Source organism: Lysobacter spongiicola DSM 21749, assembly GCF_900167055.1.
Taxonomy (GTDB): domain Bacteria; phylum Pseudomonadota; class Gammaproteobacteria; order Xanthomonadales; family Xanthomonadaceae; genus Novilysobacter; species Novilysobacter spongiicola.
The window spans coordinates 454,659-569,622 of the sequence record NZ_FUXP01000001.1 but is presented as its reverse complement, the minus strand read 5'-3'; the positions used below and the strand labels follow the sequence as shown (position 1 = coordinate 569,622).

The window sequence follows — 114,964 nt, the reverse complement described above, 5'->3', positions numbered from 1 at the left end:
CGAACGATTTGCGGATCGCGGCCGAAGTCGCTCCTACAACTGGGGGGAGTCCAAGGCGGTGGGAGTCCGCGGGTCAGTCGGACGCGTACTCCACGTCAACGATGACGAACTCCTGCGGTCCGCCCGGCAACTGCGCCTGGAACTCGTCATCGACCCGCTTCTTCAACATCGCCCGCGCCAGCGGCGAGTCGATGCTGATCCAGCCAGCCCGGGCGTCGGTCTCGTCAGGCCCGACGATCCGGTAGCGCGAGACCTCGCCGCTGTCGAGGTTCTCCACCTCCACCGTGGCGCCGAAGAACACCGCCGCCGGATCCGCGGGTGCTTCCTCGACCACGCGCAGGGCGGGCACCCGCTTACTCAGGTATCGCACCCGCCGGTCGATCTCGCCCAACTGCTTCTTGCGGTAGGTGTACTCGGCGTTTTCCGAGCGGTCACCCTCCGCCGCTGCCGCGGCAAGCGCCTTCACCACTTCCGGCCGACGGACCCGCCACAGATCATCCAGCTCCGCCTTGAGGCGGTCATGCCCGGCACGCGTGATCAGCGCCGTACTCTTTTCGGCGGGTGGTCGCCAACGACTCATCGATGCTCCATGGGGCAGGGCAGCCGGCCAATGCCGGGCCGGCTGCCTGCAATCCAGTCAGTCCTGTTGCCGGGACAGGGTGCGGCCGTCCGAAGCCGGCTGTCCTTCCGCATCGAGCGTCTGCAGCTCGTCATCGGAAGAGATGGCGAACAGACGGTCCTCTTCCGCCTTGGTGTTCGGGTCGAGCCGGATATGGCGGTCATCGGCTTCCACGGTCCAGGTGCCGTCCATGACTGCCTCGCCGCCGCCGGCTGCATCGCGATCGACGATTTCATAGGTGCCGTCGGGCCTGAGCTCCACCGTGGTGGTTTCGTCGCCAAAGGTGCCGGCGAAAGCGCGCATGTCGAAGCCGGCGCCGTCGGTGGAGGGGTTTGCGGCCGGCACGATATCGGGGGTCGGCTGGGCCTCTTCGACAACGGGCTCGACCGGAGCGGCGGCGGGGGCGGCAGTCTCCTGCTGGCAGCCCACGGCGAGTGCGGCGAAGCAGGCCAGGGTGGCGAGGCGGAACGACTTCTGGTTCATGCGGGGACTCCTTTCGTCCTGGGGGATTCAATGCTTGGAGGTTGTACGAGGAACTAGCGGCGGCCACCGAAGATGCCGCCGAGCACGCCGCGCAGGATCTGGCGACCGATCTGGCTGCCGATGGTACGGGCGGTCTGCTTGGCCATCGTCTCCACCATGCCCTGTCGCCGTTTGGTGCCGAACACGGCATCGCGCACCGACTGGCCGAGGCTGCCACGCTCTTCCTCGGCGGCGGTCCTGGCGGGTGGCGCACCAGCCTGCACTGCAACGGCTTCGGTCTTGCGCGCGAGCATCTCTTCGGCCGACTCGCGATCCAGTGCGATGTCGTACTTGGCACCCAACGGGCTGCCGGCCCGGATCGCTGCCCGCTCCGCACCGGTGATGGAGCCCATCCTGCAGCGCGGGGGCGCGACCAGGGTCCGCTCGACGGGCATCGGGATACCCTTGTCCTGCAGGGTCGAAACCAGCGCTTCACCGGTACCCAGTTGTCCGATGGCGTCCGCCACGTCTAGTTCGGGGTTGGCGACGAAAGTTTCGGCAGCGGTGCGCACGGCCTTCTGGTCGCGTGGGGTGAATGCCCGCAGTGCATGCTGCACGCGGTTGCCGAGCTGGCCGAGGATGTCGTCCGGGACATCGTTCGGGAACTGCGAGCAGAAGTACACGCCCACGCCCTTGGAACGGATGATCCGCACCACCTGCTCGACCCGCTGTCGCAGCGCCGCGGGTGCATCGTCGAACAGCAGGTGCGCCTCGTCGAAGACGAACACCAGCCTGGGCCTGTCGAGGTCCCCGACCTCCGGCAACTGCTCGAACAGTTCGGACAACATCCACAGCAGGAAGGTGGAATACAGCCGCGGCTTCAGCACCAGGCTGTCGGCGGCGAGGATATTGACCACCCCGTGCCCCTCGGCGGTCGTCCGCATCAGATCGGCCAATTCGAGCGCAGGCTCGCCGAAGAACGCGTCGCCTCCGTCCGACTCGAGTCGCAGCAGCGCCCGCTGGATGGCGCCGATCGACGGAGCGCTGACGAGCCCGTATTCGGTCGACACGGCCTTGCGCTGTTCGGCGACGAGGTTGAGCAGGGCCCGCAGGTCGCCGAGGTCGAGCAGCAGCAGGCCCCGGTCGTCTGCGAGCCTGAAAACGATGTCGAGCACCCCGGACTGGGTGTCGTTGAGCTCGAGCATGCGCGACAGCAGGGTCGGCCCGATCTCGCTCACCGTCGCCCGCACCGGGTGCCCCAGCTTGCCGTAGAGGTCCCAGAACACGACCGGGTTGCCCTCGCTGGCGTAGTCATCGATCCCGATCTCGTCGATCCGCGCCTGCAGTTTCCCGTTGAGCTCCCCCGGCATCGCCAGGCCGGCCACGTCGCCCTTCACGTCCGCGAGGAACACTGGCACGCCGATGCGCGAAAACTCCTCGGCAAGGGTCATCAGGGTGACGGTCTTGCCGGTACCAGTGGCACCGGCAACGAGTCCGTGGCGGTTGCCGAAGCGGGGCAGCAGGCACACGCGGCCGCCGGTGTCGGGGAGGGCATTGGCGGTGGTGACGGCCTTGCCGATGAGCAGGGGCCGGGCTGCCTGGGGCATGTCCACTTCCTTGGTTGGAGTCGGCCGATTCTATGTCGTAACCTGCACGACCCGCGCAACGCAGCTTCCCATGCCTTTTTTCTCGTCCCCGCTCTCCAGGAACTTTCCCGGGCGGTCGTCCGTCCGATTCGCCCGGACCCTTGCGTCGCTCGCACTCGTCTCGATCGCCTGCACCGCCTTCGACGCCGAGGCGATATCGCGCCGTGACCAGGCTGCGGTCGACGCGCTCGTGGAGCGCATGACGGCGGCGGAAGAGAAGTACCTGGACGCCATTGTGAAGCTCGGCAACGCAGACCCTGCCGGTACGGAACAGGCGAACGAGGCGCTGGAGGACATGGAGGACGTGGTCCAGGCCTGCTCCGAGCAGCGTGGCTGTTCGATGCCCTCGATGATGGTCACCTTCAAGCGCCTGCTGAAGCAGAGCGCCGACGCCGAGGCCGGCGACCTGGTCGTGGTCGAGGCCTACGAGCCGGGCCACGGCAACCTGCTCCACGACGTGCCGGAAGCCGCGCGCGCGGCGGCATTGCTGGCTTCGGATGATCGCCACCAGTTCGACCGCATGGTCCGGTACAACCCGGCCGTGCAGGAAGGCATCCGGCGCTGGTTGACCGACATGCGCGACGATCTGATGACCAGCCACGAGAACTACCAGTACATGCGGCACCTGATGTGGCCGCACTACGAGCGCGCCGGGCTGCCCGAGGCGCTGCTGTTCGGCATCATGGCGAAGGAATCCAACGGCCGTGTGCACTCCACCTCGCGCGCGGGCGCCGCCGGGCCGATGCAGTTCATGTACGCCACGGGCAAGCGGTTCGGCCTGGGCGAGGACAGCACCGGCTTCGACACCCGCTACGACCCCTACGCCGCGTCCGGGGCAAGCGTCGCCTATCTCAACGAGCGGTTGCGCGAGCTCAACAATGACATCGAGATGGCCCTGGCGGCCTACAACGGGGGCGAGGGGCGCGCGCGCCGCATCCACCGCGAGAACCCTGGCCAGAGCTTCTGGAACGAAGGGTTGTACCACCAGTTCCCCCCCGAAACGCGCGACTACGTGCCCATGGTGATCGCAGCCGCGTGGCTGTTCCTGCACCCGGACGAATACGGACTGAGCCTGCCACGCGTCGACGTGAAGCCCACGGCGCTGCGCCTTGAGCAGCCGGCCTCGATCTACCAGCTGACGATCTGTCTGGGCAACCGCGGGGTGCGCGATGGATACATGCGGGCGCTGCGCAACCTCAACCCCCGTTACCAGGCGGATGACGTGATCCCCGCAGGGACGATCCTGTCGGCCACCACCCGCATTGCCGGGCTCTACAGGCGGCACTGCCTGGATGGTCGGCGGGCCGAGTTGGCGAGGACGCTGGTGGCGAGCGATCCGACCGCGGCGATCGTGCGTGCAGGGGCGGCATCGCCTGCAGGGTCTGCCGCAGGGACCGCTGCTGCCGTGGCACCACCGCGCCAGACCGGGAGCTACAAGGTGCAGCGCGGCGAGACGATCACCTCGATTGCCCGCAAGTTCGGCTGCAATGCGCGCGAACTCGCGGCGGCCAATGGTATCCGGGCGCCACGCTTCACCATTCGGCCGGGGCAGACGATCGAGCTGTCCGGTTGCCGCCTGTAGCTGCGAGCAGCGCGGCGGCGAAGGGCGCGGTCAGGCGCTACAGCAGGGTGGCGAGCCGCTCACCAAGCTTGACCGGGCTTTCCGCTCCGAGCCCGCCCGCCAGCTCCGCCACGCCGGGGGGGAGCAGCACGATCACGGTCGAGCCGTAGTTGAAGCGCGCCATCTCCTCGAACCGTTCCAGGGTGATGTCCTCGCCGCGGTATTCCTTTGGCGTGATCGTGTTGCCGTAGGCAGGGATCTCCTCGCCGCTCCAGACGGTCTCGACCCCCGAGACCAGCAACGCCCCCACCATCACCACCGCCATCGGACCGAAGCTGGTGTCGAAATGGCAGACCAGCCGCTCGTTGCGCGCGAACAGCCGCGGCACGTGCTGCACGGCGGCGGGGCCAACGCTGAACAGTCGGCCCGGCACGTGCACGGTGCGCAACAGCGTCCCCGTCCACGGCATGTGCACCCGGTGGTAGTCCTTCGGCGAGAGGTACACGGTGGCGAACAGCCCCTCGGTGTATGGCGTGGCCGCTTCGGCTTCGCCCAACAGCTCCGCCGCGGTGAAGGATTGCCCCTTGGCCTGGAAGATCCGCCCGCCCTCGATCGGACCGCACTGGCTGACCCGGCCGTCCGCCGGCATCAGCAATGCGCGCGGGTCGGGATCCGGTGTGCGCACGCCCGGCTTCAGCGCGCGGGTGAAGAAGGCATTGAAGGTGGGATAGGCGGCCGGATCGGACTGCAGCGCCTCCCCGAGGTCGACGCCGAACTTTCGCGTGACCGTATCGATCAGCCAGCGACGGGTCGCGGGATGGTCGGAGTACGCGAGTCGCCGTGCCACCGAGGACAGCAGCCGGTGGGGCAGTACGTACGTCAGCTTGGTGGTCAGGCTCATGCCGGGGCTCCGTCGATCAAGGTGATGCCGCGGCGGTGAGGGCGGCCAGGTCGGCTGCGACCACGTCCGGATCGAACGGTTGCTGCAGTACGCCGGCCATGCGGCCCTGCGGGTCGAGCACGGCCATCGAGGCACTATGGTCGATGGTGTATTCGCCGGCGGGGGCGTCGTCCCCCAGTGGCACCTTCGCGAACACCATGCTCAGCGAGCGCACGAAGTTCTCTAGCGCTGGCAGGTCGGCAGTGGCGGCGAGCGTGTCCGGGTGGAAGGCGTGCGCGTACTCGCCGATGCGGTCGGGGGTGTCGCGCTCCGGGTCGACCGAAATGAACAGCACCCGCGGCCGCCGTGCTTCGGGCAACGACGCCCATTGCTTCTGCGCGCCCGCCAGCCTCGCCAGGGTGGTCGGGCAGACATCGGGGCAATGGGTGAAACCCAGGAACACCAGGGTCCAGTGGCCGTTGAGCTCGCCCGGGACCAGCGGCGTGCCGTCGGACTGGCGCAGGTTGAACTCAGGCAGCTCGCGCGGGGGGTCGAACAGGCGTACCTGCCGGGTCTCCGGCCACGGCGTCGGGGCCGGTTCGCCGAAGTGGCGCTGCGAGAGCCAAAGCCCAAGGCCGGCGGCGACCGCGGCGACGAGCACGATAACGGTGGTGCGGTTGAACATGCGGGTTCCGCCATGACGACAGGAGCGTGCCGCAATGATAACGGGCGGTGACGGCTATAATCGGCGGCCTTTCGCTGGAATCCCGCCATGACCGCCGAACAACCTTCCACCGGCCAGGCCGAGCACCGGTTCGATCCGGGGCAGGTCGTGTTCGAGCAGGCTTCCATCATCGACCTGATCCGCTTCGGCGGCAGCCGTTTCGCTGAGGCTGGCCTGGCATTCGGCCACAGCTACGACAACGCGATCGACGAGGCGACCCAACTGGTGTTGCATGCGTTGCACATGCCGCATGACCTGGGACCGGCCTACGGCGCCGCGCGCGTCACCGCGGCGGAGAAGGCACGGGTGCTGGAGCTGTTTGCCAGGCGCGTCAACGAGCGCATCCCGGCAGCCTATCTGTGTGGCGAGGCCTGGTTTGCCGGCCTGAGCTTCAAGTCGGACCCGCGCGCGCTGGTGCCGCGGTCCCCGATCGCCGAGTTGATCGAGGCCGGTTTCGAACCGTGGCTGGGCGGGCGCGAGGTGCGCCGCGCGCTGGACCTGTGCACCGGCTCGGGCTGCATCGCAATTGCGATGGGTCACTACCAGCCGGACTGGGAAGTGGTGGGCGCCGATATCAACGACGAGGCCCTGGCCCTGGCGGCGGAAAACCGCGAGCGCCTGCACGCCTCCAACGTGGAGCTGCGCCAGTCGGACCTGTTCAACGGGCTGTCCGGCGAGGTGTTCGACCTCATCGTTACCAACCCGCCCTATGTGACGCATGCGGAAACCGATGCGTTGCCGCCCGAATACGCGCACGAGCCGGAGCTGGGCCTGCGCGCCGGCGATGACGGGCTCGACCTCGCCCTGAAGATCCTGCGCGACGCGCCCGACCACCTGTCCGAGGACGGCTTGCTGGTCTGCGAAGTAGGCGAAGCCGAGCGTGCGCTGGTGGAGCTGTTGCCGGAGCTGCCGCTGGCGTGGGTGGAATTCCGCGTCGGCCAGATGGGCATCTTCGTGGTGGAGCGCGCCGACCTGGTCGAGCACCACGACCGGATCCAGGCACTCGCCGACGCACGCGGCTGAGCCCGCGACCCACTCCGCGACGGCAGGTATCCATGGCCAGCAACACCTTCGGAAAACTCTTCACGGTGACCACCTTCGGCGAGAGCCACGGCCCTGCCATCGGTTGTGTCGTCGACGGCTGCCCGCCGGGGCTGCCGCTGGAGGCAGGCGATTTTTCCGCCGACCTGGCTCGGCGTGCGACCGGCAAGAGCCGCCATACCTCGGCACGGCACGAGGCGGATGAGGTCGAGATCCTGTCGGGCGTTTACGAGGGCGTGACCACCGGCACGCCGATCGCGCTGCTGGTGCGCAACACCGACGCCCGCAGCAAGGACTACGCCCGCATCACCGCGCAGTTCCGCCCAGGCCATGCCGACTACACCTATTGGCACAAGTACGGCATCCGCGATCCCCGCGGCGGCGGGCGGTCGTCGGCCCGCGAAACCACGATGCGGGTGGCTGCCGGCTGCATCGCCCGCAAATGGCTGGAAGTCCGGCATGGGGTGCGCGTGCGCGGGCATCTCTCGCAGCTCGGGCCGATCACGCCTGCCGGGTTCGATCCGTCGGTGGTCGAGGAGAATCCGTTCTTCTGGCCGCATGCCGCCCAGGTGCCGGAGCTGGAATCCTTCATGGACTCGTTGCGGAAATCCGGTGATTCGGTGGGAGCACGGGTGGACGTGGTGGCTGAAGGCCTTCCTCCTGGCTGGGGCGAGCCGGTGTACGGCAAACTCGATGGGGAGCTCGCGGCCGCGCTGATGAGCATCAACGCGGTCAAGGGCGTGGAGATCGGCGACGGTTTCGCCAGCGTCGCCCAGAAGGGCAGCGAACACCGCGACGACATGTCCGCCGAAGGCTTCGCATCCAACCACGCCGGCGGCGTGCTTGGCGGCATCAGTACCGGCCAGGCACTGCGTTGCTCGGTCGCGTTCAAACCCACCTCCAGCCTCCGGTTGCCGGTCGAGAGCCTCGACGTGCATGGGGCGCCGGTTGAGGTGGTGACCACCGGTCGCCACGATCCGTGCGTGGGTATCCGTGCCACCCCGATATGCGAGGCCATGGTGGCGCTGGTATTGATGGACCAGGCGCTGCGCCATCGCGCCCAGTGCGGGGACGTCGCGCCGGCCACGCCCCGGATCCCAGCGCAACGTCCCTGACCCGACCTCGGCCCCGAACCTCTTCCAGACTGCGGCCAATGCCGCTTCGCCCCACGAGAACCGCCCATGAGCAAGACCGTCAACGTAGCCGTCGTAGGTGCCACCGGTGCCGTCGGTGAAACCATGCTGAAGATCCTGGCCGAACGCAGCTTTCCCCTCGGCCGCCTGCATGTGCTGGCCAGTGAGCGGTCGGCCGGTGACAAGCTCGATTTCGGCGGCAGGAAACTGGTGGTGGAGTCACTCGAGGGTTTCGATCCCGCCGGCATTGACATCGCGCTGTTCTCCGCAGGCGGCGACGTGTCGCGCGAGCATGCGCCGCGTTTCGCGGCCGCCGGCGCAGTCGTGATCGACAACTCCTCGGCGTTCCGCCAGGACGACGACGTGCCGCTGGTGGTGGCCGAAGTCAACCCGGAAGCGGTACGCCACCGGCCCCGCGGCATCATCGCCAATCCCAACTGCTCCACCATGCAGATGCTGGTGGCGCTGGCACCGATCCACCGCGCGGTGGGGATCGAACGGATCAACGTGGCGACCTACCAGTCGGTCTCCGGCACCGGGCGGCGCGCGCTGGAGGAGCTGGGGCGGCAGACCGCCGGCATGCTGAACTTCCAGGAGGCCAGGCCCGAGGTCTACCCGGTGCAGATCGCATTCAATGTCATTCCCCACGGCGGCGACTTCACCGACAACGGCTACACCACCGAAGAGATGAAGCTGGTCTGGGAGACCCGGAAGATCCTGGGCGACGAAACCATCGGCATCAACGCGACGGTGGTACGGGTGCCCGTGTTCTATGGCCACTCCGAGGCGGTGCACATCGAGACGCGCGGGAAGATCTCGGCGGCCGACGCACGGGCGTTGCTGGAGCAGGCGGCGGGCGTCGAGGTGGTCGATGATCGCGAGGCGGGCGGATACCCGACCCCGGTGACTCACGCCTCCGGCAACGACCCGGTGTACGTGGGCCGCATCCGGGATGACATCTCCCACCCGCGCGGACTCTCGCTCTGGGTGGTGTCGGACAACATCCGCAAGGGCGCGGCCCTCAATGCCGTGCAACTGGCCGAGCTGGTGGCAGCGGAATGAGCGGGCCAGGCGCGCCCCCGGCGGCCGCGAGGCGCCCGTCTTCCGGCTGCGGGCGCATTGCCGTGGCCTGCGGCGCTCGCTAGAGTCGCCGCCAGGGGAAGCTTCAGGAGCAACGGTGAAACACTACATGCGTACGGCACTCGCGGCGGCACTGGCCTTGGCCAGTGGGTCGGCGGCTGCGCTGGGGCTGGGGCAGATCGAGTTGAAGTCACGCCTCGGGCAACCGCTCGTGGCGGAGATCCCGATCGTCTCCGAAGATCCGTCCGAGCTGGAGCAGCTGCGCGCCGGGCTGGCATCGCCGGCCACGTTTGCCCGCATCGGCCTGCAGCCGCCGGAAGGGGTGGTGGCGAACCTGTCTTTCACCCAGGCACTCGACAACCGGGGCAATCCGGTCATCCGCGTCACCAGCAGCGAGCCGATCCAGCAGCCCCTGCTCACCTTCCTGATCGAGGTGGACTGGGGGCAGGGCCGGCTGGTGAGGGAGTATTCGGCGCTCCTCGATACGCCCACCACGGTCTCGGCGCCGGCGCAGCCGCCGGTAGAGGCCCCGGTGGTCTCGGCGCCGAACACCATCGTTCGCGATCCGCAGCCGGAGCCGGAGCCATTGGCGGAGGAGGGGGCTGGGGCGGATGCCGCGGCACCGGATGGCGATTCGGCGATTGCGCCGGAACCGCCGCCGCCCGCCGCTGCACCCGTACCGGCACCGGCACCGGCAGGTCGTCCCGACCGCTATGGCGCCGTCCAGGCGGGGGAAACCCTGTCGGTAATCGCGGCCACCCTGGATTTCGATGCCAACCTCGACCAGGCCATGATCGCGCTGCTCAACGCGAATCCCGACGCCTTCATCGATGGCAACGTCAACCTGCTCAAGCAAGGCGTCGTCCTGCGCATTCCGGAGCAGGCCGAGGTCCAGGCAATCGAAGCCGCCCGCGCAATGGCGCAGGTGCGCGAACAGACCCGCACGTGGCGCGAGGCGCGTCAGCCGGTGCCGCAGCCGGCACTTCCCGACGCGCCGGCCCCCGACGCCGTGGCAGGCGAAACATCCGCGTCCCCGGCCGGAGCCGGGGCATCCGCCGCCGAAGGCCGGCTTGAAATCGTTCCCCCCGGTGCCAGCCAGGCCACCGAGGCGGGGGCACAGTCCGGCATCGATGCCGGAGGCGAGGGAGACATGGTGCGACAGGAGCTGCAGCAGACGCGCGAGACACTGGCCGCGCGCGACGCCGAACTGGAAGAGATGAAGAGCCGCGTGGCCGAGCTGGAAGCCCTGCAGGCCGACCAGCAGAAGCTGCTGGAGATGCGCGACAACGAACTTGCCGCCGTACAGCAGAACCTGTCCACGGATCCGGCAGTGAATGATGCGGCGCGTGCTGCAGGCGGGCCATGGCTGGTCGGCGGGATCCTGCTGGTGGTGCTTGCGCTGCTGGGTGGCTGGTTCCTGCGTCGTCGCTCGGCCGCACGCGCGCCGGTTTTCCGCGCTCCGGATCCGGCGCGTCGGGAATCCCCGCTGGCTGCAGCGTTTCCGGACCATGGGGCCAAGGCACCGGCACCGGTGAACGAGCAAGCCGCGGCGGGGCAACCGGCGCAGCCGGTCCAGCAAGCGCATGTTGTCCATGACCGGCCGGGTGTCGGCCGCGGCGACACGCCGCAGGCCGCAGCAGCGGCTCAGTCGGCTCGGGATGAAACGCACGACGCCCACGCCGGGGAAAGTCGGCAGCCGGCGGCTCCTGCAGCGCCAGCCTGGCATGCCGGTGCCGGTGCCGGTGCCGGCGTCGCGGGCACCGCCATGGACGACGACGCGGGTGGCAAGGCTCGTCCGGAACCGGCCGCAGCCGCGGAGATGCCGGCTGATCAGGAGGCGCCAGGCTCGGAACGCCTGGAGCTTGCCCGTGCCTACCTGGACCTGGGCGACCACGAAAGCGCACGGCAGTTGCTCGGCGAGGTGGTCGTGCACGGTGCCCCGGCGGACCGCCAGCAGGCGGAGCGGATGCTGCGGGATATCGGATAAGCCCATGGATCCCGCTTCAACCACCCCCGGCCGCTTTGCGCTGGGGGTTGAATACGATGGCGGTGGGTTTTCGGGCTGGCAGCGGCTGAACAGGGCAGGAGAGCCGGAACGGCGAGGGGAGCCGACTGTGCAGGCGGCCCTCGAGCAAGCGCTGTCGTTCGTGGCCGGTGCCGCGGTTGAGGTGGTCTGCGCCGGGCGCACCGACGCCGGTGTCCATGCCTCGTGTCAGGTCGTTCATTTCGACGGCCCCCGTCAACGCGACCCCAGGGGCTGGGTGTTGGGTACCACCAGCCGCTTGCCCCCTGCGGTGTGCGTGCGCTGGTGCGTTCCGGTTGGCGCTGATTTCCACGCCCGTTTCTCGGCACGGGCGCGACGCTACCGGTACTCGATCCTCAATCGCCCGGTGCGGCCGGCGCTGCAGCGGCAGTACCTGAGCTGGGAGCGGCGCCCCCTGGATGCCACGGCGATGCACCAGGCCGCGCAGGCACTGGTGGGCGAGCACGACTTCTCGGCCTTCCGCACCGTGCACTGCCAGGCGCCACATCCGCGCCGGGATCTCCAGTCGATTTCGGTCCAGCGCAACGGCGACGTGGTACAGGTGGAGGTCCAGGCCAACGCCTTCCTGCACCACATGGTCCGCAACATCGTCGGCAGCCTGCTGATGGTGGGGCGAGGCGAGAAGCCGCCGGAGTGGGTGGGCCAGGTGCTGGCCGGCAGGGACCGCACCCTGGCGGGTCCGACCGCGCCGTCGGCGGGTCTGGTATTCCTTGGGCCGCGCTACCCTGCACAATGGGGACTCCCCCAAGAGGTCACGCTGTGAGCCGCACCCTTTTCCGCACCCGCATCAAGTTCTGTGGCTTCACGCGTCCCGGCGACGTACGCCTGGCGTGTGAGCTGGGGGCGGACGCGATCGGCTTCGTCTTCGCAGGCGACAGCCCCCGCCGCATCCAACCAGAAGAAGCACGGGCGATGAGGCATGCGCTGGCACCGCTGGTCGATGCCGTCGCGCTGTTCATGGACAACCGCGCCGACACCGTAAAGGAGGTCGTGCGCTACGTCCGGCCCAGCCTGCTGCAGTTCCACGGCAGCGAGGATGACGCTTTCTGCCGTGGCTTCGGCGTGCCGTACATCAAGGCCATTCCGATGGGCAGCGAGATCACCCGCCAGCACCCTGCCGCGCTCCAGACGCTGTACCCCGGCGCGGCCGGTTTCCTCTTCGACAGCCACTCCTCCGGGGGCCCCGGTGGAAGCGGGCGTACCTTCGACTGGCGAAAGATTCCCAGCGGCGTGCAGAAGCCCTTCATGCTGGCCGGCGGTCTTTCCAGTGCCAATGTCTTCGACGCTATCATCGGCACGCTGCCCTGGGCCGTCGACGTCTCCAGTGGCATCGAGAGCGAGCCGGGCATCAAGGATGGCGACAAGATGCGCGCCTTCGTCGAAGAAGTCCGTCGCGCCGATTGCCACGTGCTCGATTGAGCACTCCCGCCCCATACATCCTCCGCAGCCGGCTGTCCGGGTGCGTCTCCGCGGATCTTCCGACATGCCTCCAGCCCCGACCATCGACTACCACTCGCTTCCGGACGCGTCCGGGCACTTTGGCCGCTTCGGAGGCCGCTTCGTCGCCGAAACCCTGATCGGCCCCCTGCAGGAACTCGCAGCGGCCTACGACGAGGCGCGGGTGGATCCAGGATTCATCAGGGCCTACGAACGCGACCTCGCGCATTACGTGGGCCGTCCGAGCCCGATCTACCACGCAGAGCGGCTGAGCGAGGAGGTGGGCGGCGCGCGCATCCTGCTCAAGCGCGAAGACCTGAACCACACCGGCGCGCACAAGATCAACAACACCATCGGCCAGGCCCTGCTGGCCAGTCGGATGGGCAAGACCCGGATCATCGCCGAGACCGGCGCCGGCCAGCATGGCGTGGCTTCGGCGACGGTCGCGGCGAGGCTGGGGCTGGAGTGCGTGGTCTACATGGGCGCGACCGACATCGAGCGCCAGAAGATCAACGTCTACCGCATGCAGTTGCTGGGCGCGAAGGTGGTGCCGGTCACCAGCGGTTCGGCGACGCTGAAGGATGCGCTCAACGAAGCGATGCGGGACTGGGTGACCAACGTCGACGACACCTTCTACATCATCGGCACGGTGGCGGGGCCCGACCCGTACCCCCGCATGGTGCGCGACTTCAATGCCGTGGTCGGCCGGGAGGCGCGCGAGCAGATGCTGGCCGAGTACGGCTGCCTGCCGGACGTGGTGACCGCCTGCGTCGGCGGCGGAAGCAATGCGATCGGCATCTTCCACGCCTTCCTCAACGACGCCGGCGTACGCATCGTCGGCGCCGAGGCGGCGGGCGAGGGGGTCGGCACCGGGCGCCATGCCGCGTCGCTTGCGGCCGGGCGCCCCGGGGTCCTGCATGGCAACCGCACCTACGTGTTGTGCGACGACGACGGCCAGATCATCGAGACCCACTCGGTCTCCGCCGGCCTGGACTACCCTGGGGTCGGGCCCGAACACGCCTATCTGAAGGACACCGGCCGCGCCGAGTACGTCGGGGTTACCGATGACGAAGCGCTGACTGCTTTCCATCAGTTGGCGCGGACCGAGGGCATCCTTGCCGCGCTCGAATCCAGCCACGCGCTGGCGCAGGCCACAAAGCTGGCGGCGGGGATGCCGCGCGACGCCATCGTGCTGTGCAACCTGTCCGGGCGCGGCGACAAGGATGTGCACACGATCGCCGCCCGCGAGGGCATCGACTTCGAAGGGGCGCCATGAACCGCATCGACGCGCGTTTCGCCGAACTCTCCGCCCGCGGCCGCAAGGCGCTGGTGCCGTTCATCACGGCTGGCGACCCCTCGCTGGATGCGACCGTGCCGGTGATGCATGCGTTGGCGGCGGCGGGCGCCGACGTGATCGAGCTCGGGGTCCCATTCTCCGATCCGATGGCCGACGGCCCCACCATCCAGCGCAGCTCCGAACGCGCCCTGGCTGCGGGTGCAAGCCTGGACTGGGTGTTCGAGACGGTCAGGCGCTTCCGTGAGACCGACCAGGCCACGCCGGTCGTCCTGATGGGATATCTCAACCCGGTCGAGATTCGCGGCGCGGACCGCTACGCACGGCAAGCAGTGGCGGCCGGCATCGACGGGACCCTCCTGGTCGATCTGCCGCCGGAAGAGGCGCAGGAGTTCCGGGATGGATTCTCTCCCCATGGACTCGCGCTGGTGCTGCTGGCGGCACCCACGACATCACCCGATCGCATCGCCAGCCTTTGCGCGCAGGCGTCCGGCTACCTCTACTACGTCAGCTATTCGGGCGTGACCGGGGCGGATCACCTGGACACCGGTAGCGCCAATGACCGGTTGAAGCTGGTCCGCGAGCACAGCCGGGTGCCGGTGGTGGCGGGATTCGGGATCAAGGACGCCGCCAGCGCCGTGGCCATGGCACGCGGGGCCGATGGCGTCGTGGTGGGCAGCGCGCTGGTGTCGGCAATCGCCGGCAGCGCGGATCCCGACCAGGCCGCCAGCCGCGCCCGCGCCTTTCTGGAACCCTTGCGCAGCGGACTCGATGGCCTCCCCGCGGCCTGAGCAAGGCGCTGCGTTAAACTGTCCGGCAGCCGGAGCCGCCCCGCACAGGGCGGCTCCGTACCCTTCCGCACCACGGGAACCCGCATCGCATGTCCTGGCTCAAGAAACTCATGCCGTCCGGCATCCGCACCGACAACGCGAGCGCCAAGCGGCGCAGCGTGCCCGAGGGGCTCTGGGAGAAGTGCGACCGGTGCGGGGCAGTGCTGTACCGGCCCGAGCTCGAAGAGAACCTCGAGGTATGCCCCAAGTGCGGGCATCACCGCGCGATCCGCGCCCGCGTCCGTCTGATGGCCCTGCTGGACGAAGGCAGCACCAGCGAAATCGGTGCGACCCTCGGCCCGACCGACGTCCTCAAGTTCCGCGACCAGAAGAAGTACTCCGACCGCATCCGGGCCGCACAGAAGTCCACCGGCGAGCGCGACGCGCTGATCGCCCTGAAGGGCACGCTGAAGCAGCATCCGCTGGTGGCATGCGCATTCGACTTCGCCTACATGGGCGGCTCGATGGGCTCGGTGGTGGGCGAGCGTTTCGCATTGGCCGCCGAAGCCGCCCTGGAGGCGCGTTGTCCGATGGTCTGCTTCACCGCCACCGGCGGTGCGCGCATGCAGGAGAGCCTGTTCTCGTTGATGCAGATGGCCAAGACCTCCGCCGCCCTGGGTCGCCTGCGCGCGGCGGGGCTGCCTTACATCGCGGTGATGACCCATCCGACCACGGGTGGCGTGTCGGCCTCGCTGGCGATGCTGGGCGACATCAACATTGCCGAGCCGGAGGCGCTGATCGGTTTCGCCGGCCCCAGGGTGATCGAGCAGACCGTGCGCGAAACGTTGCCCGAAGGCTTCCAGCGCAGCGAGTTCCTGCTTGAACATGGCGCCATCGACCAGATCTGCGACCGGCGCGAGATGCGCGACCGCCTCGCCGCCCTGCTGGCGTTGCTCATGAAGCAGCCACGCCCCGAAGACGACGCCGACGCCGCTGCCTGAGGCGCGCCGTCCCATGCACAGAGAGCTTCAATGACACGCAAGTATTTCGGTACCGACGGCATCCGTGGCCAGGTCGGGCAGGGGCCCATTTCAGCCGACTTCGTCCTGCGCCTCGGCAACGCGTACGGGCACTCGCTCCCCCATCGCGGCTGGCGCAAGCCGGTGGTGATCATCGGCAAGGACACCCGGATCTCCAACTACATGTTCGAAGCCGCCCTGGAGGCGGGCCTGGTCGCCGCGGGCGTCGACGTGCAGCTGATGGGCCCGATGCCAACGCCGGCGGTGGCCCACCTCACACGTTCGATGCGTGCCGACGGTGGCATCGTGATCTCCGCATCGCACAACCCGCACTTCGACAACGGCATCAAGTTCTTTTCGGCGATGGGCGAGAAGCTCGACGACGCCACCGAGCTGGCGATCGAAGCGGCGCTGGAGCAACCCTTCCGCACCGTGCCCTCCGAGCAGCTGGGCAAGGCGGTGCGCGCGCGTGACGCCGTGGGACGCTACGTGGAGGCGTGCAAGAACTCGGTGCCGCGCGGCTTCGACCTGGGCGGCATGCGGATCGCCATGGACTGCGCCAACGGCGCGACCTACCAGCTCGGCCCGATGGTGCTGCGCGAGCTGGGGGCCCAGGTCGACGCCATCGGTGTCGAGCCCAACGGCCTCAATATCAACGACGGGGTGGGCTCGACCCATCCGGAAGCACTGGCACGGCGGCTTCGCGACACCGGCGCCGACCTCGGCATCGCCTTTGATGGCGACGGCGACCGGGTCATGTTCATCGATGACCAGGGTGAGGTGCGCGACGGCGATGACCTGCTGTACATGCTTGCCTGCGACTGGCACCGCAGTGGCCGGCTGCAAGGGCCGGTGGTCGGTACGGTGATGACCAACTTCGGCCTCGAGCAGGCTTTCGGCGATCGCGGCATCGGCTTCATCCGGGCGAAGGTCGGGGACCGGCACGTCCACCAGCAGCTCCACAAGCATGGCGGTGTGCTGGGCGGCGAGGCGTCCGGCCACCTCCTGTGCCTGGACCGCAGTGGCACCGGTGATGGCATCGTCAGTGCCCTGCAGGTGCTGGAAGTCCTGCATCGCAGCGGCACCAGCCTGCGCGAAGCCCTGAAGGGTCTGCATCGCGTGCCCCAGCGCACGGTCAATGTCCGATTCCCCAGCGGGGCACGTCCGGCGGAAGCCGATTCGGTGAAGGCCGCGCTGGCGGAGGCCGAGGCGGCCGTGGCGGGGCGGGGCAGGGCATTCCTGCGGCCGTCCGGCACCGAGCCGGTGATCCGGGTGACGGTCGAGGCGGACGATGCCGCGCTCGTCCAGTCCACCCTCGAACGTCTTTCCGCCGCGGTCGAATCCGCCGCACGCTGAGCAACCCCGGAACCTGCAGACATGACTTCCCCCTCCATCCCCACGCTGGACATCCGCCGCTTCGACGATGTCGGCACCCGACCGGATTTCGTCGACGAACTTGGCGCCGCCTATCGCGAGTGGGGCTTCGCCGGCATCCGTGGCCATGGCATACCGAAGGCTCGGATCGACGAAGCGTATGACGTCTTCCGCCGCTTCTTTGCGCTTCCGGAGGAAGTGAAGCGCAAGTACCACGTCGCCGGTGGCGGCGGTGCCCGCGGCTACACGCCTTTCGGCGTGGAAACCGCGAAGGGCGCCACGCACTACGACCTCAAGGAGTTCTGGCACGTTGGCCGCGAAATCCCGCGGGACTCCGCCAATGCTGCGGTCATGCCGCCGAACCTGTGGCCGTCGGAGATCCCCGAGTTCCGCGACGTCGCCTACGGGCTGTACCAGTCGCTCGACGAGCTCGGCTCCCGGGTGCTGTCGGCCCTGGCGCTGCACATCGGACTTCCGGCGGACTGGTTCATCGACAAGACCGATTGCGGCAACTCGATCCTGCGCCCGATCCACTACCCGCCGATCACCGCGCCCGAGGTGCCCAACGAGCGGGCGGGTGCGCACGAGGACATCAACCTCATCACCTTGTTGGTGGGTGCGAGCGCGGCCGGCCTGGAAGTGCTTTCACGCAAGGGCGAGTGGGTGCCGTTCACCGCCGACGAGGACACCATCGTCGTCAACATCGGCGACATGCTCCAGCGCCTGACGAACCACGTGTACCCCTCGACGACCCACCGCGTGGTCAATCCGAAGGGGGAGGGCGCGCGGCAGCCCCGGTACTCCACGCCGTTCTTCCTCCATCCCAATCCGGACTTCGTGATCGACGTGTTGCCGTCGACGGTGACGCCCGACAACCCCAGCCGCTATCCGGAGCCGATCACCGCGCAGGGCTACCTGGACGAGCGGCTGAGGGAGATCAAGCTGAAATAGGCGGTCGGGCTGCAGTTCAGTCCGATACGTCGATCCCAGCCCGGAGCAGCGCGGTCCGCCACGCCGAGAGCTTGGTCGCGAGCGCCACCGAAGCATTGGCGGGGCTGGTGGATGGCAACCGCTGCAGCTCGAGTCGATGCCCGGGCAGCACGGGGGCGACGAACCGCCGGAAGGTGGCTTCCGCCTTCGCTCCGTTCAACAGGACGTGGCCGATGCCCGGATGCGACCGCAGGAAGGCGCCGAAGTCGTTCGTGAGCGCGGTGGAGTCGATGATCGCGCTGTCCAGGCTGCCTTCGCGCTCGCAGCTCGCCAGTACGTCCCATAGTGCGATACCTGCCTCGCAAAGGCGGCCGCACCGGTCCTGATACGCCAGCGCCGGGCTGGCGCCCAGCAGCGTGCCCATGATCGGCCAGAACAGGTTGCGCGGGTGGGCGTAGTACTGGCCGGCCTGGAGCGAGCGCATGCCGGGCATGCTGCCCAGCACGAGCACCCGGGCATCAGGGCGGGCGATGGGCGGGAAACTCTGGATCATGTCGGTGGAAAACGGGCGATTGAAGGGGAAGGTCCGTGGCGGCCCTGGTCGCCCGCTGCGGTAGAATCCGCGGTTTCCAATACGGGGCAAAGGCCATGGGGCGTCGCAGGATCGTAGCCGGGAACTGGAAGCTGCACGGTGATCGCGGATTCGCCAACCAGTTGCTCGATGCCGTTGTCGCGGCCCCGGCACCGGACGGGGTGGAGCGCATCATCCTGCCGCCGCTGCCTTATCTGGGGGAGCTGGTAGCCCGCTACGGAACCCGGGGCCTCGAGTTCGGCTCCCAGGACGTGAGTGCCCGCGAGAAAGGCGCCTATACCGGCGAGGTCTCGGCGGCGATGCTGGTCGATGTGGGGGCCCGCTACGGCCTGGTGGGCCATTCCGAGCGACGGCAGCACCATGGAGAGAGCAGCGATGTCGTGGCTGCGAAGTACCTTGCGGCCAAGGCGGCCGGACTGGTGCCTATCCTCTGCGTCGGCGAGAGCCTGCGCGAGCGACAGGACGGCCAGACCGAGTGGCGTCTGGAAGAGCAGTTGGGCCCGCTGCTAAGGGCCGGCGTGGAAGTCTTCGACGGCGCGATCATCGCCTACGAGCCGGTCTGGGCCATTGGGACCGGAAAGACCGCCAGCCCGGAGGTCGCCCAGGAAGTACATGCGTTCATCCGTAGCGAAATCGCCGCGCACGATGCTAGAATCGCTGGCTCGCTGCCGATCCTTTATGGCGGTAGCGTGAAGGCCGACAACGCTTCGACGCTGTTTTCGCAGCCCGACGTGGATGGCGGCCTGATCGGAGGGGCCTCGCTGGTGGCCGCCGATTTCAACGCCATCGCAGCCGCGGCGGCGTCCTGAGCGGTTCCGGGCACAGTTCCAGGCCGTACCACTAACGGGTTTCTATCGATGCTGTTGTTCCTCAACGTCATCTATGTGCTGGTCGCCATCGCGATGGTCGCGCTGATCCTCATGCAGCGCGGCGCCGGTGCGCAGGCCGGCTCCGGTTTCGGCGGCGGCGCCTCCGCGACCGTCTTCGGCTCCCGTGGTGCGTCCAGCTTCCTGAGCAATGCCACCAAGTGGCTTGCCATCCTGTTCTTCGCCATCAGCCTGTTCATGGCATGGCAGGCCACCCGCGCCGTTGCCGCTCCGGAAGCGGCGCAGGACCTTGGCGTCATGTCGCAGGTGCCGGTGGCCCCGGCAGCGCCGGAAGGCTCCTCCGCGGTGCCGGTCGCGCCCGAAGTGACGCAGCCCGCTGCTGTCGACAGCACCGTGCCATCGGCTCCCGTGGAGGAACCGACACAATCGGCACCGACAGACCCTGCTAACCAGTAGGTCAACGCGATACAATTAGCGTCAAACGCCCTGCATGGATGCAGGGTGTTCGGTCAGGACGACCGGAAACAGGCAACATCGCTGGATCATGTGCCCAGGTGGCGGAATTGGTAGACGCACTACCTTGAGGTGGTAGCGGCTTAGGTCGTGGGGGTTCGAGTCCCCCCTTGGGCACCACTCCAGCAACGCAACAACACGACGGCCCCCTGTGCCGAAGCACGGCACCGGTGGTGCCCCGAGCCAAGGCCGCGTCCGCGCGGCATAGCCGAGAGAACACGCGTGCTGGCCGAATACCTGCCGACCCTGATGTTCCTGATCGTCGCCAGCGTCATTGGCGTCGCCCTGCTGGTGGTGGGTAATGCGCTCGGTCCGCGCCGGCCGAGCGCGGAAAAGCTCTCGCCGTACGAATGCGGGTTCACCCCTTTCGAAGACGCACGCATGCAGTTCGACGTGCGCTACTACCTCATTGCCATCCAGTTCATCATCTTCGACCTGGAAATCATCTTCATCGTGCCCTGGGCAACGGTCTTCCGTGACCTCGGCGTGGTCGGCCTGATCGAGATGGGCATCTTCGCGAGCATGCTGCTGCTCGGCTTCATCTACGTATGGAAGAAGGGAGCACTCGAATGGGAGTGAACCAGACCCCGACGCTGGGCGACCGCGTCTCCGGGCTCATGCACAACCCGCTTCCGGAAGGTCGCCTCGACGACATCCTGTTGCCGGAGGGCGAGAACCCGCTGCTGAAGCAGGGTTTCGTCACCACCAACCTCGACACCCTGTGGAACTGGGCGCGCACCGGCTCGATGTGGCCGATGACGTTCGGCCTGGCCTGCTGCGCCGTCGAGATGATGCACGCGGGCGCCTCGCGCCTCGATCTCGACCGCTACGGCGTCGTGTTCCGTCCGTCGCCGCGCCAGTCCGACGTGATGATCGTCGCCGGAACCCTCGTCAACAAGATGGCCCCGGCGCTGCGCAAGGTCTACGACCAGATGCCCGACCCGAAGTGGGTGATCTCCATGGGCAGCTGCGCCAATGGCGGCGGTTACTACCACTACTCGTACTCCGTCGTGCGCGGCTGTGATCGCATCGTGCCGGTCGATATCTACGTGCCTGGCTGTCCGCCGACCGCCGAGGCGCTGGTGTACGGCATCCTCCAGTTGCAGAAGAAGATCCGTCGCGGCACCAACTTCGGCGAAAACCGGCAGGGCGTGCGGTGATGAGCGAGAACACCGTTCAGGACGGCGGGGTCCAGTTCCCGGACCAGCTGCGCGCCCGCTTCCCCGATGCCCTCGTCAGCGTGGCCGAACCGCGTGGCGAGGTGACCATTGATGTCGACCCGGCCGACTGGCTCCCGGCAGCCCAGTCGCTGCGCGACGAACTGGGGTTCGACCAGCTGATGGACATCAGTGGTGTCGACTACCTCAGCTACGGCGCGGACGAGTGGGATACCGCCGTGTCCTCCGAAGGTTACTCGCGTGGGGTCGAGGGCAAGGGTGCCGGCCGCTTCCTCTGGGGCGAGGCGCCCAATGGCGCGGCCGATCCGCCGCAGCGCCGCTTCGCCGCCGTGGCGCACCTGCTGTCCGTCCAGTACAACCGTCGTGTGCGGCTGCGCGTGTTCGCGCCCGACGACGATCTTCCCGTCGTCTCGTCCCTGACTTCGGTCTGGCCGGTGGCCAACTGGTTCGAGCGCGAAGCCTTCGACCTGTTCGGCATCATCTTCGAGGGTCACCCGGACCTGCGTCGCATCCTCACGGACTACGGTTTCGTCGGCCATCCTTTCCGCAAGGACTTCCCGCTCATCGGCAACGTCGAGGTGCGGTACGACGCGGAGCGCGAGCGCGTGGTCTACGAGCCGGTGTCGATCGATCCCCGCGTGCTTGTGCCGCGCGTGATCCGTGACGACGCGCGCTACGAAACCTCCGCGGGCGAGAGCGCCGGCAGGAGGGAGGCCAAGCCATGAATACGTCTGTCGAGAATCCCTTCGGCGGCCCGGTGGTGGACGGATCCAGTGCCGGCCATGCCGAGATCCGCAACTACACGATGAACTTCGGCCCCCAGCATCCGGCGGCGCACGGCGTGCTGCGCCTGATCCTGGAGATGGACGGCGAGGTGGTACAGCGCGCCGACCCGCATATCGGGCTGTTGCATCGCGGCACCGAGAAGCTCGCGGAGTCCAAGCCGTTCAACCAGTCGGTTCCGTACATGGACCGGCTGGATTACGTGTCGATGATGTGCAACGAGCACGCCTACGTGCGTGCCATCGAGACGCTCGTCGGTGTCGACGCGCCGGATCGCGCGCAATACATCCGCACGATGTTCGACGAGGTCACGCGCCTGCTCAACCACTTGATGTGGTTGGGTTCGAACGCCCTCGACCTCGGTGCGATGGCGGTGTTCCTGTACGCGTTCCGCGAGCGCGAAGAACTGATGGACTGCTACGAAGCAGTCTCCGGTGCGCGCATGCACGCCGCCTACTATCGTCCGGGCGGCGTCTATCGCGACCTGCCGGACCACATGTTGAAGTACAAGGAGTCCCCCTGGCGCAAGGGCAAGGACCTCAAGCGCTTCAACGAGTGGCGCGAGGGCTCGCTGCTCGATTACCTGGACGCTTTCGCGGATGACTTCCCGCGCCGCGTCGACGAGTACGAGACCCTGCTGACCGACAACCGCATCTGGAAGCAACGCACGGTCGGCGTGGGCGTGATCAGTCCGGAGAAGGCGCTGGCCTGGGGCATGACCGGCCCGATGCTGCGCGGCTCCGGCGTCGAGTGGGACCTGCGCAAAAAGCAGCCCTACGCCAAGTATGCGGAAGTCGATTTCGACATCCCGGTTGGCGTGAACGGTGACTGCTACGACCGCTATTTGGTTCGCGTCGCCGAGATGCGCGAGTCCACCCGCATCATCAAGCAGTGCGTGAAGTGGCTGAAGGCGAATCCCGGGCCGGTAATGACCGACAGCTTCAAGCTTCGCCAGCCGTCGCGCGAGGAGATGAAGGAGTCGATGGAAGCCATGATCCATCACTTCAAGTTCTTCACCGAGGGCTACTGCGTTCCGGCGGGCGAGACCTACTGTGCGATCGAGGCGCCCAAGGGCGAGTTCGGCTGCTACCTGGTGTCCGACGGCGCCAACAAGCCGTTCCGCTGCAAGTTGCGCGCACCGGGCTTCGCCCACCTCTCGTCGATGGACGAGATCGTGAAGGGCCACATGCTGGCGGACGTGGTGGCCATGATCGGCACCTACGACGTCGTGTTCGGCGAGATCGACCGCTAGCGCGGCGATCGCTGAGGATCTACCCAAGAATGAAAGCGACCGGAAATTTCGAGGCCTGCCGACACGTCGACCCGCTGGTGGCGTTGTCCGACAAGACGCGTGCCCACATCGACCACTGGGTGGCCAAGTTCCCGCCGGACCGCAAGCGTTCGGCGGTGCTGCAGGGCCTGCATGCGGCACAGGAGCAGAACGGTGGATGGCTGAGCGACGAGATCATCGCCGCCGTCGCCAAGTACCTGTCGCTCCCGCCGGTCTGGGCGTACGAGGTCGCCACCTTCTATTCGATGTTCGAGCTTGAGCCGGTCGGCCGGCACAACGTCGCCTTCTGCACCAACATCAGTTGCTGGCTCAACGGCGGCGAAGAGATGGTGGCCCACGCGGAGAAGAAGCTGGGCTGCAAGGTCGGAGAATCCAGCGCCGACGGCCGGGTATTCCTCAAGCGCGAGGAAGAGTGCCTCGCGGCTTGCTGTGGTGCGCCGGTGGTGGTGATCAACGGCCACTACCACGAGAACCTCGACAAGGCGAAGGTCGACGAACTGCTGGACGGGTTGGAGTAGGGCATGGCGCACGACGATTCGCACCACGACTACAGCAAGGGCTACGGCCCGGTGGGGCCTGCACCGCAGGAGCACAACGTCGTCTACACGACGCTGCACTTCGACACGCCGTGGTCGTACGACAACTACCTCAAGACCGGCGGCTACAGTGCCTGGCGCAGGATCCTCGAAGAGAAGATCGCGCCGGCCGACGTCGTGGAGATGGTCAAGCAGTCCGGCCTGCGTGGCCGTGGTGGCGCAGGTTTTCCGACCGGCCTGAAGTGGAGCTTCATGCCCAAGGGCAGCGGCACCCAGCAGTACATCCTGTGCAACTCCGACGAGTCCGAGCCGGGCACGGCCAAGGACCGCGACATCCTGCGCTTCAATCCGCACGCCGTCGTGGAGGGCATGGCGATCGCCTGCTACGCGACCGGCTCCACGGTGGCCTACAACTACCTGCGCGGTGAGTTCCATCACGAGCCTTTCGAGCATTTCGAGCAGGCGCTGAAGGAGGCGTACGACAACGGCTGGCTCGGCAAGAACGTGCTTGGCAGCGGCGTCGACGTCGACATCCACGGCGTCCTCGGCGCCGGTGCCTACATCTGTGGCGAGGAAACCGCGCTGATGGAGTCGCTGGAAGGCAAGAAGGGCCAGCCGCGCTTCAAGCCACCGTTCCCGGCCAACTTCGGCCTGTACGGCAAGCCGACCACCATCAACAACACCGAGACCTATGCCTCGGTGCCGGCGATCGTACGCAACGGCGCCGAATGGTTCCTCAACCTGGGCAAGCCCAACAACGGCGGCGCCAAGGTGTTCTCGGTCTCCGGCCACGTGGCGCGCCCGGGCAACTACGAGATCCGTCTGGGCACCCCGTTCTCCGAGTTGCTGGAGATGGCCGGCGGCATGCGCCCCGGGCGCACGATCAAGGCAGTGATCCCGGGTGGATCGTCCATGCCGGTGCTGCCGGGCGAGACCATGATGGGCCTGACGATGGACTACGACGCGTTGCAGAAGGCCGGCTCCGGCCTCGGCTCCGGCGCGGTCATCGTGATGGATGACACCGCCTGCATGGTGCGCGCCTGCCAGCGCATCGCACGGTTCTACTTCAAGGAAAGCTGCGGCCAGTGCACGCCGTGCCGCGAGGGCACCGGCTGGATGTATCGCATGGTCAGCCGCATCGCCGAGATGAAGGCGAGCCTCGCCGACCTCGAGATGCTGCGGACCGCAGCCGGCCAGATCGAAGGCCACACCATCTGTGCGTTCGGAGAGGCCGCGGCCTGGCCGATGCAGGGCTTCATCCGCCATTTCCGGCACGAATTCGAATACGCGATCACGAACAAGCGCTTCCTCGTCGATGACCAGGCGGCGGGCAAGGTGGAGAAGGCCGCATGAGTGCGCAGCCGAGCAACCCGAACGTGCCGCCGGACCACGTCACCATCGAGATCGATGGCGTCGAGATGTACGCGCCGAAGGGTTCGATGATCATCCAGTCGGCCGACAAGGCCGGGATCCCGGTGCCGCGTTTCTGTTACCACGACAAGCTGAGCATCGCGGCGAACTGCCGCATGTGCCTGGTCGACGTGGAGAAGATGGGCAAGCCGGCACCGGCCTGCGCGACGCCGGTGATGGACGGCATGAAGGTGTCGACCCGCTCCGAGAAGACGCTGGGCGCCCAGCGCAACGTGATGGAGTTCCTGCTCATCAACCATCCGCTCGACTGCCCGGTGTGCGACCAGGGCGGCGAGTGCGAGCTGCAGGACCTGTCGATGGGCTATGGCCGGTCGGTCAGCCGTTTCGCCGAACGCAAGCGCGTGGTGCCCGACGAGGACATCGGTCCGCTGGTGGCGACCGAGATGACGCGTTGTATCCACTGCACGCGTTGCGTCCGGTTCACCGCCGAGATCGCGGGTACCTACGAGCTGGGTGGCATGTCGCGCGGCGAAAACCTGCAGATCGGCACCTATGACGGCAAGCCATTGACGACGGAGCTTTCCGGCAACGTCATCGACGTCTGTCCGGTGGGTGCGCTGACCAACAAGCCGTTCCAGTTCCGTGCGCGGGCTTGGGAGATGCTGGCGCGGGAGTCGCTGGGCTACCACGACGCCCTCGGTAGCAACCTCTTCCTGCACGTCCGCCGGGGCGAGGTGATGCGTGCTGTCCCGCGCGACAACGACGCCGTCAACGAGTGCTGGCTGTCCGATCGCGACCGCTACTCGCATCTGGGCATGTATGCCGCCGACCGCGCGTCGGTCCCGATGGTGAAGGACGGCGGTGAATGGCGTGAAACGACCTGGGAGGAGGCGCTGGCCAAGGCTATCGCGATCCTGCGCGACAACGGCGCCGACCAGTTGGGCATGCTGGTGCACCCGGCCACCTCCAACGAAGAAGGCACGCTGCTGGCACGTCTCGCCGACGCGCTCGGTACCGGCAACCTGGATCACCGCATCGGGCAGCGCGACCTTTCCGATGGCGCCGTGGCCGAAACCTTCGGGATGCCGGTGGCCGACATCGAGTTGGCCGACCTGGTGGTGATTGTCGGCTGCAACCTGCGCCACGAGCTGCCGCTGGTGAACGCGCGCGTGCGCAAGGCGTGGCGGAACGGTGCGAAGGTGCACGTGGTCAATCCGGTCGACTTCGACCAGACATTCGACGTCGACGGCAAGCACATCGTCGCGCCCTCGAAGATCGCGGCGACGCTGGATGACGCAGCGTTGCGTGAAGCGGTCGGAGCCGCGTCCCGTGCCGTGGTGATCGTGGGCGGGTTGGCCGAGAACGGCAGCCATGCCGCCGCGATACGCACGGCCGTGCGTAGTTTCGCCTCGGCGACCGGGGCAGCCCTGTGTCGCATCCCGCTAGGCGCCAACGCCGTCGGCCTGTCCGACCATGGCGTGCTTCCGCGTACGCGGGATGCCAACGGCATGCTGGCCGATCCGCGCTCCGCCTACGTCATCTACGGGATCGAGCCGGGCCTGGACTTCGCCGATACCGCCGCCGCGATGCAGGCACTGGGTCGGGCGCAGGTGGTGGCCTTCAGCCACTTCGCGTGTGAATCCACGCGCGCGGTCGCCGACGTCATCCTGCCGATCGGGCTGCTGCCTGAGATCGATGCGACGCTGACCAACCTGGACGGCCGCGAGCAGGCTGCGATCGCCGGCGGGAAGTTGCCTGGCCTGGCGCGGCCGGGTTGGCGCGTGCTGCGCGCGCTCGGCGGCGAACTGGGAGCGGAAGGCTTTGGTTTCACCGACCTTGCCGGGCTTCGGGATGGCATGTCCAAGCGTGAAGTGACTCCCGTGGCGGGCAAGGCTGCCGATATTGCCGGCGACGGGCTCGAAGTCGCGGCCACCACGGCGATCTATCGCGGCGACGCGGTGGTCCGTCGATCCGGGCCGCTGCAGTCGCATCCGCTGAACGTGTCGCCCCGCGCCTCGCTGCATCCGGAGGACGCTCGCGCCATCGGGCTCGAGCAGGGCGCCACCGGCAAGTTCGATACCGCGGCGGGCGTGGCCACGCTGCCGGTCGATATCAATCCGAACGTCGCGCGCGGGACCCTCTGGGTCGAGGTCGGGCACGGTGCCACCGCACCGCTGCGCAGCGGCCGCGTCACGGCGAGGGGGGCTTGAGCATGTGGTTCGACCCGTTCCGTGACTGGTTGTTGTCGTTCGGGGCTGCCGGCGCCGCCCTTTGGATCGTGCTCAAGATCCTCGCCATCGCGATGCCGGTGATCATCGCCGTCGCGTTCTACGTGTTGTGGGAGCGCAAGCTCATCGGCTGGATGCACGCCCGCCGTGGACCGATGTACGTCGGCATGGGCATCCTCCAGACGTTCGCCGACGTCTTCAAGCTGCTCTTCAAGGAGGTCGTGCAGCCGACCGCGGCCTCGCCGTTCCTGTATCGCCTCGCCCCGCTGATCGTGCTGGTACCTTCCTTCGCAGCTTGGGCGGTGGTGCCGTTCGATGCGCAGGTGGTGCTGTCCAACGCGAACGCCGGCCTGCTCTACCTCCTGGCCATGACCTCGCTCGGTGTGTACGGGATCATCCTCGCCGGCTGGGCTTCCAACTCGAAGTACGCCTTCATCGGTGCGATGCGCGCGGCCTCGCAGATGGTGTCCTACGAGATCGCCATGGGCTTTGCGCTGGTCGGCGTCATGGTGGCCTCGGGCAGCCTGAACCTGTCGATGATCGTGATGGCGCAGGCCGGCAACGCGGGCCTGTTCGAGTGGTTCTGGCTGCCGTTGCTGCCGCTGTTCATCATCTTCTTCGTATCCGGCGTCGCCGAGACCAACCGTGCGCCGTTCGACGTGGTGGAGGGCGAGTCGGAGATCGTGGCCGGCCACATGGTCGAATACTCGGGTGCGTCCTTCGCGCTGTTCTTCCTCGCCGAATACGCGAACATGATCCTGGTCAGCTTCCTGGTCTCGATCTTCTTCGTCGGTGGCTGGCTGAGCCCCTTCCAGGGCCTCGGCATCCCGCTGCTGTCGGTCGATGGCTGGTGGTGGCTGCTGGCCAAGGTCTTCTTCTTCGCCAGCGCCTACATCTGGTTCCGTGCGACGTTCCCGCGCTACCGGTACGACCAGATCATGCGCCTGGGCTGGAAGGTCTTCATCCCGCTCTCGATCGCATGGATCGTGGTGGTGTCGCTGATGGCGTACCACGACGTCTTCCTGCCGGGGCAGTGAGAAAGCTATGAATCGCATCACCTCCTATTTCAGAAGCCTGCTGCTGATCGAGCTGGCCCAGGGCATGGCGCTCACGCTCAAGTACCTGTTCCGGCCCAAGTACACGCTGATGTACCCGATGGAGAAGACGCCGCAGTCGCCGCGCTTCCGCGGCATGCACGCCTTGCGCCGGTACGCAAACGGGGAGGAGCGCTGCATCGCCTGCAAGCTGTGCGAGGCGGTGTGCCCCGCGCTGGCCATCACCATCGATTCGGAGCGCCGGGAGGACGGCAGCCGCCGCACCACGCGTTACGACATCGACCTGTTCAAGTGCATCTACTGTGGGTTCTGCGAGGAGTCCTGCCCGGTGGACTCGATCGTCCAGACCCACATCCACGAGTACCACTTCGACCAGCGTGGCCAGAACATTGCCACCAAGCCGCAGCTGCTGGCGATCGGTGACCGGCTGGAAGCCGAGATCGCCGAGCGCCGCGCCGCCGACGCCCCCTACCGCTGAGCCCGCCATGGATCTCGCCTTCATCGCCTTCATCGTCTTCGCGCTCACCGCCGTGGCGTCCGCCATCGGCGTGATCAGCGTCCGCAACCCGGTCCACGCCGCGTTGTCGCTGGTGCTGACGTTCTTCTCGGTGGCCTGCGTGTGGATCATCGCCGGTGCCGAGTTCCTCGGCGTGGCGCTGATCCTGGTCTACGTCGGGGCGGTGATGGTGTTGTTCCTGTTCGTGGTCATGATGCTGGACATCAACGTCGGACCGATGCGAACGGGCTTTGTGCGCTACCTGCCGTTCGGCCTGCTGGTGGCGGTGGTCATGCTGGTGGAGATCCTGGTGCTGATCGGCATCAAGGCGCAGATGTCGGTCCCGCTGTCGGCGGATCCGTCGGCGGGGATATCGAATGTCGAGTGGCTCGCGACCTCGCTGTTCACCACCTACCTGCTGCCGTTCGAGACCGCCGCGGTGATCCTGACCATCGCGGTGATCGCAGCGGTCATGCTGACCCTGCGCCAGCGCGGCGGAACCAAGCGCCAGAACCCGGGCGACCAGTCCCGTGTCAAGTCGACCGACCGCGTGCGCATGGTCAAGATGGCGCCGTCGCAGTCGGCACCGGCGCCCGAGCCGGGCTCGCTGTACGACTCGCCGGCCGATACCGAGGTGAAGCCATGAACCTGCTCGCGTCCGGCCTGACGCCGGGACACTTCCTCGCACTCGGTGCCGCGCTGTTCTGCATCAGCGTCGCCGGCATCTTCCTCAACCGCAGGAACGTGATCGTGCTGCTGATGTGCCTGGAGCTGATGCTGCTGGCGGTCAACATCAACTTCGTCGCGTTCTCGCGCCAGCACGGAGATCCATACGGCCAGGTGTTCGTGTTCTTCATCCTGACGGTGGCGGCCGCCGAGGCCGCGATTGGCCTGGCGATCCTCGTCACGCTGTTCCGCAACCGGCGCACGGTCAACGTCGCCGAACTCGATACGATGAAGGGCTGATCCGATGCCGGGTGCTGAAATCTACGGTGGCCACATGATCTCCAGGTCGCTGCTGGTCGCGATCGTGCTGGCGCCGCTGCTGGGCGCGATTATTGCCGGCCTGTTCGGGCGTCGTGTCGGGCGGGCCGGTGCCCACACCGTCACCATCCTTGGCGTCGGCGCGAGCTGCGTGATGTCGGCCTGGGTGCTCTGGCAGCTGGTCGGGCAGGGCGCCGCGCCGTTCAACGAGAACATCTACACCTGGTTCCAGGTGGGCGGGCTGGAGGCGAACGTCGGCTTCATGGTCGACAAGCTCACCGCGATGATGATGGTCGTGGTGACGTTCGTGTCGCTGCTGGTGCACATCTACACCATCGGCTACATGCACGAGGATCCCGGCTACCAGCGCTTCTTCAGCTACATCTCGCTGTTCACCTTCTCGATGCTCATGCTGGTGATGAGCAACAACTTCCTCCAGTTGTTCTTCGGCTGGGAGGCGGTGGGCCTGGTGTCGTACCTGTTGATCGGGTTCTGGTTCAAGAAGCCGACGGCGGTGTTCGCCAACCTCAAGGCGTTCCTGGTCAACCGCGTGGGCGACTTCGGCTTCCTGCTCGGCATCGCCGGCGTGGTGCTGATGTTCGGGTCGCTGGACTACGGCGTGGTCTTCGCCAATGCCCCGACGATCGCGAACATGAACATGTCGATCATCGACGGCTACGAATGGTCGGTGCCGACGGTGATCTGCATCCTGTTGTTCATCGGTGCGATGGGCAAGTCGGCGCAGGTGCCCCTGCACGTCTGGCTGCCGGACTCGATGGAAGGCCCGACCCCGATCTCGGCCCTGATCCATGCCGCGACCATGGTGACGGCGGGCATCTTCATGGTGGCCCGGATGTCGCCGCTGTTCGAGCTCAGCCAGACGGCCCTGAACTTCGTGCTGTTCATCGGCGCCACCACGGCCTTCTGGACCGGCCTGATCGGCATCGTGCAGAACGACATCAAGCGCGTCGTGGCGTATTCGACGTTGTCGCAGCTGGGTTACATGACGGTGGCTCTGGGTGTCTCGGCCTACAGCGCGGCGGTGTACCACCTGATGACGCACGCCTTCTTCAAGGCGCTGCTGTTCCTGGGCGCCGGCTCGGTGATCATCGCGATGCACCACGAGCAGGACATGCGCAAGATGGGCGGCCTGAAGAAGTACATGCCGATCACCTACTGGACCATGTTGCTGGGCACGCTCGCGCTGGTTGCCACGCCATTCTTCAGCGGCTTCTACTCCAAGGACACCATCATCGAGGCGGCGCACCTGGCGAGCGAGCGCGCCGGCTGGATCGGGACCTACGGTTACTGGGCCGTGCTGCTGGGCGCCTTCGTCACCTCGTTCTACAGCTTCCGCCTGCTGTACCTGACCTTCCACGGCAAGGAGCGCTTCCGCCAGACGGCCGATTCCCACGCGCGCGATGCGCATGGTCCGCATGGACAGGAGACGCACCACGAACCGCTGGACGACGACGGACACGGCCATCATGGCCATGCGCACCAGCATGAGCCCCATGAGTCCCCGTGGGTGGTCACGGTGCCGCTCATCCTGCTCGCCATTCCCTCGGTGCTGATCGGCTACTTCACCGCAGGCCCGATGCTGTTCGGTACCGACTGGACCGGCCACCACGAGCAACTCCCGTTCTTCCTGGGCGCCATCGACCTCGCGGCAGCCAACGACGTCATGGCTACCCTGAAGGCCGAGGTCTGGCACGGTCCCGCACAGTTCGCGCTGCACGGCCTGCAGTCGCCGGCGTTCTGGCTCGCGTTCGGTGGGTTCGTTCTCGCGACGGTGATGTACTGGTGGAAACCGGCGCTGGCTGCCCGGGCGCGCCACATGTTCGCCTGGCCGGTGCGTGTACTCGAGAACAAGTACGGCTTCGACACCCTCTGGATCACCGGGTTCGCCGGCGGCAGCGTGCAGATGGGCAAGGTCTCGCGGGCCATCGATACCCACGTGATCGACGGCGCCGCAGTCAATGGCAGCGCGTCGCTGGTCGGGCTGGTCGCGCGCCTGGCGCGCCGGCTGCAGTCGGGCTTCCTCTACCACTACGCGTTCGCGATGATCCTCGGCCTGATTGTGTTGCTGGCCCTGCTCATCCGGACCTTGAACTGACCAGGACCGCGACGTGACCCAAGAGCCTCTCCAAAGCGCGCTGCCCTTGCTGAGCCTGCTTGTCTGGCTGCCGATCATCGGCGGCTTCATCACCCTTGCGCTCGGCGAAGGGCGGGCCAACGCTGCGCGCTGGTTCGCCACCGGAATTGCCGCGGTGACGCTGTTGTTGTGCGTGCCGATGCTGACCGGCTTCGACATGGCGACGCCGGCGATGCAGCTGGTCGAGGACCACGCGTGGATCCCCGCGTTCGACATCCGCTACCACCTCGGGGTGGACGGCATCTCCGCCGCCCTGATCGCACTGACCGCGTTCACTTCGGTGCTGGTACTCATCGGCGCGTGGGGCGTGGACAAGCGGGTGAGCCAGTACTACGCGTGCTTCCTCATCCTCGAGGGCTTGATGGTCGGTGTGTTCGCGGCACTGGACGCGATGCTGTTCTACGTGTTCTTCGAGGCGATGCTGATCCCGATGTTCATCATCATCGGCGTCTGGGGCGGTCCGCGCCGCGTGTTCGCCTCGGTGAAGTTCTTCCTCTACACCTTCCTCGGCTCGCTCTTCATGCTGGTGGCGCTGATCTACCTGTACATGAAGGGTGGCAGCTGGCAGCTGGCGGACCTCTACCAGCTCCAGCTGACCGCGTCGGAGCAGATGTGGATCTTCTTCGCCTTCCTGGTGGCATTCGCGGTCAAGGTACCGATGTTCCCGGTGCATACGTGGCTGCCGGATGCGCACGTGGAGGCGCCGACCGCGGGTTCGGTCATCCTGGCCGCGATCATGCTGAAGATCGGTGGCTACGGCTTCCTGCGCTTCGTGCTGCCGATCGTGCCCGATGCCGGCGCCGAGTGGGCGTGGCTGGTGATCGCCCTCAGCCTGGTGGCCATCATCTATGTCGGCCTGGTCGCACTGGCCCAGGACGACATGAAGAAGCTGGTGGCGTATTCCTCGATCTCGCACATGGGCTTCGTGACCCTGGGTACCTTCATCGCCTTCGGGCTGGTGCGTGACTACGGCAACCTCGACGGCGCGCGGCTGGGCCTGCAGGGCGCAATGGTGCAGATGGTCAGCCATGGCTTTATCTCGGCCGCGATGTTCACCTGCATCGGGGTGCTGTACGACCGCATGCATACCCGGCGCATCAAGGACTACGGCGGCGTCGCCAACGTGATGCCTTGGTTCGCGGTGTTCTACGTGCTGTTCGCGATGGCCAACGCCGGTTTGCCCGGCACCTCGGGTTTCGTCGGCGAGTTCATGGTCATCATCGCCAGCTTCCAGAAGCACCCGATGATCGCTTTCGCCGCGGCAACCACGCTCGTCCTCGGTGCCGGCTACACCCTGTGGCTGGTCAAGCGCGTGCTGTGGGGCGACGTGGCCAATGAGAACGTGGCGAAGCTGCGGGACATCAATCCGCGGGAAGTGTTCGTGCTCGGTGCGTTCGCGGCAGGCACGCTCCTGATCGGCATCTGGCCCAAGCCGCTGACTGACCTGATGGAACCTTCGATCGCCAACCTCGCCATGCAGATCGCCGCTTCCAAGCTTTAACCGACAAGCCGCGCCACTCGCGCGACCACCAGAGAAATGCCAATGGTTCCCGTACGTTCCGCTGCCGAACTGATGCCGATGCTGCCCGAGCTGGTCCTGGTCGGCGGCGCCTTCGCGCTGCTGATGCTGGATCTGTTCCTGTCGGAGCGGCAGCGGATCATCACCCATGCCTGCTCGATCGGACTGCTCGTCGCGGTGACGGCGATGCTGGCGTTTGGCGTGGGCGGGCAGGGCGAAGTGCTCAGTGGCATGTTCGTCCGTGATGGCGTGGCCGACGTGCTCAAGATCACGATCGCGGCTGTCGCCGCGCTGTCGATGGTCTACCTGTGGCCGTTCCTGCGGGCGCGCGGCCTGTACAAGGGCGAGATCCCGGTGCTCATGCTGTTCGCGACGCTGGGCATGATGCTGCTGGTGTCTGCCGGATCGATGGTCATGATCTACGTCGGGCTGGAAATGCTCGCGCTGTGCCAGTACGCGCTGGTGGCACTTGATCGTGACAACCCGACTGCGTCGGAGGCCGGCATCAAGTACTTCGTGCTCGGCGCCCTGGCCTCTGGCCTGTTGCTGTACGGCATGTCGCTGGTCTACGGCGCGACCGGGACGCTGCAATTGCAGGCCATCGCCGACTCCATCGCCGGTTCCCCGGCGCCGACCATGCTGGTGACCGGCGTGGTCTTCATGGTGGTTGCGATCGGCTTCAAGTTCGGTGCCGCCCCGTTCCACATGTGGTTGCCGGACGTCTACCACGGTGCGCCGACGCCGATCACGCTGTTCATCGGTTCTGCGCCGAAGCTCGCCACCTTCGGCATGGCCTATCGGCTGCTCGAGGTGGCCGCCGGACCGCTGGAGGATCATTGGCGCCTGATGCTGGCGGGCCTGGCGGTGCTGTCGCTGGTGATCGGCAACCTCGGCGCGATGGTGCAGACCAACCTCAAGCGCATGCTGGCGTACTCGACCATCTCCCACGTCGGCTTCCTGTTCATGGGCTTTGCCGGGGGCGGTGACCAGGGCTTCGCCGCCGCGTTGTTCTATTCGATCAGCTATGCCTTGATGGCGACCGCGGCATTCGGCGCGATCGTCGTGCTCGCCAGCCGCGGCTTCGAGGCCGATGCGATTTCGGACTACAGGGGGCTCAACGCGCGCGATCCTTGGATGGCGGGCATGGTCCTGTGCATCATGGTGTCCCTCGCCGGCGTGCCGCCGTTCCTCGGCTTCTGGGCCAAGCTCGCGGTGCTGCAGGCGGCCCTGCAGGGCGACATGCTGTGGCTCGCCATCATCGGCATCGTGTTCGCCGTGGTGGGTGCCTTCTACTACCTCGGCGTGGTCAAGGCGATGTACTTCGATGAACCCGAAGGCGAGATGCCGGTCTCCAGCAGCGGGCGTCCGACACGGCTGGTGTTCGGGATCAATGCGCTGTCGCTGCTCGCGCTGGGTTTTGCCTGGAGCCCGATCATGGCCTGGTGCCAGCGGGCCTTCGGGATCTGAAAGAAAAAGCCTGTTCAGGCTTGCGTAGTTCGAAGACCGTCGCTATCATGGACGGCCTGATGCGGGGTGGAGCAGTCTGGCAGCTCGTCGGGCTCATAACCCGAAGGTCGCAGGTTCAAATCCTGCCCCCGCTACCAGCTTCGGCTGATCAAGGAAGCCTCGTTCGAGGCTTTCTTTTTTAGCCAAAGGCTCGGGCTTGGTGACGCGCACTGCTCTCGCGTCACGCCGACATCCAGCGGTACGGACAAGGGGCCCTTCGGGCCCTTTTTGTTTACGCCGGTTCCGGGATTGCCCGCAGCCCAACTCGCCAGTCGCAACCGCAGGAGCTTCAGCGCGTGACGGACAAAGCGGCCGAAATTTCAAACCTGCTCGCCCCGACGGTGGAGTCGCTGGGCGTCGAGCTGCTGGGCATCGAGTACCTGCCCGGATCCGGTGGCGCAACGCTGCGCCTGTACATCGACGTGCCCGCGGGCGAGGCCGACCAGCAGGGTGAGCCGCGCCTGGTGAGCATCGAGGATTGCGAAGCGGTCAGCCGCGAAGTCTCGGCCCAGCTCGACGTGGAAGATCCGATCAGTGGCAACTACACCCTCGAGGTGTCGTCGCCGGGGATCGACCGCCCACTGTTCAACCTGGAGCATTTCAAGCGCTTCCAGGGCGAGACCGCGAAGGTCACGCTCAAGCTCCCCCAGGAAGGCCGCAGGCGCCTGACCGGCCGCATCGAGCGGATCGAGGGAAGCACCATCGTATTCGTCGTCGATGGCGCGGAAATCCAGGCGGACATCGAGAACATCGACAAGGCGCGGCTGGTCCCGGACTGGGCTGCGCTGGGCCTGGAGCCTGTCAAGCCGGGCAAGCCCGGTGCCGGCAAGGCCAGGGCGAACAAGAACCAACCCGAAAATCCCACCAACAAGCCGGCGTCGGACGATCCGACCCCGGTGGAGTAACGAGATGAGCAAGGAACTGTTGCTGGTCGTTGATGCCGTCGCCAACGAAAAGGGCGTACCGGAATCGGTGATCTTCGAGGCGATCGAAGCCGCACTGGCATCGGCGGCGAAGAAGCGCTACCAGGACGAGGACGTCCTGGTGCGGGTCAAGATCGATCCGAAGGATGGCAGCTACGAGACCTTCCGCCGGATGGAAGTGGTGGCCGACGACGTCGTCATGGAGTCGCCCGACCGCCAGATCCGCCTGATGGACGCCGTCGATGAGGTCGAAGGCGTCGAGGTCGGCGACTACATCGAAGAGCAGATCGAGAACCCGGGCTTCGGCCGGATCGCGGCGCAGGCGGCCAAACAGGTCATCGTGCAGCGCGTGCGGGAAGCCGAGCGCGCCCAGGTCGTCGACCAGTGGAAGGACCGCGTCGGCGAGCTGGTGACCGGCATCGTCAAGCGCGTGGAGCGCGGCAACATCTACGTCGACCTGGGCGGAAACGCCGAGGCGATCATCCCCAAGGACAAGGGCATCCCGCGCGACGTGCTGCGCGCCGGCGATCGCGTGCGCGGCTACCTGTTCGACGTGCGTTCCGAGCCGCGCGGCCCGCAGTTGTTCATCAGCCGCGCCGCGCCCGAGTTCATGATGGAGCTGTTCAAGCTGGAAGTGCCGGAAGTCGGCCAGGGCCTCGTGTCGATCATGGGTTGCGCCCGTGATCCCGGCGACCGCGCCAAGATCGCGGTGCTTGCGCATGACAACCGCACCGATCCGATCGGCGCGTGCATCGGCATGCGCGGTTCGCGCGTGCAGGCGGTGACCAACGAACTCAACGGCGAGCGGGTGGACATCGTGCTGTGGTCGGACAACCCGGCGCAGTTCGTGATCAACGCGATGGCGCCGGCCGAGGTGCAGTCGATCATCGTCGATGAAGAGAAGCACTCGATGGATCTCGCGGTTGCCGAAGACCGGCTGGCCCAGGCGATCGGCAAGGGCGGCCAGAACGTGCGCCTCGCCAGCCGCCTCTCGGGCTGGCAGCTGAACGTGATGACGCAGGACCAGGTGACGGAGAAGTCCGAGGCCGAGCAGGCCGCCGCGCGCCAGGTCTTCCAGGACAAGCTCGAGGTCGACGAGGAGATCGCGAACATCCTGGTCACGGAAGGCTTCAGCACCGTCGAGGAGATCGCCTACGTGCCGGTCGGCGAGCTGCTGGCGGTCGAAGGTTTCGACGAGGACATCGTCGAGGAGCTGCGGGCCCGCGCCCGCGATGCCCTGCTCAACGAGGCGCTGGCGGCGGAGGTGGAGCTCGACGAGCACCAGCCGGCCGAGGACCTGCTCTCGTTGGAAGGCATGGATGAAGAACTCGCCTACGCCCTTGCGGCTCGAGGGGTGGTCACCCGGGACGACCTGGCCGACCTCGCCACCGACGAGCTGACCGACCTGGAGAACGTCGACGAGGACCGTGCCGCCGCGCTGATCATGGAAGCGCGCAAGCACTGGTTCGAGTGATGCCTCCGCCCAGGGCTGCGGCGCTCGCGCCGCAGGGCTAGAATTGATTGATCACGCGCGGGGCGGTGCCCCAGCGCCACAGGACACGGAAACCGAATGTCGCAGCAAACCACGATCCGCAAGCTGGCCGCACTGGTGAACACACCGGTCGAGAAGTTGCTGGAGCAGCTGGCCGAGGCCGGCATGCCCTTCAGCGACCCCGACCAGGTCGTCTCCAGTACCGAGAAGGTCAAGCTGCTCGGCTTCCTGCGCCGTACCCACGGCAAGGTCGACAAACCGGCCGCCGAGGGTGATGCGCCCAAGAAGATCACCCTCAGCCGCAGCCGCAAGCAGGAACTCACCGTCGGGGGCGGCAAGACGCGCTCCACGGTGGATGTGGTGGTGCGCAAGAAGGTGACCGTGGTGCGCCCGGAGGCCGGGCAGGAGCAATCGCCGGGGGACGAGCGCGCGGAGATCCTGCGCAAGCTCGAGGAGTCCAAGCAGCGCAACCTGGCAGAGCAGAAGGCCCTGGCCGAAGCTGATCGCCTGCGTGCCGAGGAAGCCGAACGCGTCAAGCGCGAGGCCGAGGAGGCCGAGCAGCGCCGCATTGCCGAGGCCGCAGCGGCACAGGCGGCCGCCGAGGCCGGCACGGTGCCCGCGGACGACGACTCGCGCAAGGTTCCGCCGGCGCACGGCCACGGCCATCCCAAGGCGCCGGCACGTACCGACGATCGCGCCGCGCCGCGCCACAAGACCCGCGGCTCCCATGTGATGGCAACCGGGGTCGAGGACGACGACCGGACCAAGCGCTTCGCTGGGCAGATGCACCTCAGCGCCGCCGAGCGTGCACGCCGCACCAACAGCACGCGTGGCCGTGCGAAGCCGCGCCGCCATCCCGATCAGAGCCGTACCGGTACCGGTTTCACCAAGCCGACCGCCCCGATCGTGCGTGACGTTGCCATCGGCGAGACGATCACCGTGGCCGACCTCGCGCAGAAGATGGCGATGAAGGGTGGTGAAGTGGTGAAGGCGCTGTTCAAGATGGGCGTGATGGCGACCATCAACCAGAGCATCGACCACGACACCGCCGCCCTCGTCACCGAGGAGCTCGGGCACAACGTGGTCCGTGCCGATGCGTCCGACGTCGAGAACGAGCTGCTGGCACACGTGGAGAGCGTCGAAGGCGATGCCGTCGCGCGTCCGCCGGTCGTCACCATCATGGGCCACGTCGACCACGGCAAGACTTCGCTGCTGGACTACATCCGGCGGACCAAGGTCGCGACCGGCGAGGCGGGTGGCATCACCCAGCACATCGGTGCCTACCACGTCGAAACCGACAAGGGCGTCATCAGCTTCCTGGATACCCCGGGCCATGCGGCGTTCTCGTCGATGCGCGCCCGTGGTGCCAAGCTCACCGACATCGTGGTGCTGGTGGTCGCCGCCGACGACGGCGTCAAGCCGCAGACGATCGAGGCGATCCAGCATGCGAAGGCGGCCAGTGTTCCGCTGATCATCGCGGTCAACAAGATCGACAAGTCCGGCGCGGATCCGCTGCGGGTCAAGAACGAGCTGCTCGAGCAGGAAGTCGTGGCCGAGGAATTCGGTGGTGACGTGCAGTTCGTCGAGCTCTCGGCCAAGACCGGCCAGAACGTCGACTCGCTGCTCGATGCGATTTCGCTGCAGGCCGAGTTCCTGGAGCTGAAGGCGGTGGCCGAGGGCCGCGCCAACGGCGTGGTGATCGAGTCCTCGCTGGACAAGGGCCGCGGCCCGGTGGCGACGGTACTGGTCCAGCAGGGCGAACTGAAGAAGGGCGACTACCTGGTCTGCGGCGTGCAGTATGGCCGCGTCCGTGCGTTGTTCGACGAGACCGGCTCGCAGGTCGAGGGCGCCGGTCCTTCAATCCCGGTACAGGTGCTTGGCCTGTCGGGCGTACCCGACGCCGGCGACGATTTCGTCGTCGTCGAGGACGAGCGCTTGGCCAAGGACGTCGCCGAGCAGCGCGATGCCAAGCGCCGCGAGTCGCGTCTGGCACAGGGCGGCAACCGCATGGAAGACATCATGGCGCAGCTCGGCCAGGGTGAAGGCCAGCTCAGCCTGCCGCTGATCATCAAGGCCGACGTGCAGGGCTCCGTGCAGGCGTTGCGCGAGGCGCTGACGGCGCTGTCGACGGACGCGATCCGGATCAACGTCATCGGCTCCGGCGTGGGTGGCATCACCGAGTCCGACGCCCAGCTGGCATCGACCTCGAAGGCCACCATCATCGGCTTCAACGTGCGTGCCGACGCCACCGCCCGCAAGGTCATCGAGACCAACGGCGTGGACCTGCGCTACTTCTCGATCATCTATGACGTGATCGACCAGGTGAAGCAGGTGGCCTCCGGCATCCTGGGCGTGGAGATCCGCGAGGAGATCATCGGTACCGCCGAGGTCCGCGACGTCTTCCGCAGCTCCAAGTTCGGCGCCGTCGCCGGCTGCATGGTGGTCGAGGGCGTGGTCAAGCGCACCAAGCCGATCCGCGTACTGCGCGACAACACCGTCATCTTCGAGGGCGAGCTGGAATCGCTGCGCCGTTTCAAGGAGAACGTCGACGAGGTGCGCGAGAACACCGAGTGCGGCATCGGCGTGAAGCAGTACAACGACGTCAAGCCGGGCGATCAGATCGAGTGCTTCGAGCGCATCGAAGTGCAGCGCACGCTGTAACCGGCCATGGCGCAGAAATCGTTCTATCGCAGCGACCGTGTCTCCGCCCAGCTCCGTCGCGAGCTGGGCACGCTGGTCCACGCAGCCGTGCGGGAGCACGGCCTGCCGTCGGTCAGCGTGTCCGACGTCGAAGTCACCCGCGACCTGGCCCATGCCAAGGTGTTCGTCACCGCCCTGCAGCCGGAACGTGCGGCCGAGGCGATGAAGGGCCTCAAGGAACTGGTGAAGCCCATTCGCTATGAGCTGGGCAAGGCGATGAAGCTGCGCCACGTGCCGGAGCTGCACTTCCACTACGACGAATCCGTCGACCGTGGCGAGCGCATCGAGACACTGTTGCGCGAGAATCCCCCGACACCTGCCGAAGAAGAGGGCGGGGCGGGCCAGTAGCGCCCGTCGCCCGCTTCGCTCTTTGTAGGAGCGGCTTCAGCCGCGATCGCAGACCGGTATGTACAACCGACCATCCGATCGCGGCTGAAGCCGCTCCTGCGGGACATCAACAACCGGGAGCCGCCTGACCGCGATGACCCAGCGCCCCCGAACGAAATTCCGATCCCTCGATGGTCTGCTGCTGCTGGACAAGCCGGCGGGCCTGAGTTCCAACCAGGCCTTGCAGCGGGTACGCCACCTGTTCCGCGCCGAAAAGGGCGGCCACACCGGCAGCCTGGATCCTCTGGCCACCGGCCTGCTGCCGATCTGTTTCGGCGAAGCGACCAAGATCGCCGGACTGCTCCTGGGCGCTTCCAAGGCCTATGAGACCGTCGCGGTGCTGGGTCTCACCACCGATACCGACGATGCCGACGGCCAGGTGCTGCGCGAGCGCGAAATACCGCAGCTCGACGCCGCCGCCATCGAGGCCGCATTGGTGCCGCTGCGTGGCGCAATTCGCCAGCGTGCCCCCATCTACTCGGCCCTCAAGCAGGGCGGTGAACCCCTGTATGCGAAGGCGCGCCGCGGCGAGTCGATAGAAGCACCGGAGCGCGAGGTCCAGGTGCATTCGATCGAACTCCTGGAACGCGACGGCCCGCGGCTTCGGCTCCATGTCGAGTGCGGCTCGGGCACCTACATCCGCAGCCTCGTGCGCGATCTGGGCGAGGCGCTCGGCTGCGGCGCCCATGTGGAGTGCCTGCGCAGGCTATGGGTGGATCCGTTCCGGGGCCAGCCGATGTTCACCATCGAGGCGCTGCAGGCCTTGTCTGAACAGGGGGGGGAAGCGCTGGAAGGCTGCCTGCTGCCCATATCCGCGGGGCTGTCAGACTTCCCGGCGGTCACGCTGGACGGCCAGCAGGCGACGCGGCTGTCGCATGGACAGAGCCTGCAGATGCCGGCGCCGGCTGAACCGTGCGAACCGGTGGCGATCTACGGGCCGGCCGGGCAGGTTCTCGGGCTCGGAAGCATGGACGGGGGCGGGTTGCTGCGGCCCCGCAGGCTGTTCAGCTGGGCATCGGCCAGCCCCACCTGACGGGCGGCGGGCCGGCTGCTTGTGGCCCTCCGGTACGGGGGCTACAATTCGCGGGCTTTTCAAGCATCAATCGCAACATCCCCTAGGCAAGCGGCGGACCAGGCGGTGCGTCGGCGTTGGCATTTCCAGCGCCGGGCGCGTTCTGCGGGTCGCGCATCAAACAGAGAAACAACATGCCCATCGACACCAGCAAGGTCATCGAAGAAAACAAGCGCGGCGATAACGACACCGGTTCGCCGGAAGTCCAGGTCGCCCTGCTCACGGCCCGGATCGAACAGCTCCAGGGCCACTTCAAGGCGCACAAGCAGGACCACCACAGCCGTCGTGGCCTGTTGATGATGGTCAACCGTCGTCGCAGCCTGCTCGACTACCTGAAGCGCAAGGACAACCAGCGCTACAAGGCCCTGATCGAGAAGCTGGGCCTGCGTCGCTGATCCAGTTCCACCACCGCGGCGCATCATGCGCCGCGGTTCGTTTACGGGATCGGAAGATCCCTCAGGTCGCGAGCCGGCGACCGACCGGGCAGGGCAAGGGCCATGTCCGGATCGCACCGAACCGATAGGAACCCAACGTGGCAAAAACAACCAAGACCTTCCAGTACGGCAAACACCAGGTCACCCTGGAAACCGGCGAGATCGCCCGCCAGGCCGGCGGCGCCGTCATCGTCCGGATCGAGGACACCGTGCTGCTGGTCAGCGCCGTCGCCAACCGGACCGCGCGCGAGGGGCAGGACTTCTTCCCCCTGACCGTCGACTACCAGGAGAAGTTCTACGCCGGCGGCCGCATCCCGGGTGGCTTCTTCAAGCGTGAAGGCCGCCAGACCGAGAAGGAAACGCTGATCTCGCGCCTGATCGATCGCCCGATCCGTCCGCTGTTCCCGGAGGGCTTCCGCAACGAAGTCCAGATCATCGCCACGGTGATGTCCATGAACCCGGAGATCGACGGCGACATCCCGGCCCTGCTGGGCGCGTCGGCCGCGCTTGCATTGTCCGGCGCTCCGTTCGACGGCCCGATCGGCGCCGCGAAGGTGGGCTACAAGGACGGCGAATACCTGCTGAACCCGACCAAGACCGAGCTGGAAGACTCCAAGTTGGAGCTGGTCGTCGCCGGTACCAAGGCCGCCGTGCTCATGGTGGAATCCGAAGCCGACGTGCTGTCGGAAGACGTGATGCTGGGCGCGGTGATGTTCGGCCACCAGCAGATGCAGGTCGCCATCGACGCGATCAACGAGCTCGTCGCCGAAGCCGGCAAGCCGAAGTGGGACTGGGCGGCTCCGGCGCGCAACGACGCGATCGTTTCCGCGCTCAAGAATGCGATCGGCAACCGCCTCTCCGACGCCTTCCAGATCCGCAACAAGGCTGAGCGCCGCGATGCGATCTCGGCGCTGAAGAAGGAAGTGCTGGCTTCGCTGGCCCCGCAGTGCGAAGCCAACGAGTGGAGCAACGCCGAGCTCTCCAAGGAGTTCTCCGAGCTCGAGTACGAGACCATGCGTGGCGCGGTGCTCAGCACCAAGGTCCGTATCGATGGTCGTGCACTGGACACCGTGCGTCCGATCGATTCGAAGGTCGGCATCCTGCCGCGGACCCATGGCTCGTCGCTGTTCACCCGCGGCGAGACCCAGGCGATCGTGGTCGCGACCCTCGGTACCGCACGCGACGGCCAGATCATCGATGCCGTTTCGGGCGAGTACAAGGAGCACTTCCTGTTCCACTACAACTTCCCCCCGTACTCGGTGGGTGAAGCGGGCCGCATGATGGGTCCGAAGCGTCGCGAGATCGGCCACGGCCGCCTCGCCAAGCGTGGCGTGCTGGCGGTGATGCCGTCGATGGAAGAGTTCCCGTACACCATCCGCATCGTCTCGGAGATCACCGAGTCGAACGGCTCGTCCTCGATGGCTTCGGTCTGCGGCAGCTCGCTGGCGCTGATGGATGCCGGCGTGCCGATCAAGGCACCGGTGGCGGGCATCGCGATGGGCCTGGTGAAGGAAGGCAATGACTTCGTCGTGCTGTCGGACATCCTCGGCGACGAGGACCACCTCGGCGACATGGACTTCAAGGTGGCCGGTACCAGCGAGGGCATCTCCGCCCTGCAGATGGACATCAAGATCCAGGGCATCACCGAAGAGATCATGAAGGTCGCGCTGGCCCAGGCCAAGCAGGGCCGCCTGCACATCCTCGGCGAGATGGCCAATGCCCTGACCGCGCCGCGTGGCGAGCTCAGCGAGTTCGCGCCGCGACTGCTGACCATGAAGATCCACCCGGACAAGATCCGCGAAGTGATCGGCAAGGGTGGTTCCACCATCCAGGCCATCACCAAGGAGACCGGCACCCAGATCGACATCCAGGATGACGGCACCATCGTCATCGCATCGGTCAACGCCGCCGCCGCCAACGCCGCCAAGGACCGCATCGAGCAGATCACGTCCGATGTCGAGCCGGGCCGGATCTACGAGGGCAAGGTCGCCAAGATCATGGACTTCGGTGCGTTCGTCACCATCCTGCCGGGCAAGGACGGCCTCGTGCACGTCTCGCAGATCTCCAACGAGCGCGTCGAGAAGGTATCCGACAAGCTGAAGGAAGGCGACCTGGTCAAGGTCAAGGTGCTGGAAGTCGACAAGCAGGGCCGCATCCGCCTGTCGATGAAGGCCGTGGAAGAAGGCGAGGGCGAGTCGGCCGAATAAGCCGCCACGTCATCGTGTGATACGAAAAAGCGGGCTTCGGCCCGCTTTTTCTTTTTGCCGGATCAGAGCAGCCGCCGCAATATCTCTGCTTTCGCCCGGGTATAGGGCGGATACACCACGCGCAACGTGTCCAGCCACGTGCCCTTCGAGAACACCGGGCGTAGCTGGCTGAAAGTCTCGAACGACTGCTTGCCGTGGTAGGCGCCCATGCCGCTGGGACCGAGCCCGCCGAAGGGCAGGCCGGGGACGGCGAGGTGGGCGGCACAGACATTGATGCCAATGGCACCGGCGCGCACGCCGCTTTCGACGGACCTGTGTACATCCGGCCGCTCGGTGAAGACGTAGGCGGCCAACGGGGCGGGACCTGCACGCACGCGCTGTACGGCGGCGTCGACGCCCGCGACCGGGATCACGGGCAGGATCGGGCCGAAGATCTCCTCGTCCATCAGCTCTGAGCCCTCCGCGGGCTCGACGATCACGGTCGGCTCGATGAACAGCTGCCCCGCATCGCTGCGGCCGCCGACGTGCACTCGTCCATGGCCGAGCAGGCCGACCAGCCGCTCGAAGTGCTTCCGGTTGATGATGCGTCCGAAGTCGGGGCTGGCGATGGGATCCGTCCCGAAGAACTCGAGCAGGACCTCGCGCAGGTGGCGCAGCAGCTCATCCGCCCGCGACGATTCGACCAGCACGTAGTCGGGCGCGACGCAGGTCTGGCCTGCGTTGATGAACTTCGCATAGGCGATCCGGCGTGCGGCGGCGCGCAGGTCGCCATCGCTGACGATGGCCGGGCACTTGCCGCCCAGCTCCAGGGTCACCGGCGTCAGGTGCCGGGCGGCAGCGGCCATGACGATCTTCGCCACGCGGGTGCCACCGGTGAAGAAGATATGGTCGAACCGCTGTTCCAGGAGCGCGGTCGTAGTATCGGCGTCCCCCTCCAAGACGGCCACCGCATCGGGATCGAGGTATTCGGGCAGCAACCGCGCAAGGATGTTCGAGGTGGCCGGCGCCAGTTCGCTGGGCTTGAGCAGCGCGCAGTTGCCTGCCGCCAGTGCGCCGCACAGGGGCGCCAGCAGCAACTGGACCGGATAGTTCCAGGGCGAGATCACCAGCACGACACCGAGCGGTTGCGGCTCCACCCGTGCACGCGCGGGTTGCAGCGCCATCGGTACCCGGACCCGGGTCGGGCGCATCCACCTGGACAGGTGCGAGAGCACATGGTCGATCTCGCTGCGGGTAAAGCCCAACTCCGTCACGAAGCTCTCGACCGCCGGCTTGCCCAGGTCCTGGTGCAGGGCCTGCGCCAGTTCCGGCTCGCGTTCCACCAGCAGGCGGCGCAGGCCCTGCAGCTGGCGGCGGCGCCACGCCAGGGGGCGGGTGCGGCCACTGTCGAAGGTACGCCGCAGGTGGGCCACTTGTGCTGCTTCCCCGGAAAGGTCGATCTTGCTCATCGTGGCGCGCGTCCGGTGAATGCGTCCATCGAGGAGTAGACCTTGAACACGCGCCCGGCCAGCCAGTCCCAGGCTGGCTGCGGCAGCAGCCCGCGCAGGGCGCCGCTCAATGCCACCGGCCACGGCATCATGATCCGGGCGCGGCCACGCTTCATGGCGTCCCAGGCCCTGTCCACCACCCGTGCGGGGTCGAGGATCGGCGTCAGCAGGGGGGCGCGTGCGCCGGCGAACATGCCGGTGCCGATGTAACTGGGGATCAACGTGGTGACCTTCACGTGCGAGTGCCCGGCCCTTTCCAGCTCGAGGCGGACGGAATCGCTCCAGCCGATCACCGCCCACTTCGACGAGGTGTAGACGCTCATCATCGGCACCGACAGCATGCCGGAGGCGGACGCGACATTGAGCAGGCGGGCGGGCCTGCCGTTGGCGATCATATCCGGCAGGAACTCGCGGGCGATGTGCATCAGGGCGAGCGTGTTGATGTTCATCACGAAGGCGATGTCCCGCACGTGATCGTGCTCCCAGAAGTACTTGCTGCGCACCACCCCCGCGTTGTTGATGACGATGTCGGGATGGCCGACCTCGGCCCGGACCCGGGTCGCGGCGGTGGTGATGTCGGCCAGCGAGGCCACGTCGACCACGTAGGCATGCACGTTGGCCGCGGTGCCGCCCAGCTCCGCCTGCGTCTCAGCCAGCTGCCTGCCGTCGATATCCCACAGCACCACTGCCGAGGCGCGCTCGGCGATGGCACGTTCGGCGTACAGCCGTCCCATGCCCATGGCTGCGCCGGTGACCAGCACGATCCTGCCTTCGACTGTCTGCATGTGGTTCTCCCCCGTGTCGTCCCGATTATGCATGGCGGCTGGATTTCCCCTTGCCGGCTTTTGTCCCCAAGGGGACTTCCGTTGGGGCGTAGGAGCGGCTTCAGCCGCGATCGTGGAGTCGTACGCGCGAAAGAGATGCCGGTCGCGGCTGAAGCCGCTCCTACAAGGGCGGAGGGTTCTGCGGAAAGATCAGTGGAAGTCGCGGGAGCGGGCGTCGAGCTCGCCGAGCAACGGGGTCAGGTTCTCCAGCCGCCGGGCGACCAGGTGCTGCACGCCATCGCGACTCTCCAGCCGGCCTTCGACCGCGAGCAGGCGCGATTCCAGCAGTTCGCGCCGCTGGCGGTCGGCGAGGTGGCGCCAGACCACCACGTTGGTCATGCCGTCTTCGTCCTCCAGCGTCATGAAGATCACGCCGCTGGCGGTCTGTGGGCGTTGGCGCAGCGTCACCAGCCCGGCCACGCGCACGTTGCGGCCGTGGGGCATCCGGGCCACCTCGCCTGAGCGTCGGCAGCGGTGTGCCGACAGCGCCTTGCGGATCATCGACAGCGGGTGCCGGCCCAGGGTGGTGCCGGTCATGGCGTAGTCGGCACGCATGTCCTCATCGGCACTGGGCAACGGCAGCATGATCGGGTCGGTCTCGGCTGCGGCGGGTGCTTCCGCGAACAGCGGCAACTGCGGTTCGACCCCGGTGATCGCCCAGCGGGCACGGTGGCGGTGACCGGCCAGCCCGCGCAGGGCACCGGCATCGGCGAGCAGCGATTGCTGGCGACGGTCCAGTCGGGCGCGGGCGCACAGGTCCGCGACATCGGAGAATGATTGCAGCGCCCGAGCGGTCTCGACCCGTCTCGCCGCCTCCTCCGGGAATCCACGAATCATCCGCAGGCCCATGCGAATGGCCGGTTGCCGCGCGGTATTCCGGGGGGAGGCTTCGACTTCACCTTGCTGCGAATTCGACTGTAGGAGCGGCTTCAGCCGCGATCGGGTGCCGGCGCGTGCGGTCGACCAGCCGGTCGCGGCTGAAGCCGCTCCTACACCCAGACGGGACTCCCTTCGGGGGACAGAGTGCGGGGGAGCGTCGTCTTCGAGGCTGCAGTCCCAGTCGCTGTACCGCACGTCCACCGGAAGCGTGCGAAGGCCGTGCCGGCGGGCGTCCTGCAGGATCTGGTCGGGTGAGTAGAACCCCATCGGCCAGGAGTTGATCAGCGCGCAGGCGAATGCGGCCGGTTCATGGCACTTGAGCCAGCTGCTGACGTAGGCGATCAGGGCGAAGCTGGCGGCGTGGGACTCGGGAAAGCCGTAGCTGCCGAATCCCTTGATCTGGTCGAACAGCCTGTCGGCGTATTCCTGCGTATAGCCGTTATCCAACATGCCCGCCAGCAACCGCTCGCGATGCGGTTCCAGTCCGCCATGGCGCTTCCATGCCGCCATCGAGCGGCGCAGCTGGTCGGCCTCGCCGGGCTCGAAGCCGGCGGCGGTGATCGCGATCTGCATCACCTGCTCCTGGAACAGCGGCACCCCCAGCGTGCGGCCAAGCACTTCCCTGAGCTTGTCGGACGGGTAGTCGATGGGCTCTTCGCCGTTGCGGCGCTTGAGGTAGGGATTGACCATCTCACCCTGGATCGGGCCGGGCCGCACGATCGCTACCTGGATCACCAGGTCGTAGAACTCGCGCGGTTTCAGGCGCGGCAGCATCGCCATCTGCGCGCGCGACTCGATCTGGAACACGCCGATGGTGTCGGCGCGGCTGATCATCTCGAAGGTCGGCCCGTCCTTGGCGGGGATGTCGGCCATGGCCATGTCGCGGCGCCCGCTGTCGCGCAACAGGTCCAGGGTCTTGCGCACCGCGGTCAGCATACCCAGCGCGAGGCAGTCGACCTTGAGCAGCCCGAGCAGGTCGAGATCGTCCTTGTCCCACTGGATGACGGTGCGGTCGGCCATCGCCGCGTTCTCCACCGGCACCAGGGTGTGCAGCGGATGCTCGGAGATGACGAAGCCACCCGGATGCTGGGACAGGTGGCGCGGGAAGCCGATCAATTCCGTGGTCAGGGCGATCACCTGGCGCAGTACCGGCGAGTCCGGGTCGAAACCCCGCTCGCGCAGGTGTTCGGCGATCGGCGCCTCGCTGCTCCACTGGTCCAGGGTCGAGGCCAGCTCGCCGACCAGGTCCGCCGGCAGGCCCAGGGCCCGACCGACGTCGCGCACCGCGCCGCGGCCGCGGTACTGGGTGGCGATGGCGGTCAGGGCGGCGCGTTCGCGGCCGTAGCGTTCGAACACGTACTGGATGACTTCTTCGCGGCGCTCGTGCTCGAAGTCCACGTCGATGTCGGGCGGCTCCTTGCGCTCGCGCGAGAGGAACCGTTCGAACAGCATGTTCATCCGTGCCGGGTCGATCTCGGTCACGCCCAGTGCATAGCAGACCGCCGAGTTCGCGGCCGAGCCACGGCCCTGGCAGAGGATCCCGCGCGAGCGCGCGAAGCGCACGATGTCGTGCACGGTCAGGAAGAAGGATTCGTATTCCAGCTCGGCGATCAGCGCCAGCTCGTGTTCGATCAGTCCACGTGCCTTTTCGCCGATGCCCCCGGGCCAGCGGCTGCGCGCGCCTTCCTCGGTGAGATGGCGCAACCAGCTGGTGGCGGTGTGGCCGGCCGGCACCAGTTCATGCGGGTATTCGTAACGCAGCTGCCTGAGGTTGAAGGTGCAGCGGTCGGCGATGCGGACCGTCTCGGCCAGCAGGTCGGGTGGATGGATGGCGGCCAGGGCGCGGCGGCTGCGCAAGTGGCGTTCGCCATTGGGGAACAGCCGGTGGCCGGCCTCGGCGACGGTGACGTGGTGGCGGATGGCGGTCATGGTGTCCTGCAGGGCGCGGCGGCCGCGCACGTGCATGTGGACATCGCCGGCGGCCACCAGCGGCAAGCCGAAGCGGGCGCCGGCGCGGCGCAGTTGTTCGATGCGGGCCTCGTCGTCGGGGCCGCGATGCAGCTCGACGGCCAACCAGGTGCGGCCGGGGAACATGCCGCCGACCCAGCGGGCGTGGGCGTCATCGGGAATCCCGCCCGGAACCCACAACGCCAGCAGGCCGGCGGTGTCGGTGAAGTCCTCGCGCAGCAACCGGTATCCGCCCTTGGGAGCGCGCCGGCGGGCGTGGGTCAACAACTGGCACAGGGCGGTGTAGCCGCGCTGGTCCTCGACCAGCAGCACGAGCTTGGGACCATCCTCGACCTGCACCTCGCTGCCGACGATCAGCTTCACGCCGAACCGCTCCGAGGCCTCGAGCGCACGCACGATGCCGGCCAGTGAACCCTCATCGGTGATCGCCAGCGCGGCGTAGCCCAACTGTTTTGCCCGCTCGAACAGCTCCGGCGCGATCGAGGCCCCGCGCTGGAAGCTGAAGGCGGACAGGCAGTGCAGTTCGGCGTAGCCGGGCAGGGCGCTCATCCGAACCACCCGTGGAGCATGAAGCCTTCGCCGCGCCCGCCGACCGGCGCATCGCCGGCGGGACGGAAGGCCCAGGCACGCTGGCCAAAAGAGGTCTGGACAAGGTAGTAGTCGCGGCGCACGTCGCTTTCCCACCAGCCGGTCTCGATGCGTTCGGGGCCGGCCAGCACCTGGACCTGATGGTCGCGCAGGGGGGCGGGTTGCGGCAGCAGCCAACCGGGACGGGGAGAGGAAGGCGGGGTAGTGCCGCGCGACGGTTCGGCCTGCCACGCGCGTTCGGGGCGATGGTCGGCCCGTACCGCCAGCCCGTGCACGGCGTCGTCGCCCAGGCGCGCGCGCAGGCGTTCGCGCAGTTGCTCCCACGGCACGGCCTGCTGGGGCCGCGCATCGAACAGGTCGCGGCCGGCGGGCACGAAGGGGGGCAGTTCGTTGGCGACCAGTTGGACGCCACGCACCGGTGCCGGCACCCGGGCCTGTTCAAGCCGCCCGCGGGCGAGTTCGAACAGCATCGCCGGGCTGCGCTCGGGGGCGAGCAGGCCGATGGTGATGGTCGAATCGGCACATCGCTCGTGTTCCAGCACGATGTCGAAACGTTGGACGCCACCATCGCGGCCGGCGAGGTAGGCGGCCAGGTCCGCCGTCAGCCGGCGCAACGGGAACAGCAGCGCCTGGCTGGATTCGACGTCGTAGTTCAGTTCGATCCGGGCCGTGAACGAATCCGGCGGCTGGTAGTACGGCAGGGGGGCGGGCAACGCGCCCGTCAGCCGGTCCAAATGCGCAAGGGCCTCGCGGCCGACGCGCTTGCCCAGCGCGGCGCGTGGCAGGGCGAAGACCTGCCGCAGTTTGCGCAGGCCCATCCGGCGCAGGCTGGTGGCGACATCCGGGGCCAGTCCGCTGCGTTCAACGGGGAGCTGGCCCAGTGCGTTGTGCAGGGGGGCGTCATGGGTGATGGCCAAGCCGTCATGCACGCTGGCCAGGGCGCGGGCGGCATGGGGGTTGGGGGCGAGGGTGATGCGGTGGCGGAAGCCGAGTTCTTCGAGGTCGGCACGCAGCTGTGCCTCGAAGCGGGGCCAGGGGCCGAACAGCTTGAAGCTGGCTTCGACTTCCAGCAGCAGGGTGGAGGGCATGCTGCGGTTGACCAGCGAGCTGTAGCGATAAGCCCAGGCCGCGAGGAAGTCATGCCAGCGTTCGACTTCGGCGGGATCGTGGTCGATGGCGGCGAAGCGGCTGCACAGGGCCTGGGCGGCGCCGAGCGATTGCCCTGCGCGCAGGCCGGCGGCCCTGGCGGCGCCGTTGACCGCACGCAGCACCCGTCGCTGCGCCGGGCCTTCTACCAGCGCCAGTGGGGCGTCGGGGTCGGGGTGGCGGCGCAGGACGCCATCGAGCGCCAGTTGCGGCAGGAGGATGCAGGCCCAGAGCATCGGTCTTTCTCACTGGGCCTGTTCTGGCTGGCGGCGGGGTACGTGCGAGGTCTCGACGCGCAGAGGGTGGACGGTGGGCATAGTGCTCCGGCCCTTCATCAGGACTTCCTGTCCTGAGGCGGGCCGCCGGCCATCCATGGCCGGCTTCTCCGCACTATGCCCACCGTCCACCCTCTGTCCGATTGTTGATGGCGACCGGTCAGAAGAAACCGCAGTCGCGGATGGTTGGCCGATAGCGGATGGAAACGGAATCGGCCGGGGGGGCGGATTGCCACCGCGGCACTTGAGCACGCGCAGTTGCGCGGGCTGGGCGTCGATGGCGATGCGCAACGCGACCGGTGACGGATTGATGGCCGCCTTCATCGGGCGCATGGCGAAGCCGAGGCACTGGCCGGTCTCGGCGGCGACCTGCAGGCGGCGCATGGCCTTGTCGTCAGCGCCCTGGGGCCAGCACAGCACGGCCGAGCAGGCGGCCGAGCGCAGGCACTGTTCGGTGGCCCACAGTGCGTTGCGCGAATCGGTGCGGATCACCTGCAGGCGGTTGAGCTGGATGCCGGCATTTGCCCATGCCTGCGCGAACGGCAGGTAGGGCGGGGCGACCAGCGCGATCATGCCGTCGGCCTCCGACAGCCGGGCGAGGGTGGGCCACAGCAGGCGCAGTTCGCCGATGCCGTCGGCCGGCAACAGCAGTTCACTCAGCGCGTGTTCGGGCCAGCCACCGTCGGGCAGGGCTTCATCGAGCAGCGCATGGCCGGTCGGTTGCCGCGAAGGCGGCCGGGGGGCGGGTTGGCCACGCCAGATGCGGCGTGATTCCAGCAGGGACTCCAGGGCGACGACGGCACCCATCAGGAAGGCCTCACCAGGCCGGCGAACAGGCCTTCGATGGCGAAGTCGGTGATGCGTGCATCGATCTCGATCGGGGCGTGCTCGGGGTTGCGCGGCAGCAGGTGCAAGTGGTTCGGGCCGCTGTCGAGCCGCTTGACGGTCAGTTCGCCCTCGATGCGGGCGACCACGGTCTGGCCATTGCGGGCCTGCGGCGTACGGTGCACGCCGATCAGGTCGCCCGGGAGGATGCCATCGAGCAGCATCGATTCGCCCTCGACCTCCAGCAGGTAATCGGGGCGCAGCCGGAACAGCGATGGATCGAGCCCGACTTCGCGGCGGACTTCCGGATCCGAGCCGATCGGCGTGCCCGCCGCGACCCGGCCGAGCAGGGGGACCTGCAACAGGCCGGTCCTTGAACTTGAAGACCGAGCCGCCGCACCGGGCGAAGCCAGTCGGATGCCGCGGGCGCGCCCGCTCGACAGTTCGATCAGCCCCGCCTGCGCCAGGGCCTCGAGGTGGTAGCGCGCCGAGCGGTTCTGGCTGAAGCCGAAGGCCTTGGCGATCTCCATCTGCGACGGCGGATAGCCATGCACGTCGATGTGCTGGCGGAGGAACTCGAGCAGGCGGCGCTGGGTATCGGTCAGGTGCATGGTACTAATTCTAGTAACAAATGGGCGGGCAAAATGTGAGCCCCGGGAAGTCAGTGGGTTACGAGGGGAAGTTGAAGTGGAACCGATGCACGTCCAGCATCCGCGGCTCCCGTCTCACTGGTTCGGACGCCTGCCGGATGGCGAAGGTCTCCCCGGGCTTCCGCTTTTTTTTGTAGGAGCGGCTTCAGCCGCGATCTGGGAATCGGCAACCGCGCATGGGTATCCGATCGCGGCTGAAGCCGCTCCTACAAAAACGGGAGGGCTCGTGTAGGAGCGACGTGAGTCGCGACCTGTACATCGCACCGGACGTTCGGCGGGTCGCGACTCACGTCGCTCCTACTCGGCATGGCTGCGAAGCGGATAGGGCCACGGGCGCGAATCCTTCACCGCGACTGTCGCAGCATCGGACTCCCCGCATCCCTGTCGAGCCGATGCCCCGGACCACGGACACCGCTGCATTGCCGCTGGCCAAGCCGGTCGACGAGATCCCGGCTGGCAACCTGCGCACCCTCACCCGCAAGGCACGGGGTTGCCAGGCCTGTCCGTTGTGGAAGCCGGCCACCCAGACCGTCTTCGGGCAGGGGCCGGAGGATGCGCTGGCGATGCTGGTGGGCGAGCAGCCTGGCAACCAGGAGGACATCACCGGCGCGCCCTTCGTGGGGCCGGCGGGGCAACTGCTGGACCGAGCACTGGAAGAAGTCGGGCTTGATCGGGACACGCTGTACCTGACCAACACCGTCAAACATTTCAAATTCGAGATGCGCGGCAAGGCACGCCTGCACAAACGCGCCAACGCCGCCGAGCAGGAGGCTTGCCGGATGTGGCTGGCGGCCGAGTTGCTGCAGGTGCAGCCCAAGATCGTCGTCGCGCTCGGCGCGATGGCTGCCCATACCCTTTTCGGCAACCAGTTCCGGGTGACCCGCGAGCGCGGCCAGTGGCGCACCCTTCCCGGTGGCACGCGTGCGTTGGCGAGCTGGCATCCCTCGGCCGTACTGCGCGCACCCTCGTCGCGGCGGGAGCAGCTCCGCGGCGAGCTGGTGGCGGATCTGCGGCTGCTGGCGCAGGCCCTGGAGGACGATTCTGCAAAGGCATGACGCCATCATCCGGTGCCGGGCGCGCGTAACGGAGCAGCCCCGGGACGAATGGGAGATCGACAGCGCGATCTCAACCCGTGGGGCCGAGCCACCTCGCCGCCGGCTGCGGACGGCCAAACAGGTAGCCTTGGGCGTAGCTGCACCCCATCGCCGTCAACGCTTCGTACTGGGCTTCCGTCTCCACCCCCTCGGCCACCACCTCCAGCCCCAGCGAACGGGCCAGTGCAAGGATCGCGCTGATGATCGCCGAACTGCGCTGACTGCCTTCGCGACTTTCCTGACGGCCGAGCGGATCGACGAAGGAGCGGTCGATCTTGATCATCTTCAGTGGGAACTGGTGCACGTGGCCAAGCGATGAGTAGCCGGTGCCGAAATCGTCCAGCGCCGCTTCGACGCAAGCAGCGCGCAGCCGTTCCAGGACCTGGATAACCGCCTCCGGATCGCCAAGCAGGGTGCCTTCGGTGACCTCGATCCGCAGTTGTGCCGGATTGAAGCCGGTGTCGGCGGCCAGCTGCAGCAGTTGGGTGTCGAAGTCGCCGTTCTGGAAATGCCGCGGCGAGATGTTGAGGGTCAGGAAGCCGCCGTGCTCGACCAGCGGCCCGCCCTGCTCGCAGGCCATCCGGTACATCTGCCAGTCGACCGCTTCCATCAGGCCGCTGTCCTCGGCCACCTGCAGGAACTCGCCGGGCAACAGGAGCCCGCGCTGCGGGTGGTGCCAGCGGACCAGCGCCTCGTAGCCGACCACGTGCCGGTCCGCCAGCCGCACCAGTGGCTGGAAGTAGGGTTGCAGCTGGTTGCCTGCCAATGCCGTGCGCAGGCCCTGCTCGATTTCCAGCACATCCATGGCCGCCTGCTGCAAGGTGTCATCGAACAGCACGAAGCGCTGACGGCCCGCGCTCTTGGCGCGGTACAGCGCGACATCGGCGTCATGGAAGAGCTCGTCAGTACTGTCGTAACGCTCGTCGCCGACAGCGATGCCGATGCTGGCGGAAGTCTGCAGCTCGCGGCCGGCAATCTGCATCGGCTTCTGCAAGGCTTCCTGGATCCGGCGCGCGACCTTACAGGCGACCTGCGGCACCGGCACCTCCTCCAGCAGGATCGCGAATTCGTCGCCGGAGAGGCGCGCGGCGACGTCGGGCTCGCGGATGCAATCGCCGAGCCGGCGCGCGACTTCGCGCAGCACCTCGTCCCCTGCCAGGTGCCCAAGGCTGTCGTTGAACAGCTTGAAACGGTCGACATCCAGATACAGCAGCGCGAACCTGCGTTCCGGGTTGCGCCGCAGCCCGGCCAATGCGCGTTCGATCCGGTCGCGCATGTACAGCCGGTTCGGCAGTCCGGTCAGCGGGTCGTGCATCACCTGGTGCTTGAGCCTGGCCTCGACCTGCTCGCGCACGACGATCTGCTCGCGCAGCTCGCGGGTCCGCTCGTCGACCCGGTGTTCGAGCTCGGCGTTGAGCTGCAGCAATGCCTGCGCGCTGCGCCGGCGCTGCAGGCTGCTGGCGATCTGGTAGGACACGAAGGTCAGCAGCTCGGCGTCGCCGGCGTCATACTCCAGGTCGGGACGGTAGCTCTGCACCGCGACCACGCCGATCACCCGGTCCTGGTCCAGCAATGGCACGCCCAGCCAGCACAGCGCCGGCGCGGTCTTGCCCGGCACGATCTCGCCGCTTTCCGTCAGTTGCCGCTCCAGTGCACGGTCGGCCAGGACGGACTTGCCGCTGCGGATGACATATTCGCTGAGGCCGCGGCCCAGCGGGCGCGGGGGGCGCTGCTGGTCCTTGGCATCCACCGAGTAGGGAAACTCCAGCATCGTTCCGTCCATCGAGAGCAGGGCGATGTAGAAGTTCTCGGCATTGATCAGTTCGCCGACCGCCTGGTGGATCTGCCGGTAGAAGCGTTCGCTGTCGTCATCGATGTTGGCCAGCGCCGCAATCCGGTACAGGGTCGCCTGCAGGTGCTCGCCACGCAGGCGTTCGCGCACCTGCTGGTGCAGATCCTCGTTGGCGGTGGCCAGCTGGCGGGTGCGCTCGGCCACGCGCTGCTCCAGCTCGGCTTGCGCCTGCTTGCGCTCCAGCGCGGTCAGCACGTGTTCGGCAACGAATGAAAGCAGAGCCTGGTCCGACTCGGTATATCGGGGCACGTCGTCGCGATAGCTCTGCACCACCAGGGCGCCGTGGATCTGGTCGTCGCGCAGCATCGGCACGCCCAGCCAGTCGGTGGCGTCGGCGCCGCGCGCCAGCAACGGCCCGGACACCTGGTGGCGGATACTGTCGAGCGAGCCCATCAGCGGCTTGCAGTCGCGGATGACGTACCACGTCAGCCCGCCTTCGAGCCGGGCCAGCGGGATTTCTTCTTCGCTCGAATAATCCTCGGCGTTGAAGACGTCGGCAAAGTAGATAAACCGGAGCGTCTGCCGCTCGCGGGCATACAGCGCGATGTAGAAGTTGTCGGCGTACATCAGCCCGCCGATGATGCCGTGCAGGCCCTGGAGCAAGCTGGGCATGTCGCGGCCGGAGCCGGCCATGTCGGCGATCGCGAACAGGGCGTGTTGCAACCGCTCGGCCCGGCCCAGCCGCTCCAGTGATTCGCGCAGGCGATGCGCGCCGAGTAGTTCGCGCAGGCGGCGGGCAGCGGCGTCCAGCAGGGGCGGCGGCACCGAATCGAGCCACTCCGGTGGTCCCTCCAGCATCGCCACTGCGCCCTCGCCGTCATCGCACAGGGTGTGCCTGACGCTGCCTTCTTCCGTGGCGCCGGCAGGCCAGGAACGGAGATGGCGTGGCCACTCCGCCGACCAGGTCATGCGCGCGCGTCCGCATGCGGGCAATGCGCCGAGCAGCGCGCTGGCGACTCCTTCGATGCTGTCCGCCTGCAGCAGGTCCAGCAACTTGGCTGGGGTCGCAGGGGTGGAGGGGTTCCCGGCGGTTTCAGTCGACTGCGGCAGAACATCTCTCCAGGTTGTGTGGTTCATTCGAACCCCCTTGGGCTCCGATGGTATCGCTGGTATCGAGAGTGCCCGATGTGCCTGTTATCGGCCGTCATGAGCAGATCCTTTGCCGCGAAGTGCCTGAAGCTTCTCGCAGATCCACTTTCGCCAATGGCCAGAGCCCGAACGGGCTCATGCACGCTCGAACAGGTCGGACTGTGCCTGCAGGTCGTGCTGGTCAATGAAACCGGACAGGCCGACACCGACGAGGCGATAGCGGGTGCTGGCCGGCATCTCCACCCGTTCGCGCAGTTTGCAGGCGATCTCGCACAGCACCTCGAGGCTGCCCGGATGCGTCGCCGGGGTCAGGCTGCGGGTGAGGTTGCGGAAGTCGCTGGTCTTGAGCTTGAGCACCACGGTGCGGGCGACGCGGTCCTTTTCGCGCTGGTAGCCCGCCCAGGTCTTTTCGGCCAGGCGCCGGATGTGGGGCTCCAGCTCCTCCAGCGGCAGGTCGTGCTCGAAGGTGTCTTCCGAGGAGATCTGCACCGTGGGCCGCTCGGGGCGCACCGGGTTGTCATCGATGCCCAGCGACAGCTCATGCAGGCGCCGGCCCCAACGGCCAAACCGCTGCTCCAGGCCTTGCGGCGGGATGCCCCGCAGGTCGCCGACGGTGGCGATGCCCAGTTCGGCCAGCTTGCTTTCCATCACCTTGCCCACGCCGGGCAGCCGGCCGACCGGCAGTGGCGTCAAGAAGGCTTCGACCTGGTGCGGGCGCACCACGCAGATGCCGTCGGGCTTGTTCCAGTCCGACGCGATCTTGGCCAGGAACTTGTTGGGCGCGACACCGGCCGAGGCTGTCAGGGAGGTCTCTTCCCGGATCGCGCTGCGGATCGCTTCCGCCGTGGCGGTGGCCGAGGGCAGCCCGGACAGGTTGGCGGTGACGTCGAGGTAGGCCTCGTCGAGCGACAGCGGCTCTACCAGGTCGGTATGGCGGGCGAAGATGTCGCGCACCTGCCGCGAGACCGCCTTGTAGCGCACGAAGTCAGGAGGCACGAAGACCGCCTGCGGGCACAGCCGCTCCGCACGCACCGCCGGCATCGCCGAGCGCACGCCGAACACCCGCGCCTCGTAGCTGGCGGCGCAGACCACCGAACGCGCGCCCCGCCAGGCCACGACCACCGGCTTGCCGCGCAGGCCCGGATCGTCGCGCTGCTCGACCGACGCATAGAACGCGTCCATGTCGATGTGCAGGATCTTGCGGGTCGCGGCCATCGCGACATTGTCGCGCCTCCGGTCCAAATATGCGTTGTAGGAGCGGCTTCAGCCGCGATCGGACAACCACGCGTCAACGCCGGTTCCATGATCGCGGCTGAAGCCGCTCCTACAGCGATACAACCGGTGCGCGAAAACGGTGCTTTAGCTTTCACCCGGTATTTGGCAGTCTGGCGGCCACACCTACCGGGAGCGCCGCATGCAGCGTCGCCATTTCTCAATGCTCCGCGAGTTCCACCTCGCCGACTGGTTCACGCTCGGCAATGCCTTCTGCGGCACCGGGGCGATCTTCGCGGCGATGCGCTTCCTGCAGGAGGGCGGGGTCCGTGACCTCATGATCGGCATGGCGCTGATCCCGCTGGCGTTCGTGCTCGACGCCCTCGACGGGCGGGTAGCGCGCTGGCGCAAGTCGGCCTCCACCCTGGGCCGGGAGCTGGACTCGCTGTCGGACGTGATCTCCTTCGGCGTGGCGCCGGCCGCGCTGGCGTATGCCTGCGGGCTCCAGGGCGGTTGGGACTGGGTGGTGCTGAGCTACTTCGTCGGCTGCGGCGTGAGCCGGTTGGCGCGTTACAACGTCACCGCCGAACAGCTGGCAGGCGACGAGGGCAAGGTGAAGTTCTTCGAGGGCACGCCCATCCCCACCAGCCTGGCGCTGGTGGTGGTGCTTTGGATTGCCGCGGGCCAGGGCGCGATCGGCCCGGACATCTGGCTGGGCATGGTCAAGATCGGGCCATGGCAACTGCACCCGCTGGTGTTGATGTTCGCCCTCTCCGGCACCCTGATGGTGAGCAAGACCCTGCGCATCCCCAAGCCCTGAGACCTGCCTGCCACACCTGCGTTGCTATGATCCGCGCAACATCTGGAGGGTGCGATGGCCAATCACGGATCGGGTTCCGGTAGCGACGACTTCGAAGCACTGGCGCGGCAGTACTGGAGCCGCTGGGGCGAGATGCTGCGCGCAGGTGGCGCGCCTTCGGCCGGCTTCCCCGGCATGGGCGGGCAGGGCGGAGGCAACTTCGTCCCAGGCTTCAATGGCCAGGGTTTCAACAACTTCGGGTTCCCCGGCGCCCCGGGCCAGGCGGCAGGCGCGGGTGGCATGCCCGGCTGGGACGAGGCGATGGGCTGGTGGTCGCAACTCGCCCGCGGCGGCGCACCGGTCAACGACGTGGTCGACCGCTTCAACACGCAGGCCCGCGGCTGGTACGGCCAGATGCAGCAACTGGCAGCCCGGTTTGCCGGTGAGCAGGCCAGCGCGGCCGATATCGCCGATGCCTGGAAGCAGTCGCTGTCCGGCGCGGGTGGCAATCCGTTCGCCGAGGTGCTGCGCGGCATGCAGGGGCCGGGGCAGCAGGGGTTCGAGCGCTGGATGGAAGAGGTGTCTCCCTTCCTCGAACAGCTCACCGGCGACGCCCGGGCATGGATGGGCATGCCGGCATTCGGCTTCACCCGCGAGCACCAGGAACGCTGGCAGCAGCTTGCGCGGGCCCAGCAGGATTACCAGCAACAGTCGCAGGCCTACCAGGCACTGATGTCCGAGGCGGTGCAGGACGCCTTCAAGCGCTTCGAACGCAAACTGGAAGAGCGCAGCGAACCGGGACGGCAGCTCGAGTCGGCGCGGGCACTGTTCGACCTGTGGATCGACGCCGCGGAGGAGGCCTACGCCGACATCGCACTTTCGCCGCGCTTCAGTGACGTCTACGGCGCGATGGTGAATTCGCAGATGCGCTTGCGCGCGGCAGTGCAGCGCGAAGTGGAGCAGGCGGGTGAGGCGATGGGCGTGCCCACGCGGACCGAGGTCGACGCCGCACATCGCAAGATCACCCTGCTCGAGCGCGAGGTCAGGCGCCTGCGGGACCTGCTGGAAAAGGGGGGCGACTCAGCGAACACACCCGCAGCGGAAAAGGCCCCCAGCGCGAAGCGCACCGGCAATGCGGCCAGCAGCAAGAGCGCCAGCAAGAAGACCACCAGGAAGGCCGCCAGCAAGAGCACCGCCAAGAAGCCCGCCGCGAAGGCGGACAAACCGGCGGCCAAGAAGACAGCCAAGAAGACATCGAGGCGCTGACCATGGACAGTTCCAAGGCCTTCGGCAACGGCCCATTGAACATCACCCCCGACGCGCTGGCCCACGAGGCGATGCAGGTGCAGTCGCGCCTGCGCGCCGGGCTGGACACCCTGCGACAGGTCGAGGACACCGACTACGGCGTGACCGACAAGGAAGAGGTCTGGCGCGACGGCAAGGTTGTGCTGTACCGGTACCGGGGCGATCGCCCTCCCACCTCGAAGGTGCCCCTGCTGATCGCCTACGCGCTGGTGAACCGGCCGTACATGGTGGACCTGCAGGCCGACAAGTCGATCGTGCGCGGGCTGCTGGAAAAAGGGGAGGACGTGTACATCCTGGACTGGGGCTATCCGGACCGGTCCGACCGCTACCTCGAGCTCGACGACTACATCCAGCGCTACCTTGGCGGTGCGGTCGACCACGTGCGCCGGGCCCATCGGCTCGAAGCGATCAACCTGCTGGGCATCTGCCAGGGTGGCGCGTTCTCGCTGTGCTACACCGCGCTGAACCCGCGGAAGGTGCGCAACCTGGTCACCATGGTCACGCCGGTGGACTTCCATACGCCGGACAACATGCTGTCGAACTGGGTGCGCAACCTGGACGTGGATGTCTTCGTCGACACCCTCGGCAACGTCCCGGCGGACATGATGAACTTCACCTACCTGACGCTGAAGCCGTGGCGGCTGTTCGTACAGAAGTATGTCGGGCTGGTCGACATCCTCGACGACAAGCGCGCGCTGGAAGATTTCCTGCGCATGGAGAAATGGATCTTCGATTCCCCCGCGCAGGCCGGGGAGGCCTTCCGCCAGTTCACCAAGCAGTTCTATCAGGCCAACGGCTTCGTCAACGGTGGCATCGAGATCGGTGGCCGGCCGGTGGACCTGGAACAGATCAAGGTGCCGGTGCTCAACGTGTTCGCCGAGCAGGACCACCTGGTGCCACCGGATTCATCGCGTGCACTGGGCGGGCTGGTGGGCAGCGATGACTACAGTGAGCTGTCCTTCCGCGGGGGGCACATCGGCATCTATGTCTCCGGCCGGGCCCAGCGCGAAGTGCCGCCCGCCATCCACCAGTGGTTGGCCGAACGCTCCGGCTGAGCTCCGACGCAGCCGTCACGCCGGCCCGATAGACTCGTTCCAACCCCCCATACAGCTTCCGACGATGGCCTCTTCCTCACGCCCTTTTGTCCGCTCCCGCCATGACCGCATGCTTGCCGGGGTCATGGGCGGCATCGCCCGGCGATTCGGCTGGAGCTCCACGTTGCTGCGGGTGATCTTCGTGATCGTCTCGATCGCCTCCGCCGCTTTCCCGGGCATCCTGGTGTACCTGATCCTCTGGCTGCTGATGCCCGACGAAGCCGACGCGGCCTGACCCATCCGGCAGCGGGATGAGCCTGCGCCTGTTCACCGACGACGTGCTGTTCCTGCAACGCCTGCTCAAGGCGCAGGGTCTCTACGGCGCCGCACTGGACGGCATATGGGGACCCGTCACCGAGGCGGGCGCCACCCGGTTCCAGGCCTTGAGTCTCCAGATCCGCGAGCGACACAGGACGTTCGACCTGCGCAGCGAAGCCCAGATCTCGACCCTGCTGCTGACGGCGCAGGCGAAGGCGCGCGGTTTCCTTGCCCGGGTCCTCGATGCCGGCATCATCGCCCGCATCATTTCCGGGGCCCGCAGTTATGAAGAACAGAACCGTCTGTTCCGCCGGGGTCGGTACGGGAATGCCGGGCCCGTCGTGACCAACGCACGGGGCGGGCAGAGCCTGCACAACTTCGGCCTCGCCTGGGATATCGGGGTGTTCGGGCCGGATGGCAGCTACCTGACGGTGCCGGAGCCGTACGAGCGTGCGGCGGAGGCCGGTCTGGTCGAGGGGCTGGAGTGGGGCGGCCACAATCCGCGATTCGTCGACCGGCCGCACTTCCACCTGGAGACCGGACTCGGGGTGGCGGAGCTGCGTGCCCGCTTCGAAGCCGGCGTCGCCTATGCACCGGCAGTGGAGGCGGTCGATGCACCCTGAACGTGGTTCATGGGGCCTGCAGCTGCTGCGCTGGCTGGGCGTCTGCTGGACGCTGCCCAACAGCGCCATCGGCCTGGTGGGCGGACTGGCGGGCATGCCTTTCGGCGCTCGGCCGGAGTGGCGCGGGCGCGATCTGGCCATTGCATTCGAGCACTGGCCGTGGGGCCCCGGCGGTGCGATCACCTTCGGTAACGTGATCCTGCATACCGGTGCCAGCCTGGATTGCGAATGCCACACCTATGCCCACCGCGCCGGCCGCTGCATCGAATCGCCCGTACTGCTGGCCGACCACGAACGTGCCCACGTCTACCAGTACATGGTGCTCGGGCCGCTGTTCCTGCCGGTCTATCTGGTATGCGGTGGCATCGGCGTGCGCAACCGCTTCGAGCGGGCAGCCGACCGCTATGCGCTCACGGGGCGCGGCTGGTGGCCGTGGCCGACGCCGTTGTTGCCGGGCCGGTAAGCCACTCCAGCCATTCGTCGCTCTCCCCGAGCGGCATGCCGTCGGGTCCGAAGCGCCGCTCGACGAAGCGCATACCGGTTTCTTCCACCAGCACGACGGTGCTGCAGCGCGTTCCGTATCGGGGGTCGCGGACGAATGGCGGCGAAAGCCGGCGCTCCAGCTCAAGTCCGATACCGGTGTCCGGGAGCGCCGCGTCCGGTGCAGGCTCGTCATCGGCCAGTGCGTCCAGCAGGGGCGCGACGTCTGCGGCCGCTGCATCTCCACCGGCGGCCTGCAGCCAGGCCGACAACGCCTGCGTTGCACGGTTGCTCTTCGGCCACGGCGCATCGAGCGCTCCGTTCGACATGGCATGGATGCCGCGCCTCAACATCTGCGTGCGGTAATCCGGGTGGTTGCTGGCGAACGTCAACGAGTCGCCGTCCCATCCGAGCAGGTTGAACGGCGCGTACTGTCCCGACTCCCTGCGGAGCGGATCCAGCGTCGCCGGCGCCGGGCCAGATGCACCCGCGAACCCGCGGACCAGGTCACCACGCGACTTCGGACGCGGCGCGCCCGCCAAGCCTACGCGCACGTTGGTCACCGCCGCCAGCCGGCCGCGGCGGGATGCCATCAGCCAGCTGCCGCCCATCTGCAGGTCGCGGCCGCCATAGAGCTCAGGCTGTTGCGGGTCCGGTCCGGCAGCTGCCGCCGGACGCGCGTGCAGCTCGTCGCGGTTGGCAATCAACGCCAGCCGGTAGCGGGGGTGGTGTTCCCAGGCGACCGCAATGAGGCACATGGAGCCATCCTAGCCGAGCGGATGTTCGCTATACTGCGCCCCCGCGCCGAAGTGGCGGAATCGGTAGACGCAGCGGACTCAAAATCCGCCGCCCTTAAAAGCGTGTGGGTTCGAGTCCCACCTTCGGCACCAGGTATCCGTACGCGGGAACCCGCAGTGCGTATCAAATCCCCGCCACGGCGGGGTTTTTTGTTGCGGCTTCTCCGTTCTCGTGCGGCCTCTCCGCCGAAGGCCGGTACAAGATCGAGTCTGACCTCCTCACCCTGTTCCGCGCGAAAGTCTCGCCTGCTGCCAATGTCGCGTTCCTGCCCCTGCAATCCCTCCGCCACGTACGCCAGTTGTTGCAAGCCGTTGCACGACGACTGTGCAGTGGCTTCCAGCGCCGAAGCGCTGATGCGTTCGCGGTACAGCGCCTACGTACTCGGGCTGGGCGACTACCTGCTGGCCACTTGGCATCCCGATACCCGCCCGGACGCGCTGGCGCTGGATGACACCCCCGGCCTGCGCTGGCTCGGGCTGGACGTGAAGCGCCATACCGACGCTGGTGACGGCACTGCAGTGGTGGAATTCGTCGCCCGCTACAAAGTCGGCGGCGCGTCGGCGGAACGGCTGCACGAGCTGAGTCGGTTCGAGCGCGTCGACGGACGCTGGTTCTATCTCGCGGGAGACTTCCCAGGTTGATGCTGAAGGGCGGTGGCCGCCGGTCGGGGCTGCGCGCCTGCCAGCGGCACCTTGCCAGCGGGCTTTCGGTTTCAGGCCGCCAGCGCGCCGGGGCGGGCCCACTCGCGCGGCATCGGCCATTCCGCGACCGATGACCCTTCCAGTACCCGGCGGATGTCGCGGGTATCGAGCTGGGGGGCCAGCAGGCGGATCAGGTCGAGGGTGTAGTCCCGCGCGACCCGACCGGACGGGAGCAGGGCCCAAGAGATACAGGCGGGCAGGGCAGGGTCGGCGGGCAGTACGCAGAAGTCGTCGTGGTCCTTGGCTTCTATCGCCAGTTCCGCCACCAGCCCGACACCGAGTCCGGCACGCACGTAGACCTTGATCAGGTCCGCGTCCTGCGCGGAACAGGCGAATCGCGGCTCCATGCCGACCTGGCCCATCGCCAGGCGCAGCGTGGATTCGGGGCGGCGCGAGGCGTCGTAGGTCACCAGCGGGTATCGGCCCAGTTCGGCCAGAGTGGGGGCACGTCCAAGACTGGCCAGCGGGTGGGAGCGTTCCACCAGCACCACCCGCCGCCAGGTGAACAGCGGGATCGCGATGCCCTCGGGCATGCGATCGCCGGCGGTGCTGACCAGGGCGATGTCGACGTCGTTGTGGGACAGGCGCTCGAACACCTCGCCTTCGCCCAGGCCCTGGATCTGCACGTCCAGGTTCGGGTAGTGGTCCACCAGGATGGAAAGCAGGGGCGGCAGTACGTGCCGGGCGTAAGTGCGAGCGGTGGCAAGGGCCAACTCGCCGGACGTGTCTCCCCGCTGGTTGGCCGCATAGGTACGCAGGCTTGCGGCATCGGCGACGATGCGCCGTGCGATCTCGATGACTTCCCGGCCTGCCGGCGTGATCTCGGCCAGGCTGCGCCCGTGACGGGTGAAGACCTGGAAGCCCAGTTCGTCTTCCAGTTGCTTCAAGCTGCGCGAAAGACTGGGTTGGGTGCCGTGGACGCGTTGCGCAGCCGCGCTGATGTTGAGGTCGGCGTCGACGATGGCGAGGAGATAGCGGAGTTCAGTCAGTGTCATGGGGCGCTTCCTTGCACGTCAGTGCGGGCCAGCGGTCGCGTCGCGACGGGAGCATCCCGCCCGGTGCCGCCCCCAAACGGCACTTTGACGCATTAGCGGCCAGTTATAGCAGGATTCCGTGATGAACTGGTGTTGAACGGAAGTCGATAACGTCATCCGGTTTAAGCATTGGACAGGGTTGTGTGCGGCCCGTATCACTTCGGGGGCCGGGTTCCCCCGTTCCACCCGCCCGGCCTACCTGCCACGGGTTGCCTTCAACCCACTTCCCAACCAAGGGGATACGACCTTGAACTTCAAGACATCCATTCTCGCCGCGAGCATCGGCGCGGTGGTGACGCTCGGCACTGTTGCCGGCTCAGCCTCCGCCGCCGAACTGCGGTTCGTAAAGAAGCCCATCGAGGGCCAATACATCGTCGTGCTCAAGGACGAGGTTGCCAGCCTCGCCAGCGAGCAGTCGGCGCAGCCGCGGGTGGCCGACGTCGCCCGGGCGGTCAGCCAGTCCCACCGCGCCCAGCTGGTCACGACCTTCCAGCACGCACTGCGCGGATTCGTGGTCCGCGCCGACGACCGGGCGCTGGCCAAGCTGCTTGCCGACGACCGCATCGCCTACGTCGAGGAAGACGGCGTGGTGAGCATCTCGGCCACCCAGACCAACCCGACCTGGGGCCTGGACCGCAGCGACCAGCGCAATCGCCCGCTCGACAACCGCTACAACTACGACACCACCGCATCCTCGGTGCATGCGTACATCATCGACACCGGCATTCTCGCCGGGCACAACGACTTCGGCGGCCGCGTCGGCAACGGCTACACCGCGATCAACGACGGCCGTGGCACCGAAGACTGCAACGGCCACGGCACGCACGTTGCCGGTACGGTTGCCGGCAGCACCTACGGCATCGCCAAGGCCGCTCGCCTGCACGCCATCCGCGTGCTGGATTGCGCCGGCTCCGGCAGCAATTCCGGCGTGATCGCCGGTGTGGACTGGGTCACCTCCAACCACGTGAAGCCGGCCGTCGCCAACATGAGCCTGGGTGGCGGCGCTTCCAGTGCGCTGGATTCGGCGGTAAGTGCGTCGATCAATGCCGGCGTCACCTACGCGGTGGCCGCGGGCAACAGCAACGACAACGCCTGCAACTACTCCCCCGCACGGGTAGGTGCCGCGTTGACCGTCGGCTCCACCACCTCGACCGACGCACGCTCGTCGTTCTCCAGCTACGGCTCGTGCCTGGACATCTTTGCCCCGGGCTCGTCGATCACCTCGGCGTGGAATACCAGCAACAGCGCAACCAACACCATCAGCGGCACCTCGATGGCTTCCCCGCACGTCGCCGGCGCGGCTGCGCTCTACCTGGCCGCCAACCCCAGCGCCAGCCCGAGCCAGGTGAACAGCGCAGTCGTCTCCAACGCCACGTCCGGCGTCGTGGGCGGACCGGGCAGCGGCTCGCCGAACCGCCTGCTGTATACGATCTTCGACGGCGGTGGCGGTGATCCCGATCCGGATCCGGATCCGGATCCCGATCAGCTGCAGGATGGCGTGCCGGTGCCGAACCTCTCCGGTGCCAGCGGCTCCGAGCGGCGCTTCACCATGACGGTGCCGGCCGGCCAGAGCAGCCTGGTGTTCAACACCTCCGGCGGCAGCGGCGATGCGGACCTCTACGTGCGCTTCGGTGCCGCCCCGACCACCAGCACCTACGATTGCCGGCCGTACCAGAACGGCAACTCCGAGTCCTGCAGCTTCAACAGTCCGCAGGCCGGCACCTGGCACGTGATGCTGCGCGGCTACTCGACGTATTCCGGCGTCAGCCTCGTCGGTGACTACAGCGGCGGCGGTGGTGGCGGTGGCGGTGGCGGCGATGCGCCGTGCACGGACTGCACCGCGTACGAAGGCACCCTGTCGGGCAACGGAGATGCCGACATCCAGCCGGAAGGCAACTACTACCAGTCCGGTGCGGGCGCACAGCAGGGCTGGCTGCAGGGGCCGTCGGGTACCGACTTCGACCTCGAGCTGTATCGCTGGAGCGGTTCCAGCTGGTCGCGGGTCGCGCAGTCGGCCGGTTCCAGCAGCGAGGAGCAGATCTCGTACAACGGCAGCGCCGGCTATTACTACTGGCGCGTGGTGTCCTATACCGGCAGCGGCAACTACGACCTCTGGTTGAAGACGCCGTAACCGGACAGGAGTGATCCGACAGCAGCAGAGGCCCCGGCAAACGCCGGGGCCTTTTTTTTGTCCGACGGAGTCTCCCGTCAGGCGGCGGTGGCGTCGGTTTCCAGCGCTTTCGCGGCCCGGGTGAACCACTCGCCGTCACTGGGCACGAACATCGAGCATTCCTGCATCTGCGCCTTGTAGATGTGCACCGAGACGGCGACCTCTTCGCTGCTGGTATTGCGGATGGCGTGGTACTCGTGCGGCGGGATCAGGCTGCCGGCGCTGCCGGGGCCGGCGACCATGCCGCCGGCGGCGCGGAAGCGTACCCGGTCCCCGTCGCGCTCCAGCAGTTCGTACTGGGTGATCTCCAGCTCTCCGTCCCACACGCCTTCAACGCACCACAGGCCGCAGTGGTCGTGGACCGGCGTGCCCTGGCCTGGCCCCCAGGTCATCGCCACGACGCTGTAGCCATGCTCGGCGCTGCGGTAGATTTCCCGGCGCGCGTAGTGGTCCTGGATGGGCTCGTACACGCAACGCGGCAGGTGGACGTCGCGGTCGCGGATCATCCGGCACAGGGTGGTCCGCAGGGCGGCGGTGATCGCATGGTCGTCGCCGGCCATGACGGCCGCATCGACGGCCTGGACGAGCTTGTCGTGGCCGGGAAAAGGGACGTCCGGCAGGGCATTGGCATTCATGGCCCGATTCTACCCGGGACGGAGCGGGGCTTCAGGGCGGCGCAGGCGTTCTGCGCGGCAGTGGGGGCTGCGTCGCCCCGGGCGGCTGCGGTCGGGGCTGAAGCCCCTCCTACAGGGTGGACAGGAAATCGGCGACGGCGGGGCCGAAACGCTCGAAGTCGACCAGGAAGGCGTCGTGGCCCTGCGGGGACGGCATCGGGACGAAGATGGCTTCGGCGCCACCTGCACGCAGCCCTTCGGCGATCTCCCTCTGTTGCTGCAACGGGAACAGGATGTCGGTCTCGGCCCCCAGCACCAGGGCCTTTTCGACCTTGATCGATGCCAGCCCTGCACGGGTGTCGGCCTCCCGGTCGATGCCATGTTCCAGGCAGTAGTCGCCCAGGTCGAACCAGTCCATGGAGCGGCTGAGGTAGAGGTAGCAGTTGGGGTCGAAGCGGCGCACGAAGCGGCGTGCGTGGGCCTCCAGGTAGCTTTCCACTTCGAACTCGAGCCCGAAGGGCTCCTCGTCGGCACGGTCGGAGTCCAGGCGTACCCGGCCGAAACGGCCATCCCACTCGAGGGCGGAGCGGTAGGTGATGACGCCCAGTTTGCGGGCCATGCGCATCCCCGACTCGGGATAGCTGTCTTCCTCGTATCGACCCTCGTTCCAGTTCGGATCCAGCCGGATGGCCTCGCGCTGCAGCGAACGGATCGCGATCGAGAACGGCAGCGCCTTGGCCGCCCCGGAGATATTGACGTGGGTCCGCGCGATGCCGGGGTGGCGCACCAGCATCGCCAATGCCGTCATGCCGCCCATCGAGTTGCCGACCAGGCAGGCCAACTGATCCACGCCCAGTGCACGCACCACATGGACAGCCGCCTCGGCGCCGTCCTCGATCGACAACTGCGGGAAGTCGAGGCGGTAGGGCTCATGGGTCCCGGGCTTGATGGAAGCGGGACCGGTGGAACCTTTGCAACTGCCCAGGGAGTTCACGCAGATCACGTACCAGCGCCGGGTGTCGATCGGTTTGCCCGGGCCCACCATCGGCTCCCACCAGCCCGGGGCGGGATTTCCTTCGTTCGCTGCGGCATGCGCGTCCGGCGACAGGCCGGTGACGATCAGCAGCGCATTGTCCCTGGAGGGAGAGAGGGTGCCCCACGTCTCGTACGCCATGCGCGCACCGCGCAGCTCGCCACCGCGCCGCATCGGGAACGGCGAGGGCAGGTCGATGTAGCGGGTGCCGGGTGGAACGAACTCGGTCATGCGGTGGCCTCCAGTCCTTGCGCTGCGCCGGTCATTGCACCACGCGGTCGACCATCAGTGCGGCGGCGGCATCGGGCGAGACGTGGACCAGCACCGGCTCGGATTCGAAATCGCCAGGCTTGGCGGTGGCATCGCCGCTGGCGGAGATGCGCGCGCTGAGTCGTACCTGCTCGAGGTCTGACAGCTTCTGGGTCGGCATCAGGCTGTCGGCATCGCTCAGTGTCACCCTGAGCGGGAACGAGGCGGCGGGCAACTTCTTCGCCGCTACCGGCACCGGTGAACCGTCGGGCTGGCGCGCAATCACGAAGATGCTGGCATTGTCCGGAAATTGCATCGCCAGTGCCGGATCAAGAGAGATGCTGACCGTGATGGAGACGGGCGGTCCGGCGGCATCGGCAGTCTCCGCCAACGGCTCCAGCCCCGCGTCCGCGCGGGCCAGGTTGATCTGCTCGCGCAGGCTGGGCGCGGTGGCCGGATCCACCCGGGCCAGCAGTGGCTCCCAAGTGTTGGCCGCCGCTGCCGCGTCGCCGCGCTGTCGCTGGGCGATGCCGAGGAACCAGCGCGCACGCTGGTGTGCCGGCTCCACCGCCAGCGCATGGTCCAGCATCCCGATTGCGGCGGCGTCGAAGCGGCGGTCCTCGTTGGCCATCGCACGGGCTTCCGCGGCTTCCACCAGCAGCGTGGGTTCGTCCGGCGCCAGCTTCACTGCCCGCGCCAGGGCGTCACGTGCATCTGCCGGGCGCTGCTCGGCCAGGTAGGCGCGTCCCAGCAGGCGCCATCCTTCGACCTGGTTGGGATCCCGCTCCAGCTCGGCTTCGAGCTGTACGACGGCGTCGGACAGCGTTTCCGGGGCTGCCCGACGTGCCGGATCCAGGGCGCCCGGCGTACCGACCAGCATGTACATCAGCCCGGTCCCGATTGCGACTGCAAGCACCACCGCGCCACCGACGATCGGCCGCGCCTGCCACAGCGGACGCAGGACATAGGAAGCGACGAGCAGCACCAGCAGTACGCTGGCGATCACGAATACGGTCATTACCATTCCTGGTCGGTGTCTTCGGGAGCGGGTCCCGCGGCGGGGCGGGCGGCGCCGCGCCGGGCCACAATGCGGGCGACGACGAACCCGCCCGCCAGCAACAACAGTGCGGGACCGAACCAGAGCAGCCAGGTCGCAGGTGATACCTGCGGCCGGTACAGCACGAACTCACCGTAGCGGGCGACCAGGTACTGCTTGACCTCGTCGTCGCTCTTGCCTTGCCGGATCAGCACCAGGACTTCGTTGCGCAGGTCGCGGGCGATCCGCGCATCGGAGTCGGCCAGTGACTGGTTCTGGCATTTCACGCAGCGCAGCTCGGCGGTCAGTGCCTGGAACCGGGTCCGTTCGGCGGCGTCCCTGAACTCCAGTGGTGTCGCCGGCGCCGCGGCCTGCGCCCACACCGCGCTAGGCAATGCCAGCATGAGGGAAGCCAACAGCGCGAACAGCCGCAAACGGCCCATCATCCTCCGGCCTCCAGTTGCTCGACCCGTGGCATGAGCTCCTGCTCGATGGTGGCTTCGTCCATCGGCCCGACGTGCTTCCAGCGCACGATGCCCGCCGCGTCGACCAGGAATGTTTCGGGCGCGCCGTAGATGCCCCAGTCGATCGCGGCCTGGCCGGTGTAATCGGTCAGCACCAGCCAGTACGGGTTGCCGAACTGCTCCAGCCAGCGCAACGCGTCGGCGTGTTCGTCGGTGAGGTTGTAGCCGATCACGCGGATCCGCTTGGTTTCGGCAAAGCGCGTGAGTACCGGGTGCTCGGTACGGCACTCCGGACACCAACTGCCCCAGACGTTGAGCAGGTAGGGCTCGCCGCGCAGCTCTTGGGATGACACCAGCCGGCCCGCCTCGTGCAGTACCGGGAGTTCGAATTCGGGTGCAGGCTTCCCGATCAGCGGCGAAGGCAGGGCCTCGCGGTCCGGATTGCGGCTGAGCATTACGCCCGCCGCCAGCAGTGCGGCAAGCAATGCGAAGGCCACCAGGGGCAGCCAGCGTGATGCGGAGGTCCTGTCGCTCATGGTCCCATCTCCCTGCCCGGTGTCTCGTGCCGACGGAAACGCCGATCCGCGGCGGTGACCAGTCCTCCGAGCATCATCAACAGCGCGCCGGCCCAGATCCAGTTCACGAACGGCTTGGCATGCACCCGCATCGCCCACGCATTACCGCCGAGCGGCTCGCCGAGGGCGACGTAGAGGTCACGCGTGATACTGCGCTCGATGGCCGCCTCGGTCATGACCTGGCCGCCCTTGTAGGTGCGCTTTTCCGGATGCATGGTCATCAACGGGATGCCATCGCGCAGCACCTGCACGGTACCGTAGTCGGAGGCGTAGTTTGGCCCCGACCGGCGCTCGACGCCTTCGAACCGGAACTCGTGGCCCGCGGCTTCGATCGATTCGCCCGGCCGCACCGCCAGCTCCCGCTGCACGTTGAGGCCTTCCACCAACAGGGCGCCGACCAGGAACACCGCGACGCCGAAATGCGCCAGCACCATGCCGAGCATCTCGGCGGTGAAACGCTTGCCTCCCGCTCCGCCGGCCGATGGCGCCAGGCGCGACCATGCGAAGCGCAACGTGCCGGCCCCGACCCAGACCGCGCCCACGACGCCGGCGGCCACCTTCCAGGCCCCCTGCGGTGCCAGGAAGAAGGCGACCACACCGGCCCCCAACGCCAAGCCGGCCCACGGCAGCAGCATCGCCAGTGGCCGCGAGACCTGTTCGCGCTGCCAGCGTGTGACGGGGCCGAACGGCAACAGGAACACGAGCGGAGCCATCAGGAGGGTGAACAGCAGGGCGAAGTAGGGCGGCCCCACGGAGATTTTGCCCAGTTCCAGTGCGTCAGCCAGCAACGGATAGAGCGTGCCCAGCAGGACCATGGCGCAGGCGGTGGACAGCAGGAGATTGTTGCCCAGCAGCAATGTCTCCCGCGAGGCCACTTCGAAAGGCTTTCCATCTTCGCTGCCGGGAGCGCGCAGCGCGTAGAGCACCAGCGAACCGCCGATGACGATGCCAAGGAAGATCAGGATGAACAGGCCGCGGGTCGGATCCGCCGCGAACGCGTGCACGCTGGTGAGGACGCCCGAGCGCACCAGGAAGGTGCCCAGCAGCGACAGCGAGAATGTCGCGATCGCCAGCAGCAGCGTCCAGCCGCGGAAGCTGCCGCGCTTCTCGGTCACCGCCTGCGAGTGCAGCAACGCGGTGCCGACCAGCCAGGGCATGAAGCTGGCGTTCTCGACCGGATCCCAGAACCACCAGCCACCCCAGCCGAGTTCGTAATACGCCCACCAGCTGCCCAGCGCGATGCCCAGCGTGAGGAAAGCCCAGGCGATGTTCGTCCACGGTCGCGTCCAGCGCAGCCACCGCGCATCGATCCGCCCGTCCAGCAGCGCGGCGATGGCGAACGCGAACGGCACTGCAAACCCGACGTAGCCGAAGTACAGCATCGGCGGGTGGATGATCATGCCCGGATCCTGCAGCAGCGGGTTCAGGTCGCGCCCCTCGGCCGCCGCCGGCAGCAGCCGCTCGAACGGATTGCTGGTGAAGATCAGGAAGGCCAGGAAGCCGATGCTGACGATGCCAAGCACGCCCAGCACCCGTGCGATGACCGGTGCCGGGAGGCGCTTCGAAAAAAGCGCCACCGCCGCGGTCCACAGTGCCAGCACCAGCGCCCACAGCAGCAGTGAGCCTTCGTGCGCACCCCAGACCGCGGTGTAGCGGTAGACCATCGGCAACAGCGAATTGGAGTTCTCGGCGACATAGCGCATCGAGAAGTCCTGGCTGACGAAGCCCCAGGTGAGGATGACGAACGCGATCGCGACCAGTACCAGCTGCCCGTAGGCGGCGGGCCGGGCGATCGCCATCCACGCTTGGATGCCACGTTGGGCGCCGGCAAGCGGCAACGCCGCCTGCAGGATCGAGACAATCAGTGCCAGGGCGAGCGCGACCTGGCCGAGTTCGGCCAGCATAGGCTATTGCGCCCCTGCGTCGGGGGCTTCGACGTCGTGCTTCGCGTGTGCCTGGCCCATCTTGTCGGCGACTTCCTTGGGCATGTAGGTCTCGTCGTGCTTGGCCAGTACTTCCTCGGCCACGAAGTGGTCGCCCTGCATGCGCCCGGTCGCCACCACCGACTGGTCCTCGCGAAACAGGTCCGGGAGGATCCCCTGGTAGACCACGGTCATGCGGCCGTCGCCGTCGATCACGTCGAAGCGCGACTCGAGCGATCCCTCCTCGCGGGAGAACGAATCCTTCGCCACCATGCCGCCGAGGCGGAAGCGGGCCTGGCCCGAAGCGACGTCGGGACCGGCGGCGCCGCTGATCACTTCGTGCGGCGTGTACAGATAGGCGACGTTGCGGGTCAGGGCCATGGCCACCAGGGAGGCGGCGAGGCCGGCAGCGACCACCAGGGCCAATACCCACAACAGGCGGCGGCGACGGATCGGATTCATCGGATCAACTCTTCGGAAGATGGACGGGGTGCCGGCCGCGCGGTCCTGCGGGCGGCGAGCAGGCGGGCGTTGCGCAATGCACGGCGCACCTGCAGACGGGTGGCGATGAAGTCCCAGGCCAGCACCACCACGAATACCGCGTAGGCGGCGATCACGTAATTCTGGTAGCTCATGCGCGCGCTCCGGGTTCCAGTTCGGCGACCCATGCCTTGCCGGACTCCCGGCGCAGGTTGTCCGCCCGGGCACGGGCGAGCAGGGCGCCCAGGAACCACAGCTTGGTCCCCACCACCATCCAGACCAGCGGCTGGATCATGCTCGCGTCCATGCTCGACTCGCCGAAAAGGCGGATCGTCTGGCCCTGGTGCAGCGAGTTCCACCATACCACCGAGTAGCGGATGATCGGCAGCAGCACCACCCCGACGATGGCCAGGAACCCGGCGGCGCGGGCGGCCGCGCGGCGGTCGTCGATGGCGTTGTAGAGGCCGATGACGCCCAGGTAGAGGAACAGCAGGATCAGCTCGGTGGTCAGGCGCGGGTCCCAGTCCCACCAGGTGCCCCACATCGGTTCGCCCCAGATCGACCCGGTGGCCAGGGTGATCAGGGTGAAGGCGGCACCGATCGGCGCGCAGGCCATCGCGAGGATCTCGGCCAGCTTGATGCGCCAGATCAGGGCGATCGCGGCGTAGAGCGCCATGAGGCCGAACACCGCCATGCTCATCCAGGCGCTGGGCACGTGGATGTACAGGATCCGGAAGCTGTCGCCCTGCTGGTAGTCGGCCGGCACCGAGAACAGTGCGCCATAGGTGCCGATCGCCATCACCAGCAGGCCGAGGCCATAGCCCCACGGTGCCCAACGCGCGGCGAAGCGGTCGAAGTAGGGAGGCGAACCGAGTTTGTGGAACCAGCGGATCAGTGGATTCATGTTCTGGCGTCCGCTCCAGGCTCTGGAGCTCCGGTCATGGCCGGGCGTGGATGGGGGCGCGGGTCCGGGCGCGGATCGGGTGCGGATAGTCTGGCGGCTTGGCCGCCTCGGGGTTTGACCTGACTCAATTGAGGGCGATGCGGATTGCCGCCGCCGCAGCCAGCGGCGCCAGCACGATGGCCATCACCAGCCCGGCGCCGAGCAGGAGCAGGGCGCCACTGGGGTCCAGTCCCTGTGACGAGGCCGCCACGCTGCCCGCGCCGAACACCAAAACCGGCACATACAGAGGCAGCGCAAGCAAGGCCACCAGTATACCGGAGCGGCGCATCCCGACGGTCAGGGCGGCGACCACCGCGCCCAGCAGGCTCAGCAGCGGTGTTCCGAGTGCCAACGACGCCAGCAGGATCGGCAATTGCGCCCGCGGCAACTGCATCAGCTCGGCCAGGAACGGCGTCGCCAGCAGCAGCGGGAGGGCGGTGGTAGCCCAGTGCATGAACGTACGCACACCGACCAGCCAGCCCAGCGGTACCGGCGCCAGCATCCACTGCTCCAGCGAACCGTCCTCGGCATCGCCACGGAACAGCGTGTCCAGCGCCAGCAGTCCGGCCAGCAGCACCGCCACCCACAGCACCGCCGGTGCCACGGAGGCAAGGACGTCCGACTCCCCGCCCAGCGCCAGCGCGAACAGCACCACCACCAGCAGGGCGAACAGGGCCGGCTGGAGCGCGTCCCCGCGGCGGCGCCACAACAGGCGCAGGTCCCGCAGCAACAGAGCCTTCGCCGATCCGGCCAGTCCCGGCGTGGATGCCCGGCTCATGCGGCGGCTCCGGTCGCGGCGGCGGTGCCCGGGCGTTCCATCACCAGCAGGCGCGTGCGTACCGGCGGTGCGGCGTAGGCGCCGTGGGTGGTGACCAGTGCTGCGCCACCGGCGCGCAGGTGCGCCTGCACCATGCGGTTGACCAGCTCGATGCCGTCCAGGTCGAGGTTCGCGTAGGGCTCGTCCAGCAGCCACAGCGGCGCCGGCGACAACCACAGGCGCGCCAGCGTCAGTCGCTTCTTCTGGCCTGCCGAGAGTTGTCGGGCCAGCGCGTCCTCATAGCCGGCCAGCCCCACGATCGCCAGCGCCTGATCGGATAGCTGCGCCCTGCGGCGGCCGTGCAGTCCGCACAGGAATTCCAGGTTCTCCATTGCGCCCAGGTCGGCCTTCAGGCCCGGCAGGTGCCCGAGATAAGCGATCGCGCGCGCGCGGCGGGCTGGCTGGGCCGGTTCTCCGTCGATATCCACGCTGCCGCGATCGGCCCTCAACAGCCCCGCCAGTACCCTCAGCAGGGTGGTCTTGCCCGCACCGTTCCCACCCTGCACCAGCAAGGCCTCACCAGCATCCACGGAGAAGTCCAACGGACCGAATACCGGCTCATCGTTTCGTGAGAATGAGAGGCCGCATGCCTGCAGCAGCGGCGGAGGGGGGTGGTCGGCAGCAGTCATCGGGTCGGGTGTAGCAGCCGGGGGGCTGGCAAACCGCCAGTCTATGCCGTCACCACGTCATCCACCCAATCGGTGAACGCCAGTCCGGGGTCGGCCGGATCGCAATCACGCGGGCGTTCGACCAGCATCCGCAAGCGTGCTGCCTGTCCGTGGCGCCAGTGCAGCACCGCGGCCTGGCCGAACTCGCGGCCGATGTTGTCGACCGACAGCTCATCAAGGTTGCCCAGCAGCCAGCCCGGTTCGTGCCATTCGCCATCGGGCGCTTCCGCCCATCCGGGCAGTCGCGCGATGCCGTCACGGTCCAGGCGCTGTACCAGCAACGCATCGGCGGCTTCGTTGGCGGTATCGGAATGCGGGGCGGAGGCGGGGTTCCACGCGGTGAGGAAGGTGTAGCAGTCGGCCGGCCAGTAGGCTTCCAGGTCGCTCGCGCGGTGGCCCACCCGCAAAGGCAACGTGTCGCCGTCGACGGCCACCCTGTATTGCGCCGCGGCATAGGCGGCAGCCAGCTCCCTGGCATCGACCACGGTCAGTTCGCGCATGGCGGAAGTTTCCAGCGACGAGGGATGGGATGCAACCGCACCGTGTTTCCGTAGACTCTGGGGCCCCGCATCCGAGGTGCCCGAGATGTCCGAGAACCCGCCGATCCAGGTCCGCTCCAAGCTGCCGAAGGTCGGCACCAACATCTTTACCGTGATGTCGCAGCTGGCGATGGAACACGGGGCCGTCAACCTCGGTCAGGGCTTTCCGGATTTCGAAGTGCCGGGGCGCCTCGTCCAGGCGCTGGAGAAGGCCATGCGTGATGGCCACAACCAGTACGCCCCGATGCCGGGCATTGCGGCGCTGAGGCAGGCGATCGCCGGCAAGACCGAACGCTGCTACGGGTACCGGCCGGATGCGGACCTGGAGATCACCGTCACCTCCGGCGCCAGCGAGGCGATCCTCGATGCGGTGCAGGCGGTGGTCCGGCCGGGTGACGAGGTCATCGTGCTCGACCCCTGCTACGACTGCTACGAACCTGCGATCCAACTGGCGGGCGGCGTGGCGGTGCACGTGCCGCTGGACCCGGAGACGTTCGCGCCCGACTGGGCGCTGGTGCGATCGGCCATCACTCCGCGCACGCGGATGCTGATGACCAACACGCCGCACAACCCGTCGGGCGCGATGTTCTCGGCCGCCGACATCGACTCGTTGACGCAGTTGCTGCGGGGCACCGAGATCCTGCTGCTGTCCGACGAGGTCTATGAACACATCGTCTTCGACGGCGCCCGGCACGAGTCCGCGCTGCGCCATCCGGAGCTGCGCGAGCGGGCCTTCGTGGTCTCGAGCTTCGGCAAGACCTACCACTGCACCGGCTGGAAGGTCGGATACTGCATAGCGCCGCCGGCCTTGAGCGCCGAGTTCCGCAAGGTGCACCAGTACAACACCTTCTGCACGTTCACCCCGGCGCAGGTCGCGTTCGCCGAGATGATCGAAGCCGAGCCGGGGCACTATGAGGGGCTGGGTGCCTTCTACCAGGACAAGCGCGACCGCTTCCGCGAGCAGTTGCTGTCCACCCGGCTGCGGCCACTGCCGGTACCGGGCGGCTATTTCCAACTGGTCGACTACTCGGCGGTGAGCGACCTCGACGATGCCGCGTTCTGTCGCTGGCTCACCACCGAGCATGGCGTGGTCGCCATCCCGCTCTCGCCGTTCTATGGCGCGCCGCCACAAGGACAGCGGCTGGCGCGGCTGTGCTTCGCGAAGAACGAAACCACGCTGGGCGCGGCGATCGAGCGCCTGCGCGGGCTCTAGGGGCGACCCCGGGGTATCCGCCGTCCCGACTCACGTCGCTCCTACGGGGGGCGGGGGAAGCTGGGGCCGCAACTGCCGACACATGCAAGGATCCATCGCGATGTCCGAACCGACGAACAACCTCCGCATCTCCCTGGTCCAGGGCGCCACGCGCTGGCACGACCCCGCCGGCAACCGGGAGTACTACGGCGAGCTGCTGCACCAGCTGCGCGGCATCACCGACCTGGCGATCCTGCCGGAGACCTTCACCAGCGGCTTCTCCAACGAAGCCGCTGGCGATGCGGAAACCATGGACGGCCCGACCATCGCCTGGTTGCGCGAACAGGCCGCGTGGCTCGGTGCCGCCGTGACCGGCAGCGTCCAGGTGCGGGAGGGGGACTCGGTGTTCAACCGGTTGCTGTTCGTGACGCCGGACGGTCAGGTGCAGACCTACGACAAGCGCCACCTGTTCCGTTTTGCCCACGAACACGAACGCTACGCTGCCGGCCGGGACAGGTTGACGGTGGAATGGAAAGGCTGGCGGATCTGCCCGCTGGTCTGCTACGACCTGCGCTTCCCCGTGTTTTCCCGCAACCGCTACGACGTCGAGCGGGCCGGCGCCCTCGACTACGACCTCGCGATCTACGTCGCCAACTGGCCTTCAGCCCGCACCCATGCGTGGAAGACGCTGCTGCGGGCACGTGCGATCGAGAACCTCTGCTACGTCGCCGGCCTCAACCGCGTCGGCACCGACGGCAACGGGATCCACTACGACGGAGAGAGCGCCGTCATCGATTTTACCGGCGAGCCGAGCAGCGAGTGCAGTGACTTCGAGGTCGTGTCCACGACTACGCTGCTGGCTTCAGAGCTGGCCCGGTTCAGGCAGAAGTTCCCGGCGATGCTCGATGGAGACGCGTTCGAACTGCGGTGACGCGGCCGCACGTTGCCGAAACCTTTACAGGGTGGCGTGTTAACTGGGGTTTCCGGGGCGATGACGTCGCCCCACACCCGGGGTGCCCATGGGACGGCGGATGCGAATCCTGTTGCTGGCGATTGCCGTATTGGCGGTTGCTGCGTTCCCGGCCGCCTCGCAGGATGAGCGTACAGAGCCGTCCGCAGGTGGCGTGCTGGTGCTGGAGATCCAGGGCGGCATCGGCCCGGCGACCCGCGATTACCTGAAGCGCGGGCTGCAGCGCGCCACCGAAGAAGGTGCCGAGGCAGTGGTGCTGCGCATCGATACGCCGGGCGGACTCGATGCCTCCACCCGCGACATCAATCAGGCCATCCTCGCCTCGGAGGTACCGGTGATCGCCTGGGTGGGCCCCAGCGGGGCACGCGCCGCGAGCGCCGGGACCTACATCCTCTATGCCACCCACCTGGCGGCCATGGCGCCGGCGACCTCACTGGGGGCGGCTACTCCGGTGTCGATGGGTGGAGGGCCGGCCGGCGGAGCGCCGGGCGGGAGCGAGCCCCGCGATGGCCGCCCCGATCCGGCACCGGCAGACGGACAGGCGGCGCAGGGCGACGGGGACCCGGACCGCGGCTCCTCCGGGCAAGGCCGGGGCGGCAGCGCAATGGAGCGCAAGGTCACCAACGATTCCGTCTCATACCTGCGATCCCTGGCCGAACTGCGCGGGCGCGACACGGATTTTGCCGAGCGCGCGGTGCGCGATGCGGCGACCCTCACGGCAAGCGAAGCGCTGGCGCAGGGCGTGGTCGAGATCGTCGCGACCGACCTGCAGGACCTGCTGCAGCAGGCCGACGGTCGACGCGTGCAATTGCCGGCCGGCGCGGTGGAGCTGAGCACCCGCGGCCAGCCCGTCACCACGGTGGAATCCGGCTGGCGCTTCAAGTTGCTGTCCGTACTCACCAACCCGACCGTGGCCTACATGCTGCTGCTTGCCGGGATGTACGGCCTGCTGTTCGAGGGCTACAGCCCCGGCGCCATCGTGCCGGGAGTGGTCGGCGCGATCTGCCTGTTGCTGGCGCTGTACGCGATGCAGGTGCTGCCGGTGAACTATGCGGGGCTGGCGCTGGTGATGCTGGGTGCCGCACTGATGGTGGCCGAGTTCGCCATGCCCAGTTTCGGCGCACTGGGTATCGGCGGCCTGGCCGCGCTGGTGGTGGGCTCGTTGATCCTGTTCGATACCGATGTGCCCGGCTACGGCGTGCCGGGGCAGTTGCTGGTGGGGATATCCCTTGCCAGCGGTCTCGCCTTCATGGGCGTGGTCTGGGTTGCCGCACGTGCGCGGCGCCGGCCAGTGACCACGGGTGTCGACGAACTGCTGGACGAGCCTGCTGTCGCGCTGGATGACTTCACCGGCGCAGGTCGCGTCCGTACCCGGGGCGAAGTCTGGCAGGCGTATTCCAACGTACCCGTCGCGCGTGGCGACATCCTCAAAGTGCGGGCCGTGGACGGCCTGGTCCTGCACGTGGCACCGCTGCAGGCAGCCGCGCCGCACGACACCCCCGTCAACGGAGGCTCCAGATGAACCTTTTCGTGTACCTGCCGGTCATCATCATTGTCCTGATGGTGCTGCTCAGCTCCATCAAGATCCTGCGCGAGTACGAGCGGGGCGTGGTGTTCCAGCTGGGCCGTTTCTGGAGGGTGAAAGGCCCCGGCCTGATCCTGCTGATCCCCGGCATCCAGCAGATGGTCCGGGTGGACCTGCGCACCATCGTCATGGACGTGCCCTCGCAGGACCTGATCTCGCGGGACAATGTGTCGGTGCAGGTCAATGCGGTCGTCTACTTCCGCGTGGTCGATCCGCAGAAGGCGATCATCGCGGTCGAACAGTTCTACGACGCCACCAGCCAGCTGGCGCAGACGACGCTGCGATCGGTGCTGGGCCAGCACGACCTGGACGAGATGCTGGCCGAGCGCGAAAAGCTCAATGACGACATCCGCGCCATCCTGGACAGCCAGACCGACGCGTGGGGCATCAAGGTCGCCAACGTCGAGATCAAGCATGTCGACATCAACGAGACCATGGTGCGCGCGATTGCCCGCCAGGCCGAAGCCGAGCGCGTGCGCCGGGCCAAGATCATCCATGCCGAAGGCGAACAGCAGGCGGCGGAGAAGCTGGTCCAGGCCGCCAAGCTGATGGGTGAGGACCCCCGCGCCATCCAGCTGCGCTACCTGCAGACGCTGACGGAAATCGCCGGAGAGCGGACGTCCACCATCGTCTTCCCCTTGCCGCTGGACCTGGTCGAGCCGATGCTCGCAAGGCTCCGCGAGCCCCGGCACGCCAATCCTGCGCCTTCCACAACGCCTTCCACGGAGCCCCGTCCATGAACCAAGCATCGAACACCGTCCGCCGCCGCCTCGCCGCCGCGTGCATGCTCGCCGTACTCGCCGCCACCGCCTGCAACCAGCAAGGCGAGGGAAACAACCTGGGAGACGCGCCGCCCGCTATGGCGGGACCCGAGACGCCATCGGCCCAGGTCGAGGACGGCACGCTCGTCACCCAGCGCACGATGTCGGCGGGCACCCTCACGGTCATGTCGGCCGGCGGCCCGGCGGACTACGTGGCCGACAGCAACCGGCGCGCCGTGTACATGCTCGATGGCGACGAAGACGGCCGTGGCTGCTCCGGCGATTGCCTGGAGCAGTGGGCACCGGTGTTGCCTCCGCCGGGTGACCCGGCGGTGGACGGCGGCCTGCTGCCCGTCCTCGTCGGCACCATCACCCGGGACGACGGAACAGAGCAGCTGACCTACAAGGACCACCCGCTGTACCACCACGCCGGCGACATGACGATCGGCGCCACCGCTGGCCATGGGATTACAGACGAGTGGGGGACCTGGTACCTGCTGACCCCGCAGGGCGATGCGGTGGGACAGGAAGTCGGGCGACTGGACTCGTGAATCATCCAATGATTGAACGACAACTGCCGCTGTTGCGTACGCCTGCCAGGAGACCGACGTGATGCCCCGGACCCGAAAATGGTTGCCAATGACGCTCATTGCCGCAGGCGCCTTCCTTGCCCACGGTGCTTCGGCGCAAACCGCTTCGCCTGAAATCATCGCGTCAAAGGGCGATGGGGCGATCGTGGCCTGTGCCACCTGCCATGGCTCCGATGGTGCGGGCACCGGGACATTTCCGCGGTTGGCAGGGCTCAATGCGGAGTACATGCGCAGGCAGCTCGAGGACTTCACCAATGGACGCCGCGAGAATGCGGTCATGCAACCCATCGCCGAGGCGCTCGGGGAGGAAGGATGGGTCGCTATGTCCAACTACTTCGCCGACATGCCGGTTGCCGCGGCGAGTGGGCCGGTACCCGGAGAGGATGGCAGCGTGGGCGCGCGCATCGCATTGCGGGGGGCCTGGAACCGCCAGGTGCCGGCATGCGTGCAATGCCACGGCCCGGGCGGCATCGGGGTCGGCGAGGATTTCCCGGCGATCGCGGGGCAGCCGGCCGGCTACATCGTCGCCCAGCTCAAGGCATGGCGCGAAGGCACCCGATCCAACGATCCGCTGGAGCTGATGCGCCACCTGGCAGCTGAACTCAGCGATGAGGAAGTGGAGCAGGTGGCCGACTGGTTCGCGCGGCAGTCGCCGGTACCGGCGGGGGGAACGCAATGAACCGGACAGTCCTCCGTTTGGCCTGCATTGCCGCCAGCCTGGCCCTCGTGGCCTGCGAAGACATCCGCCCCCCGAGGTCGGCATACAAGCATGACCGCGTCGAGGTGGAGCGCGAGCCGCCGACCGCCGGGGCAACCGGCGGCGTCCCGCAGGATGGACAACCGGCGGCCAAGACCGCGGGGTTCGTGCCCCCCGACCACGATGACATTCCCGAAGGCCCGTTCGGCGACATGGTGCGGCGTGGGCGCGACATCTTCGTCGACACCGGGACCCATGCACCGGAGTTCGTCGGGAACGGCCTTTCATGTGGCAATTGCCATATCGATGCGGGCCTGCTGCCAGACTCCGCCCCGCTATGGGGTGCTTGGGGCCGCTACCCCGCCTACCGCAGCAAGAACCAGCACGTGAACAATTTCCAGGAGCGCCTCCAGGGGTGCTTCCGCTACAGCATGGACGGTACGCCGCCCGAGCAGGGCGACGAGGTGTTGGTGGCGCTGGAAACCTATGCGTTCTGGATGGCGCAGGGTGTCCCGGTGGGCGCGGCGATGGAAGGCGCAGGCTACGCGAAGGACTTCGAGCCACCGGAGCCGCCCGACTACGCGCGCGGCGAGCAGGTCTACGCCGAGAACTGCGCCCTGTGCCATGGCGGGAACGGCGAAGGCCAACAGGTCGCGGGCAAGTACGTGTTCCCGCCCTTGTGGGGCGGGGACTCGTTCAACTGGGGTGCGGGCATGCACCAGCTCGACAACGCGGCCGGCTTCATCAAGGCGAACATGCCGCTTGGGCGCGGCAACACCCTGAGCGACCAGCAGGCCTGGGACGTGGCCATGTACATGAATGCACACGAGCGCCCGCAGGATCCGCGTTATACCGGCGACCTGGCTGAAACGCGTGCCAAGTTCCACGACAGTCCGCATTCGCTCTACGGACTGGAGGTGGATGGGCGCCTGCTGGGCCAGGGCGCGCAGTAGTTGGAGGCGGAGCGCACCGGTAATTCGATGGCGGAATGTCCATGGCCCAGGCGGCGCGTGGCCATTGTTGCCGCGATACTGGCCATCAGCGTTCCGGCGCGTGCCCAGCAGGGGGATGCGGCGACCGAACCGCCCCCGCATACCTCCGTGTCGGCCCGGCTGTTCGTCAATGCGAGCGACCTGCGGCGCGAGGGGACTTCCAGCCGGGACGAAGGGGTGGCCATGGAGCTCAAGCGCTTCTACATCAACCTCGACCATCGGATCGACGAGCGCTGGTCGATTCATGCCACCACCGACATCAACTGGACCCGGAACAGTGACCCGACCGACCTGTGGCTCCGCCATGCCTACCTGCAGCGACGGTTTGCCGATCGTGCCACGCTCCGGCTGGGCAGTGCGCCTACCCCGTGGATATAGTTCGTGGCCGGTCTCAATGGCTATCGCTACGTAGACCCCGGGCTGGTATCCCGGCTCGGTGTCGGTGCGCCGGCGGACTGGGGCCTGCACCTGAACGGGCGCGCCGGCGGTGGGGTGGACTGGGCGCTGTCGGCGGTCACCGGCGCAGGGTTCAAGCGACCGGACACCGACGGCCGCGTCAATTACGAGGCGCGGGTGGGGTGGTCGGGTGATGGCCTGACGTTGGCCGTCGGTGGCTACCGCGGCACCCGTGCGCTCGCCGACGGCACGGCAACCAGGTACCACACCGCGCGGCGATCGACCGCGGTCGTGGCGTGGACGGATGAGCGGTTTCGACTGGGTGCGCAGTTCGTCCGCGCGGACAACTGGAACAGGGTGACCTCGCCACTGCCCGACGCGGCGCGTGGGTGGTCCGCCTGGGGCAGCTACCGGATCCGGCCCGACTTCGCGCTGTTTGCGCGGCACGATCGGGCCGACCCGAGCACCCGGCAGGACCCGCGGCGCAAGGACCGCTACAGCCAGGTCGGCCTGGAATGGCGGAAGTCACCGCACCTCCGCATCGCCCTGGTCGGGAAGCGGCAGGAGAGCGCGTCGCCCTCCCGGCAGCTCCGCGCCACGGAAGTCGGGATCTGGGGCCAGCTGGATTTCTGATCCACCCGCGGCTCAGACGATCCCGGTCGCGTAGAACACGCCGATGATCACCATGACCGCCAGCGTTTTGATGATGGTGATCGCGAAGATGTCCTTGTAGGCCTGTCGATGGGTCAGGCCGGTGACGGCCAGCAGGGTGATGACCGCGCCGTTGTGGGGCAGCGTGTCCATGCCGCCGGAGGCCATCGCCGCGACGCGGTGCAGCACCTCCATCGGGATGCCGGCGGCATTCGCGTTCGCGATGAAGGTATCGGCCATCGCGGCCAGTGCGATGCTCATGCCACCGGACGCCGAGCCGGTGATGCCGGCCAGCGCGGTGACGGTGATCGCCTCGTTGACCAATGGATCGGGAATTGCGCCCAGCGCATTGGCCACGACGAGGAAGCCGGGCAGGGCCGCGATGACCGCGCCGAAGCCATACTCCGACGCGGTGTTCATCGCTGCCAGCAACGCGCCGCCGATGGCGGTACGGGTGCCTTCGGCGAAGGTGGTCATTACCGGCTTCCACGCGAATGCCAGCACCGTGAGGATGCCGACCAGCAGTGCGCCTTCCACCGCCCAGATCGCGGTCACCGAAGAGATCTGTTGCACCACGGGTGCGGTGTCCCCGATGACAGCCGGATCGAACGAATGGCTCTCGCCGTAATAGGCGGGAATCCAGTGGGTGAAAAGTTTGTTGGTCACGCCCACCATGACCAGCGGCAGGACCGCGATCAGCGGGTTGGCCAGTTTGCCGCCCGCGAACGGCGTCGGCTCGTTCAGCAGTTTGGCCGGATCGCCGTAGCCCTCTCCCTTGTCCAGCGCGGCACGTCGCCGCCAGTCCAGGTAGGCAAGCCCGACCACGAGGATGAAGATGCCGCCGATGGTGCCCAGCCAGGGCGCCGCCCAGGTGTCGGTTCCGAAGAAGGTGGTCGGGATGATGTTCTGGATCTGCGGGGTGCCGAGCAGGGCGTCCATGGTGAAGGTGAAGGCACCCAGCGCGATGGTGCCGGGGATCAGCCGCTTCGGGATGTTGCTCTGGCGGAACAGCTCGGCGGCGAAGGGGTAGACCGCGAACACCACCACGAACAGCGAGACGCCGCCGTAGGTGAGCATCGCGCAGACCACCACGATCGAGAGGATCGCCCGGCTGGCACCGAACAGCCGGATCGTGGCGGCAACAATCGCCTTGGAAAAGCCCGACAGCTCGATGACCTTGCCGAAGATCGCGCCCAGCAGGAACACCGGGAAGTAGGCCTTCAGGAAGCCGACCATCTTGTCCATGAACAGGCCGGTGAACATCGGCGCGACCAGGGTGGGATCGGTCAGCAGCACCGCGCCCAGTGCGGCGACAGGCGCGAACAGGATGACGCTGTAGCCGCGGTAGGCCACGAACATCAGGAAGGCCAGCGCCGCCAGCACGATCAGAAACTCCATCCCCCACTCCTGCACGCATCGATGGCGTGGAAGTCTCGGGGTGCGCGGCCGGCGGGGGCATTGTCCGAAGGTACAGCGGCGGGGGGAGGGCGGCCCCCCTAGTCTGTGCGCCATGAAGGGCCGCCCATGTCGCCATGGTCCCGCCTGCAATCCGGAAACAGACCAGGGGAGTCACCGCATGTACCGCAAGCAGTTGAGCGTCGCCATCATGTGCGCATTGCTCGCGCCCGTTGCCTGGGCGCAGGACGATGCCATCCAGTCGACGACATCCGGCGGCCAGCCTGCCGGGCAACAGGACGTTGCGGATCGGCAGGCGGTGTCGCTGGACAAGGTCGAGGTCACGGCGCGGCGCCGGGTCGAATCCATCCAGGATGTTCCGGTCGCGGTCAGCGCCTTCAGCGAGGATGACCTGCAGAACCTGCAGGCCAGCAACGTCGACGGCCTGCAGGGCGCCGTGCCCAACATGAACATCGTGCAGGGCCGCGGGTCCTCCAACTCGGTGAACGTCTTCATCCGCGGCATCGGCCAGCCCGACGCGTTGCAGACCTTCGATCCGGGCGTCGGCATGTATGTGGACGATGTCTACTACTCGCGGATCAACGGTGCGCTGTTCTCGTTGTTCGACGTGCAGCAGGTCGAAGTGCTGCGCGGACCGCAGGGCACCCTGTACGGCAAGAACTCCACCGGCGGCGCGATCAAGATCACCACCCGCAACCCGTTCGACGATCCCAATGGCGCGGTCGAGCTGACGGCGGGCAACTTCGGCCGCATGGAAGGCCGCTGGTACGTCGGCATGCCGGTCAGTGACCGCTTCGCGATGAGCCTGTCGGGCGCATGGCTGCAGAGCGACGGCTACGTGGAGGACCCCACCACCGGCGAGGATTACAACGGCGAGGAGACCGGTGTCCTGCGTGCCAAGCTGGCCTTCCGCCCGACCGACGCGGTCACTGCCACGCTGTCGCTGGATTACATGGACCAGGAGGCGCCGCTGACGCTGGGCCGGCCGACCGCGCCGCTGGTGCGCACCGACCTCGCGCTGGGGCCGGTGGTCCTGCACCAGCCCGACGGCAGCGAATACGATTTCGAGACCCGCACCTCCTTCGCTCCCGGCCAGGGCCAGTCGCTCAATCACCAGGGCGCAAGCCTCAACGTGGAGTGGGATCTCAACAGCCAATGGCGCTTCAAGAGCATCAGCGCGGTGCGCTCGCTGGAGACCAGCTCCTTCATCGACATCGACGCCTCGGAATGGGAACTGGGCGACGTGCTGGTGGAGATCGACCAGACCCAGGCCAGCCAGGAATTCCAGCTGCAGTACGACAACGGCAGCAACCTGCAGGCGATCTACGGCCTGTACTACATGAACGAGAAGGTGCCGTCCTACCAGGAGGCCTACGCCGACGACCTGTTCGCCTTCGCAGGCGCGCCGATCACCTTCCTGCGCACGATCGACGACGATCTCGAAACCACCAGCATGGCCGCGTTCGCCCATGTCACGTGGGAGTTCGCCCCCACCTGGACGCTGGCGGCCGGCCTGCGCTATTCGAAGGACAAGAAGGACTACTGGCGCACCACCAGCACCTTCTGGGGGCCGCTGTTCGAAGCGATCAACGAGACGGTCGCCTTCGAGGGCGAGGCCAACTGGGACGCCTGGACGCCTTCGCTGAGCCTGCAGAAGGCCTTCAGCGACGACTTCATGGGTTACGTATCCGCCAACCGGGGCTTCAAGTCCGGCGGCTTCAACGGCCGCGCCAACTCCGTCGCCGAGACCCGCAGCGCCCAGTTCGATCCGGAGTTCGTGTGGACCTACGAGGCCGGCCTGAAGGCACGTTCCGACGGAGGCCGGCTGCAGGGCAACGTCGCTGCTTTCCACAGCGAGTACAAGGACTTCCAGGCGCGGGTGTCGGAGGTCGTGAATCCCGACTCGCCGACGCCGACCTTTTCGTTCCCGGTGCTCAACGCAGCGGCGCTTAAGATCAGCGGGATCGAGTTCGAGGGTGCGGCGCTGCTGGGCGAGGGCACCCGGCTTTCCGGCCAGCTGTCCTACATGGACGCCCGCTATGACGAGTTCGTCGACCCGCGGGTGCAACTCGACCCGGCCCTGTCGAACCTGCACGACCACGTGCCTTTCTCGCCGGACTGGACGGCACGAGTTGCGCTCCAGCACACCTTCTACCTGGCCGGCGGCAGTGGCCTGACCCTGGGTGGAGACGTCTCGCACCGCGACGATACCTGGCTGTCGGTCGACAACCGTCCCAACCTGATGCAGGAGGCCTACACCGTGTTCGGCCTGTACGGCGTGTGGGACTCGCCGACCTACGACTGGCAGGTACGCGCCGGCGTGCGCAACCTCGGCGACGAGGTGTACATGACCGACGGCCAGGAATTCTCCAGCGTCGGCAACATCCAGACCGCGTACTACGGCATGCCCCGCAACTACTACCTGAGCGTTCGGTACAACTTCTGACTGGTGACCCCCGGTCTGGCGGCGGTGGCGAGCCTGCGACTCCCACCGCCGCAATTTATTCGCGCCGCGTTATCCTCCGGCCATGCTGAACTTCACAGTCGTCGCCCTGGCCAGCCTCGCCTGGCTCGGGCTGATGTTCGGCGCCGCGCTTTTCGCCGAGCGCCGGCCGACAGGCTGGTCGCGGCACTGGCGTCACGTGTACGCCCTCTCGCTGGCCGTGCACTGCACCTCGTGGACGTTCTACGGCACCGTCACCCAGGCCGCCCGCTACGGCTGGCCCCTGCCGCCCACCTTCCTCGGCGCGATCCTGCTCTACGCCCTAGCCGTGGGTTTCATGGTCAAGCTGGTCAGGCTCGCGCGTGAGACCAATGCGACGTCGCTAGCCGACCTGATCGCGACCCGGCTGGGCAAGGATGCATGGCTGGCGGCGACGGTCACGCTGGTGGCGGCGCTCGGCCTGATCCCCTACATCGCGCTCCAGCTCAAGGCCGTGGCGATGAGCTTCTCCATGCTGACGTCGCGGGCCGGGGAGGGCGGGTCGGTGCCTGCCTGGCAGGACAGTGCGCTGTACGTCGCGCTGGCCATGGCGGTGTTCGCAATGCTCTTTGGCACCCGCAGGGCCAGCGCCACCGAGCACAACCGCGGGCTGGTGCTGGCGATGGCCTTCGAGTCGGTGTTCAAGCTGGCGGCGATGCTGGCGATCGGCGGCTTCGTCTGGTTCGGGCTGGACACGAGCCTCGCTGCGGCACCGGCCGTGGCGAGCGGGGTGCCAGCTGGCCCGGCGGCCGGGGGATTCATCCCGCTGGTGCTGCTGGGCGCCCTGGCGATGTTCATCCTGCCGCACCAGTTCCACGTCGGCGTGGTGGAGTGCAGGGACGAGCGTGACGTCCGCACGGCGCGCTGGCAGTTTCCCCTGTACCTGGTGCTGATCGCGTTGCCGGTACTGCCACTGGCGACCGCGGGCGCGGCGCTGCTGGGCGACACCGTGCCCTCGGACCTGTACGTGCTCGCGTTGCCGCTGTCGCAGGGGCGTGAAGGGCTGGCGCTGTTCGCGTTCCTCGGCGGCCTGAGCGCGGCGACCGGCATGGTGGTGGTCAGCACGCTGACGCTGAGCCTGATGATCGGCAACCACTGGTTCGCGCCGGGCCTGCTACGCGGCGCCTGGTCACGCAACGACGGTATCGACCTGCGCGGCAGCGTGCTGGCGCTGCGGCGGGCGGGGATCGTGGTGATCATGCTGCTGGCCTGGGGCTACAGCCGCATCGTTGCCGGCAGCGAGGCGCTGGCGGACGTCGGCGCGGTGTCATTCTCCGCGCTCGCTACGCTGGCGCCGGCCTTGGCCTTCGCGGTGTGGCGGCCGCAGACGCCGGCGCGTGCCGCGACGGCCGGCGTGGCCGTGGGCTTCGCCGCGTGGGCCTGGGTGCTGCTGCTACCGACGATGATCGAGCTGCGTGGCGTGCCGGTGGCCTGGTTGCACGAGGGGCCGTTCGGCTGGCGCTGGCTGTCGCCGGAGGGACTGTTCGGGCTGACCGGATGGAGCCGGCTGGGACGCGCGGTCGGTGCCAGCCTGTTCCTCGGTACCCTTGTAACGGTGCTGGTGGCGATCCATCGGCGCGACACGCCGCGCCGGGCCATCCGCGGTCTGGACGCGCAGACCCTGCGGGATGCGGGGCTGAGGTTCCTGCCGCGGGAACGGGTGGCGCAACTGCTGCATGGCATCGAAGGTCCGGGTGCAGTGCCGGGCCGGGTGGAAGCCCAGGTCGAGCGCGAACTTGCGGCCGTGCTGGGTTCGGCTTCCGCGCGGGTCCTGCTGGATGCCGCCAGGCGCGAGGCGGGCGACCTGGACGCGGTGGCGGCGATCGTCGGCGAGGCGTCGGCCGACCTGCGCTTCAACCAGCGCGTGCTGGAGGCAGCGCTGCAGAACATGAGCCAGGGCATCAGTGTGGTGGATGCCGAACTCAGGCTGGTGGCATGGAACCGCCGCTATGCCGAGCTGTTCGGGTTTCCGGCGGACCTGCTCCAGGTGGGGCGGCCGATCGCCGACCTGTCGCGATGGGCGTTGCTGCAGGTGCCGCCGCGTGGCGACCTCGAGCGCGCGCTTGAAAGGCGCCTGGCGTTCATGCGCGCAGGTACTCCGCACCTCACCGAGCGGGTGTTGCCGGACCCTGCGGGCGGCCAGGACAGCATCATCGAGATCCGCGGCAATCCGATGCCGGGCGGCGGCTTCGTGGCGACCTTCACCGATGTCACCGCATTCCGTCGTGCCGAGGCTGGACTGCTGCTGGCCAACGAGACCCTTGAACAGCGGGTCGAGGAACGCACCACCGACCTGGAGATCGCCAAGCGCGAGGCGGAACGTGCCAACGACGCCAAGAGCCGCTTCCTCGCCGCGATCGGGCACGACCTGATGCAGCCCCTGCACGCGGCCCAGCTCTTCACCGATTCGCTGTCCGGCCAACTGGACGCGCGCCAGCGCGAGATCCTGTCGCAGGTCAGCGGCGCGCTGGACTCCACCGGCGACCTGCTTACAGGCCTGCTCGACATGTCCCGGCTCGAGGCGGGCGGACTGGTGCCGCAGCAGCGGGATTTCCCGCTGGCCGAGGTGCTGGACCCGCTGTGCTCGGAGTTCGGTGCCATTGCCGCGGCCCGGGGCCTGCGTTTCCGCTCCGTCGCGAGCTCGGCCTGGGTACACAGCGATCCCCAGTTGCTGCGACGCGTGCTGCAGAACTTCCTGGCCAACGCGGTTCGCTACACCACGCGCGGAACGGTGTTGCTGGGTGTGCGCCGCGACGGCAGCGGACTGGCGGTCGAGGTCCATGACACCGGGCCGGGCATCGACGAGCACATGCGCGAGGCGATCTTCGAGGAATTCCGTCGCGGGCATGATGCGCCGGGCGAAGGGCTGGGCCTGGGGCTGTCGATCGCCGACCGCATTGCACAGCTGCTGGAGGCGCCGCTGACGGTACGCAGCACGCTGGGTCGGGGCACCGTTTTTTCCGTGCGGGTACCGCGCGTACCGGCGCCGGTGGCGAGTGCGGCCGGCAGGGGAGGGCGCGGCCTGCCGGGGCTACCCGTGCTGGTGGTGGACAACGATCCGCAGGCACTGGCGGCCCTTGGCAGCGTATTGCGCGGTTGGGGCTGCGACGTCGCCATGGCCTCGGGCAGCGAAGCCGCCCATGCGCAGATGCGTCGCATGCCGGCCGCTCTCTGGTTGTTCGACTACCACCTGGACGATGGTGACACCGGCGTGGCCCTTGCGGAATCGCTTGCCGCGGCCCATGGACAGCGCCCGACCCTGGTGATGAGCGCGGACGGTGGCCAGGCGGTGCGACGGGCGGTGATGGAGGCCGGATTCTCGTTGCTGTCCAAACCGGTCAAGCCGTTGGCGTTGAAGTCCGTCCTGGACCGGCTGCTGGCAGCGAGCGAGGTGCGGCCGGTGGCGGCCGCCGCCACGGCCCTGGAGGATCCGTCGCATCTGTAGGAGCGGCTTCAGCCGCGATCATGGAATCGGACGCCCGATCAACAATCCGATCGCGGCTGAAGCCGCTCCTACATCAGTTGCACATACATCCCGCGCGAACACGCTCGCTCGGATCAGCCCTGCATCTGCCGCGCCGGATCGCTCAGCTCCAGCTCGCGCAGGATCACGCCTGCCTGCGTGCGGTTGCGTACGCCGAGCCGTTCGAAGATCGCCGAGAGGTGCGCTTTCACCGTGCGTTCCTGCACGTCCAGCCGGTCGGCGATCTGCTTGTTCAGCAGGCCCTGGGCGACGAAGGTCAGTACCCGGAACTGCTGGGGCGACAGGCTCGCCAGCCGTGCAGCCAGGTCGGCATCGGAGGAGGAGCTTTCGGTGCGCGCCACCGCCGCGCGCAGGGTCGCCGGCAGCCATTGCTCGCACGCCAGCACGGCGCGGATCGCATCGCGCAGTTCGTCCAGTCCCGAACTCTTGGGCAGGTAGCCGGCCGCACCGTGATCGAGTGCCGCCGCACCACGCGCGGATCGTCGTTGGCCGATACCACCACCACCGCGACTCCCGGGTGCTGGGCCCTGATCGCGGCCAGTCCGGCCAGGCCATGGTTGCCGGGCATGTGCAGGTCCAGCAGCACCAGGTCGATGTCGGTCTCGGATTCGAGGATCGACAGCACGCCATCAAGCGAGTCCGCCTCCAGTACCACCAGGTCGGCCACGGCATCGGCGGCCGCACCGCGCAGTGCGGCGCGGAAGAGGGGGTGGTCGTCGGCGATCAGGAGGGTCGGCATCGGGCTGCCAGAGTAGCAAGCACCGGCACCGCCGGACTGGTACGAAGGTACGATGGCAGGGCGCCGTCCGGTTGCTAAGGTCGACGCATGAAGATGCCACTACATATGTCGCTGACCGCGCTCGCAGCCACTGCCCTGCTGGCCAGCTGCGCCACCACTCCCTCCCGGGACCGGGCCATGGATGATGCATCGGCCTTTCAGCCGATCCGCGCCACGACGCATCGCGGAACCGATGACCTGCTGACGGCCGGGCTCGGGCTCGAAGGCCTGCGCGCCATGTCACCGCCGGCTTTCGCCGATGCGGTTGCGCCTACGCCCGGGGAGCTCCGCCGACGCGCGATCTGGAGCAACTGGCGGGGCATCGCCGACCTCGCCCCGGGCGGCGGCTATGCGGACGTTTACGGCACAGTGGAACCGGTTCCCGGACGCGAGTACCAGGCGTTGGCCACGGTGCCCGGCGCCACGCATCCGCACCGGGTGCTGGTGCAGGTCCCGGACAACTTCGACCGGCAGCGGCGCTGCGTCGTGGTGGCGCCGGCTTCCGGCTCGCGCGGGGTGCTGGGCGGTATCGCGGTTGCAGGCCCCTGGGCACTGCCGAAGGGCTGCGCGGTGGCGTACACCGACAAGGGCGCCGGCACCGACTATTTCGATCTCGATGCAGGGCAGGGCGTACAGCTGGACGGCACGATCGGCGGAGCGGACGCGGCACTCGCGTTCCGGCCCCACCCGGCCACCGGCAGCGGCGTCGCTGTGAAACACTCGCATTCCGGGGACAACCCCGAAGCCGACTGGGGCCGCCACGTGGAGCAGGCGGCGCGGTTCGCGATGCACGCACTGGGTGAGGCGTTCCCGGACGCGCAGCCGTTCCGGCCGGACAACACCACCGTGATCGCCGTGGGCATCTCCAATGGCGGCGGCGCGGTGCTGCGGGCGGCCGAACTGGAGGGTGACTGGCTGGACGCCGTGGTCGCCGCTGCACCCAACGTGCAGGTCGACGGCGCGCGCCCACTCTACGACTACACCACGGAGGCCGCCCTGTTGATGCCGTGTGCGCTGCCGGTGCTGGGCATCCCGCCGATGCCCACTGTCCCCGCCCACTGCGCCGCGCTTTCAGAGGCAGGGCTGGTGTCCGGACAAACGCTCGAGGCACAGCAACAGTCGGCTTACGAAACGCTCCGTGCAGGCGGCTGGACCGATGCCGCGCTGCGCGCAGGCTCCATCAGCGTCGGTTTCGACCTGTGGCGTGCGGTGGCCGTGACCTACGCCTCGGCCTATGGACGCTTTGGGCCGGAAGACCACCCATGTGGCTTCCATTTCGCAGTGCAGGGTGCCGATGGCACGCCGCGCGCGGCAACGGCGGCGGAGCGGGCGGCATGGGCGGCCGAAGGCAGTGGTATCCCGCCCGGCGCAGGCGTGGGCATCATCGCGGCGGAGGGCGATCTCGCACGTCCGCTGGCTGGCCTGCAGTGCCTGCGCACCATGTGGGAGGGGGATTCCGCTGAAGCGCGGCGGGTGCGGGAAGGCATCGCCGCCGCCCGCGCTACGTCACCGCGCACCGGGGCGCCGGTCACTGTGATCCACGGGCTCGATGACGGGTTGATACCCGCGGCGTTCACCAGCGCCCCATATGTTTCCGCGGCCCGGGCGGCCGGAGCCGACGTCCGGTACTGGCAGGTGCGCAATGCGCAGCACTTCGACGCCTTCCTCGGGCTGCCGGCCTACGGTGCGCACTACCTGCCGCTGCTGCCGTATGTCTACGAGGCACTGGATCGCACCTGGGCCCACCTGCAGGAGGGGGCACCGATGCCAGGCGATGCAGTGATCGAAACCGTGCCACGCGGGGCGGGTGCGGCGCTTGAGCGGCGGCATCTCGCGATGCCGCGCTGAGTGCGGTGCGCCGCACGGCTCTTGTCCCCCAAGGGGACTTCCTTCGGGGCGTAGGAGCGGCTTCAGCCGCGATCGAGAGCCGGCCGCCTTCCGTTGGATCCGATCGCGGCTGAAGCCGCTCCTACAAATGCTGCATAAAAAGGGCGCCCGATGGGCGCCCTTTTTGTTACCGGCCGGTGCTCAGGCGCCGCGCGGACCGCGGCTGCCGCCACCACCACCGGGACGACCGCCACCGCGCGGACCACCCGGCTTGTTGCCACCGGGCCGGTTTCCGCCGGGCTTCCCGCCGGGCTTCCCACCCGGTCGCGGGCCACCCGGGCGACCGGGCGGCTTGCCGCCGGGGCGGGGGCTGCGCGGCTTGTCGCCATACGGGTTGAAGCTGCCGGGGTTGGCGTGGTCGGACGGGAAGGTCGGGGCATTGCCCGGATGCCCGTACGGACGCGGCGCCCGCTGGCTCTGTCCACCGCCACCGCCGCCAGCGCCCGGCCGGCCGCTACCGCCGCCGCCCGGACGGCCGCCACCGGGACGTCCGCCGCCACCGGGGCCTGCACCCCGGTTGCCATAAGGCTTCTTCGGCCCACGGCCGTCGGCGTTGCGGTGGCCGCTCGGGCCGGTCTCCACGCCATCGGGCACGTACCAGGTGCGGAACGCGGCGGGATTGCCTTCGGGCAGGTTGCGGCCGCCCTTCTCCTTGCGCTGCTTGAACGGCTTCTGCGACTGCTTGGCCGCGGCATCGCCGCTCACGGTCAGGCCAGGCGAGCGCCCACCGCCGGGACGGCCACGACCACGGCCGCGATCCTCACGGACGTTGTCGAAGCGGCGCAGCTCACGGCCTTCGTCGGCCGCGGTCACGTGGCCGCCGACGTAACCCTGGCTGCTGCTGCGGCCGGTGAGGTCGATGGTGGACTTGCTCGCCTTGCGCTGGCCGATCACCGGCTGCAGGGTCAGGGCCGACGGTGCGCCATCCTCCAGGCCGAGATCGTTGCGCAGCTTTTCGACACGATCCGGCGCGAGCTCCTGCGACTGCCCGCGCAGCAGCTCGCGCGGCAGGTCGATGGCGCCGTACTTGATGCGCTTCAACCGGCTGACCTGGCAGCCCTGCGATTCCCACAGGCGCCGGACCTCGCGGTTGCGGCCTTCCTTGACCACCACCCGGAACCAGTCGTGCGAGTCGCTGCCACCAATGCGCTCGATGTCGTCGAACTTCGCCGGGCCATCATCGAGGGCGACGCCGCGCTTGAGGCGGTCGGGGATGTTGTCGGGGACGCGATCCTCGCCTTCCGGTGCCCGCACGCGGCAGACGTATTCGCGCTCGACCTCGAACGATGGGTGCATCAGCGCGTTCGCCAGTTCGCCGTCGGTGGTGAGCAGCAGCAGGCCGGTGGTGTTGATGTCCAGGCGCCCGATCGCGATCCAGCGCGCGCCCTTCAGCGCAGGCAGGGATTCGAAGATGGTGGGGCGGCCTTCGGGATCGTCACGCGTGGTGACCTCGCCTTCGGGCTTGTTGTACATCAGCACCCGCGATGGTTCGGTCAGGGCGCTGGCGACGAACTGGCGCCCGTCGAGTTCGATCTTGTCGCCGCTGCCGATCGACATGCCGACCTGCGCCACTTCGCCGTTGACCTTGACCAGGCCGTCGGCGATGCGCTGCTCCAGCGCGCGGCGCGAGCCCAGCCCGGCCTGGGCCAGGACCTTGTGCAGGCGTTCCTGCATGCGCGGCGCGTCGGTGCCGGTGTCGTTGCCGCGCTTGAGCGTCAGCTTGCGGTTCTTCTCTTCAGTCATTTCTCTGTTGCTCCGACGAGGCCACGATGGCGTCGTCCTCCTGGTGTTGTTCGGTCACGTCCGGGTCTTCGACGCCGGCTTCGTGGTCGGGTTGCGCGGATTCGTCCGCTTCGGCCGCCGGTGCTTCCGGCGTGGCATCGGGTGTTTCTCCAGCGGCGACGTCGATGCCGTCGTCGTCTCCCGCGTGTTCTTCCTGGTCGGCATCGGGCGCATCGGGCGCATCGGGGGCATCGGCGTCAGCGGAAATTCCGCCGGCGTCGATCGTTCGGGGCGCCTCGTCCTTGCCGTCGAACTGGAACTGCGGTTCCAGCTCGCCGATCTCCTTGAGCTCCGACAGTGGCGGCAGCTCGTCCAGCCGCTTGAGGCCGAAGTAGTCGAGGAAGACCTTGGTGGTGCCGAACAGCGCCGGCTTGCCCGGCACGTCACGGTGGCCCACCACGCGGATCCATTCGCGTTCTTCCAGCGACCTGATGATGTTGCTGCTGACCGCCACGCCACGGACCTGTTCGATCTCGCCGCGGGTGATCGGCTGCCGGTAGGCAATCAGCGCCAGTGTTTCCAGCGTGGCGCGGGTGTAGCGGGTCTGTCGCTCCGTCCACAGGCGCGCCACCCACGGGTGCACGTCGGACTTCACCTGGTAACGGAAGCCCGATGCCAGTTCCACCAGCTCCACGCCGCGGTCTTCGCAGGCCTGCTGCAGGCTCTCGATGGCCTGGGCGACGCTGCCGGCGGGCGCCGGTTCGTCTTCGGGGAACAGGCCGTTGAGCTGGGCCAGTGTCAGCGGCTGGTTGGCCGCGAGCAGGGCAGCCTCGACGATTCGGGTGATCAGGGTCTGGTCCATGTGGGTTGCTTGTCGATGTTGGCCCGGCAAGGCCGGGTCAGGGTTGCGCGTCATCGTTGGCGGCGTCGTCGAACTCGCTGCTGAGCTGGATCTCCGACGGATCGGCGTCCAGTGCCAGCGACTTCACGTAGATCGTCGCCAGCGGCCCTTCCTGCACGATATCGACCAGTTGCTCCTTGGCCAGGGTCAGCAGGCCGAGGAAGGTCACCACCACGCCCAGCTTCCCTTCGCGCGGCTCGAACAGGCTTTCGAAGCGGTGGAAGGCACCATCCTCGAGCCGGGTCAGCAGCTCCCCCATGCGCTGGCGCACGCTGAGCGCCTCGCGCTTGATCGCGTGCTGGGTGTACAGCTCGGCCCGCTTGAAGACGTCGTGCAGGGCCAGCAGCATTTCCTTGAGGTCGACCTCGGGCGGCAGCTTGACCGACGCCCGGTCCGGCACGAAGGCCTGCGCCGGCGCGGTGTCGCGATCCTGGCGGGGCAGGGCGTCGATGTCTTCGGCGGCCTTCTTGAAACGCTCGTACTCCTGCAGGCGGCGCACCAGCTCGGCACGCGGGTCCTCCTCCAGGCCTTCTTCCTCGGCGGCGCGCGGCAACAGCATGCGTGACTTGATCTCGGCCAGGATGGCGGCCATGACCAGGTACTCGGCGGCCAGCTCGAACCGCATCATGTGCATGGCCTGGATGTAATCGACGTACTGGCGGGTGATCTCCGCCACCGGGATGTCGAGGATCTCCAGGTTCTGCCGGCGGATCAGGTACAGCAGCAGGTCCAGTGGCCCTTCGAAGGCGTCGAGGATGACTTCCAGCGCGTCCGGCGGGATGTAGAGGTCCTGCGGGATCTGCAGCACGGGCTGGCCATGCACCATCGCCAGCGGCATTTCCTGCTGCTGCGGGTGCTCCGGCTTCTCCGCCTGGGCGGGGCCGGCTGGGGCCCCCTGGTTGTGATCGGTCGCGTCTTCCGCGAGGTCGTTTGTCATGCGAGGCCGGCCCCTCCGGGCCGTGGCGCTGCAGTGTCTGTGTTCGGGCCGGACAAGCCGGACAACGGCGGGTGCGGACAACCGCACGGTGTGCCGGGTGCAACGGACAGCGTGTTCGATGCTGCTCGGGGCCTGCGACACGGGCGACATGCCGGGTTGGCGGCGCGCAAGGTTTGCAGGATGTCGAGCGAGGGCCGTGGGGGGCAGCAGGCCGTGTGTGGGGGACACGGATCGTCGCGGCGGCGCTTGCCTTGTCGCGACGGGCCTCTGCTCACGGCCTCGATGGATCGGCCTAGGGTACGGGCTGCGCAATGCGCTGTCCAGCGTCGCCAGGGCCTACAATCCGGCCCTTCCTGTAATGGCGGAGAGCGCGGCATGGCGATGTGGTACGTGATCGAGGGCTACGACGGCGCCGATGTCCTGGCCAAACGGGCCCAAGCCAGGCCGCGGCACCTGGCCCGCCTGGAGGCACTACGCGACGCCGGCCGGCTGCTGCTGGCCGGTCCGTGCCCGGCCATCGATGCCGAGGATCCCGGTCCGGCGGGCTTCAGCGGCAGCCTGGTGGTTGCGGAGTTCGAGTCGCTCGAGGACGCCAGGTACTGGGCCGACTCCGATCCCTACGTCGAGGCCGGTGTGTACGAGCGCACCGAGGTGCGTCCGTTCCGGCGGGTCCTGCCATGAGCGGCGGTGGCCCGATGCCGCGCGAGGAGCGGGTGGCCGCGATCGAGCTGGCGATCGCCGAAGCGCTCAAGCCGCGCACCCTGCGGGTGGAGGACGACAGCGCCCGCCACGCCGGGCACGCCGGGGCGCGCGACGGCCGCGGGCACTTCAATGTCGAGGTGGTCAGCGATGCGTTCGAGGGCATGGCACCGCTGGCCCGCCACCGGGCGGTCTATGCGGCGGTCGGCAATCTGATGGAGACCGACATCCATGCGCTCGCGATCGTCGCCCGCACCCCGGACGAGGCGGCACGGCAATGAAGGTCGTCGAAGTCCGCCATCCGCTGGTACAGCACAAGCTCGGGCTCATGCGGCGGGGCGACAACAGCACCAAGACCTTCCGCGAGCTCGCCTCCGAAGTAGCCACGCTGTTGACCTACGAGGCCACCGCCGACCTGGAGACCGAGACGGTGCAGGTCGAGGGCTGGGCGGGACCCGTCGCGATCGAACGCATCAAGGGCCGCAAGATCACGCTCGTCCCGATCCTCCGGGCGGGGCTGGGCATGCTGCCGGGCGTGCTGGAGCTGCTGCCGGCGGCCAAGGTGGGCGTGGTGGGGTTGCAGCGCGACGAGGCCACCCTCGGCGCGGTGACCTACTACGAGAAGCTGGTCGGCAACATGGAAGACCGCATCGCGCTGATCCTCGATCCGATGCTGGCTACCGGCGGAACGCTGATCGCGACGGTCGACATGCTCAAGGCCGCGGGCGCGACCCGCATCAAGGGACTGTTCCTGGTGGCCGCGCCGGAAGGGCTGCGGGCGGTAGAGGCGGTCCATCCGGACCTCGAGATCTACACCGCCTCCATCGACGAGCGGCTCGACGAACGCGGCTATATCCTGCCCGGCCTCGGCGACGCGGGCGACAAGATATTCGGTACCCGGGCCGGGTGACAGGGGACGTCCGGCGAGGGTGCCGGAGCGGCCGCTATACTCGCCTGTGGCTCCGGTTTTCCGGCAGGTACGCGCCTAGTTGAATCAATGGCCTGGCACGTTTTCCTGATCCTTTCCTGCACCAACGGCGGCGCCCCGCGCCCAGAGGTTCCCGCGACGCATGCGTCTGTCCACGATCAAGCTGTCCGGTTTCAAATCCTTCGTCGACCCGACCACGCTCCACCTGCCGACCAACATGACCGGCGTGGTGGGCCCCAATGGCTGCGGCAAGTCCAACATCATCGATGCGGTGCGCTGGGTGATGGGCGAGAGCTCGGCCAGCCGGTTGCGCGGTGACTCGCTGACGGACGTGATCTTTGCCGGCTCATCGGCCCGCAAGCCGGTCTCGCAGGCGATGGTCGAGCTGGTGTTCGACAACTCCGACCACACCATCACCGGCGAGTACGCTTCGTTCAACGAGATCTCTGTCAAGCGCGTGGTCAGCCGCGACGGTGCGAGCCAGTACTACCTCAACGGCGGCAAGTGCCGCCGCCGCGACATCACGGACCTGTTCCTGGGCACCGGCCTCGGCCCGCGCAGCTACTCGATCATCGAGCAGGGCATGATCAGCCAGATCATCGAGGCCCGCCCAGAGGACCTGCGCGTGTACCTGGAGGAGGCTGCCGGTATCTCCAAGTACAAGGAGCGCCGCAAGGAGACCGAGACCCGCATCCGCCACACCCGTGAGAACCTGGACCGCCTGAGCGACCTGCGCGAGGAGGTGGGCAAGCAGCTCGACCACCTCGCCCGCCAGGCCCGCCAGGCCGAGCAGTACCAGGCTATCCAGGCCGAACGCCGGATCAAGGACGCCGAATGGAAGGCGCTAGAGCACCGCGCGCTGGACCGCCGCCTGCAGACGCACCGCGAGAAGCTGGCCCAGCAGGAAACCCGTCTGCAGCAGCTGATCGCCGAGCAGCGCGAGGCCGAGCGCGAGCTGGAGACCGGCCGCGTCCGCCGCGAAGAGGCTGCCGCCGCACTCAACAAGGCGCAGGCGGAAAGCTACGAGGTCGGCGGTGCGCTGGCCCGGATCGAACAGCAGATCCAGCACCAGCGCGAGATGGCGACCCGCCTGCAAAAGGCACGGGACGAGGCGCAGAACCAGCTGGCCGAGATCGCCCAGCACATCGGCAGCGACCAGTCGCGGCTGGACGCGCTCAACGAGGCGATCGAACGCGACGAGCCGCGCCTGGAACAGTTGCGGGCCGAGGACGAAGCGCGGCAGGACACGCTGCACGAGGCGGAGGCGCGCCTGCAGGACTGGCAGCAGCGCTGGGATGGCCACAGCCGCGCCCAATCCGAGGCCGCACGCGCGGCGGACGTCGAGCGCACCCGCATCGAGCACCTCGACCGCCAGGCGATGGATGCCGACCGCCGACGCGAAGCCCTCACCGCCGAGCGCACGGGCCTGGACCTGGACGCCCTGGCGGAGGCGTTCGAAGGGCTGCAGGAGCAGCACGAAACCCAGAAGCTCTCGCTGGACAACCTGACCGAGACGCTGGAGACCCGCAAGTCCGCACTCGGCGAGTTGCAGGAACAGCAACGCTCGACCCAGTCCGAACTGGCCGAGGCGCGCAAGCAGGCGCAGGCTGCACGCGGCCGGCTGTCTTCGCTGGAAACCCTGCAGCATGCGGCGCTGGGCCAGGAGCAGGGGGCCGCGCTGGGTTGGCTGCAGGCGCGGGGCCTTGATTCCGCCGCGCGCGTGGGCGAGAAGCTGGTGGTCGACAGCGGTTGGGAGAATGCCGTCGAGGGTGCACTGGGCCAATTGATCGAGGGCGTGCTGGTCGATGCCCCGGAAACGCTGGTCGATGCCATTGGCGACCTTGGCGACGGGCGCCTGGCGCTGGTCGATGCCAGCGACGAGGCGGCCGACTTCCCGGCCACCTCACTGGCGGCGAAGGTGCGTGGTCCGCTGGCGATCCGTCGCCTGCTGTCGAAGTTGCATGCGGCCGAGGACCTGCCCGCCGCCCGCGGCATGATCGGGCAGCTCGGGGAGGGCGAATCAGTCATCACCCGCGACGGCGAGCGCCTCGGCGCCGGCTGGCTGCAGGTCGTGCGGTCCGGCGCGGCCCAGCAGGGCGCGCTGCTGCGGGAGCGCGAGATCAAGGACCTGCGTGCCGGCATCGAGGACCTGCAGGCCCGCGAGCAGGAGCTGGAGTCGCGCCTGACCCAGCTTCGCGATCGTCTGCTCGCTGCCGAACAGCAGCGCGAGGATGCGCAGCGAACGCTCTACATGGCGCACCGCAGCGTGTCCGAACTGGCCGGCCAGCTGCAGAGCCAGCAGGGCCGCCTCGACTCCGCCCGCGGTCGCATCGAGAAAATCGACGCCGAACTTGCCCAACTTGGCGAGACGCTGGAGGCCGCCCGCGAGCAGTCGCGCGAAGCCCGACAGCGGCAGGAGGAAGCGGTGGCCCGGATGGGCGAGCTGGAGGACACCCGGCAGGCGCTGGACGCCGAGCGCCGGCAGCTTTCCGAAGCCCGCGACCAGGCCCGCAGCATGGCCCGTGAATCGCGCGACGCCGCCCACGCACTGGCCCTGACGCTGGAATCGCAGCGCGCGCAGGTCGCTTCGCTGGCGCAGGCACTTGACCGCATGGGCGGCCAGCGTGGCCAGCTCGATTCACGCCTGGGCGAACTGTCTGCGCAGCTCGCCGAGGGCGACGACCCGGTCGAGCAGCTCGATCAGCAGCGCCAGGCGGCACTGGAGCAGCGCGTACTCAGCGAACAGAAGCTGACCGCGGCCCGCACGGCATTGGACGGCATTGACAACGACCTGCGCCGCTTCGAGCAGGTCCGCCAGCAACGCGACGAACAGGCCCTGGCGCAGCGCGAGGGCATCGGCCAACGACGGCTCGACCAGCAGGCGCTGGTACTCAAGGCCGAGGCACTCGCCGAAGCCGTGGCCGAAGCCGGTTTCGTGCTGCAGGACGTGGTCAACACGCTCACTGACGAGATGGAGCCTGCGGTCTGGGAAAAGGCCGTCAATGACTTCGACGCCAAGCTGCGCAGGCTGGAACCGGTCAACCTGGCGGCGATCGCCGAACATGCCGAGGCGGCGCAGCGCAAGGAATACCTGGACGCGCAGGACACCGACCTGACCTCCGCGCTGGAGACGCTGGAGGACGCCATCCGTCGCATCGACAAGGAAACCCGCGGCCGCTTCAAGGACACCTTCGACCGGGTCAATTCGGGCGTGCAGCAGCTGTACCCAAGGCTGTTCGGCGGCGGCCATGCCTATCTCGAACTCACCGGCGAGGACCTGCTCGACACCGGCGTGGCGATCATGGCGCGCCCGCCCGGCAAGCGCGTGTCCAACATCTCGCTGCTGTCGGGCGGCGAGAAGGCGATGACGGCGGTGGCGCTGGTGTTCGCGATCTTCCAGCTCAACCCCGCACCGTTCTGCCTGCTCGACGAGGTGGATGCGCCGCTGGACGATGCCAACGTCGGCCGGCTCGCGGCGATGGTCAGCGAGATGAGCGAGCAGGTACAGTTCCTGTTCGTCACCCACAACAAGGCGACGATGGAAGTGGCGCAGCAGCTGTCGGGCGTGACCATGCGCGAGCCCGGCGTGAGCCGGCTGGTCTCGGTCGACCTGGCCGAGGCGACGCGCCTGGCCGGTGCGGCCTGACCACCGTCGAACGTCTGAGCGAGGAGTAGCCCAAAGATGTCGGACATGACCCTGTTGCGGATCGGAATCCTGCTGGCCGGCCTGGTGCTGATCGCCGCGATCGTGTTCTTCGGCCGGCCGCGTAAGCCGGGGCAGGGCAAGCGCGTGCCACGCGAAGCCGGTGCGCGCGACCAGCGCCGCGAACCGACCCTGGGCGAGCAGCTCGAAGGTGAACTGGGCGAGGATGGCCGCCCGGTCGGTGAAGCCACCACGCAAGCCGAGTTGGAGCTGTTCGACCGCACGCTGGATTCCGCCTCCGCCGGTTCCGCCAGCAGCGAACTCGGCCGCCGCGCCAGCGACGAGTTCGACAAGATCGTGACCCTGTACCTGGCCGCCCGTGCCGGTGAAAAACTGCACGGCCCGGATATCGTGGTCGCCGCCGAGAAGGCCGGCCTGGTCTACGGCCACATGGGCGTGTTCCACCGCCTGGTCGAGCACCACCCCGAACAGGGGCCGGTGTTCAGCGTCGCCAACATCGTCAAGCCCGGCAGCTTCGACATGGCCAACATCCAGGAGCTGGAAACCCCGGCGATCGCGTTCTTCCTGACCCTGCCGGCGCCGGTGCCGGCTTTGAACGCCTGGGAGACCATGCTGCCCACCGCCGAACGCATGGCCGAGCTGCTGGGCGGGCTGGTGCTGGACGAGCAGCGCAATACCCTGGGTCGGCAGCGCATCGGCCACATCCGCGAGGAGCTGCGTGCCTACGACCGCCAGCGTGAAGCCCCGCCGCTGACCAAACCGGGCCGCTGGTAGGAAGCCACCGCCGGCTTTTGTCCCACGGGACTCCCTGCGGTCGTAGGAGCGGCTTCAGCCGCGACCGTGGAACCGGTGCCGGCGGACCATCATCCGATCGCGGCTGAAGCCGCTCCTACAATGGCCCGCTCCATGGGCCAGCGACAGCCGGGCAACCCCTCGTGACCACCAACCCCGCCACCCGCATCGCCGAACTGCGTCGCCAGCTGGAGGACGCCAACCACCGCTACCACGTGCTCGACGATCCGGCGATCCCCGACGCCGAGTACGACCGGCTGCTGCGCGAACTGGACGAACTCGAAGCCGCCCACCCCGAGTTGCTGACGCCGGACTCCCCGACCCAGCGCGTGGGAGCGGCTCCTTCGGGTGCCTTCGACGAGGTGCGCCACGCGATCCCGATGTTGTCGCTGGGCAATGCCTTTGCCGACGAGGAGGTCGCGGACTTCGTGCGCCGCATCGAGCAGAAGCTCGATCGTCCGGACCCGGTGTTTTCGGCCGAGCCCAAGCTCGACGGCCTGGCCATCAGCCTGCGCTACGAAGCCGGCCGCTTCGTCCAGGGCGCCACCCGCGGCGACGGCGCCAGTGGCGAAGACGTCACCGCCAATCTTCGTACCGTCCGCGCGATCCCGCTGCAGTTGCGGGGCAGCGGTTGGCCGGACGTGCTGGAAGTGCGCGGCGAGGTCTACATGCCGCTGGAGGGCTTCCGCGCATACAACGAACGTGCGCTTGCCGAAGGCGGCAAGGTGCTGGCGAACCCCCGTAACGGCGCTGCGGGATCGCTGCGCCAGTTGGATCCGCGCGTCACCGCACGCCGGCCGCTCGCGTTCTACGCCTACGCCGTTGGGCTGGTCGAGGGTGGCGTGCTGCCGGACAGCCACTCGGCCACGCTCGCGCAGCTGCGCGAATGGGGACTGCCGGTGAGCGCGCAGAGCGAGGTGGTGCAAGGCCTGGAGGGACTGCTTGCCTACTACCGCCGCATCGGCGAATGCCGCGACCGCCTGCCGTTCGACATCGATGGCGTGGTCTACAAGCTCGACGACTACGAGGGCCAGCGCGAGATGGGTTTCGTGTCGCGCGCGCCGAGATGGGCGATCGCCCACAAGTTCCCGGCGCAGGAGCAGACCACCGTCGTCGAATCCATCGAGGTGAATGTCGGCCGCACCGGCGCGGTCACTCCGTGGGTGTTGATGCAGCCGGTGCACGTGGGCGGCGTCACGGTCACCCGGGCGACGTTGCACAACGCCGACCAGGTGGCACGGCTCGACGTGCGCGTCGGCGACACCGTGGTGGTGCGGCGTGCCGGCGACGTCATCCCCGAAGTGGTGCGGGTGCTGCCCGACCAGCGCCGGCCGGGGGCGCCGGAATGGCGCATGCCCGGCCACTGCCCCGTGTGCGGCTCGGAGATCGTGCGCGAGGAGGGCGCGGTCGTCTGGCGCTGCTCCGGCGAACTCACCTGCGCCTCGCAGCGCAAGGAGGCCATCGGGCACTTCGCCTCCCGCCGCGCCATGGATATCGAGGGCCTGGGAGAACGTTTCATCGCCGCACTGTCCGACCTCGATTACGTGCACTCCCCGGCGGACCTCTACCGGCTCACGCTGGACGACCTGCTGGAGATGAAGCAACGCGCTGACGCCCCGAAGGAAGTCCCCTTGGGGGATGAACGGGACGGGTCCACGCCTGAAACCGCGAAGGCCGGCAAGATTGCCACGCGCTGGGCGGAGAACCTGATCGAGGCGATCGACCGGAGCCGCGCCACGACGCTGGAGCGGTTCCTCTACGCGCTGGGCATCCAGCATGTGGGCGAGTCGACGGCCAAGGCCCTGGCCTCGTGGTTTGGCGATCTGGAGCTGATCCGCCGGCTGCCGTGGCCGATGTTCAAGCGCGTGCCGGACATCGGTGGCGAGGTCGCACGGGCGATCGGCCATTTCCTCGACCAGCCCGGCAACCAGCAGGTGATCGACGACCTGCTCGCACGCGGCGTCACGATCACCGATGCCCACGCACCGTCCGCGAAGCTGCGCGAGGAACTCGGCATGGCGACGCTGCTGGTCGACCTGGAGATCCCGAAGATCACCCGGATCCGCGCGGAACAACTGGCCACCGCCTTCCCCGAAGGCGAGAAGCTGCTGACGGCACCCGAGCACGCGTTCGTCACTGCCGGACTGCCTGCGGACACTGCCTCGGCACTGACGGCGTGGCTGCAGGGTGCCGCGAACGCGAAGCTGCTGCTCGCTTCGTCCGAAGCGCTGGCGCGGCTGGAAGAGCGGATTCCGCGAGCCGAAGATGTCCGGGTCGGCCCGCTCGAGGGGCAGACCGTGGTGCTGACCGGCACCCTGGCCTCCATGACCCGCGACGACGCCAAGGCGCGGCTGGAAGCACTGGGGGCCAAGGCGGCCGGCAGTGTGTCCGGCAAGACCAGCTTCCTCGTTGCCGGCGAAGCCGCCGGGTCGAAACTGGCCAAGGCCGAGTCGCTGGGCGTGGATATCTGGGACGAGGCGCGCCTGCTGGCATTCCTGGCCCGACACGAATGACCGACCACGACACCACCCCTGTAGGAGCGGCTTCAGCCGCGACCGTGGACCCGGTACGCGCGGCCGATCATCCGATCGCGGCTGAAGCCGCTCCTACAACCGCACGGAACCCAGCAAAAACAACAGTCGGGAAGCGCCGATGACCACTGACTGGACGCCCTCCGCCAGCTTCGACGCCCTGCGCCTGCGCGCAGCGCTGAATGCGAGCATCCGCAGCTTCTTCGCGCAGCGGCACGTGACCGAGGTCGAAACCCCTGTGCTGTCGATGGCCGGGAACACCGAACCGAACATCGCGCCGTTCGCGCTGCAGTTCAGTGGTCGCACCGACGGAGCTCCGCGTACGCGCTGGCTGCGCACCTCGCCCGAATACCCGCTCAAGCGCCTGCTCGCCGCCGGCTTCGGCGATTGCTACGAGTTGGGCCGGGTGTTCCGTGACGGCGAGGCCGGCGGCCGCCACAACCCCGAGTTCACCATGCTCGAGTGGTATCGCCTGGGTTGGGACCACCGGCAACTGGTGGGCGAGACCGCGGAACTGATCAACCGTGCGCTGTCGCTGGTCGGGCGGCACGTGCCTCTGGTGCAGGTCAGCTACCGCGATCTCTACCACCACCGCCTCGGGCTCGATCCATTCCTGGCCCCGGACGAGGCGTTGCGCAATGCGCTGGGCGACGTCGCCATCGACCCGGAAGGGCTGGTGCGCGACGACTGGCTGGACCTGTTGATGACCCACCGCCTGCAGCCCGCCTTCGGAACCGATCACCTGCTGTCGGTGCACGACTGGCCGGCCACCCAGTGCGCGCTGGCCCGCCTGCGCGACGAACCGGACGGCACCACTGTCGCCGAGCGGTTCGAACTTTATCTTGGGCCGCTGGAGTTGGCCAACGGCTACCACGAGCTGGCGGACGCGGCCGAGCAGGGCGGGCGGTTCGATCGTGACCGGACCGTGCGCGAGCGCCGCGGCGACATCGTGCCGCCACGTGACGCGCGCCTGTTGGCGGCGCTCTCCGCGGGCCTGCCGGAGTGTGCCGGCGTAGCACTGGGTATCGATCGCCTGCTGATGGCGATGCTGGATACCGACCGTATTGCCGACGTGCTCGCATTCGACTTCGCCCGCAGCTAAAGGGACCGACCTTCTGTAGGAGCGACGTAAGTCGCGACCGGCCTCTCCGGAGCCCGGCGGTCGCGACTTACGTCGCTCCTACAAAACCGAGTGCTGCCCGATGCATCGCCTCGTCTAGAATCGGTGGATGACCGAGACCTTCGATTTCGACCGCTACGACCGCATCCGTCCCATCCGCTGGACCGGCGATGCGCTGGAACTGCTCGACCAGCGCAAGCTGCCGTTCGAGGTCGAGTACGTGCGCTGTCCCACCAGTGAATCGGTGGCCGAGGCGATCGGCGCGCTGACCGTCCGCGGGGCACCGGCGATCGGCATCGCCGCCGCCTGGGGCCTGGTGCTGGCGGCGCGGAACGTCGAGGCTGATGACGGTGTCGAAGCGGCCGCGTTGCTCGCGCCCGCGATCGCCCACCTGAACGCCGCCCGGCCGACGGCGGTCAACCTGGCGTGGGCGCTTGCGCGTATGCGCCGGGTGCTGCTGGCGGCGTCCTCGGATTGGCGGGATGTGCTGGAGCGCGAAGCGCGGTTGATCTCGGAAGAAGACCTTGCCGCCAACCGCCGGATGGGTGCCCTCGGTGCGGCCCTGATCGAGCCCGGCAGCAACGTCCTCACTCACTGCAACACCGGTTCGCTCGCCACGGCGGGGTTCGGCACCGCGCTGGGCGTGATCCGTGCGGGTGTCGCGCAAGGCCGCATCAACGAAGTGTTCGCGGGCGAGACGCGGCCCTGGCTCCAGGGCGCCCGCCTGACCGTGTGGGAACTGCAGCAGGACGGCATCGCACCGACGCTCATCGCCGATGCGGCGGCGTCCCACCTGATGAAGTCGGGCAAGGTGCAGTGGGTGGTGGTGGGCGCTGACCGCATCTGCGCCAACGGCGATACCGCCAACAAGATCGGCACCTACCAGCTCGCCATCGCCGCGCGGCACCATGGAGTGAAGTTCATGGTGGCCGCGCCGGCGTCGACAGTGGACATGGAGACGCCTTCGGGTGACTCGATCCACATCGAGGAGCGCGATCCGGGTGAGCTTTTCGGCATCGGCAGCGTGCGCACCGCGGCCATGGAGATCGGCGCCTGGAACCCGGTCTTCGACGTCACCCCGCACGATCTCATCGACGCGATCGTGACCGAGCGGGGCATCATCGAGCATCCGGATGAATCCGCAATGCGCGCCGCATTCGGCGGGTAATCCCCGGGTCGCGGTAAAACAACGATAAGTCCTTGATTCGGCGCGATATTCGGGGGCGCGTCAGCCCCTGTTTCGTGCTATCATTTCACGTCGTTTTCATCTGTCCGGCGCAGGCCGTGGCGGACCCGTGCAGGCCGCTGCTTGCGCGCCGGTCCCGTCCCTTGCCCCGGCGGTGTCGAACCTGCAAACAACGGAAGCCCGATGTCCGATCTCGCCAAGGAAATCATCCCGGTCAACCTCGAAGACGAGATGCGTCGCAGCTACCTCGATTACGCCATGAGCGTGATCGTGGGCCGCGCGCTCCCCGACGTGAGGGACGGACTCAAGCCGGTGCACCGCCGCGTGCTGTACGCGATGAACGAGCTGGGCGCCCACAGCAACAAGCCCTACTACAAATCCGCGCGAATCGTCGGTGACGTGATCGGTAAGTACCATCCGCACGGCGACCAGTCGGTGTACGACACCCTGGTGCGCATGGCGCAGCCGTTCTCGCTGCGCTACATGCTGGTGGACGGCCAGGGCAACTTCGGTTCGGTCGACGGCGACTCCGCCGCGGCCATGCGTTACACCGAAGCGCGAATGTCCAAGCTCACCCACGAGCTGATGGCGGACATCGACAAGGAAACCGTCGATTTCCAGCCGAACTACGACGAGAAGGAACTTGAGCCGTCGGTCATGCCGACGCGCGTGCCGAACCTGCTCATCAACGGCTCCGCCGGCATCGCGGTGGGCATGGCGACCAACATCCCGCCGCACAACCTGACCGAGATCGTCGATGCCACCATCGCGCTGATCGACGATCCGCAGATCAGCATCGACGGGCTGATGGAGTACGTGCCGGGCCCCGACTTCCCGACCGCCGGCATCATCAACGGCACCTCCGGCATCGTCAGCGCGTACCACACCGGCCGCGGCCGGGTGCGCATGCGCGCGCGGGCCGAGGTCGAGGTGGCCGACAATGGCCGCGAGGCGATTGCCGTCACCGAGATCCCGTACCAGGTGAACAAGGCACGGCTGATCGAGAAGATCGCCGAGCTGGTGAAGGAAAAGAAGATCGAAGGCATCAGCGAGCTGCGTGACGAGTCCGACAAGGACGGCATGCGCATCTACATCGAGGTCAAGCGCGGGGATTCGGCCGAAGTCGTGCTGAACAACCTCTACCAGCAGACCCAGATGGAATCGGTGTTCGGCATCAACATGGTGGCGCTGGTGGACGGCCGGCCGCAGTTGCTGAACATCAAGCAGGTGCTCGAGGCGTTCGTGCGCCATCGCCGCGAGGTCGTCACCCGCCGCACCATCTTCGACCTGCGCAAGGCGCGCCAGCGCGCCCACGTGCTGGAAGGCCTGACGGTCGCGCTGGCCAACATCGACGAGATGATCGAGCTGATCAAGACCTCGGCGAACCCGAACGAAGCCCGCGAGCGCATGCTCGGCAAGACCTGGGAGCCGGGGCTGGTGGGCGCGCTGCTGGAAGCTGCCGGCGCCGAAGCTTCGCGTCCGGAGGACCTGCCCAGGGGCGTGGGACTGGTGGACGGTCGTTACCAGCTCACCGAGCACCAGGCCCAGCAGATCCTGGAGATGCGCCTTCACCGCCTGACCGGGCTGGAGCAGGAAAAGCTCACCGACGAATACAAGCAGTTGCTGGACGTCATCCGGGGCCTGATCGAGATCCTGGAGGATCCTAACGTGCTGCTGGACGTCATCCGCACCGAGCTGCGCAACGTGCGCGAAGAGTTCGGCGACGAGCGTCGCAGCGAGATCCGGCAGAGCGAGGAAGACCTCGACATCCTCGACCTCATCGCGCCGGAGGATGTCGTCGTGACCCTGTCTCACTCCGGCTACGCCAAGCGCCAGCCGGTCAGCAGCTATCGGGCTCAAAAGCGCGGTGGCCGTGGTCGCAATGCCGCGAGCACCAAGGACGAGGATTTCATCGACAGCCTGTGGCTGGTCAACACCCACGACACGCTGCTGACGTTCACCAGCGCCGGGCGCGTGTTCTGGCTGCCGGTGCACCAGTTGCCCGATGCCGGTCCCAATGCACGCGGCAGGCCGATCATCAACTGGATCCCGCTCGAAGCCGGGGAGCAGGTCCAGGCCGTGGTGCCGGTGCGTGAGTACACCGAGGACCGGTACGTATTCTTCGCCACCCGCAAGGGAACGGTGAAGAAGACGCCACTGACCGAATACGCCTATCGCCTGCAGCGCGGCAAGATCGCGATCAAGCTGGACGAGGATGACGCGCTGGTCAACGTCGAAGTGACCAACGGCCAGTGCGACATCATGCTGTTCGCCAGCAATGGCAAGGCCGTGCGGTTCAGCGAAGAGGCCGTGCGCTCGATGGGCCGCACCGCCACCGGCGTCCGCGGCATCCGCCTGGGTGAGGGTGAGCACGTGGTGAGCCTGATCACCGTCGAGGGCGATGGCGACATCCTCACCGCCAGCCAGCGTGGTTACGGCAAGCGCACGCCGCTTGCGGAGTACCCGCGCAAGGGTCGCGGCACCCAGGGCGTGCTGGCGATCAAGACGAGCGAGCGCAACGGCCCGCTGGTGGGCGCCATCCAGCTCAGCGAGCACCATGAAGTGCTGTTGATCTCCGACGGCGGCACGCTGGTACGCACCCGCGCTTCGGAGATCTCGCAGGTCAGCCGGAACACCCAGGGCGTGACCCTGATGCGGCTGGCGCCGGACGAGAGCCTGCAGGCCGTCGAGCGCCTGGACGCTTCGCTGGACGACGACCTCGCGGACGAGGGCGAAGAGGAAGGCGGCGTGGCAGCGGATACGACGCCCGCCATCGTCCAGCAGGATGAGCAGGGTCCGGCCCCGGAGCCCGCGCAGTAGCCTGGACCGTCCGTCCACCGGAATTAAAAACGCCACCTTCGGGTGGCGTTCTTCTTGACCGACGGCCCATCGGCCGGCCGTCAGTCCAGTTGCGACAACACGTGTTCGGCCGAGGATACGCGGTATTCGCCCGGTGCCTCGACGTGCAACTGCCGGACCACGCCGTTCTCGGCGTACAGGGCGAAGCGCTTGGCGCGCGTGCCCATGCCATAGCTGCTGGCATCGATCTCCAGGCCAAGGGCGCGGGTGAACTCGGCATTGCCGTCGGCGAGCATCATCAGCCCGTCCGGCACTTCCTGGCTTTCACCCCAGGCCTGCATCACGAACGGGTCGTTGACGGACATGCAGGCGACGTCGATGCCCTTGTCGCGGAACTGCGGGTAGTGCTCGACGAAGCTGGGCAGGTGGCGCTCCGAGCAGGTCGGGGTGAAAGCCCCGGGCACGGCGAAGATGACGACCTTGCGGTCGCCGAACAGGCTCTTGGTATCGACGGTTTCAACGCCATCGCGGATGCGTTGCAGGGGTACTTCGGGCAGGGGGTCTCCGACCTGGATGCTCATTGGTTTCTCCTGTGGGAAGGCGCAGTCTAGGGGGCGCGGCTAAACTTTTCGTCAACGCGGCCGGCGAGTGCGTCTTGTACCTCCGCCACGCGCCCATACTTTTTTCCATCGCCATGTTCGATGGCTGGAAACAGCAGAGCCATGCCGCAAGGCCGGCATGATCGGAGCGACCTATGCAGTTCAAGGACTACTACGAAACGCTTGGCGTGGAGGCCAGCGCCGGCGACGCGGAGATCAAGACCGCCTACCGCCGCCTCGCGCGCAAGTTCCATCCCGACGTCAGCAAGGAGCCTGAGGCCGAAGAGAAATTCAAGGCCGTGAACGAGGCCTATGAAGCCCTGCGCGATCCGCAGAAGCGCAAGGCCTACGACCAGCTGCGTGCGCGTGGCTATCGCCCGGGCGACGATGTGCAGCCACCGCCGGGTGGGTTCGGTGATCCGGGGGCGGGCGGTGTCGACTTCGAGGAGATCTTCGCGGGGGGCGGTGCCGGCGGGGGGTTCAGCGACTTCTTCGAGACCCTGTTCGGCCGCGGGCGCGGAGGCCCTGCCGGGCCCGGCGGATTCGGGCCGCAGCCGGGCGCGCGCACCCGTGCCGACACCCGCGCCAAGTTGGCCATCCCGCTCGAGACCGTCTATTCCGGCGACACGGTGCGCATCGGTGTCGACGGCAAGACCTTGCAGGTCCGTGTTCCGAAGGGGATACGGGAAGGACAGGCCATCCGCCTTGCGGGGCAGGGCGCCACCGGCGGCGATCTGTTGCTGGAGATCGAATACGCGGCGCACCCCCGGTTCGAGGTTGATGGGCGCAACGTGATCCACGTGCTGCCGGTGGCGCCTTGGGAGGCGGCCCTGGGGGCGTCGATCAGTGTGCCGACGCTGGGTGGGCCGGTGGAGTTGAAGATCCCGGCCGGATCCGAGGCTGGACGCAAGCTTCGGCTGCGGGGGCGGGGGCTGCCGGGCAAGCCGGCCGATGGTGACCAGATCGTTGAGCTCGAGGTACTGGCGCCGACGCCACAGAACGACGCCCAGAAAAAGGCGTACGAGACGATGAAGGATGCATTCGGGGCTGGCTGGCGCCGTGCCTGACGCCGCCCGGGATCAGCCGGGCAGCAGTTGGCCGATGATCTCGGCCAGTTCGGCCTCGTTGAACGGCTTCGTGATGTAGGCTTTCGCGCCCTGGCGCATGCCCCAGACCCGGTCGGTGTCCTGGTCCTTGGTGGTCACCAGCACTACCGGGATATGGCGGGTGGTTTCCTCGCGGCAGATCGAGCGGGTGGCCTGGAACCCGTTGAGGTTGGGCATCACCACGTCCATCAGGATCAGGTCGGGAAGCTCGCGCTTGGCCGCTTCGACGCCCGCGGCACCGTCTTCGGCGGTCAGCGCCTCATGCCCGAGCTTGTCGACGATGCGTCGAATGCCCATGAGTTGCGACGGCGAATCGTCGACGATAAGGATACGCGCCATGTGTTTTCCCCAGGAGATCGGGATCGATTGTAGCGGCGCCGGGCGGCGCCGCAAATGTTTCAGACCCTGACCAGGGTCCTGCCGAGGGATCCGCCCGCCAGCATGCCGTTGAAAATCCCCGGGAGTTCGTCCAGCCCCGCCTCGCGGGTGCAGATGCGATCGAGGTGGGCGGGCTTCCAGTCGCTTGCGAGCCGGCGCCAGATTTCGTCACGGATGTCACGCGCGGTGCCGGCGGAGGCGACGCCCAGCAGGGAGACGCCACGGATGATGAACGGCATCACGGTGGCATCGAGTGCCGGGGAGGCCGCCAGGCCGGCGCTGGCGACGTTGCCATAGGGCGCCGTCTGCGCGAGCAGGCTGGTCAGCATCGGCCCGCCGACGTTGTCCAGGCCACCACCGAAGCGGGTCGATTCCATCGGGCGTGTGGTCGACAGCGCATCCCGGTCCAGTACCTGGCTGGCGCCGATCGATTTGAGGTAACCATGCTGGTCGGCCTTGCCGCTGATGGCATGCACTTCAAAGCCGGCGCGGCTGAAGATGTCCAGCGCCAGCGAACCGACTCCACCGGAGGCGCCCGTGACCGCGAGCGGGCCAAGCGCCGGTGACTGCCGGTTGTCCAGCAACCGGTAGAGCGCGAGCGCGGCGGTGAAGCCGGCCGTGCCCAGGATCATGGCTTCGCGCAGGTCGAGGCCGGCCGGCAGGGGCACCGCCCACTTGGCTTCCAGCCGCGCATATTCGCTGTAGCCGCCGTCGCGGGTTTCGCTCAGGCCACAACCGGTCACCACCACCGGGTCGCCTTCACGGAATCCGGGATCGCTCGACCTGACGACATGGCCGGCGACGTCGATGCCACCGACCAGCGGGAACCGGCGCAGGATCTTGCCCTTCCCGGTGCCGGCAAGGGCGTCCTTGAAGTTGACGGAGGAGTAGGCGGTCCTGATCACCACTTCCCCGGGAGAGAGGTCCTCCAGCGACACCTGCTCCAGGCCGCTGCGGTAGCCGGCGT

At 67.8% G+C, this 114,964-nt stretch carries 99 protein-coding genes, 3 tRNA genes and 3 pseudogenes (1 of these 105 running past the window's edge); 69 read left to right on the top strand and 36 right to left on the bottom strand.

Features of this window, described 5'->3' with window-relative positions:
- Positions 1-73: 73 nt before the first annotated feature.
- Genes greB through B5D37_RS02625 form a run of 3 tightly spaced genes read right to left on the bottom strand, consistent with a single transcriptional unit; the run spans position 74 to position 2,688 of the window.
- On the bottom strand, positions 74-580 hold the full coding sequence (gene greB / locus B5D37_RS02635) for a transcription elongation factor GreB (RefSeq protein ID WP_078757128.1): 507 nt from the start codon (positions 578-580) through the stop codon (positions 74-76).
- A gap of 57 nt (positions 581-637) precedes the next feature.
- Positions 638-1,102, bottom strand: coding sequence for a copper resistance protein NlpE N-terminal domain-containing protein (locus tag B5D37_RS02630; protein ID WP_078757127.1), 465 nt, complete (start codon positions 1,100-1,102; stop codon positions 638-640).
- A 53-nt stretch (positions 1,103-1,155) separates the two neighbouring features.
- Complete coding sequence (locus tag B5D37_RS02625; RefSeq protein ID WP_078757126.1) at positions 1,156-2,688, bottom strand: helicase HerA-like domain-containing protein; 1,533 nt, start codon at positions 2,686-2,688, stop codon at positions 1,156-1,158.
- 70 nt (positions 2,689-2,758) lie between these two features.
- Between B5D37_RS02625 and B5D37_RS02620 the strand changes: the two genes are divergently transcribed.
- Positions 2,759-4,309, top strand: a complete 1,551-nt coding sequence (locus B5D37_RS02620) for a transglycosylase SLT domain-containing protein (RefSeq protein WP_078757125.1) — start codon at positions 2,759-2,761, stop codon at positions 4,307-4,309.
- 37 nt (positions 4,310-4,346) lie between these two features.
- Here B5D37_RS02620 and asd read toward each other — a convergent pair whose 3' ends face one another.
- Together asd and B5D37_RS02610 are read right to left on the bottom strand one after the other, a co-directional pair.
- Complete coding sequence (asd, locus tag B5D37_RS02615) at positions 4,347-5,189, bottom strand: archaetidylserine decarboxylase (protein WP_078757124.1); 843 nt, start codon at positions 5,187-5,189, stop codon at positions 4,347-4,349.
- 16 nt (positions 5,190-5,205) lie between these two features.
- Positions 5,206-5,853, bottom strand: coding sequence for an SCO family protein (locus B5D37_RS02610; protein WP_078757123.1), 648 nt, complete (start codon positions 5,851-5,853; stop codon positions 5,206-5,208).
- An 87-nt stretch (positions 5,854-5,940) separates the two neighbouring features.
- Between B5D37_RS02610 and prmB the strand changes: the two genes are divergently transcribed.
- The 11 genes from prmB to B5D37_RS02555 all read left to right on the top strand — a co-directional run bounded on the left by prmB (position 5,941) and on the right by B5D37_RS02555 (position 18,035).
- Positions 5,941-6,915 carry a 50S ribosomal protein L3 N(5)-glutamine methyltransferase gene (gene prmB / locus B5D37_RS02605; RefSeq protein ID WP_078757122.1) on the top strand — a complete coding sequence of 325 codons (975 nt, stop codon included), beginning with the start codon at positions 5,941-5,943 and terminating at the stop codon, positions 6,913-6,915.
- Between the two features lie 32 nt (positions 6,916-6,947).
- Entirely contained in the window at positions 6,948-8,048 is a 1,101-nt protein-coding gene (gene aroC / locus B5D37_RS02600) for a chorismate synthase (RefSeq protein WP_078757121.1), read from the top strand.
- Between the two features lie 66 nt (positions 8,049-8,114).
- Positions 8,115-9,128, top strand: a complete 1,014-nt coding sequence (locus B5D37_RS02595) for an aspartate-semialdehyde dehydrogenase (RefSeq protein ID WP_078757120.1) — start codon at positions 8,115-8,117, stop codon at positions 9,126-9,128.
- A 115-nt stretch (positions 9,129-9,243) separates the two neighbouring features.
- Positions 9,244-11,133 (top strand): motility hub landmark protein FimV, encoded by a 1,890-nt coding sequence (locus tag B5D37_RS02590; protein WP_143814090.1) that lies wholly within the window; start codon positions 9,244-9,246, stop codon positions 11,131-11,133.
- A gap of 4 nt (positions 11,134-11,137) precedes the next feature.
- Positions 11,138-11,953, top strand: coding sequence for a tRNA pseudouridine(38-40) synthase TruA (truA, locus tag B5D37_RS02585; protein ID WP_078757118.1), 816 nt, complete (start codon positions 11,138-11,140; stop codon positions 11,951-11,953).
- Positions 11,950-12,609, top strand: coding sequence for a phosphoribosylanthranilate isomerase (locus tag B5D37_RS02580; protein ID WP_078757117.1), 660 nt, complete (start codon positions 11,950-11,952; stop codon positions 12,607-12,609). Before truA ends, B5D37_RS02580 begins: the two co-directional genes overlap by 4 nt.
- A 64-nt stretch (positions 12,610-12,673) precedes the next feature.
- A complete protein-coding gene (gene trpB / locus B5D37_RS02575) occupies positions 12,674-13,903 on the top strand; it encodes a tryptophan synthase subunit beta (protein WP_078757116.1) in 1,230 nt (409 codons plus the stop codon).
- Positions 13,900-14,712: a tryptophan synthase subunit alpha gene (gene trpA, locus B5D37_RS02570; protein WP_078757115.1), complete on the top strand. Its 813-nt coding sequence runs from the start codon at positions 13,900-13,902 to the stop codon at positions 14,710-14,712. The genes trpB and trpA overlap by 4 nt, the downstream gene beginning before the upstream one ends.
- Positions 14,713-14,801: 89 nt before the next feature.
- Positions 14,802-15,692 (top strand): acetyl-CoA carboxylase, carboxyltransferase subunit beta, encoded by an 891-nt coding sequence (gene accD / locus B5D37_RS02565; protein ID WP_078757114.1) that lies wholly within the window; start codon positions 14,802-14,804, stop codon positions 15,690-15,692.
- A 30-nt stretch (positions 15,693-15,722) separates the two neighbouring features.
- A complete protein-coding gene (gene glmM / locus B5D37_RS02560) occupies positions 15,723-17,066 on the top strand; it encodes a phosphoglucosamine mutase (protein WP_078757113.1) in 1,344 nt (447 codons plus the stop codon).
- A gap of 21 nt (positions 17,067-17,087) precedes the next feature.
- On the top strand, positions 17,088-18,035 hold the full coding sequence (locus B5D37_RS02555) for an isopenicillin N synthase family dioxygenase (RefSeq protein WP_078757112.1): 948 nt from the start codon (positions 17,088-17,090) through the stop codon (positions 18,033-18,035).
- Between the two features lie 16 nt (positions 18,036-18,051).
- Here B5D37_RS02555 and B5D37_RS02550 read toward each other — a convergent pair whose 3' ends face one another.
- Positions 18,052-18,567 carry a DNA-deoxyinosine glycosylase gene (locus B5D37_RS02550; RefSeq protein WP_078757111.1) on the bottom strand — a complete coding sequence of 172 codons (516 nt, stop codon included), beginning with the start codon at positions 18,565-18,567 and terminating at the stop codon, positions 18,052-18,054.
- A gap of 95 nt (positions 18,568-18,662) precedes the next feature.
- Here B5D37_RS02550 and tpiA point away from each other — a divergent pair, with 95 nt between their 5' ends.
- From tpiA to pnp, 25 genes are all read left to right on the top strand, one after another.
- On the top strand, positions 18,663-19,415 hold the full coding sequence (gene tpiA / locus B5D37_RS02545) for a triose-phosphate isomerase (protein WP_078757110.1): 753 nt from the start codon (positions 18,663-18,665) through the stop codon (positions 19,413-19,415).
- Between the two features lie 48 nt (positions 19,416-19,463).
- Positions 19,464-19,889 (top strand): preprotein translocase subunit SecG, encoded by a 426-nt coding sequence (secG, locus tag B5D37_RS02540; protein ID WP_078757109.1) that lies wholly within the window; start codon positions 19,464-19,466, stop codon positions 19,887-19,889.
- A gap of 92 nt (positions 19,890-19,981) precedes the next feature.
- A tRNA-Leu gene (locus B5D37_RS02535) sits at positions 19,982-20,066 on the top strand.
- Positions 20,067-20,168: 102 nt separating this feature from the next.
- On the top strand, positions 20,169-20,525 hold the full coding sequence (locus B5D37_RS02530) for an NADH-quinone oxidoreductase subunit A (protein ID WP_078757108.1): 357 nt from the start codon (positions 20,169-20,171) through the stop codon (positions 20,523-20,525).
- Positions 20,516-21,106, top strand: a complete 591-nt coding sequence (locus tag B5D37_RS02525; protein ID WP_078757107.1) for a NuoB/complex I 20 kDa subunit family protein — start codon at positions 20,516-20,518, stop codon at positions 21,104-21,106. The genes B5D37_RS02530 and B5D37_RS02525 overlap by 10 nt, the downstream gene beginning before the upstream one ends.
- Positions 21,106-21,849, top strand: a complete 744-nt coding sequence (locus tag B5D37_RS02520) for an NADH-quinone oxidoreductase subunit C (protein WP_078757106.1) — start codon at positions 21,106-21,108, stop codon at positions 21,847-21,849. Before B5D37_RS02525 ends, B5D37_RS02520 begins: the two co-directional genes overlap by 1 nt.
- A gap of 80 nt (positions 21,850-21,929) precedes the next feature.
- Positions 21,930-23,159 carry an NADH-quinone oxidoreductase subunit D gene (locus B5D37_RS02515; RefSeq protein ID WP_234987701.1) on the top strand — a complete coding sequence of 410 codons (1,230 nt, stop codon included), beginning with the start codon at positions 21,930-21,932 and terminating at the stop codon, positions 23,157-23,159.
- A gap of 29 nt (positions 23,160-23,188) precedes the next feature.
- On the top strand, positions 23,189-23,716 hold the full coding sequence (gene nuoE / locus B5D37_RS02510) for an NADH-quinone oxidoreductase subunit NuoE (protein ID WP_078757104.1): 528 nt from the start codon (positions 23,189-23,191) through the stop codon (positions 23,714-23,716).
- A gap of 3 nt (positions 23,717-23,719) precedes the next feature.
- The gene (nuoF, locus tag B5D37_RS02505; protein WP_078757103.1) at positions 23,720-25,087 is read left to right on the top strand and encodes an NADH-quinone oxidoreductase subunit NuoF; all 1,368 of its coding nucleotides are present in this window, start codon (positions 23,720-23,722) and stop codon (positions 25,085-25,087) included.
- Positions 25,084-27,315, top strand: coding sequence for an NADH-quinone oxidoreductase subunit NuoG (gene nuoG, locus B5D37_RS02500; RefSeq protein ID WP_078757102.1), 2,232 nt, complete (start codon positions 25,084-25,086; stop codon positions 27,313-27,315). The genes nuoF and nuoG overlap by 4 nt, the downstream gene beginning before the upstream one ends.
- 2 nt (positions 27,316-27,317) lie before the next feature.
- Positions 27,318-28,370: an NADH-quinone oxidoreductase subunit NuoH gene (gene nuoH / locus B5D37_RS02495; RefSeq protein ID WP_078757101.1), complete on the top strand. Its 1,053-nt coding sequence runs from the start codon at positions 27,318-27,320 to the stop codon at positions 28,368-28,370.
- Between the two features lie 7 nt (positions 28,371-28,377).
- A complete protein-coding gene (gene nuoI, locus B5D37_RS02490) occupies positions 28,378-28,866 on the top strand; it encodes an NADH-quinone oxidoreductase subunit NuoI (protein WP_078757100.1) in 489 nt (162 codons plus the stop codon).
- Between the two features lie 7 nt (positions 28,867-28,873).
- Positions 28,874-29,530, top strand: a complete 657-nt coding sequence (locus B5D37_RS02485) for an NADH-quinone oxidoreductase subunit J (RefSeq protein ID WP_078757099.1) — start codon at positions 28,874-28,876, stop codon at positions 29,528-29,530.
- Complete coding sequence (nuoK, locus tag B5D37_RS02480; protein WP_078757098.1) at positions 29,527-29,850, top strand: NADH-quinone oxidoreductase subunit NuoK; 324 nt, start codon at positions 29,527-29,529, stop codon at positions 29,848-29,850. Before B5D37_RS02485 ends, nuoK begins: the two co-directional genes overlap by 4 nt.
- A 34-nt stretch (positions 29,851-29,884) precedes the next feature.
- A complete protein-coding gene (gene nuoL / locus B5D37_RS02475) occupies positions 29,885-31,984 on the top strand; it encodes an NADH-quinone oxidoreductase subunit L (RefSeq protein ID WP_078757453.1) in 2,100 nt (699 codons plus the stop codon).
- 13 nt (positions 31,985-31,997) lie between these two features.
- Positions 31,998-33,524 (top strand): NADH-quinone oxidoreductase subunit M, encoded by a 1,527-nt coding sequence (locus B5D37_RS02470; protein WP_425478015.1) that lies wholly within the window; start codon positions 31,998-32,000, stop codon positions 33,522-33,524.
- Between the two features lie 36 nt (positions 33,525-33,560).
- Positions 33,561-35,009, top strand: a complete 1,449-nt coding sequence (nuoN, locus tag B5D37_RS02465; RefSeq protein WP_078757097.1) for an NADH-quinone oxidoreductase subunit NuoN — start codon at positions 33,561-33,563, stop codon at positions 35,007-35,009.
- Between the two features lie 60 nt (positions 35,010-35,069).
- Positions 35,070-35,146, top strand: a tRNA-Met gene (locus B5D37_RS02460).
- Positions 35,147-35,344: 198 nt separating this feature from the next.
- Complete coding sequence (rimP, locus tag B5D37_RS02455) at positions 35,345-35,953, top strand: ribosome maturation factor RimP (protein WP_078757096.1); 609 nt, start codon at positions 35,345-35,347, stop codon at positions 35,951-35,953.
- A 4-nt stretch (positions 35,954-35,957) separates the two neighbouring features.
- On the top strand, positions 35,958-37,445 hold the full coding sequence (gene nusA, locus B5D37_RS02450) for a transcription termination factor NusA (protein WP_078757095.1): 1,488 nt from the start codon (positions 35,958-35,960) through the stop codon (positions 37,443-37,445).
- A 96-nt stretch (positions 37,446-37,541) separates the two neighbouring features.
- The gene (gene infB / locus B5D37_RS02445) at positions 37,542-40,124 is read left to right on the top strand and encodes a translation initiation factor IF-2 (protein WP_078757094.1); all 2,583 of its coding nucleotides are present in this window, start codon (positions 37,542-37,544) and stop codon (positions 40,122-40,124) included.
- A 6-nt stretch (positions 40,125-40,130) separates the two neighbouring features.
- Entirely contained in the window at positions 40,131-40,511 is a 381-nt protein-coding gene (gene rbfA / locus B5D37_RS02440; RefSeq protein WP_078757093.1) for a 30S ribosome-binding factor RbfA, read from the top strand.
- A 133-nt stretch (positions 40,512-40,644) separates the two neighbouring features.
- On the top strand, positions 40,645-41,583 hold the full coding sequence (gene truB, locus B5D37_RS02435; RefSeq protein ID WP_078757092.1) for a tRNA pseudouridine(55) synthase TruB: 939 nt from the start codon (positions 40,645-40,647) through the stop codon (positions 41,581-41,583).
- Between the two features lie 173 nt (positions 41,584-41,756).
- Complete coding sequence (gene rpsO, locus B5D37_RS02430; RefSeq protein ID WP_078757091.1) at positions 41,757-42,017, top strand: 30S ribosomal protein S15; 261 nt, start codon at positions 41,757-41,759, stop codon at positions 42,015-42,017.
- Between the two features lie 137 nt (positions 42,018-42,154).
- On the top strand, positions 42,155-44,263 hold the full coding sequence (gene pnp / locus B5D37_RS02425) for a polyribonucleotide nucleotidyltransferase (RefSeq protein ID WP_078757090.1): 2,109 nt from the start codon (positions 42,155-42,157) through the stop codon (positions 44,261-44,263).
- Between the two features lie 62 nt (positions 44,264-44,325).
- Here the strand turns inward: pnp and B5D37_RS02420 are convergent, their stop codons facing one another.
- From B5D37_RS02420 to lexA, 6 genes and pseudogenes are all read right to left on the bottom strand, one after another.
- Positions 44,326-45,711 carry an aldehyde dehydrogenase family protein gene (locus tag B5D37_RS02420; RefSeq protein WP_078757089.1) on the bottom strand — a complete coding sequence of 462 codons (1,386 nt, stop codon included), beginning with the start codon at positions 45,709-45,711 and terminating at the stop codon, positions 44,326-44,328.
- Positions 45,708-46,535 (bottom strand): SDR family NAD(P)-dependent oxidoreductase, encoded by an 828-nt coding sequence (locus B5D37_RS02415; RefSeq protein WP_078757088.1) that lies wholly within the window; start codon positions 46,533-46,535, stop codon positions 45,708-45,710. Before B5D37_RS02415 ends, B5D37_RS02420 begins: the two co-directional genes overlap by 4 nt.
- Positions 46,536-46,724: 189 nt before the next feature.
- Entirely contained in the window at positions 46,725-49,970 is a 3,246-nt protein-coding gene (locus B5D37_RS02410; protein WP_078757087.1) for an error-prone DNA polymerase, read from the bottom strand.
- Complete coding sequence (locus B5D37_RS02405) at positions 49,967-51,391, bottom strand: Y-family DNA polymerase (protein WP_078757086.1); 1,425 nt, start codon at positions 51,389-51,391, stop codon at positions 49,967-49,969. The genes B5D37_RS02410 and B5D37_RS02405 overlap by 4 nt, the downstream gene beginning before the upstream one ends.
- Positions 51,392-51,637: 246 nt before the next feature.
- Positions 51,638-52,237 (bottom strand): annotated as a pseudogene (gene imuA / locus B5D37_RS02400) (translesion DNA synthesis-associated protein ImuA); the annotation flags it as partial.
- Positions 52,237-52,866 (bottom strand): transcriptional repressor LexA, encoded by a 630-nt coding sequence (lexA, locus tag B5D37_RS02395; protein ID WP_078757085.1) that lies wholly within the window; start codon positions 52,864-52,866, stop codon positions 52,237-52,239. The gene lexA and the pseudogene imuA, both read right to left, overlap by 1 nt.
- A 431-nt stretch (positions 52,867-53,297) precedes the next feature.
- Between lexA and B5D37_RS02390 the strand changes: the two genes are divergently transcribed.
- Complete coding sequence (locus tag B5D37_RS02390) at positions 53,298-53,960, top strand: UdgX family uracil-DNA binding protein (protein WP_078757084.1); 663 nt, start codon at positions 53,298-53,300, stop codon at positions 53,958-53,960.
- Positions 53,961-54,030: 70 nt separating this feature from the next.
- On the opposite strand, the gene B5D37_RS02385 is transcribed toward B5D37_RS02390, so the two are convergent.
- Both B5D37_RS02385 and dinB read right to left on the bottom strand, forming a co-directional pair.
- Positions 54,031-56,928: a sensor domain-containing diguanylate cyclase gene (locus B5D37_RS02385; RefSeq protein WP_078757083.1), complete on the bottom strand. Its 2,898-nt coding sequence runs from the start codon at positions 56,926-56,928 to the stop codon at positions 54,031-54,033.
- Between the two features lie 147 nt (positions 56,929-57,075).
- A complete protein-coding gene (gene dinB, locus B5D37_RS02380; RefSeq protein WP_078757082.1) occupies positions 57,076-58,155 on the bottom strand; it encodes a DNA polymerase IV in 1,080 nt (359 codons plus the stop codon).
- Positions 58,156-58,354: 199 nt separating this feature from the next.
- Between dinB and B5D37_RS02375 the strand changes: the two genes are divergently transcribed.
- The 6 genes from B5D37_RS02375 to B5D37_RS02350 all read left to right on the top strand — a co-directional run bounded on the left by B5D37_RS02375 (position 58,355) and on the right by B5D37_RS02350 (position 62,694).
- The gene (locus tag B5D37_RS02375) at positions 58,355-58,972 is read left to right on the top strand and encodes a CDP-alcohol phosphatidyltransferase family protein (protein WP_078757081.1); all 618 of its coding nucleotides are present in this window, start codon (positions 58,355-58,357) and stop codon (positions 58,970-58,972) included.
- Positions 58,973-59,026: 54 nt separating this feature from the next.
- A complete protein-coding gene (phaE, locus tag B5D37_RS02370) occupies positions 59,027-60,217 on the top strand; it encodes a class III poly(R)-hydroxyalkanoic acid synthase subunit PhaE (protein ID WP_078757080.1) in 1,191 nt (396 codons plus the stop codon).
- 2 nt (positions 60,218-60,219) lie between these two features.
- Positions 60,220-61,311, top strand: coding sequence for a class III poly(R)-hydroxyalkanoic acid synthase subunit PhaC (locus B5D37_RS02365; RefSeq protein WP_078757079.1), 1,092 nt, complete (start codon positions 60,220-60,222; stop codon positions 61,309-61,311).
- A 64-nt stretch (positions 61,312-61,375) separates the two neighbouring features.
- Entirely contained in the window at positions 61,376-61,585 is a 210-nt protein-coding gene (locus B5D37_RS02360; protein ID WP_078757078.1) for a PspC domain-containing protein, read from the top strand.
- A 16-nt stretch (positions 61,586-61,601) separates the two neighbouring features.
- Entirely contained in the window at positions 61,602-62,231 is a 630-nt protein-coding gene (locus B5D37_RS02355) for a M15 family metallopeptidase (protein WP_078757077.1), read from the top strand.
- On the top strand, positions 62,221-62,694 hold the full coding sequence (locus tag B5D37_RS02350; protein ID WP_078757076.1) for a hypothetical protein: 474 nt from the start codon (positions 62,221-62,223) through the stop codon (positions 62,692-62,694). The genes B5D37_RS02355 and B5D37_RS02350 overlap by 11 nt, the downstream gene beginning before the upstream one ends.
- Here B5D37_RS02350 and B5D37_RS02345 read toward each other — a convergent pair.
- The gene (locus tag B5D37_RS02345) at positions 62,642-63,469 is read right to left on the bottom strand and encodes an NRDE family protein (RefSeq protein ID WP_078757075.1); all 828 of its coding nucleotides are present in this window, start codon (positions 63,467-63,469) and stop codon (positions 62,642-62,644) included. The two genes, B5D37_RS02350 and B5D37_RS02345, sit on opposite strands and share 53 nt — an antisense overlap.
- 45 nt (positions 63,470-63,514) lie before the next feature.
- Between B5D37_RS02345 and B5D37_RS02340 the strand changes: the two genes are divergently transcribed.
- Positions 63,515-63,601, top strand: a tRNA-Leu gene (locus B5D37_RS02340).
- A gap of 162 nt (positions 63,602-63,763) precedes the next feature.
- Positions 63,764-64,150: a YchJ family protein gene (locus tag B5D37_RS02335; RefSeq protein WP_268776100.1), complete on the top strand. Its 387-nt coding sequence runs from the start codon at positions 63,764-63,766 to the stop codon at positions 64,148-64,150.
- A gap of 71 nt (positions 64,151-64,221) precedes the next feature.
- Here the strand turns inward: B5D37_RS02335 and B5D37_RS02330 are convergent, their stop codons facing one another.
- A complete protein-coding gene (locus B5D37_RS02330) occupies positions 64,222-65,205 on the bottom strand; it encodes a LysR substrate-binding domain-containing protein (protein ID WP_078757073.1) in 984 nt (327 codons plus the stop codon).
- A 286-nt stretch (positions 65,206-65,491) separates the two neighbouring features.
- Between B5D37_RS02330 and B5D37_RS02325 the strand changes: the two genes are divergently transcribed.
- Positions 65,492-67,375 (top strand): S8 family peptidase, encoded by a 1,884-nt coding sequence (locus tag B5D37_RS02325; RefSeq protein ID WP_200809174.1) that lies wholly within the window; start codon positions 65,492-65,494, stop codon positions 67,373-67,375.
- Between the two features lie 77 nt (positions 67,376-67,452).
- On the opposite strand, the gene B5D37_RS02320 is transcribed toward B5D37_RS02325, so the two are convergent.
- From B5D37_RS02320 to B5D37_RS02265, 12 genes are all read right to left on the bottom strand, one after another.
- A complete protein-coding gene (locus B5D37_RS02320) occupies positions 67,453-68,049 on the bottom strand; it encodes a cysteine dioxygenase family protein (RefSeq protein WP_078757072.1) in 597 nt (198 codons plus the stop codon).
- 109 nt (positions 68,050-68,158) lie between these two features.
- Positions 68,159-69,292 carry a homoserine O-acetyltransferase MetX gene (gene metX / locus B5D37_RS02315; RefSeq protein ID WP_078757071.1) on the bottom strand — a complete coding sequence of 378 codons (1,134 nt, stop codon included), beginning with the start codon at positions 69,290-69,292 and terminating at the stop codon, positions 68,159-68,161.
- A gap of 31 nt (positions 69,293-69,323) precedes the next feature.
- Entirely contained in the window at positions 69,324-70,328 is a 1,005-nt protein-coding gene (locus tag B5D37_RS02310; RefSeq protein WP_078757070.1) for a tetratricopeptide repeat protein, read from the bottom strand.
- Positions 70,328-70,792: a cytochrome c-type biogenesis protein gene (locus tag B5D37_RS02305; protein ID WP_425478014.1), complete on the bottom strand. Its 465-nt coding sequence runs from the start codon at positions 70,790-70,792 to the stop codon at positions 70,328-70,330. Before B5D37_RS02305 ends, B5D37_RS02310 begins: the two co-directional genes overlap by 1 nt.
- Complete coding sequence (locus B5D37_RS02300) at positions 70,789-71,346, bottom strand: DsbE family thiol:disulfide interchange protein (RefSeq protein ID WP_078757068.1); 558 nt, start codon at positions 71,344-71,346, stop codon at positions 70,789-70,791. The genes B5D37_RS02305 and B5D37_RS02300 overlap by 4 nt, the downstream gene beginning before the upstream one ends.
- Positions 71,343-73,289: a heme lyase CcmF/NrfE family subunit gene (locus tag B5D37_RS02295; protein WP_078757067.1), complete on the bottom strand. Its 1,947-nt coding sequence runs from the start codon at positions 73,287-73,289 to the stop codon at positions 71,343-71,345. Before B5D37_RS02295 ends, B5D37_RS02300 begins: the two co-directional genes overlap by 4 nt.
- A gap of 3 nt (positions 73,290-73,292) precedes the next feature.
- Positions 73,293-73,769: a cytochrome c maturation protein CcmE gene (ccmE, locus tag B5D37_RS02290; protein ID WP_078757066.1), complete on the bottom strand. Its 477-nt coding sequence runs from the start codon at positions 73,767-73,769 to the stop codon at positions 73,293-73,295.
- Complete coding sequence (locus B5D37_RS02285; protein ID WP_078757065.1) at positions 73,766-73,942, bottom strand: heme exporter protein CcmD; 177 nt, start codon at positions 73,940-73,942, stop codon at positions 73,766-73,768. The genes ccmE and B5D37_RS02285 overlap by 4 nt, the downstream gene beginning before the upstream one ends.
- The gene (locus tag B5D37_RS02280) at positions 73,939-74,691 is read right to left on the bottom strand and encodes a heme ABC transporter permease (RefSeq protein WP_078757064.1); all 753 of its coding nucleotides are present in this window, start codon (positions 74,689-74,691) and stop codon (positions 73,939-73,941) included. The genes B5D37_RS02285 and B5D37_RS02280 overlap by 4 nt, the downstream gene beginning before the upstream one ends.
- A 124-nt stretch (positions 74,692-74,815) precedes the next feature.
- Positions 74,816-75,508 carry a heme exporter protein CcmB gene (ccmB, locus tag B5D37_RS02275; protein WP_078757063.1) on the bottom strand — a complete coding sequence of 231 codons (693 nt, stop codon included), beginning with the start codon at positions 75,506-75,508 and terminating at the stop codon, positions 74,816-74,818.
- The gene (gene ccmA, locus B5D37_RS02270; protein ID WP_078757062.1) at positions 75,505-76,176 is read right to left on the bottom strand and encodes a heme ABC exporter ATP-binding protein CcmA; all 672 of its coding nucleotides are present in this window, start codon (positions 76,174-76,176) and stop codon (positions 75,505-75,507) included. The genes ccmB and ccmA overlap by 4 nt, the downstream gene beginning before the upstream one ends.
- Positions 76,177-76,217: 41 nt before the next feature.
- Complete coding sequence (locus B5D37_RS02265; RefSeq protein WP_159447324.1) at positions 76,218-76,715, bottom strand: DUF3293 domain-containing protein; 498 nt, start codon at positions 76,713-76,715, stop codon at positions 76,218-76,220.
- An 85-nt stretch (positions 76,716-76,800) separates the two neighbouring features.
- Between B5D37_RS02265 and B5D37_RS02260 the strand changes: the two genes are divergently transcribed.
- The 9 genes from B5D37_RS02260 (at position 76,801) to B5D37_RS02220 (ending at position 84,570) form a co-directional block, all read left to right on the top strand.
- Positions 76,801-77,967, top strand: a complete 1,167-nt coding sequence (locus B5D37_RS02260; protein ID WP_078757060.1) for a pyridoxal phosphate-dependent aminotransferase — start codon at positions 76,801-76,803, stop codon at positions 77,965-77,967.
- Positions 77,968-78,067: 100 nt separating this feature from the next.
- Positions 78,068-78,877, top strand: a complete 810-nt coding sequence (locus B5D37_RS02255) for an amidohydrolase (RefSeq protein ID WP_078757059.1) — start codon at positions 78,068-78,070, stop codon at positions 78,875-78,877.
- Between the two features lie 100 nt (positions 78,878-78,977).
- Positions 78,978-80,438, top strand: coding sequence for an NfeD family protein (locus tag B5D37_RS02250; protein ID WP_078757058.1), 1,461 nt, complete (start codon positions 78,978-78,980; stop codon positions 80,436-80,438).
- A complete protein-coding gene (locus tag B5D37_RS02245) occupies positions 80,435-81,241 on the top strand; it encodes a slipin family protein (protein ID WP_078757057.1) in 807 nt (268 codons plus the stop codon). The genes B5D37_RS02250 and B5D37_RS02245 overlap by 4 nt, the downstream gene beginning before the upstream one ends.
- Entirely contained in the window at positions 81,238-81,813 is a 576-nt protein-coding gene (locus B5D37_RS02240; RefSeq protein WP_078757056.1) for a COG4315 family predicted lipoprotein, read from the top strand. The genes B5D37_RS02245 and B5D37_RS02240 overlap by 4 nt, the downstream gene beginning before the upstream one ends.
- Before the next feature lie 61 nt (positions 81,814-81,874).
- Positions 81,875-82,531 (top strand): c-type cytochrome, encoded by a 657-nt coding sequence (locus tag B5D37_RS02235; RefSeq protein ID WP_078757055.1) that lies wholly within the window; start codon positions 81,875-81,877, stop codon positions 82,529-82,531.
- Positions 82,528-83,502, top strand: coding sequence for a c-type cytochrome (locus B5D37_RS02230; RefSeq protein ID WP_078757054.1), 975 nt, complete (start codon positions 82,528-82,530; stop codon positions 83,500-83,502). The genes B5D37_RS02235 and B5D37_RS02230 overlap by 4 nt, the downstream gene beginning before the upstream one ends.
- A 57-nt stretch (positions 83,503-83,559) precedes the next feature.
- Positions 83,560-83,919, top strand: a complete 360-nt coding sequence (locus B5D37_RS02225; RefSeq protein ID WP_078757053.1) for a hypothetical protein — start codon at positions 83,560-83,562, stop codon at positions 83,917-83,919.
- A gap of 3 nt (positions 83,920-83,922) precedes the next feature.
- On the top strand, positions 83,923-84,570 hold the full coding sequence (locus tag B5D37_RS02220) for a hypothetical protein (RefSeq protein ID WP_078757052.1): 648 nt from the start codon (positions 83,923-83,925) through the stop codon (positions 84,568-84,570).
- A 12-nt stretch (positions 84,571-84,582) separates the two neighbouring features.
- Here B5D37_RS02220 and B5D37_RS02215 read toward each other — a convergent pair whose 3' ends face one another.
- Positions 84,583-85,986, bottom strand: coding sequence for a GntP family permease (locus B5D37_RS02215; RefSeq protein ID WP_078757051.1), 1,404 nt, complete (start codon positions 85,984-85,986; stop codon positions 84,583-84,585).
- A 178-nt stretch (positions 85,987-86,164) separates the two neighbouring features.
- Here B5D37_RS02215 and B5D37_RS02210 point away from each other — a divergent pair, with 178 nt between their 5' ends.
- Positions 86,165-88,450 carry a TonB-dependent receptor gene (locus B5D37_RS02210; RefSeq protein WP_078757050.1) on the top strand — a complete coding sequence of 762 codons (2,286 nt, stop codon included), beginning with the start codon at positions 86,165-86,167 and terminating at the stop codon, positions 88,448-88,450.
- An 82-nt stretch (positions 88,451-88,532) separates the two neighbouring features.
- Positions 88,533-91,931: a hybrid sensor histidine kinase/response regulator gene (locus B5D37_RS02205; protein ID WP_078757049.1), complete on the top strand. Its 3,399-nt coding sequence runs from the start codon at positions 88,533-88,535 to the stop codon at positions 91,929-91,931.
- 113 nt (positions 91,932-92,044) lie between these two features.
- On the opposite strand, the pseudogene B5D37_RS02200 reads toward B5D37_RS02205, so the two are convergent.
- Positions 92,045-92,709 (bottom strand): annotated as a pseudogene (locus tag B5D37_RS02200) (response regulator).
- Positions 92,710-92,796: 87 nt separating this feature from the next.
- Between B5D37_RS02200 and B5D37_RS02195 the strand changes: the two are divergent.
- Positions 92,797-94,596 (top strand): D-(-)-3-hydroxybutyrate oligomer hydrolase, encoded by a 1,800-nt coding sequence (locus B5D37_RS02195; RefSeq protein WP_234987680.1) that lies wholly within the window; start codon positions 92,797-92,799, stop codon positions 94,594-94,596.
- 180 nt (positions 94,597-94,776) lie between these two features.
- Here B5D37_RS02195 and B5D37_RS02190 read toward each other — a convergent pair whose 3' ends face one another.
- From B5D37_RS02190 to B5D37_RS02180, 3 genes and pseudogenes are all read right to left on the bottom strand, one after another.
- Positions 94,777-96,378 (bottom strand): pseudouridine synthase, encoded by a 1,602-nt coding sequence (locus B5D37_RS02190; protein ID WP_078757048.1) that lies wholly within the window; start codon positions 96,376-96,378, stop codon positions 94,777-94,779.
- Positions 96,379-96,400: 22 nt separating this feature from the next.
- Positions 96,401-97,219: pseudogene (gene scpB, locus B5D37_RS15015) on the bottom strand (SMC-Scp complex subunit ScpB); the annotation flags it as partial.
- A gap of 37 nt (positions 97,220-97,256) precedes the next feature.
- Positions 97,257-98,195: a segregation and condensation protein A gene (locus tag B5D37_RS02180; RefSeq protein WP_078757046.1), complete on the bottom strand. Its 939-nt coding sequence runs from the start codon at positions 98,193-98,195 to the stop codon at positions 97,257-97,259.
- 381 nt (positions 98,196-98,576) lie between these two features.
- Between B5D37_RS02180 and B5D37_RS02175 the strand changes: the two genes are divergently transcribed.
- From B5D37_RS02175 to gyrA, 9 genes are all read left to right on the top strand, one after another.
- Positions 98,577-98,876 (top strand): YciI family protein, encoded by a 300-nt coding sequence (locus B5D37_RS02175; RefSeq protein ID WP_078757449.1) that lies wholly within the window; start codon positions 98,577-98,579, stop codon positions 98,874-98,876.
- 14 nt (positions 98,877-98,890) lie between these two features.
- A complete protein-coding gene (locus tag B5D37_RS02170; RefSeq protein ID WP_143814128.1) occupies positions 98,891-99,175 on the top strand; it encodes a BolA family protein in 285 nt (94 codons plus the stop codon).
- On the top strand, positions 99,172-99,804 hold the full coding sequence (gene upp / locus B5D37_RS02165) for a uracil phosphoribosyltransferase (protein ID WP_078757044.1): 633 nt from the start codon (positions 99,172-99,174) through the stop codon (positions 99,802-99,804). The genes B5D37_RS02170 and upp overlap by 4 nt, the downstream gene beginning before the upstream one ends.
- A gap of 160 nt (positions 99,805-99,964) precedes the next feature.
- Positions 99,965-103,468 (top strand): chromosome segregation protein SMC, encoded by a 3,504-nt coding sequence (gene smc / locus B5D37_RS02160; protein WP_078757043.1) that lies wholly within the window; start codon positions 99,965-99,967, stop codon positions 103,466-103,468.
- Between the two features lie 36 nt (positions 103,469-103,504).
- Positions 103,505-104,260, top strand: coding sequence for a cell division protein ZipA (gene zipA, locus B5D37_RS02155; protein ID WP_078757042.1), 756 nt, complete (start codon positions 103,505-103,507; stop codon positions 104,258-104,260).
- A gap of 161 nt (positions 104,261-104,421) precedes the next feature.
- On the top strand, positions 104,422-106,791 hold the full coding sequence (ligA, locus tag B5D37_RS02150; RefSeq protein WP_078757041.1) for an NAD-dependent DNA ligase LigA: 2,370 nt from the start codon (positions 104,422-104,424) through the stop codon (positions 106,789-106,791).
- Between the two features lie 139 nt (positions 106,792-106,930).
- Positions 106,931-107,911: an EF-P lysine aminoacylase EpmA gene (gene epmA / locus B5D37_RS02145; RefSeq protein ID WP_078757040.1), complete on the top strand. Its 981-nt coding sequence runs from the start codon at positions 106,931-106,933 to the stop codon at positions 107,909-107,911.
- Between the two features lie 127 nt (positions 107,912-108,038).
- Positions 108,039-109,097 (top strand): S-methyl-5-thioribose-1-phosphate isomerase, encoded by a 1,059-nt coding sequence (gene mtnA, locus B5D37_RS02140; RefSeq protein WP_078757039.1) that lies wholly within the window; start codon positions 108,039-108,041, stop codon positions 109,095-109,097.
- Positions 109,098-109,298: 201 nt separating this feature from the next.
- Positions 109,299-111,935 (top strand): DNA gyrase subunit A, encoded by a 2,637-nt coding sequence (gyrA, locus tag B5D37_RS02135; RefSeq protein ID WP_078757038.1) that lies wholly within the window; start codon positions 109,299-109,301, stop codon positions 111,933-111,935.
- Positions 111,936-112,015: 80 nt separating this feature from the next.
- On the opposite strand, the gene B5D37_RS02130 is transcribed toward gyrA, so the two are convergent.
- On the bottom strand, positions 112,016-112,495 hold the full coding sequence (locus B5D37_RS02130) for a peroxiredoxin (RefSeq protein ID WP_078757037.1): 480 nt from the start codon (positions 112,493-112,495) through the stop codon (positions 112,016-112,018).
- Between the two features lie 173 nt (positions 112,496-112,668).
- Between B5D37_RS02130 and B5D37_RS02125 the strand changes: the two genes are divergently transcribed.
- Entirely contained in the window at positions 112,669-113,580 is a 912-nt protein-coding gene (locus tag B5D37_RS02125; protein WP_078757036.1) for a DnaJ C-terminal domain-containing protein, read from the top strand.
- A 12-nt stretch (positions 113,581-113,592) separates the two neighbouring features.
- Here the strand turns inward: B5D37_RS02125 and B5D37_RS02120 are convergent, their stop codons facing one another.
- Both B5D37_RS02120 and B5D37_RS02115 read right to left on the bottom strand, forming a co-directional pair.
- A complete protein-coding gene (locus B5D37_RS02120) occupies positions 113,593-113,958 on the bottom strand; it encodes a response regulator (RefSeq protein WP_078757035.1) in 366 nt (121 codons plus the stop codon).
- Positions 113,959-114,017: 59 nt separating this feature from the next.
- On the bottom strand, positions 114,018-114,964 hold the 3' portion of the coding sequence (locus tag B5D37_RS02115; protein ID WP_078757034.1) for an oxidoreductase. It continues 46 nt past the right edge of the window; the window shows 947 of its 993 coding nt (coding positions 47-993); the start codon falls outside the window, past its right edge; it ends in the stop codon at positions 114,018-114,020.

Bases quoted from the DNA above. Each gene is read 5' to 3' on its own strand.
- greB (WP_078757128.1), bottom strand. From the start codon at position 580: ATGAGTCGTTGGCGACCACCCGCCGAAAAGAGTACGGCGCTGATCACG.
- B5D37_RS02630 (WP_078757127.1), bottom strand. From the start codon at position 1,102: ATGAACCAGAAGTCGTTCCGCCTCGCCACCCTGGCCTGCTTCGCCGCA.
- B5D37_RS02625 (WP_078757126.1), bottom strand. From the start codon at position 2,688: ATGCCCCAGGCAGCCCGGCCCCTGCTCATCGGCAAGGCCGTCACCACC.
- B5D37_RS02620 (WP_078757125.1), top strand. From the start codon at position 2,759: ATGCCTTTTTTCTCGTCCCCGCTCTCCAGGAACTTTCCCGGGCGGTCG.
- asd (WP_078757124.1), bottom strand. From the start codon at position 5,189: ATGAGCCTGACCACCAAGCTGACGTACGTACTGCCCCACCGGCTGCTG.
- B5D37_RS02610 (WP_078757123.1), bottom strand. From the start codon at position 5,853: ATGTTCAACCGCACCACCGTTATCGTGCTCGTCGCCGCGGTCGCCGCC.
- prmB (WP_078757122.1), top strand. From the start codon at position 5,941: ATGACCGCCGAACAACCTTCCACCGGCCAGGCCGAGCACCGGTTCGAT.
- aroC (WP_078757121.1), top strand. From the start codon at position 6,948: ATGGCCAGCAACACCTTCGGAAAACTCTTCACGGTGACCACCTTCGGC.
- B5D37_RS02595 (WP_078757120.1), top strand. From the start codon at position 8,115: ATGAGCAAGACCGTCAACGTAGCCGTCGTAGGTGCCACCGGTGCCGTC.
- truA (WP_078757118.1), top strand. From the start codon at position 11,138: ATGGATCCCGCTTCAACCACCCCCGGCCGCTTTGCGCTGGGGGTTGAA.
- trpB (WP_078757116.1), top strand. From the start codon at position 12,674: ATGCCTCCAGCCCCGACCATCGACTACCACTCGCTTCCGGACGCGTCC.
- trpA (WP_078757115.1), top strand. From the start codon at position 13,900: ATGAACCGCATCGACGCGCGTTTCGCCGAACTCTCCGCCCGCGGCCGC.
- accD (WP_078757114.1), top strand. From the start codon at position 14,802: ATGTCCTGGCTCAAGAAACTCATGCCGTCCGGCATCCGCACCGACAAC.
- glmM (WP_078757113.1), top strand. From the start codon at position 15,723: ATGACACGCAAGTATTTCGGTACCGACGGCATCCGTGGCCAGGTCGGG.
- B5D37_RS02555 (WP_078757112.1), top strand. From the start codon at position 17,088: ATGACTTCCCCCTCCATCCCCACGCTGGACATCCGCCGCTTCGACGAT.
- B5D37_RS02550 (WP_078757111.1), bottom strand. From the start codon at position 18,567: ATGATCCAGAGTTTCCCGCCCATCGCCCGCCCTGATGCCCGGGTGCTC.
- tpiA (WP_078757110.1), top strand. From the start codon at position 18,663: ATGGGGCGTCGCAGGATCGTAGCCGGGAACTGGAAGCTGCACGGTGAT.
- secG (WP_078757109.1), top strand. From the start codon at position 19,464: ATGCTGTTGTTCCTCAACGTCATCTATGTGCTGGTCGCCATCGCGATG.
- B5D37_RS02525 (WP_078757107.1), top strand. From the start codon at position 20,516: ATGGGAGTGAACCAGACCCCGACGCTGGGCGACCGCGTCTCCGGGCTC.
- B5D37_RS02520 (WP_078757106.1), top strand. From the start codon at position 21,106: ATGAGCGAGAACACCGTTCAGGACGGCGGGGTCCAGTTCCCGGACCAG.
- B5D37_RS02515 (WP_234987701.1), top strand. From the start codon at position 21,930: ATGAACTTCGGCCCCCAGCATCCGGCGGCGCACGGCGTGCTGCGCCTG.
- nuoE (WP_078757104.1), top strand. From the start codon at position 23,189: ATGAAAGCGACCGGAAATTTCGAGGCCTGCCGACACGTCGACCCGCTG.
- nuoF (WP_078757103.1), top strand. From the start codon at position 23,720: ATGGCGCACGACGATTCGCACCACGACTACAGCAAGGGCTACGGCCCG.
- nuoG (WP_078757102.1), top strand. From the start codon at position 25,084: ATGAGTGCGCAGCCGAGCAACCCGAACGTGCCGCCGGACCACGTCACC.
- nuoH (WP_078757101.1), top strand. From the start codon at position 27,318: ATGTGGTTCGACCCGTTCCGTGACTGGTTGTTGTCGTTCGGGGCTGCC.
- nuoI (WP_078757100.1), top strand. From the start codon at position 28,378: ATGAATCGCATCACCTCCTATTTCAGAAGCCTGCTGCTGATCGAGCTG.
- B5D37_RS02485 (WP_078757099.1), top strand. From the start codon at position 28,874: ATGGATCTCGCCTTCATCGCCTTCATCGTCTTCGCGCTCACCGCCGTG.
- nuoK (WP_078757098.1), top strand. From the start codon at position 29,527: ATGAACCTGCTCGCGTCCGGCCTGACGCCGGGACACTTCCTCGCACTC.
- nuoL (WP_078757453.1), top strand. From the start codon at position 29,885: ATGATCTCCAGGTCGCTGCTGGTCGCGATCGTGCTGGCGCCGCTGCTG.
- nuoN (WP_078757097.1), top strand. From the start codon at position 33,561: ATGCCAATGGTTCCCGTACGTTCCGCTGCCGAACTGATGCCGATGCTG.
- nusA (WP_078757095.1), top strand. From the start codon at position 35,958: ATGAGCAAGGAACTGTTGCTGGTCGTTGATGCCGTCGCCAACGAAAAG.
- infB (WP_078757094.1), top strand. From the start codon at position 37,542: ATGTCGCAGCAAACCACGATCCGCAAGCTGGCCGCACTGGTGAACACA.
- rbfA (WP_078757093.1), top strand. From the start codon at position 40,131: ATGGCGCAGAAATCGTTCTATCGCAGCGACCGTGTCTCCGCCCAGCTC.
- truB (WP_078757092.1), top strand. From the start codon at position 40,645: ATGACCCAGCGCCCCCGAACGAAATTCCGATCCCTCGATGGTCTGCTG.
- rpsO (WP_078757091.1), top strand. From the start codon at position 41,757: ATGCCCATCGACACCAGCAAGGTCATCGAAGAAAACAAGCGCGGCGAT.
- B5D37_RS02420 (WP_078757089.1), bottom strand. From the start codon at position 45,711: ATGAGCAAGATCGACCTTTCCGGGGAAGCAGCACAAGTGGCCCACCTG.
- B5D37_RS02415 (WP_078757088.1), bottom strand. From the start codon at position 46,535: ATGCAGACAGTCGAAGGCAGGATCGTGCTGGTCACCGGCGCAGCCATG.
- B5D37_RS02410 (WP_078757087.1), bottom strand. From the start codon at position 49,970: ATGAGCGCCCTGCCCGGCTACGCCGAACTGCACTGCCTGTCCGCCTTC.
- B5D37_RS02405 (WP_078757086.1), bottom strand. From the start codon at position 51,391: ATGCTCTGGGCCTGCATCCTCCTGCCGCAACTGGCGCTCGATGGCGTC.
- lexA (WP_078757085.1), bottom strand. From the start codon at position 52,866: ATGCACCTGACCGATACCCAGCGCCGCCTGCTCGAGTTCCTCCGCCAG.
- B5D37_RS02390 (WP_078757084.1), top strand. From the start codon at position 53,298: ATGCCCCGGACCACGGACACCGCTGCATTGCCGCTGGCCAAGCCGGTC.
- B5D37_RS02385 (WP_078757083.1), bottom strand. From the start codon at position 56,928: ATGAACCACACAACCTGGAGAGATGTTCTGCCGCAGTCGACTGAAACC.
- dinB (WP_078757082.1), bottom strand. From the start codon at position 58,155: ATGGCCGCGACCCGCAAGATCCTGCACATCGACATGGACGCGTTCTAT.
- B5D37_RS02375 (WP_078757081.1), top strand. From the start codon at position 58,355: ATGCAGCGTCGCCATTTCTCAATGCTCCGCGAGTTCCACCTCGCCGAC.
- phaE (WP_078757080.1), top strand. From the start codon at position 59,027: ATGGCCAATCACGGATCGGGTTCCGGTAGCGACGACTTCGAAGCACTG.
- B5D37_RS02365 (WP_078757079.1), top strand. From the start codon at position 60,220: ATGGACAGTTCCAAGGCCTTCGGCAACGGCCCATTGAACATCACCCCC.
- B5D37_RS02360 (WP_078757078.1), top strand. From the start codon at position 61,376: ATGGCCTCTTCCTCACGCCCTTTTGTCCGCTCCCGCCATGACCGCATG.
- B5D37_RS02355 (WP_078757077.1), top strand. From the start codon at position 61,602: ATGAGCCTGCGCCTGTTCACCGACGACGTGCTGTTCCTGCAACGCCTG.
- B5D37_RS02350 (WP_078757076.1), top strand. From the start codon at position 62,221: ATGCACCCTGAACGTGGTTCATGGGGCCTGCAGCTGCTGCGCTGGCTG.
- B5D37_RS02345 (WP_078757075.1), bottom strand. From the start codon at position 63,469: ATGTGCCTCATTGCGGTCGCCTGGGAACACCACCCCCGCTACCGGCTG.
- B5D37_RS02335 (WP_268776100.1), top strand. From the start codon at position 63,764: ATGTCGCGTTCCTGCCCCTGCAATCCCTCCGCCACGTACGCCAGTTGT.
- B5D37_RS02330 (WP_078757073.1), bottom strand. From the start codon at position 65,205: ATGACACTGACTGAACTCCGCTATCTCCTCGCCATCGTCGACGCCGAC.
- B5D37_RS02320 (WP_078757072.1), bottom strand. From the start codon at position 68,049: ATGAATGCCAATGCCCTGCCGGACGTCCCTTTTCCCGGCCACGACAAG.
- metX (WP_078757071.1), bottom strand. From the start codon at position 69,292: ATGACCGAGTTCGTTCCACCCGGCACCCGCTACATCGACCTGCCCTCG.
- B5D37_RS02310 (WP_078757070.1), bottom strand. From the start codon at position 70,328: ATGACCGTATTCGTGATCGCCAGCGTACTGCTGGTGCTGCTCGTCGCT.
- B5D37_RS02305 (WP_425478014.1), bottom strand. From the start codon at position 70,792: ATGATGGGCCGTTTGCGGCTGTTCGCGCTGTTGGCTTCCCTCATGCTG.
- B5D37_RS02300 (WP_078757068.1), bottom strand. From the start codon at position 71,346: ATGAGCGACAGGACCTCCGCATCACGCTGGCTGCCCCTGGTGGCCTTC.
- B5D37_RS02295 (WP_078757067.1), bottom strand. From the start codon at position 73,289: ATGCTGGCCGAACTCGGCCAGGTCGCGCTCGCCCTGGCACTGATTGTC.
- ccmE (WP_078757066.1), bottom strand. From the start codon at position 73,769: ATGAATCCGATCCGTCGCCGCCGCCTGTTGTGGGTATTGGCCCTGGTG.
- B5D37_RS02285 (WP_078757065.1), bottom strand. From the start codon at position 73,942: ATGAGCTACCAGAATTACGTGATCGCCGCCTACGCGGTATTCGTGGTG.
- B5D37_RS02280 (WP_078757064.1), bottom strand. From the start codon at position 74,691: ATGAATCCACTGATCCGCTGGTTCCACAAACTCGGTTCGCCTCCCTAC.
- ccmB (WP_078757063.1), bottom strand. From the start codon at position 75,508: ATGAGCCGGGCATCCACGCCGGGACTGGCCGGATCGGCGAAGGCTCTG.
- ccmA (WP_078757062.1), bottom strand. From the start codon at position 76,176: ATGACTGCTGCCGACCACCCCCCTCCGCCGCTGCTGCAGGCATGCGGC.
- B5D37_RS02265 (WP_159447324.1), bottom strand. From the start codon at position 76,715: ATGCGCGAACTGACCGTGGTCGATGCCAGGGAGCTGGCTGCCGCCTAT.
- B5D37_RS02260 (WP_078757060.1), top strand. From the start codon at position 76,801: ATGTCCGAGAACCCGCCGATCCAGGTCCGCTCCAAGCTGCCGAAGGTC.
- B5D37_RS02255 (WP_078757059.1), top strand. From the start codon at position 78,068: ATGTCCGAACCGACGAACAACCTCCGCATCTCCCTGGTCCAGGGCGCC.
- B5D37_RS02250 (WP_078757058.1), top strand. From the start codon at position 78,978: ATGCGAATCCTGTTGCTGGCGATTGCCGTATTGGCGGTTGCTGCGTTC.
- B5D37_RS02245 (WP_078757057.1), top strand. From the start codon at position 80,435: ATGAACCTTTTCGTGTACCTGCCGGTCATCATCATTGTCCTGATGGTG.
- B5D37_RS02240 (WP_078757056.1), top strand. From the start codon at position 81,238: ATGAACCAAGCATCGAACACCGTCCGCCGCCGCCTCGCCGCCGCGTGC.
- B5D37_RS02235 (WP_078757055.1), top strand. From the start codon at position 81,875: ATGCCCCGGACCCGAAAATGGTTGCCAATGACGCTCATTGCCGCAGGC.
- B5D37_RS02230 (WP_078757054.1), top strand. From the start codon at position 82,528: ATGAACCGGACAGTCCTCCGTTTGGCCTGCATTGCCGCCAGCCTGGCC.
- B5D37_RS02215 (WP_078757051.1), bottom strand. From the start codon at position 85,986: ATGGAGTTTCTGATCGTGCTGGCGGCGCTGGCCTTCCTGATGTTCGTG.
- B5D37_RS02210 (WP_078757050.1), top strand. From the start codon at position 86,165: ATGTACCGCAAGCAGTTGAGCGTCGCCATCATGTGCGCATTGCTCGCG.
- B5D37_RS02205 (WP_078757049.1), top strand. From the start codon at position 88,533: ATGCTGAACTTCACAGTCGTCGCCCTGGCCAGCCTCGCCTGGCTCGGG.
- B5D37_RS02195 (WP_234987680.1), top strand. From the start codon at position 92,797: ATGAAGATGCCACTACATATGTCGCTGACCGCGCTCGCAGCCACTGCC.
- B5D37_RS02190 (WP_078757048.1), bottom strand. From the start codon at position 96,378: ATGACTGAAGAGAAGAACCGCAAGCTGACGCTCAAGCGCGGCAACGAC.
- B5D37_RS02180 (WP_078757046.1), bottom strand. From the start codon at position 98,195: ATGACAAACGACCTCGCGGAAGACGCGACCGATCACAACCAGGGGGCC.
- B5D37_RS02175 (WP_078757449.1), top strand. From the start codon at position 98,577: ATGTGGTACGTGATCGAGGGCTACGACGGCGCCGATGTCCTGGCCAAA.
- B5D37_RS02170 (WP_143814128.1), top strand. From the start codon at position 98,891: ATGCCGCGCGAGGAGCGGGTGGCCGCGATCGAGCTGGCGATCGCCGAA.
- upp (WP_078757044.1), top strand. From the start codon at position 99,172: ATGAAGGTCGTCGAAGTCCGCCATCCGCTGGTACAGCACAAGCTCGGG.
- smc (WP_078757043.1), top strand. From the start codon at position 99,965: ATGCGTCTGTCCACGATCAAGCTGTCCGGTTTCAAATCCTTCGTCGAC.
- zipA (WP_078757042.1), top strand. From the start codon at position 103,505: ATGTCGGACATGACCCTGTTGCGGATCGGAATCCTGCTGGCCGGCCTG.
- epmA (WP_078757040.1), top strand. From the start codon at position 106,931: ATGACCACTGACTGGACGCCCTCCGCCAGCTTCGACGCCCTGCGCCTG.
- mtnA (WP_078757039.1), top strand. From the start codon at position 108,039: ATGACCGAGACCTTCGATTTCGACCGCTACGACCGCATCCGTCCCATC.
- gyrA (WP_078757038.1), top strand. From the start codon at position 109,299: ATGTCCGATCTCGCCAAGGAAATCATCCCGGTCAACCTCGAAGACGAG.
- B5D37_RS02130 (WP_078757037.1), bottom strand. From the start codon at position 112,495: ATGAGCATCCAGGTCGGAGACCCCCTGCCCGAAGTACCCCTGCAACGC.
- B5D37_RS02125 (WP_078757036.1), top strand. From the start codon at position 112,669: ATGCAGTTCAAGGACTACTACGAAACGCTTGGCGTGGAGGCCAGCGCC.
- B5D37_RS02120 (WP_078757035.1), bottom strand. From the start codon at position 113,958: ATGGCGCGTATCCTTATCGTCGACGATTCGCCGTCGCAACTCATGGGC.